Here is an 88,887-nt window from a genome sequence, read left to right on the forward strand (position 1 = left end):
GGTTAGAACCGGCATCGCCACTCACGACGTCCTAGCGCGTCGGGTCCTTGCCGTTCGGCTGCGAAGGCCCGGGCCCAGGCGACCACCAGCCCCACACCGTCTTCTCCCCGTGCCGCACCGTCGGCGCCACCCCGGTCGTATACGGCTCGATCTGCAGCAGCTGGCCCCACGACTGGTACGGCTGCCCGTTCAGATAGCTCGGCACCTCGGGCTCGTCCGCGATCTCCTCGAGCCAGCCGTTCGGGCCGCCGTTGGTGCTGGACGCCCATTTCGCCTCGTCGGCGAGCTGGCCGGGGGTGATGCGGTAGTCCGGCATCGCGGAGATGCCGTCGTGCGAGGTGACCGGGTTCGCGCACGGGTACACGAACGACGCGGGCCAGTCGATGTACACCGATTTGCCCGCCAGCTTGTCGGTGAGCGTGGTGAACGTCGGCACGCGCGGCGCGGACGCGGCGATCCAGCCGTCCTCGGTGAGGTCGTTGTCCACCATCACGATCCGCACCGACGTGGTCTCCGGCGGCAGGTCGCGCAGGTTGATCCGGGTGTCGTTCCAGCCGCCGGTGCCCGCGCCGGGCGGGAGCGCGAACTGGCTGCGCAGCACGCGCACGCCTTCGGGAGTGTTGACGCCGTACTCGAGGCTCACCGACGCCGGCCGCCTCGGCTGGCTCGCGGTGGCGACCACGATCTGGCCGTTCTCGGTGCGGTCGGTGAGCGCGTACCAGTCGCTGCGCAGCCGTCCGGCGCGGGTCTGGGTGTCGAGGTAGCTGCTCCACATCGGGACCTGGTCCTGCTTGAACCCGTGCGGCGGCTCGGCCAGCGGGTCCTTGTCGTCGACCGGGCTGGTGTGGAAGCCGGTCTGGACGCGGCCGTTGTCCTGGTCCGGATTCGGCAGCGGGTTCGGCGGGTTCTGCGTGACCGGTTTTTCCGGCACGGTCCGCTGGTCGGGCTGCGGGTGCAGGATGCTCTTCGCCGCGTCGCGCTCCACCATCACGTGGTCGGACAGGTTGCAGCTCTTGCCGAACAGGTGCCCGATGTTGGCCGCGCCGAGGCTGTAGCTGTCGCGCTGGAAGTAGATCGCCGCGCCCATCGTGTAGATCTCGCCCGCGGCGACCAGGCCGCAGACCACGACCAGCGACAGCGAACCGAGCCGCAGCGACCGGCTCCGGCCTTCCTGCGGCGCCGGTCCTGGCCGGTGCGCGCGGATGTTCTCCACGAACGCGTAGATCCCGGCGACGGCGGCGGCCCCGAGCAGGATCGTCGACAGCGGGATGCCGCCGATCGAGGGTGCGCCGGTCGTCCACGGCACCCCGATCTTCGAGACGAACCAGTACGCGTTCGGCCCGGTCGCGGCGAGTGCGCCGACCACCAGCAACACCGCTAGGAACGCCGCGCGGTTGCGGTTGGAGCGCAGCACCGTCGAACTGGTCGCCAACGCGGTGAGCGCCGCCATCGACGCGCCGACCGCGGCGAACGCGCCGAAGTGGTGCGTCCATTTCGTCGGGGTCAGTGCGAGCAGCAGGAAGAACAACGCGGTGGTGCCGATCAGCCGACGGCTCGGCCCGAGCGCCGCACCGGGGATCCGGCCCCGGCGCAGCAGCACCACGAGGCAGGTGACCGTGCAGAGCAGCACGAGCAGCACCGGGAAGCGGCGTGGAGCGGAGCCGTCCGGCAGGTTCTCGAACAGCAACTGGTACCGCGCGAGTTCCTGGAACCACGACAGGTTCGGGCCGACCGCGGTGCGGATGCGGGTGGCCTCCTGGACCGTCGCGAACGTCTGGTCGGCGAACATCACCACGAGCACCAGGAAGCCGGACGCGAGGATCGGCGCGAGCATCGGCAGCCAGCCGCTCGACGACCGTTGCCGGACCAGCTTGAACAGCGGTTTCCCGGCGACCAGGAAGGGGGCGACCGCGATCAGCCCGGTCGGCGTCGCGGCCAGGGTGAACGCGGCCGCGGTCAGGCCGAGGCACAGCGGCAGCAGCCGGCGGGTGACCAGCGCGCGTTCGACCGCGCAGATCGCCAGCAGCGACCCGAGCGCGGCGACCGGTTCCGGCCGGACGCCGTTGTTGTAGGGCATCCACCAGACCAGGAACACGGCCGCGGCGGCCCAGCCGGCCGCGCGGCTGCGGCGGACCTGGGTGCCCAGGCGCGGCATCACCTCGCGGCTGATCAGCAGCCAGCTGATCACGCCGAGCAGGTACGAGGGCAGCCGGATCCACGGCGGCACCGTGCTGACGTGCGTCATCAGCTCGTACAGGTGATAGAACCAGCCGAACGGGGCCTCCGCGACGCCGAACCAGCGGTGGTAGTTCGTGAGGTATCCGGTGGCCTCGGTGACCCTGGCCATCGTGAGGATGTAGCCGTCGTCGGAGGTCACCGGCCCGATGAAGACCCACGCGCCGAGCACGCCGAACACCGTCGCGTCGCGGCCGGTGAGCCGCCACCAGCCGACCGGGGCCCAGCGCGGCGCGCGGCGTGCGAAGCCGGAGTCCATCCGCCACACCGCGATCAGGCAGCCGAGGAACGACAGCGCGGCGAGGATGCCGACGACGATCTTCAGCGTGGTCGGCGAGGTCTGGTAGCGGGTGTCCGGGACGACCGACACGTGCAGCCCGGCGATCGGGTCGCGCGCGGAGGTGATCGAGGAGTAGATGCCGAGCACGCGCGGCCGGACGTCGCCGGTGGTGTGGAAGATCGGGGTCTTGCCGACCGAGAGCGTCATCTGGGTCGCGTCCGAGTCGAGCGTGACCGAGCAGCCGGTCTGCGGGAGCGGCTGCTGCGAGATCTGCTGGCCCTGGCTGGACGCGAGCAGCACGCCGTTGTCGACGCGCAGTTGCAGGCCGACGCCGTTGGCCGCGTGCTTGCCGGTGCGCCCGTCCGGGACGGTCGAGAACAGCAGCGCGGGGCCGTTCGTGCGCGCGTCGAGCGAGCGGATCGTCTCGCAGGGCAGTTCGGCCTTCAGGTCCTGTGCCCAGTACCCGGTCAAGGGCGCGTTGACGGAACGCGTGTCGGAGGCGGTGGGCCAGACGACTTCCGCGGTGTCCTGCACGACCGGCAGGAAGGGATAGGCCAGGGCGCACAGCGCCGAAAGCAACCCCAGCACTACGGCAATCGGACGCATTAGAGGGAATCTATTGGGTCACTGGTGACGCCGTTGCGCTGACCCCTCGTCGCGCGGGGTGAAGCGCTCGTGGTGTACCGCGCTGGCCAGCGGCGCGCGGCTGCGCCAGCCGTGCCGTTCCAGGTCGGGGACCTCGGCCAGATTCGTTACCGGTCCTACACAAAGCCAGGCCACCGGGCGGATCCCATCGGGGATGCCGAGCAGCTTCGCGAGCGCGGGTTCGCGGTAAAAACTCACCCACCCGACGCCGAGTCCCTCCGCCGTCGCGGCCAGCCACAGGTTCTGGATCGCCAGGCACACCGAGTACAGCCCGGCGTCGGCGATCGCGTGCCGGCCGAGCACAGCCGGGGCGCCGCGCTGCTCGTCGTAGGTGACGACGATGCCGAGGCTCGATTCGCGGATGCCCTCGACCTTGATCTTGGCGAAGGTGTCCGCGCGCTCGCCGTCCAGGGACGCGGCGAACACGTCGCGCTCCTCGTGCACGTGGCGGGCGAATTCCTCGCGTGTGCTGGGGTCGCGGACCAGCACGAAGTCCCATGGCTGGCTCATCCCGACGCTCGGCGCGGCGTGCGCGGCCTCGAGCACCCGGGTGAGGACGGCGTCGTCGACCGGTTCGCCGGTGAACTCGGCGCGGACGTCGCGGCGGCGGTGCAGGACGTCGTAAAACAGTTCATTCATTGGTTGAGCACCCATTCGACAGCGGCGGCTACGTCCGCGGTTTCCGTTGTGGACGGTCGGGGCGGACGGCGCACGACGACCACCGGCAGGCCGAGTTCCCGCGCGGCGGCCAGCTTCGCGCCGGTCATCGCACCGCCGCTGTCTTTGGTGACCAGGACGTCGATGTCGTGCTCGGTCATCAGCGCGCGCTCGTCGTCGAGGCGGTACGGGCCGCGGTCGAGCACCACCTCGTGCTGGCGCGGCAGCGGCTGGGCGGGCGGGTCGACGCAGCGGATCAGGAACCACAGCGGGTCGAGGTCGGCGAATGCGGCCAAGCCCTGACGGCCGCTGGTGAGGAACACGCGGGTGCCGAGGCCGGGCAGGAGCGTGGCGGCTTCTTCGAGGTCGGCGGCCCAATGCCAGCGGTCGTCTTCCGTCGGCTGCCAGCCGGGGCGCGCGAGTCTTAGGAGCGGAATGCCCGCGGCTCGGGAGGCGTGGAAAGCGTTGGCGCCGATGCGTTCCGCGAAGGGATGCGTGGCGTCGACCACTGCCCGCACACCGTTTTCGCGCAGCCAGGTGGTGAGGCCGTCGACGCCGCCGAACCCGCCGATCCGCACTTCGCCAACGGGCAGGCGGGGTCGCGTGACACGTCCGGCCAGCGACGAGACCGCCTTGACGGCGCGTTCGTGCAGTTGGGCGGCGAGGTCGCGGGCTTCCGCGGTGCCGCCCAGGATCAGGACGGTCATCGCCCGTATCCGACAGCCGTGCGCCACCGGTCGAGGGTGCGCATGTTGGCGAGCGTCTCCGCCCAGGTCAGCTCCGGGCCTTGCCGGTCCGCGACGTGCGCGGCGACGTAATCCGCTTCCCGCGCGTAAACCCCTTGGGTGGCTTCGATTTCGATGACCTCCGGCTCGCCGTCCGACGGAGTCAGCACGATCGTCGACACGCCCGGCGCGCGCAATTCGTGGATCCACGCGGGCTTCGGTACATAGAGCTGGCCGGTGGTGCCGTAGATGCGGATGTGGTCGTCCTGCGTGAGCAGGTAACCGCAGGACAGCTGGGCGATGATGTCGCCGGGCAGCCGCAGCAGGCCCATCGCGAACTCATCGACGCCGCTTTCGGTGAGCCGCGCCATGCCGGTGACGCGCGTCGGCTCCACTGCTGGAATTCCCGTCGCGGCCTGGGAAACCAGCCGGGCCAGGGAGGTGCAGTAGCAGCCGACATCGAGGATTCCGCCGCCGCCGAGCGCGGGGTCGCCGAGGCGGGCCGCGTCGTTCTCGTCGGAGTCGAAGCTGAACGTGACGTCCACCGCCCGGACTTCGCCGATCGCGCCGCATTCGATCAGCTCGACCAGCCGCCGGGTCTGCGGGTGGAGCCGGTACATGAACGCTTCCATGAGGAAAACGTCGTTGCGGCGCGCGGCATCGATGACTTTCTCCGCTTCAGGCGCGGCGATCGTGAGCGGCTTCTCGCACAACACGTGTTTGCCCGCTTCGATGGCGCGGATCGCCCATTCCTCGTGCTGCGCGTGCGGAGTCGCGACGTAGACCGCGTCGACGTCCGGGTCAGCGAGGAGCTCCTCGTAGCTGCCGTACGCCTTCGGAATTTCGTACCTGGTCGCGAAATCGCGCGCCCGCTCGGCAGTGCGCGAGGCCACTGCGGCGAGCACGCCGTGGCGGCTTTGCTCGACGCCAGCGGCGAATTCGGCGGCGATAGTCCCGGTGGCCAGCAGGCCCCAGCGCAGTTCGGTCACAACGACTCCGGTTGGCTCGCCCGATCGCGGGTGCTCGAATACAGGAAACTGTCCGGGAATCCGCCCGCGGCGAGGACCCGTCCGACGAAAATCGTGGCCGCGCGGGTCATTCCGGCGGATCGCGCTTGACCGGCGATATCGGAGAGCGTGCCGCGGACCACCGTTTCCCCCGGCTGGCTGGCCAACGCGACGACGGCGGCGGGACAGTCCTCGCCGTAGTGCCCGGCGAGTTCTTCGGTGACGCGCTCGATGTGGTTGATCGCCAGGTGCAGCGCGAGAGTCGTGCCGGAGCGGGCGAAATTCGCCAGCGTTTCGGTGTCCGGCATCGCGGTGGACCTCGCCTGCGCGCGCGTGATCACGAGGCTCTGCCCGATACCCGGGACGGTCAGTTCGCGGCCGAGCACAGCGGCGGACGCGGCGAAAGCCGGAACGCCGGGCACCATCTCGTACGGCACACCTGCCGGTTCCAGCCGCCGCACCTGCTCGGCGACCGCGCTGTACAGCGACGGATCTCCCGAACACAGCCGGGCGACGTCGTGCCCGGCTCGATGCGCGTCGATCAGCTTCGCGGTGATTTGGTCGAGGCTGAGATTCGCGGTGTCGACGCGCTCGGCGTTCGGCGCGCAGTAGGCGAGCAGGTCGGTCGGCGTCATGCTGCCCGGGTACAGGCACACCTGGCAGCGCGCGAGCAGGTCGCGGCCGCGCACGGTGATCAGGTCGGCCGCGCCCGGTCCGGCGCCGATGAAGTAAACGGTCATTTCCAGCTCCACTGCGTGACTGCCCGGGACGGCGTCCATCCGGTGAACCCGCCGAGCGGTTTCGCGTGCTCCACGGAGATCCGTTGCAGCTCCCCGCCGTGCCGGGCGTAGGCGGCGGCGAGGATCTGTTCGGCTTCGAGGGTGACACCGTGCGCGACGATCCGGGCGTCGGTTTCGACACACTGGCCGAGGACGCCGGGCACGGTCAGGCCGCCGCCGATGAAGATCGCGTCCGGACGGGGGAGTTCGGTCAGCGCTTCGGGCGCCGGGCCGGTGACCACCTGTAATTCCGGTACGCCAAGGGTATTGGCGTTGCGCTGGATGCGTTCGGCGCGCGCCGGATCGCGTTCGATCGCGACGGCGCGGTTCAGCGGATGCGCGCGGGACCATTCGATGCCGATGCTGCCCGCGCCCGCTCCGACGTCCCAGAGGAGTTCGCCTGGGTTGGGCGCGAGGCGGGCGAGAGCGGACGCGCGGAGGTCGCGTTTGGTGAGCTGGCCGTCGTGCTCGAAGGCGTCGTCGGGGAGACCGATGAGCGGGAAGCCGGGGCCGTTGCAGAGCACGGCGAAGACGGTGAGCGGGCCGGGGTCGTGGGTCCAGCCGTCGGAGATCCGTTCGTCGTCCGCGCCGAGGTTTTCCAAGGCGGTAAGGGCGGAATCGCCGTAGCCGCGGGCTTTGAGCAGCTCGCGCAGTTCTGGTGCGGAACCGCCCAGGACCAGCAGTTTCCGGTTAGGTGCCAGCGCTCGCGCGACGCGGTGGACGGCGCGGCCGACGACCGTCACGACCTCGGTTTCCTCGAACGCCCAGCCGAGCCGCGCGCGGGCCAGTGTCACTGAGGAAACGGAAGGGTGGACTTCGAGCGCGTAGCCGCGGTCGCGGAGGGTAGCGGCGATGCCGGACAGGAACGGATCACCGCTGGCCAGCACACACACTTGCCCGATCTGCTCGCTCAGGATCTCGTCGAGCGCGGGCAACAGCGGGCTGGGCCAAGGTTGCGTGCGGAGGTCTTCGGGCAAGGATTTCAGTTGCCGTTCCGCGCCGAGCACGACGTCCGCCCGCCGCACGGCGTCGCGGGCCGCGGGGGTGAGCCCGGCCCACCCGTCGGCCCCGATCCCGACCACAGTCAGGGGTGATTCTTCGCGCACGATTTCCCACCCTAAGCGAGAGCTTGCCTGTGCGATGATCGGCCGGACGCCGACCCACGAGGGAGTGCTCTTGAAGCCCTATCCGTTCACCGCTGTCGTCGGGATGCCGGACCTGCGTCTGGCGCTCGTCCTGTCCTCGATCTCGCCCGCGGTCGGCGGGGTGCTGGTGCGGGGCGAGAAGGGCACCGCGAAGTCGACCATGGTGCGCGCGCTCGCCGGGCTGCTGCCGGGCGTCGACGTGGTGGACAGGTGCCGGTTCTCGTGCGACCCGGTGAGCCCGGACCCGGCGTGCCCGGACGGCCCGCACGCGGCGGGCGTTCCCGCGCACCGGCGGCCGGCTCGGCTGGTGGAACTGCCGGTCGGCGCGGCCGAGGACCGGGTCGTCGGCTCGCTGAACCTGGAGAAGGCGCTGGCCGAGGGCGTCACCGATTACCAGCCCGGCCTGCTGGCCGCCGCGCATCGCGGGCTGCTGTACGTCGACGAGGTCAACCTGCTCCACGACCACCTGGTGGACACGCTGCTCGACGCGGCGGCGATGGGCCGCGCGACAGTCGAGCGCGAGGGCGTTTCCGTCTCGCACGCGGCGCGGTTCGTGCTGATCGGGACGATGAACCCGGAGGAAGGCGAGCTGCGGCCGCAGCTGCTCGACCGCTTCGGGCTGACCGTGGAGGTCGCGTCGAGCCGGGATCCGGAGCAGCGCGTCGAGGTCGTCCGGCGACGCCTTGCCTACGAAGCGGATCCGGACGGTTTCGCGGACGGTTACGCCGCGTCGGACGCGGCGTTGGCGGCGGAGATCGAGGCGGCGCAACGGCTTTTGCCCTCGGTGAAGCTGCCGGACGAGGCGCTGCGGCAGATCGCCGAGGTGTGCGCGTCGTTCGAGGTCGACGGCATGCGCGCGGACATCGTGACGGCGCGGACGGCGGTCGCGCACGCGGCGTGGGCCGGACGTGGCGAGGTGACTACGGAGGACATCCGGGTCGCGGCGCGGCTCGCGCTGCCGCATCGGCGGCGGCGGAATCCGTTTGACGCACCGGGGATTTCCGAGGAGCAGCTGGAACAGGCGTTGGAGGATTCTCAGCCGCCCCCCGAGGGACCTCCTGAGGGGCCGGACGACGACGGTCCTTCCGGCGGCGGGCCTGGCCCGGACGACGGCGGGCCGATTCCGGACGACGGCGGCCCTTCCGAGGGCGCTCCGCCTTCCGGGCCTTCCGAGCCGTCGGGCAATGGGTCTTCGCCGCAGAAGACGGTCGGTGCCGGGGATACGTTTCGCGCACGGGTATTCCGGGTGAAGGGCACTGGCGAGGGCGAGCGCGGCCGCCGGTCGCGCGCCATCACCGACACCGGCCGGACGATCGGCGTGCAGCCGCCCAGCGTGCGGGACGGACGTCCGCACCTGGTCGCGACGATCCGTGCCGCCGCGCCGCATCAGCAGACGCGGGGCCGGTCCGGACCAGGCTTGGAGGTGCGCTCGCCGGACCTGCGGTTCGCGCTGCGCGAGGGCCGCGAAGGCAATCTGGTGCTGTTCTGTGTGGACGCGTCGGGCTCGATGGGCGCGCGAGCACGGATGCGGGAAGTGAAGACCGCGGTGCTTTCCCTGCTGTTGGACGCTTACCAACGGCGGGACAAGGTCGGTCTCGTCACGTTCCGTGGCGCGGACGCCGAACTGGCGCTCCCGCCGACGATCAGCGTTGAAGCCGCCGCCGCCCGGCTGGACGGTTTGCCGACCGGCGGACGCACGCCGCTCGCCGAGGGATTGCTGGAAGCCGCGCGAGTGCTGCGGGTCGAAGCGATCCGCGATCCGCGGCGTCGGCCGTTGCTGGTGCTCGTCACCGACGGCCGCGCCACGAGCGGCTCCGACGCGGTCGCGCGCGCCAAGGCCGCGGCGGGCTTGCTCACCGACGTGACGACGATCGTGATGGACTGCGAGACCGGCCGGATGCGGCTTGGCCTGGCCGCGGAATTGGCGGGACACTTGGGAGCCGAGCACGTGCCACTGTCCGATGTGGCCGCTGAATCGCTGGCCTCGGCAGTGCGCGAACGGACGGGGAGGGCTGCCTGATGCCACAGGGAAAACCGGCTGTCGTGCCGAAGGACGGGCTCACCACGCGGCAGCGCCGCAACCGTCCGCTGCTCGCCGTGCACACCGGCGAGATGAAAGGGAAATCCACCGCTGCGTTCGGAATGGCGTTGCGCGCGTGGAACCAGGGCTGGTCGATCGGCGTGTTCCAGTTCGTGAAGTCGGCGAAATGGCGCGTCGGCGAGGAAGCCGCGTTCAAGGCGCTCGGGAAGCTGCACGACGACACCGGGCAGGGCGGTCCGGTCGAATGGCACAAAATGGGCGAGGGCTGGAGCTGGTCGCGCAAGCAGGGGTCCGAAGAGGACCATGCCGCCAACGCCCGGGAAGGCTGGGCGGAAATCAAGCGCCGGCTCGCCGCCGAAACGCACGATTTCTATGTCCTGGACGAATTCAGCTACCTGCTCAAATGGGGCTGGCTCGAGGTCGACGACGTAGTGTCCGCTTTGGCCTCGCGGCCCGGGCACCAGCACGTCGTGATCACCGGCCGCTATGCGCCGCCGGAGCTGATCGAAGCCGCCGATCTGGTCACTGAAATGACGAAGGTGAAGCACCCGATGGACGCCGGGCAGAAGGGCCAGCGGGGGATCGAGTGGTAGCACGGGTCGTCATTGCCGCGCCCGGGTCCGGGCACGGCAAAACCACCATCGCGGCCGGGCTCATGGCCGCGTTGCGCAGCGCCGGGCACACCGTGTCCGGGCACAAGGTCGGCCCGGACTTCATTGACCCCAGCTACCACTCGCTGGCCACCGGCCGTCCCGCGCGGAACCTCGACCCGTTCCTGCAGGGCGAGGACACCCTGGTTCCGTTGCTGCGCCACGGTTCCGCGGGCGCGGACATCGCCGTGATCGAAGGCGTGATGGGCCTGTTTGACGGCGCTTTGGGCACCGAAGGCTACGCGTCGACCGCCCACGTCGCGCGGCTGCTCGACGCCCCGGTCGTGCTCGTCGTCGATGCTTCCGCGGCCTCGCGCAGCGTCGCGGCGACCGTGCTGGGGTTCGCGCAGTACGACACTCGCGTCCGGCTCGCCGGGGTGATCCTGAACAAACTGGGCTCGCAGCGGCACGAGGACGAGATCGTCACCGCACTGGAGGCCACGGGCGTGCCGTTGCTGGGTGCGTTGCGGCGCAACGAAAACGTGCACGCGCCGAGCCGTCATCTCGGCCTGGTCCCGGCCGCCGAGCGGGCCGCGGAGTCGCAGCGGATGCTGCCGGAACTGGCGGCCTGGGTCGCTGCCGGGGTCGACCTCGAAGCCGTCGTGCGGGTAGCGCGGAGTGCTCCCGCGCTGACTGGTCCTTTGTGGAATCCAGGCCCCGTTTTCGACGGTCCACGTGCGACCATCGCCGCCGCTGGCGGTCCGGCGTTCACCTTCCGCTACGCCGAGAATCTTGAACTGCTGGCCGCTCGCGGCATCGACGTAGTGGACATAAACCCGTTGCGGGACAAGGTTTTACCGCCGGGCTGTGCTGGCCTGTACTTCGGTGGCGGTTTCCCGGAAGTGCATGCCGCCGAGCTTTCGTCCAATGTGGAACTGCTCGCGGCCGTCGGTGCGGCTATCGACGCGGGCATGCCGGTCAGCGCGGAGTGCGCAGGCTTGCTGTACCTGTGCCGTTCACTGGACGGCCTGCCGATGGTCGGTGCCGTCGCCGCGGACGCGACCATGACTTCGCGCGGGAAACTAGGTTACCGCCGGGCTGTCTCGGTGGCGGACAATGTGCTGGCAGCAGCCGGACAGCGGGTCACCGGACACGAATTCCATCGCACCGAAATCACTCCCGCACACGGGGAAACCGCCGCGTGGGGCTGGGATCGCACCCTGGACGGATTCGCTTCGGAATCGCTGCACGCTTCCTACTTGCACGTCCATTGGGCCGGGCATCCCGAGCTGGCGGACCGTTTCGCGTCCCGGGTGCGTGCGCATTCCCTGGCAGTGGTCCATGGCTGATTACGACCTCCACCACCACGGCGACCGCGAAGTCGGCGACGGCCTCGTCGACCTCGCCGTGAACGTCCGGCTCCCGGCCCCACCCGCCTGGCTTCGCGCGGAACTCGCTGCCGCCCTGGACGACCTGGCCGCCTACCCAGACCCCACCCGCGCCGCAGAGGCCGTCGCCGCCCGACACGGCCGGGATTTCGCCGACGTGCTGGTAACCGCCGGTGCCGCGGAAGCATTCACGCTGCTGGCCTCGCTTCCGGCCAAGCATCCAGTGGTGGTCCACCCGCAATTCACTGAACCGGAAGCCGCTTTGCGCGCCGCCGGACACTCGGTCGACCGGGTCATCCTGTCTGAAGTGGACGGCTACCGGCTAGATCCGTCGCTGGTGCCCGCTTCCGCCGATCTGGTCTTCCTCGGCAATCCGACCAACCCGACCTCGGTCCTGCACCCAGCCGCTTCCGTGCGTGCCCTGGCGCGCCCCGGCCGGACGCTCGTGGTCGACGAAGCCTTCCTCGACGCCGTCCCCGGAGAGGTCGAAAGCCTTGCCGGAGAACGGATCCCAGGCGTCGTAGTCTTGCGAAGCCTCACCAAGACGTGGGGCTTGGCAGGCTTGCGTGCCGGATACGTCCTCGGCGAACCATCGCTGATCGCGCGCTTGCGCACGGTGCAACCACCCTGGTCAGTGTCCACTTTGGCCGCTGTCGCGACGGTCGCCTGCTGCCGCCCCGCCGCTCTGGAAGAAGCCGAAAAGCTAGCCGCCGCCGCGGAAGCCGACCGCGACTACCTGGAATCCGGCCTGTCCGTACGGGGAATCCCCGTACTCGGTATCCCGCGCGGCCCCTTCGTGCTGATCCGCGTCCCTGGCGGCGCGGACGTCCGATTGCGACTGCGCGAAGCAGGCTACGCCGTCCGCCGAGGCGACACCTTTCCAGGGTTGGGCCCAGACCACCTGCGCATCGCAGTCCGCGACCGAGCAACGACGGATGCTTTCCTTGCCGCGCTGACTAATGGTTCTGGAGCGCAGTGAATTCCTCAAGCCAAGCGTAATTCGGCGCTGCGGTGCCGTCGGGATTCTTCTGGACGGTCGCCCGCGCGAACACGCTGTTCAGCAACCACGGCGGCGTATCCGGACCGAAGTCCGCGCCCTTGAGCGCGGCAATGCCCTGATCGATCCCGTAGGCAGCGACAGCGAGCTTGCCGGTCGCACGGAACTTCGCCATCTGGTCGGTCAGGAAGTTCTTGTTGTGCTCGAACCACGGACTGGTGCGGAGAAAATCGTCCCACCGCGCCTTGGGGAACGGCTGATGCAGCGCGTTGCGGATGACCTGCCAGACCTTGGTGTCTTTGGGCACGTGATACTTGTCCGCGTATTCGGCCGAGATTCGATCGGTGAGGTGCTTCTTCCACAGCTGAACCAGCGAAAATTCGGTGACGAGGAACTTCTTGCCGCCCAGCTTGGGCAGGGTGTAATCGAGAAACGCCTGAACCTGGTCCGGTGCACCGACGTGCGGATGGAGGTCGGTGCCTTCGATTTCCGGCGTCTCGCGGACGTACTTCAGCCAGCGCTCGGTGCCCGCGCCGGTCCACTGAGGATCCTCGAGGTTGTTGAGCGCTCCCATGTACAGGAGCGTCTTTCCCTCGCGCTGCTTGATCACCTGGGCGGCGATAGTCTCGTAGAATTCGTTGAGCGCGCCGTTGTTCCAGTCGGACTTCGGGCATTCGATGAACGGCTCATTGCCGATCACGAGGATGTCGACCTTGTCCATGACCGCGGGCAGCACCTTGTCGACCCGCGCGAGATCGGCCCGCATCGCCGGAGTTCCCGGGCGCGGAATCGGTTTATGGGAATCAGGAAAGTACGGGAACTTGAGCGACAGCACGGTGCCGTACTGGCGATCGGCCGCCTGCAGCAACGTCTTGATCGTCGGGTTTTCGGCGGCGTCGTGCTTGTCCAGATCGGGCATCGCGGTGAACCCGCGCACCCACTTCGCGGCGGACCGCTTGAGCTCGTCCCAGCCCATGGTGTCCGGATCGGCGTTGAAATTCGCCCCGAGCGCCCCGTCCGCCTTGGGCGCGGCAGTGTTCGGAGCTGGACTGTCCGGTGCCGAACCGCAGGCAGCAGTGGCGAGAACCGAAAAACCGGCGGACAACTGGAACAGCCGGCGCCGAGTAAGGCGCGCGGATACGGGTGAGCTGGGTGCCACGAGGTCCCCTCGGTCATACGTCGCGGACACTCCCTTGGTAACACGAGTCGTGCTCGCGTCGCAGCCTGGGACTGCCCGGCCTTTGCCGGTAGGATGGCGTTCTGGGGGATTTGGGTGTCTTTGGTGCAGGGGGCGACGGTGGAGTTCACGTACTCCCGTTTCGACACTTCGGATCTGAATTACCGGAGTTCGGGCGACGTCTTCGTCAACGTCGAAGCCGACCTGGAGGTCGTGGACGACGGGACCGTCCTTTGTGCCTGGCAGTCGTTCCCGGTGGCGGAACTCGCCGTGGCGCTGCGGACGTGGAAGGCAAGCTCGGAGGCGGACCGGCGCGACTTCGAGTTCCTGTCGCTTTCGCTGGAAGCACGGTGGTCGCTGCGGATCTGCCGCGTCTCCGACGGCTGGCAGGCAATCGACGACTTCGCGCGGCGGGTGCGTGCGGATTCGGTGCGTACGGAGGGGGCGTGGATCGAGGAGTTCCTGGTATGACGCTGAACTCGGCTGAACGTGCGGTGCTGCGCCGGGTCCTGGCCGGTCATCCGGTGCTGCTCGCGCGGAAGTCGTCGAGACCTGGGCTCCGGGTTGGCTGAGCGTTGATCTCGCGGTGCCCGATGCCGTCCCGTACGCGATGTGAGCGGTGTGTTTCCCCGGCGCGCCTTGGTGCCGGATGTCGGCGAGATCCTCGTGTGGGTCACCCGGGGAAGTGCTTTCCTGATTCAGGCGCTCGCCAGTAACGTCGCGGCCACCGCCACCTCGACGCACCCGCCGAGGACGTCGCCGGTTACCCCGCCGATGCGCTGGACGCACCGGGCCAGCAACACCGCTGCCGCCGCGTAACCAAGCACCACCGCGAGAACCCCACGCCACCACGGCAATCCCGGCGTCACCGCGGCACACCCCGCCGCGAGCACGAACACCACGGCGGCCATGACTACCGGAACCGATCCGGCGACCGTCGCGCCCAATCCCTCCGGCCGGGCCGAGGGGACCCCTCGTGCGCAGCACAGCGAGAGCACACACCGTCCACAGAGGACGGACAGGACTGCGGCGGCGATCCCGTGTCCGTGCGCGATCGCGCCGGTCAGCGCGCCGGCTTGGACGAGCAGGACGAAGAGCAGCGTCGCGACCCCCGTCGGCCCGGAGTCGCCGCGACGCATGACGTCGAGGGCTTTCGCGCGGTCGTAGGAGGCGCCGAGTCCGTCCGCGGTGTCGGCTAGGCCGTCGAGGTGCAGTCCGCGGCTGCCCAGTGCTACCGCACCCAGCGCCAACGCGGCGATGGCCAGCGCGGGGAGTCCGATCGCGACCCCGCCCGCCACGATGAGCCCCGCCACCGCGGCGAGCGGGAGCGCGGCGAGCGGGCCGAGTGCCATCGCCACGCCCGCGACCCGCCGATCGATCACGCGCGGGGCGGGGACCGGGACGGTGGTCAGGGTGCCTACGGCCAAGCGGATGCCGTCGCTCAGCGGCGGCGTCACGGCTCGCGCCTCAATGCCGCGTTGGGTGCGTGGGATGCGCCGAATGCCGCGTTGGATGCGCGGAACGCAACCAACGCCGCATTGGGTGCGTGGGATGCGCCGAATGCCGCGTTGGGTGCGCGGAACGCAACCAACGCCGCATTGGGTGCGTGGGATGCACCGAATGCCACATTGGGTGCGTGGGATGCACCGAATGCCGCATTGGGTGCGCGGAACGCAACCAACGCCGCATTGGGTGCGTGAGATGCACCCAATGCCACATTGGGGCGGCCCCCGGCGAAGCGAACTCCGAGCCGGTCCGCCCCCCGAGCCCGGTGCCGAATACCGGCTCGAATCTCAAGCCGGGCCGCCGACCGAATCCCGGCCCAACGGCCGCTCCGAACCGCAGTACGAAGACCGGACCCCGACCCCGGCAAACCCCGTGCCCCGAACAAACCCGTCACCCGAGGTCCGCCAGCAAACCCATCTCCGCGATCACCGCGCGCGCCGCCCGCAGCGTCGGCACGGCCTGCACCGCCCCGCTGCCTTCCCCGAGCCGCAGGCCCAGGTCCAGGATCGGCGTCAACCCCAAAGCCTTCAAAGCAAACGCTTGCGCGGGCTCCGTCGAACGGTGCCCGGCCAGCCACCACTGCTCCGCACCCGGCGCGATGTCCCGGGCCACCAACGCGGCCGTCGCGGAGAAAATCCCGTCCAGCACCACCGGGATCCCGCGGACCGCAGCTTCCACGAGGAACCCGGCCGTCGCGGCGAGGCAGGCGCTGCCCAGGGCGGTCAGGCGGTCGAAAGCATCCGTCACGGAGCGGCGTGCGAGAGCAGCGGCAACGACCGAAGTCTTGCGCTCCAAAGCCTCCCCCGACACGCCAGTCCCGGTCCCGACCACCTCGGCAGCGGGCAGGCCCAAAACCGAAGCCACCACCACCGCACAGACAGTCGTGTTGCCGATGCCCATGTCGCCAGGAATGAGAACGTCCGCAGTGGACTCCGAAGCAGCGATAGCGCGACCCGCCTCAAAAGCCGCAAGCGCCTCGCCGGGGGCCAAAGCGTCTTCGACGTCGATGGCTCCCGAACCGCGGCGGATCTTGTGGGCGGTGACTTCGTCGGGAACGTCCGCGGCGTCCCAGTCGACCGCGATGTCGGCGACCCGCACGGAAGCCCCGACCTGCGCCGCGAGCACCGTCACCCCGCTCCGCCCGGCCAAAAACACCCGCACCATCGCCGCCGTCACCTCGCGCGGGTACGCCGACTGCGCCGACACCCCGTGGTCGCCGGCGAAGACGACCACGCGGACGTCGTCCAGCGGGCGCGGCGGGACAACGCCGTGCGCGGCGCTCAGCCACGCCGCGAGTTCTTCCAGCCGGCCGAGCGAGCCGACCGGTTTGACCAGGCCGTCCAGCCGCTCCAGGGCGGTGGCGCGGGCGGCGGCGTCCGGGACGGGGATGGCGAAACGCGGCACGGCTAGCTCCTCACGGAAGGTCGAGCGCCCGCCCGGCGACGATGAGCGAAACGCGGTCGCTGTCGGCGGACACCCGGTTGTTGAGTGCGCCCAGCACATCACGGAACAGCCGCCCGGACACCGTTGCGGGCACCACACCGCTGCCGACTTCGTTGCTGACCGCGACGATCGGCACCCGTGCTTGGCTCCAGGCGGCGAGGAAATCCTCGAGCCGGTCGTCCAGTCTGCGCTCCCAGCCCGTTTTGCCCGTCCACGCGCCGACCTCGTCGAGCACGCGCGACAGCCAGGTGCCGAGACAGTCGATCAGCAACGGGCTGGTCGCGTTGCGCAGCACGGTCGCCAGGTCGGTGGTCTCGACCGTCGTCCAATGGCGCGGGCGGCGGGCCCGGTGCGCCTCGACGCGGGCGGCCCATTCCGGGTCGTCGGCCGACGGGGGCAGCCCGGGAGCGACGTACACGAGGTGGGGGTGGTGCGCGACGAGCCGTTCCGCGTGCCTCGACTTGCCCGAGCGAACCCCGCCGAGAACGAGCACCTTGCCGTCGTCGCGTCCGTACCGGCGGAGGGCCTGCGCCAGGGTTTCGAGAGACCCGGCGAGCCGGTGCGTCAGCTTGGTCATACCCGGCATTCTCTCCCTAGCGCTACGGTTCGCCACGTGCCACTCCGACAATCCGCCGCGGCGGCCGGGATCGTTGCCGGATACGCCGCCGACGCGTGGTTCGGCGACCCGCGCCGGGGCCATCCGGTCGCCCTCTTCGGCACCGCCGCTGGCCAGCTGGAACGCTGGTGGTGGGCCGATTCCAAGCCGCGCGGAGCGGCCTACGCGGCGGTCTGCGCGGGGTCGGTCGCCGGGCTGGGATTTCTTGTCGAACGAGCCGTGCAGGACCGGCCAGGTGTCCGATTTGTCCTGACCGCCGCCGCGACGTGGGTCGTCCTCGGCGGCCGCGGGCTCGCCGCGGAAGGGCACGAAATGGCGCGATTACTCGAATCGGGTGAATTGCCCGCCGCCCGGCAGCGGCTCAGCCACCTCTGCGCGCGCGACGCCACCGGCCTCGACGCGGCCGAGCTGACCCGCGCGGCCACCGAATCGATCGCCGAGAACACGTCCGACGCGGTGGTCGCGCCGCTGCTGTGGGGCGCGGTCGCGGGCGTGCCGGGCCTGCTCGGGTACCGCGCGGTGAACACGCTCGACGCGATGGTCGGCTACCGCTCGCCGCGGCACCGCAATTTCGGCTGGTTCGCCGCGCGCGCCGACGACTGGGTCAACCTGGTGCCGGCACGGGTCGGCGCGGTGCTGACGGTGCTGTCCGCGCCGTTGGCCGGCGGGCACGCGCGGTCGGCCTGGCGTGCCTGGCGACGGGACGGGAGCGCGCATCCGAGCCCGAACGCGGGCCAGGTCGAGGCCGCGTTCGCCGGGGCGCTGGACATCCGGCTCGGCGGCACGAATACGTACCACGGCGAGGTCGAGCGCCGGGGCACGCTGGGTGACGGACGTCCGCCGGGGGCGCGCGATCTGCGCCGAGCCGTGCGGTTGTCGCGGCTGGTGGGAGCGGCGGCGTTGGCGGTCTCGGCCGGGATCGCGATGAGCGGGTCGCGGAGCGCAAGGATTACGGTGGCGAAATGAGCGGGCTGCTGATCGCCGGGACCACCTCCGACGCCGGGAAAAGCCTGGTCACCGCCGGACTCTGCCGGTGGTTCGCGCGGCGCGGGGTGCGGGTCGCCCCGTTCAAGGCGCAGAACATGTCGAACAACTCCATGGTCTGCGCGGACGGCGCGGAGATCGGCCGCGCGCAGTGGGTGCAGGCGCGGGCCGCGCGGGCGGAGCCGGAAGCGGCGATGAATCCCGTGCTGCTCAAGCCGGGCAGCGACCGGCGCAGTCACGTCATCGCGCTCGGCAAGCCGTACGGCACCCTCGAAGCCGGGGAGTACGCGACCGGCCGCGCCGGGCTCGCGGAGATCGCCTTCGACGCGTTCGCCCAGTTGCGGCAACGGTTTGACCTCGTCGTCTGCGAGGGCGCGGGCAGTCCGGCGGAGATCAACCTGCGCTCCGGCGACTACGTCAACATGGGCCTCGCGCGGCGGTTTTCCCTGCCGGTGCTGGTGGTCGGCGACATCGACCGCGGCGGGGTGCTCGCCGCGATGTTCGGGACGCTCGCGTTGCTGTCGGCCGAGGACCAAGCCTTGGTGGCGGGCTGGCTGGTCAACAAATTCCGCGGCGACGTCGGGTTGCTGCAGCCGGGGTTGAACAGCCTGGAGAAGGTCACCGGACGGCCGGTGCTGGGCGTCCTGCCGTGGCTGGACCGCGTGTGGATCGACTCCGAGGACGCCCTCGCCGCAGCCGGATGGCGGCACGAAGCCGCGCAACGCGGGTTGCGGGTGGCAGTGGTCCGGTTCCCGCGGGCTTCCAATGCCACTGACGTGGACGCGCTCGCGGCCGAGCCGGGCGTGACGGTGAGCCTGACTGCTGATCCGGACACCGTTGCCGCCGCGGATCTGGTTGTGTTGCCGGGCTCTCGGGCCACTGTGGACGATCTGAACTGGTTGCGTGCGCGAGGTTTGGCGGATGCGGTGACCGCGCGGGCCAAGGCGGGGCGTCCGGTGCTGGGGATCTGCGGCGGGTACCAGATGCTCGCGGAGTCCATTGAGGACGATGTCGAATCGGGTGCCGGTCTCGTCGAAGGGCTGGGGCTGCTGCCGACGCGCGTGACGTTCGCGGGGGAGAAGGTGCTCGGCCGCCCGAGTGGCGAATGGCGCGGGCATCGGGTGGACGCGTACGAGATCCACCACGGCAGCGCCGCCCCGGCCGACGCGGAGTCGTTTTTGGACGGTTACCGCGTCGGTTCGGTGTGGGGCACGACGTGGCACGGTGCGTTGGAGAACGACGGGTTCCGTCGTGCGTGGCTTACCGAAGCGGCGGCACAGGCGGGTGTCGAGTGGCAGGCCGCCGAAGGTGCGCCGGGGTTCGCGGACTTGCGCGAGGACATGCTGGACCGGCTGGCGGACGCGATTCAGTCCGAAGTGGACACCGGGATGCTGATGGCGCTGGCGGAGGCGGGCGCACCCGGCGGACTGCCGTTCGTGCCGCCGGGAGCGCCTTAACCGGTCAGTGCACGACCCGGCCGGTGGTGGGGAAGTCAGTCTCCAAAGTGCACACCGTGTGCTGATCTGGTGAGTCCGATGTGGACGGCTGCCGTGCGTTCACGTGAACGTAGTCCGGCGGGACGCTGCTGGCGAAGTACTCCTTGGCTTGGGCCGCGCAGGCGTTGACGAGCGAATCGCCGCTGGGTGCCAGACGGAACACCTCGATGTCGTGCGCCTCCTCGCACGAGACGGGGCTGGCCTTGGTGCCTGAGCGGAAACAGTCGCCGGGGCTGGCCTGGAACAGCGGGTCCGCTGAAGGACTGGCCACCGCGAGCCCGACCAGGAGCACCGCCAGCCACGCGCCGCTGATCGACAGCCCGGCGATCGCGAGACCGCGGCCCGGGTTGCCGAACACGCGGATCTGGCGGAGCGCGATGATCCCGAACGCGATGCTCAGCGGCAGGCTGAACGCCGGGAGGGCAAGGACCAGCGACGCGATCGCGAAGCCGTTGGTGCCGCGCGGCTCCATCGGCGGCGGTGGCGGCGCGTCTTCGTAGCTGGGTCCGGTCGGCGGCAGCATGGGGGTCCCCTCGAAATGGCCCCCCGACCCGGCGTCGAGCATAGAACCTGGCAACCCGTTGCGGGGTAACGATTCAGGCGAGCCCGGCGTCGTGCACGAGAATCGCGACCTGGGTGCGGTTCGCCGCCTCGGTCTTGGCCATGATCCGTCCCAAGTGGACCTTCACAGTCGCCTCGCTGAGCCCGAGCCCGCGGGCGATCTCGGCGTTGCTCGAACCCTGCGCGACGGCCACGGCGACCTCGCGTTCGCGCGGCGTCAGCGGTTCGAGCCGGGCGCGGGCGGGCGTCGGCGTGGCGGCGGTGGCGAAGTGCGTCAGCAGCCGACGGGTGATCGAGGGCGACAGCATCGCCTCGCCGCTGCCCACCACGTGCATCGCTTTGACCAGCTCGCGCGGCGGCGTGTCCTTGAGGAGGAATCCCGTGGCACCGTGGCGAAGCGCCTCGTGCACGTACTCGTCGAGGTCGAACGTCGTCAGCACGACCACCGCGGGCGCGTCCGGTTCGGCGGTGACCAGGCGCGTCACCTCCAGACCGTCGACCTCGGGCATCTGGACGTCGGTGAGCACGAGGTCCGGCCGGTGCTCGCGGACCAGCGCGAGCACTCCGCGACCGTCGCCGGCCTCCGCGACCACCTCGATCCCCGGATCGGACTCCAGGATCATCCGGATGCCGCTGCGCACGAGCACCTCGTCGTCGATCAGCAGGATTTTCAGCACGTTTCCTCCGCTCGCAGCGGGAACGCGGCCCGCACCCGGTAGCTGCCCGCGCCGTCCGGACCGGCGCGGAGCGTCCCGCCGGTCAGCGTCGCGCGTTCGCGCATGCCGATCACCCCGTATCCCGCGCCCGGCAGCCCGGCCGAATCGGCGAGCGGGTTGGCCACTTCGACCACCAGTTCATCGTCGGAAGTGGACAGTCGCACGTCGATTGTCGTTCCAGGCGCGTGTTTCGCGGCGTTCGTGAGCGCCTCCTGCACGATCCGGTACGCCGCGCGCCCGGTCGGATCGGGCACGTCCGGCATCGGATCCGGCAGGTCGGCGCGGACCTGCGCGCCGGCGGCGGCGAGGTCGTCGGCGAGCTGGCGGACGCCGCCCAACGTCGGGTCCGGCAGCGAGCGCGGTTCCGGACCGTCGTCGCGGAGCACCTGCAGGATGTCGCGCAACTCGTTGAGCGCGGCGGAACTCGATTCGCGGATGATCTCGGCGAGCTGCACGGTCTCGTCGTCCTTGGCCCGCACGGAAAGCGCGCCCGCCTGCAGCGCGACAATGCTGACCCGGTGCGCGACGACATCGTGCATCTCGCGCGCGATCCGCCGCCGCTCCGCCGTCACGGCCCGCTCGCCGAGCAGGTCACGCTCGCGTTCGGCCTGTTCCGCGCGGTCGCGCAGGGCAGCGAGCAAGGCCGCGCGCTGGTGCATCCAGAGTCCGGCCAGCGTCGGGACCACGACCATCATCACGAGCGCGAGCCCGAAAGACTTCCAGTCCGGCAGGCTCGACGGCCGCGAAAACGACACCATCAGCCCGATTTCCGCCAGCACCGCGACCGCGGTCGGCCAGCGGAGCCCGCGCAGCGAAGCGACCGTGTAGAGGGTGACTGACGTGCCCCAGAACGGCGGCGTGACGAGCGCGACGCCGACCGACACCAGCATCGCGCTCAACGGGAACCGGCGGCGCAGCAGCACCGCCGCGAACATCACCGCGACCGCGACCGGCCAGAACCACGGCCGGTCCGCGTCCGGCAGTTCGCCGGCCAGCGTCAGGCCGAGCACGGCGAGCGCCACGGCCAGGTCGATCAGGTGGTTGCGCACCAAGCCACCGTAGGCCTTGCCCGAAATTCCCCCACCCCGTGGTCTCGTGAGCGTTCGCCCTGGTGGGAACCGGCCTGGCCACTCACGAGGGGGTCGCGCGGTCGCGAACGGCCGCGAACGCGAGGTACTCTCCGGTCGTTGCGATCAGACCCAGCCCGGGGAGTGCGGATCATGTCCTACGCCGTCGATTTCACCACCGTGTCGACAGTCGGCCTGGAGTCTTCCCCGGTCGCGGACGCGCTCGCCGGGCTGCGGGCCAACGAGGCTCGCTACTTCAAGAACAAGTACGACCACGTGTTCACCGTTGAGCCTGCGGCCGAGGTTCCGGAGCTGATCGACTACGTGCACCGGATTCTCAAGGAAGAACGCGATCTCGTCATTTCCTCGCGGCCGCTCGAGGCGACCGAATTCGAGGTCGACGGCATCCGGATGACGTACGTCTTCTACGAGAGCGGCCTGTCGATCAACGTCATGTACACCCTTGCAGACGGCGGCAAGCGGGCCGTCGGGTTCAAGCTCTCCGACGGGATGGACGTCCCCGAGGAGCTCGCCGACAAGTTCAAGTTCGCGCGCCAGAAGTCGAAGCTCGCCGGGACGATCCGCGGGTCCTACTTCGTCATCAAGAACGAGCACTGACCCGCAACGCGGCGCTGCGCAGGCACAACAGCAGCGGGAGAGAACTGTCGTCGCGCAGCCGGGGCGGCAATGCGTTCGCTTCGGCCAGCGGCACGCCGTCGGCCAGTTCTTGGCCCAGCGCGGCCAGGTCGATCTCCAGGACGGTGACTCCGGCGCTGTAGAGCCGTTCCGCGCCCTTCGCCCGGCGGCTGGTGAGTTCGGTGCTGTCGACGGACAGCCGCGTGACGCCGAAGAATTCCGGTTTCGCGCCGCGTTCGAGCCAGCGGGCGAAGCCGGTCAGCCGCGTCTCGGAGACTTCATCGGGCCGGACGGCCGCCTCTTCGCACAGTTCGCGTTCCATTCCGGCGCACACCGCGGTGTGCAGGGTCCGGCGGGTTCCTCCTTGCGCGGTAAGGAGGTCTCGCGGTTCGAGGCTGCCGCTTCCGGACGGGGCGAGCAGCAGTCCGCTGGCCGAGTTCCGGGCCGACTGGCGGACGACGACGAGCAGACCGTCCGAAGTGAACGCGATCGTGGACACGCCGACGAGGTCGGCGAGTGTGCTCGCGGCGAGGGTGCGCAGGGCACCGGAGGAGTCGGTCAGCTCCTCGTTGCGCAGGTCGTATTCGCGGCCGTCGGCGGAGTTCGTGATGCGCAGGGACGCCAGTTCGTTGCTGCAGACCGCGTCGAAGAACCGGGCGCGATGCAGGACGATCGGTGCTGGCCGCGCTCCGGTGACCGGCAGTGGTTCGCCGCGCATGCCGACGATCGGGCCGTTGAACAGCAACCGGCCGCGGGCCCGCAACGGCAGCACGTGCGGTGCGGTGGCCTTCAGCTTCGCGGGCAGCCGGTACGGATCCTCGGCGACGGTGATGCCGAAGGTGGTTTCGGTGAGCGCCGCGTCGATGGCGTCGCTGACCAAAGCCGTGCCCCGGGAGGGAATCGCCAGGTACTGCGCGTCGGGATAGGCGCTCGGCGGCGGCGTGTCCGCGATCGGGAACGGCGCGACGATCGCGGTGAACTCGTAACCGGCCCAGCGTTTCCGCAGCAAGCGGATGTCTCGCACGAGGGTCAGCAGACCGAGCAGGAGCGCGACGATCGAGATCGCCACGCCGAACGCGCTCGGCAGGATCGTGACCGCACCGAGCACGACCCCGAGCGCGGACACGGCGACCGGCCATTCCCCGGCACCGACGAAGAAGAGATAGTCGGCCGTGGCCCGGGCCCGGCGGGTCAGTTTTCCCATCGCCGCACTGTTTAGCACGGATCGGGCCGCCGGGTCACCGGATCGAGTGAGTTGGTTAGAGGGAGATCGTGCAGTAGAGGTGGTGGCCTTGCGCGGCGGCGCCTGCGGCCAGCGTGGCGAGTTCCTTCAGGAACGCGATGACGTCCTCGACCTCGGCGTCTTCCTCGTTCTGCTCGACGAAGGCGGCGGCAGCGGTTCGGAGAGCAGCGTCGTCGGCGGCAGCCAGTGCGTCGCGGAAGGAGTTGGCCAGCGACAGCACCGCAGCAGCTTCCCCGTCTTCGAGGAGCGCGATGTCCCGGCCGCGGTCAGGCGGCCGTGGTGTCGTCCACCGCGACGAAGTAGTCGTATAGCACCAGCCGAGAATAGCGAAGCAAACCCGTTGTGCTACAACGAAAACTTCTCACCGAGTGCAGCTCATTCGCCCAACGTGCCACGAAACTCCCGTAACCCATCGATCAGCGCCAGAATCGACGGCGGGGCGTAGCGGTCCGGTCGTCAGCCCGCGTACAGCGGCACGGTAAGCGGCACGAGCCCAGCGCGAGTCAACGGACCTTCACCGGACGCAATAAGAAGGGCGGGTGCGACGCCGTTGTCACACCCGCCCGGCAGCCGGGACCAGCGCGGCGGCAGTGACGCACCCGTCCCGAAACTGAACGGAGCGAAGCGCGGCGGCAGTGACGCGCTTGGCTCCGAGACTGAACGGAGCGAAGCGCGGCGACGCTGCCGCACTTGGCCCCGAGACTGAACGGAGCAGGCGCGGCGACGTTGACCCGCCTGCTCCGAGCCATCAGGAGATCGGCCGGTCCGTCGGCGCGATCGGGGCCGGGAGCACGCCCCGGCCGGTGAGGAAGGCGTCCACGCCGGCCGCGCACGAGCGGCCTTCCGCGATCGCCCACACGATCAGCGACTGCCCGCGGCCCATGTCGCCCGCCACGAACACATTGTCCACAGTGGTCTGGAAGTTCTTGTCCCGCACGACGTTGCCGCGCTGGTCCAGGTCCACGCCCAGGTCGGTCAACAGGCCTTCGCGCTGCGGGCCGAGGAAGCCCATCGCCAGCAGCACCAGCTGCGCGGGCAGCTCGGTCTCGGTGCCCTCGACCGGCACGAACTTGCCGCCCTCGTTGCGCACCTCCACCAGCTTCAGCGCGCGCACGCGCCCGTCCTCATCGGACAAGAACTCCTGCGTGTTGACCGAGTACAGCCGCTCGCCGCCCTCCTCGTGCGCGGAGGTGACGCGGTAGATCATCGGGTACGTCGGCCACGGGTGCGCGTCCGAACGCGACTCCGGCGGCTTCGGCATGATCTCCAGCTGGGTCACGGACTTCGCGCCCTGCCGGTGCGACGTGCCCACGCAGTCCGCGCCGGTGTCGCCGCCGCCGATGACCACGACGTCGAGGCCCTTGGCCGAATACGGCGACTCCTCGAGTTCGCCCGCCGCGACCCGGTTGGCCGGCGGCAGGAACTCCATCGCCTGGTAGATGCCCTCGGCCGAACGGCCCTCGATCGGCAGATCGCGCCACGCCGTCGCGCCGCCGGCCAGCACCACGGCGTCATGGTCCGACTTGAGCTGCTCGACGGTGACGTCCACGCCGACGTTCACCGACGTCCGGAATTCCGTGCCCTCGGCCCGCATCTGGTCGAGGCGGCGGTCAAGCCGGAACTTCTCCATCTTGAACTCGGGAATCCCGTACCGCAGCAGCCCGCCGATCTTGTCCGCCCGCTCGTAGACCACGACGGTGTGGCCCGCGCGGGTCAGCTGCTGCGCCGCGGCCAGCCCGGACGGACCGGACCCGACCACGGCGACCTTCTTGCCCGTCTTGGCGACCGGAACCTGCGGCGTCACCCAGCCTTCCTCGAAGGCCCGGTCGATGATGGAGATCTCGACCCGCTTGATCGACACCGGGTCGTCGTTGATGCCGAGCACGCACGCGGTTTCGCACGGCGCCGGGCACAGCGTGCCGGTGAACTCCGGGAAGTTGTTCGTGGCGTGCAGCCGTTCCGCGGCCTGCTGCCAGTCCTCCCGCCACACCAGCGTGTTCCACTCCGGGATCAGGTTCCCGAGCGGACAGCCCTGGTGACAGAACGGGATGCCGCAGTCCATGCAGCGCCCGGCCTGCTTTTCCAGCTTGGTCGTCGCGAAGTCCTCGTAGACCTCGCGCCAGTCCATCAGCCGCAGGTCCACCGGACGCCGCTTCGGTTCCTCGCGCGTGGTGGTCAGAAAGCCCTTGGGGTCAGCCATGTGCGGCCTCCATGATCGCCTCGTTCACGTCCCGGCCGTCGCGTTCCGCAGCAACCTGGGCGGCGAGAACGCGCTTGTAGTCCTTGGGCATGACCTTGCCGAACCGGTCGACCGCACTGTCCCAGTCCGCCAGCAATGCCCGCGCGACGGCGGATTCGGTTTCGTTGTAATGCTTTTCGATGGTTTCGCGCAGGAAGTCGACGTCCGCGGTGTCGAGCGGGTCGATGTCGACCATCTCCGGGTTGACCCGGTGCGCCGGCAGGTCCAGCACGTACGCGACGCCGCCGGACATGCCCGCCGCGAAGTTGCGGCCGACGTTGCCCAGCACGACCATCCGGCCGCCGGTCATGTACTCGCCGCCGTGGTCGCCCACGCCCTCGACGACCGCCAGCGCGCCGGAGTTGCGCACGCAGAACCGTTCGCCCACCTGGCCGCGGATGAAGATCTCGCCGCTCGTGGCCCCGTACGCGATCACGTTGCCCGCGATGATGTGGTTCTCCGCGACGATCGGCGATTCCTTCGGCGGCCGTACGACGATCCGCCCGCCGGACAGGCCCTTGCCGACGTAGTCGTTGCCGTCGCCGTAGAGCCGCAGCGTGATGCCCTTCGGCACGAACGCGCCGAACGACTGGCCCGCGGTGCCGGTGAAGGTGACGTCGATGGTGTCGTCGGGAAGCCCTTCGCCGCCCCACTTCTTCGTCAGCTCCGAACCGAGCATGGTGCCGACGGTGCGGTTCACGTTGCGCACCGGCAGTTCCAGCCGCACCTTGTCGCCCGCCGCCAGCGCGCCCTCGGCGAGCTGGATCAGCGTGTTGTCGAGCGCCTTGTCCAGCCCGTGGTCCTGCTTCACGGTCTGGTGCCGCACCGCGCGCGGCGGCAGCTCGGGCACGTGGAAGATCGGCGACAGGTCGAGCCCGGCGGCCTTCCAGTGGTCCACCGCCTTGCGCTTGTCGAGCAGCTCGGCGTGGCCCACGGCCTCCTCGACCGACCGGAATCCCAGCTCCGCCAGGTACTCCCGGACCTCCTGGGCGATGAACTCGAAGAAGTTCACCACGTACTCCGCCTTGCCGCTGAACTTCTCGCGCAGCTTCGGGTTCTGCGTCGCGACGCCGACCGGACAGGTGTCGAGGTGGCACACGCGCATCATGATGCAGCCCGACACCACCAGCGGCGCGGTCGCGAAACCGAACTCCTCGGCGCCCAGCAGCATCGCGATCATGACGTCGCGGCCGGTCTTGAGCTGGCCGTCGGTCTGCACCACGATCCGGTCGCGCAGCCGGTTGGCCAGCAGCGTCTGCTGCGTTTCGGCCAGGCCCAGCTCCCACGGTCCGCCCGCGTGCTTGATCGAGGACAGCGGCGACGCGCCGGTCCCGCCGTCGTGGCCGGAGACCAGCACGACGTCCGCGTGCGCCTTGGACACGCCCGCCGCGACCGTGCCGACGCCGACCTCGGACACGAGCTTCACGTGGATGCGCGCGTCCGGGTTGGCGTTCTTGAGGTCGTGGATCAGCTGTGCCAGGTCCTCGATGGAGTAGATGTCGTGGTGCGGCGGCGGGGAAATCAGCCCGACGCCCGGCGTGGAGTGCCGCGTCTTCGCGATCCACGGGTACACCTTGCCGCCGGGCAGCTGCCCGCCCTCGCCAGGCTTCGCGCCTTGGGCCATCTTGATCTGGATGTCGTCGGAGTTCACCAGGTACTCGCTGGTGACGCCGAACCGGCCGCTCGCGACCTGCTTGACCGCGCTGCGCCGCTCCGGGTCGTACAGCCGCTCCGGGTCCTCGCCGCCCTCGCCGGTGTTCGACTTGCCGCCGAGGCGGTTCATCGCGATCGCCAGCGTCTGGTGCATTTCCATCGAGATCGAGCCGTACGAGATAGCCCCGGTGGCGAACCGCTTCACGATCTCCGAAACCGGCTCGACCTCCTCGATCGGCACCGGCTTGCGGTCGCCGAACTTGAAGTCGAACAGCCCGCGCAGCGTCAGCAGCTTCTCGGCCTGGTCGTTGACCGCCTTCGTGTACTCCTTGAAGACCTCGTACTTCCCGGACCGCGTGGAGTGCTGCAGCTTGAACACCGTCTGCGGGTTGAACAGGTGCGGCTCGCCTTCGCGCCGCCACTGGTAGTCCGCGCCGGTTTCCAGCTCGCGGTGGCTCGCCCGCACGCCGTCGGCCGGGAACGCCCGCACGTGCCGCTGCGAAACCTCCTCGGCGAGGGTGTCGAAGCCGACGCCGCCGAGGCGTGAAGTGGTTCCGGTGAAACAGGTGTCGATCACTTCGGCGCCGAGGCCGACCGCCTCGAAGATCTGCGCGCCGGTGTAGGAGGCCACCGTCGAAACGCCCATCTTCGACATGGTCTTGCGGACGCCCTTGCCGAGCGCCTTGATCAGGTTCGTGGTGGCCTGCTTGGGAGTCACGCCCGGGATGAGGCCCCGGTGCGCCATCTCCTCGACCGTCGCCATCGCCAGGTACGGGTTCACCGCGGCCACGCCGTACCCGACCAGCAGCGCGATGTGGTGCACCTCGCGCGCGTCGCCCGCCTCGACGATGAGGCCGACCTGCGTGCGCGTCTTCTCCCGCACCAGGTGGTGGTGCACCGCGCCGGTGAGCAGCAGCGAGGGAATCGGCGCGTGGTCGGCGTCGACCCCTCGGTCGGACAGCACGATCAGCCGCGCGCCGTCCTCGATCGCCTCGGACACCTCGGCGCGGATCTCGTCGAGCCGCTGCAGCAGCGCGTCCCCGCCGCCGTTGACCTTGTACCGGCCCATGACGGTGACCGCCTGGAACTCGGGCAGGTCGCCGTCGTCGTTGACGTGCACCAGTTTCGCGAGCTGGTCGTTGTCCAGCACCGGGAACGGCAGCACGATCCGGCGGCACGAGGACGAGTCCGCGGCCAGCAGGTTCGGCTCCGCGCCGATCTGCGTGCCCAGCGCGGTCACCAGCTCCTCGCGGATCGCGTCCAGCGGCGGGTTGGTCACCTGGGCGAACAGCTGGATGAAGTAGTCGAACAACGGGCGCGAACCGGATGAAAGGGACGCGAGCGGCGAATCGTTGCCCATCGACCCGATCGGCTCCGCTCCGGTGCGGGCCATCGGCTCGAGGATGGTTTCCAGCTCTTCCTCGGTGTAGCCGAACGCCTGCTGCCGCCGGACGAGCGCGGCGTGCAGCGGGACCTCGCGGTCGCGCTCGGGCAGCTCCTCCAGTCGGAGCAGCCCGGCGTCGACCCATTCGTCGTACGGGTGCTCGGAAGCGAGCTGGCCCTTGATCTCCTCGTCCTCGACGATGCGCCCGGCGACGGTGTCGACCAGGAACATCCGGCCCGGCTCCAACCGTCCTTTCCGGACGATCTTCGCCTGGTCGAGTTCGAGCACGCCGACCTCGCTGGCGAGCACCACGAGACCGTCGTCGGTGACCCAGTAGCGGCCGGGGCGCAGGCCGTTGCGGTCCAGCACCGCGCCGATCTGCGCGCCGTCGGTGAACGCCACCAGCGCCGGCCCGTCCCACGGCTCCATGAGCGTGGAGTGGAACTCGTAGAAGGCGCGGCGCGCGGGGTCCATTTCCTGATGGTTCTCCCATGCCTCCGGGATCATCATCAGCACCGAATGCGGCAGCGACCGCCCGCCGAGGTGCAGCAGCTCCAGCACCTCGTCGAAGGACGCCGAGTCGCTCGCGCCGCGCGTGATGACCGGGTAGATCCGCTTGAGGTCGCCCGGGATCAGGTCGGTCTCCAGCAGCGCCTCGCGGGCGTCCATCCAGTTGCGGTTGCCCTTGAGCGTGTTGATCTCGCCGTTGTGCGCCACGTAGCGGTACGGGTGCGCGAGCGGCCACGACGGGAAAGTGTTGGTGGAGAAGCGGGAGTGCACCAGCCCGATGGCGCTCGTCACGCGCTCGTCGGCGAGGTCGAGGAAGAACTTCTCGACCTGCGGCTCGGTCAGCATTCCCTTGTAGACGATCGTGCGCGAGGAGAGCGACGGGAAGTACACGTCGTCCTCGACCAGTTCGTGCTCCACGCGCTTGCGCACGCAGAAGGCGGCGCGCTCGAGCGCGAGGCCGTCGAGATTGTTCTTGCGCCCGGCCAGGAACAGCTGGGTGAAGTGCGGCATGGTCTGCGCGGCGGTCGGGCCGCAGTGCGCGGTGTCGACCGGCAGCTCGCGCCAGCCCACCACGCGCATGTCCTCCTCGGCGGCGATCCGCTCGATGGTGGTCATGGCGCGGCCGCGGCGCTTTTCGTCCCGCGGAAGGAACGCCGTGCCCACGGCGTAGCTGCCTTCCGGAGGCAGCTCGAACCCGGCGACCTCGCGGTAGAACGCGTCGGGAACCTGGATCAGCAGTCCCGCGCCGTCCCCGGTGTCCGGTTCGGCCCCGCGGGCGCCGCGATGTTCCAGATTCTCCAACGCGACAAGGGCTTTCGCCACGATCTGATGGTCTCGGCGACCGGTCAGGTCCGCGACGAACGCCACCCCGCAGGCATCGTGCTCGTAAGCGGGGTCGTAGAGGCCGTCAGTGGCCGGGGTGCTCGAACGGTGGGTCACGGCTGGCCGCCTCCCAAGGCGTTGGCGCGGTTCTTTCACTCCGAAGGAGGGTTCATCACTGAACCGGTTAACGAAGTGGTCCGAAACCGCGATGGTCAGTCGAGAAGGGAAACCGTCCGGTGCCTCCGCACTCGCGAGGCGCGGCACTGCGTCGCGATGCGTGGCTGACCGCGGCCGGTCGACGACCGGGCCGGGTGCCGGATGGTTTGTCACCGCACGGCGATGGGCGGCGGAAAAAAGTTCTGCACGTCGCTGTACAGGCGCACGCGCCGGGGTCGGTCAGCCTGTGTGGTGGGGGCCAGCCGGGGCGCGTGGTGGTGACTCCCGGGTTCGCCGGGTCTTATGACGATAGTGTGAATTCGCTGTGATCGACATACGTCATCGCGCTCTCGTGGGATAAGCCACGCATACGTTGACGCCCTCCGGGGTACTCCCATATGTCGGGCCGTCTCTCCCGACACGCGGTCAGCCAGGGCGCTGACCTGCGCAAACCTGTCTGCCCGCCCGGTGTCAACCCCGCGTCTGATGCTGGTTGACTGGTGGTCATGAGGGGGAGCGCCGATGACTGATCGTTATCTGTCCGTGGCGGCGGCGGGGCTGCACGAGATTGAAATACGGCGTTCACGGTTCCTGTGCGCGCTCGCTCCGGCCGGCGACGAGGCGGCCGCGCGGGAGGTCATTTCGGCCCGCCGGCGCGCCGAACCCGCGGCCCGGCATCACTGTCACGCGTTCGTCCTCGGTCCGGACGGCCGCACCCAGCGTTCGAGCGACGACGGCGAGCCCGCCGGGACCGCTGGCGTCCCGATGCTGGAGGTGTTGCGCCGCCGCGAAGTCACCGACACGGTCGCGGTGGTGTCGCGGCATTTCGGCGGAGTTCTGCTCGGCGCGGGCGGGTTGATCCGCGCGTACGGACAGGCGGTGTCGGACGCGCTCGACGCGGTAGGCCTGGTGGAGTACCGGCGATTGCGGCTGTTCGACGTAACGATGGACTACACCCGCGCGGGCCGCTTCGAGAACGATCTCCGCGCTTCGCCGTACGTGCTGCACGAGACGCGTTTCGAGGCGGCGGCGCACTTCGCGGTCGGGTTGTCGCCCGGCGAGGAAGAACGATTCAGCAGCTGGCTGGCCGACCTCACCGGCGGCGAGGCGGTCGCGGCCGAACTGGGGGAGGAGTGGGTTCGCGGGTAGCCGCGCACCGGGCTCCGGAAGATCAAGCTGCGACGGGCTTTCCGTCCAACGCGCGCGCCCCGGCCTCGGTGAGCACCGCGCGTACCCGCGCGCCGCACGCTCCGTCCTCGGCGGGCGCGATCAGCCCTTTGCGGACGAGGTCGCGGACCGTGCCCTGGTCGCAGCAGCTCAGTCCGTCCACGAACAGGTCCGGTTCGCAGCTGCAGCTGATTTCCGCGTGCCCTCCGGCGACGGCACGCAGGGTTGCCCGCTCCCGATGGTTCAACTCGGCAGTCACGGCGGTTCCTCCTTCTGTCCCGGCCCCTGTGTACCCCGGGAACGGTTCCAGTGTCCGTCGCGAATGCCGGGTTGTCGCGTATTTCACTCCTTTTTACGGGGGTATGTCGCGGGGTACCCCTCATACGCCCCACCATGCGTCGGCAAGGGATACGAAAGTAGGTTTTTCCGGAGCCGGGAGCACGTCGAGGTACCAGCGGAAGTCGCTGTAGACGTGCAGAAGCGCGTACACGAGGCAGCGGCGGGAAAACTCCGCGCCGAGGTCGGCCGGACGGTAACCGTAAGCGAGCAGAAGACTCCGCAAAACTGCCCGATCGCCGCCGGAAACGAACAAGCCGACCGCGCCGAACTCGTATTCCGGCGCGCCGCGCATCGCCGGTTCGAAATCGAACAGGCCGGACAGCCGCCAGTTATCCCCTTCGCGGGTGACCATCAGATGGTCGCGCATGACTTCGGTGTGCACCGGAACGGTTTCCGGCGTTCCCAGGTCCACCGAGTCGACGAACTCCGGCAGCTGGGCGAGCCAGTGTTCGGCCAACGCGGTCTCGCGGTGGTGGTCGACCAGCTTTTCGCGTTGCCCGGCAAGGAACGCGGTCCAGTCCTGGGGAGCGAGCACGGACAACGCCGGGTCGCGCACTGAGTGCAAAGTGGACAGCGCCTCGCCGATCTTCGGGGCGAGCGCGAGTTTGTCCGCTGTGGACAGTTCCGGCCAGACCTGCTTGAGCGTGCGCCCGGGAAGCCGTTCCATCGCGACGTAACCCCAGCCGTCGCGCGTCCCGGCGTGCACGACGCCCGGTGTGGGGACGGGGAGCTTGCCGTGCAGGACCTCCAGCATGGTGCGCTCGGTGGTCAGCTCGTCGAGATAGACCGGCGGATAGAGCTTCAGGACGAGCTGGTCGCCGACCGCGTACACCGGCAGCGAACCGTCGTCGAAGGACACGGGCTCGCCGGGTTCGCCCAGCGAGCGGAGAAGGTCTCGCACCGCGGGCAGCAGGCTTTCGCGGGTCAGTTGGTCGGGCTCGGCGGCGGATGGGAACATGCGCCGACGCTATCGGCGTGTCTTCCGCCGCCGCAGCGAATTACTTGCCGCGGGCGGGTTTGCCGTACGTGAGGGGTGCCAGCCAGTGAGTTACTTGCTGCGTTCGAGCAGGGTGCGCACGGCGGGTCCGATGAGCCGTTCGATCTCGTCGGCGGGCGCGGTGGCGAGCGGCTCCTTGCGGGTGATCGAGCGGACCAGCCCGATGCCGAGCAGCCAGGCCATCGCGAGGTCGGCGCGGAGCTCGGCGTCCGGCTCGTCGGTGAGCCCGGAGAGCGCGCGGGTGTACTCGGCGTCGAGCTGCGCGCGGAGAGCCTCGTCGGCGCGATCGGTGCCGGACGACCGCAGGTAGGTCTCGATGGAGCGCGACGCCGTGTCGTCGCGTTCGAGGAGGCTCCGCAGCGCCGCGGAGAACAGCCGCTCCGGCGGGGTCGTCTCGACCTGGGCCAGGCCGCCGCGCGCCATCACGTGCTCGAACAACGCGTCCTTGCTGCCGAAGTACCGGAACAGCAGCGCCTGGTTGACGCCCGCGCGGTTCGCGATGTCGCGCACCGTGGTGCGGTCGAAGCCGCGGTCGGCGAACAGCTCGGCCGCGGCGTCGAGCAGCGCGGCTTTCGTCGCCGTCGCGTCGCGTTTGCGCGAAGGCTGGTCCGCGGCCATTCGGTTTCCCCCTGGGGTGCGCTGGTGTGCGCGACGAGGTTAACCCGGACGGCCGCGGATCGGCCGGACGAACTACGCGGGCCAGGCGACCGGCAGCTCCTCGGGGCCGTAGACGAGCGCGTTGTGCTTGTACGCCAAAGATTCCTTCGGCACCGCCAGCCGCAGGTCCGGCACGCGGCGGAACAACGCGGTCAGCGCCTCCTGCATCTCGACCCGGGCGAGCTGCTGGCCGACGCACTGGTGCGCGCCGAACCCGAAGGCGACGTGCGTGCGCGGCGATTCGCGGGTGAAGTCCAGCTGGTCGGCGTGCGGATAGCGTTCCTCGTCGCGATTGGCGGAGTTCAGTGCGGCGATCAGCCAATCACCCTCGGCCACCGTCTGGCCGCCGACCTTGACCTCTTCGGTGGCGTACCGCAGCACGCCGAACTGCACGACCGACAGGTACCGCAGCAGTTCTTCGACCGCCCGCTGCGGATCGGCGAGGGCCTGCGCGCGCTGGTCCGGGTGTTCCAGCAGCACGAGGGCACTGAGCGCGATCATGTTGGCGGTGGTTTCGTGTCCGGCGACCAGGAGGCTGAGCCCGAGCATGATGAGCTCGTCCAGGTCGAGCGGCTCCCCGGAGGCCTCGGCCCGGACGATGAGCTTGCTGAACAGGTCGTCCTGGGGGTCCTGCTGCTTGCCGGCGAACAGTTTCCCCAGGTAGCCGGCCAGTTCGTGGTACGCCTGCTCGGTGGTTTCGGCGTCTTGATCGGTGCTGACCAGCACGCTGCTCTGACGCTGGAACAGCTCGCGGTCGGCGTACGGGACGCCGAGCAGTTCGCAGATCGCCAGCGAGGGGATCGGCAGCGCGAAGTCCCGCACCAGGTCGGCGCGGCCCGGCTTGGCGAGCATGGCGTCGAGGTGCTGCTCGACCTGCTCGCGGACGTACTCGCGCAGCTTCTCCACCCGCCGGACGGTGAACTCGGCGACGACCGTCTTGCGCAGCCGGGAATGCTCCGCGCCGTCGAGCTGGATGATCGAACCGGGGTCGACCTCGGCGTACGGGTCCTGTTCGGCTTTGACGTGCACCGACGAGGCTCCGCGCGAGCTGAGCGCCGGGTCGGCGAGGACGGCGCGGACGTCGTCGTAGCGGGTGACGAGCCAGGTGTCGAACCCGGCCGGGCAGCGGATCCGCGACACCGGCGCGGTCTCCCGCAACGAGGCGTATTCGGCGGGCGGGTCGAACGGACATCCGGTGGTTCGGGTGGTCGGGAGTGCCGGGGTCTCGGGCGGGGTGGGCATGCGGATGGCGCCTTTCCTCCGACGGTGCGGGCATCTTCCACTCTGGAGACGCCCGCACCGTCGCGGGGCGATCGACCGGGATAGGCGACGGAAGGACCACAGCTCTGCCCGATTCACCCCATCGCGATTAGACCGGTTCGGTGATCGGCTCGTCGGCGAAACGGCGGGCTACCCGCTCGGCCCCGGCGCGTGCCCAGGCGGTGGTGGCGAGGACGGCGAGCGCGATGATGAGCGTGGTGCCGCCCGCGACGGCCCACCAGGCGGTGGCGTAACCGGCCAGCGGGGTGGCCGCGGCGGCGAGAATCGTGCCCGCGACGGCGACGCCGAGGGTCTGCCCGACCTGCCGCGAAGTGGACGCGACCGCGGCGGCGACCCCGGCTTGAGACCGCGGCATGCCGCTCACCGCCGCGTTGGTGATCGGCGGGTTCAGCAGGCCGAAGCCCATCCCGAACACGCCGTACGCGATCGCGAGCACCCACAGCGGCGTGGTGTCCGAGGCGGTGGTGAGCACGACGGCAACGACGGTCATTGAGATCCCAGCGGTCAGCAGCGGAATCCTCGCGCCGCGAGTGGCGACGAGACGCCCGGCCAGCGGCGCGGCGATCGTGACGGCCACGGCGGTCGGCAAGAGCATCAGGCCGGATTGCAGCGCCGACAGCCCGCGCACGTCCTGCAGGTACAGCGGCGACAGGAACAGGAACGTGCCGAATGCCGCGAGGCCGCACACCGCGCTGATCGTGGCCGACGAGAACGGCGCGCTCCGGAAGAACCGCAGTTCGACCAGCGGTTCCCGGCGGCGGATTTCCCAGCGGATCAGTGCGAGCAACGCGAGCACGCCGAGCCCGGCGAGACTGAGGATCAGCGGCGAACCCCAGCCGAGCCGTTGGCCTTCGATCGCGGCGGTCACCACCGAACCGAGCAGCACCACGACCAGAACCTGACCGACCGGATCCGGCCGCCGCGGCCGTGGAGCCCGTGATTCCGGCACGTAGCGCATGGTCAACGCGATCGCGGCGACGACCACGGGGACGTTGACCCAGAAGATCGCCCGCCAGCCGATGCTCTCGGTCAGCACGCCGCCGAGCACCGGGCCGACGCCCAGCGAGATCCCGACGATCGACCCCCACACCCCGATCGCCCGCGCGCGCTCGCCCGGGTCGGCGAAGACGTTCGTGATGATCGACATCGCGACCGGGTTCAGCATCGCGCCGCCGAGCGCCTGCACGATCCGCGCGGCGACCAGCCAGCCGATCGACGGCGCGACGCTGCACAGCAGCGAGCCGAGTCCGAAAAGGACCAATCCGGCCAGGAAGATTCGCTTGCGCCCCAACCGGTCTCCGGTGGCGCCGCCGAGCATCAGGAAGCAGGCGATCACGAGCGTGTAGGAGTCGATGGTCCATTGCAGACCGTTGATCGACGCGTCCAGATCGGTGCGGATGACCGGGAGCGCGACGTTGACGATGGTGTTGTCCATCGCGACGACAAGAATGCTGGAGCACAGGATCGCGAGAATGCCGAAGCGTCCGCGCGCGGTGTCCACGCCCATTCAGCGCTCCATCCAGTCAGTGGTGATCTTTTCGTCCGCTGTCCACACTTCGGCGGCGTAACCGTCCGGGCGCACGAGCACGGCGGCCAAGTCGTGCCAGTCCCGGGTTGAGCGCACGGCGTTCTCGCCCTCCGCGACCGTGCTGCCGAACGCCACGAGAGTCAACCGGTCCGGCCGCAGTGCGCGGTGGAGGGTGCGGCCGTCGGCGAGCGGGAGATTCGGTACGCGCCGGCCGACGAGACTGCCTTCCTCGGCATAGGAAACCTCCAGCCCGGACAGCCAGCCGCGCAGTTCGTCCGCGGTGTCGCCGTCGCGGCCGATGAGGTCGGACATCAAGTCGCGCAACGCTTTTCCGCCGGGCGTGAAGTTGACCATGAGCGCGGCCTGGGCGAGGGTGTTCGCCGCGAGCCGGGCCGCGATGGGGCGGCGTTCGGCGTCGTAGGACTGCGGGCCGTCGATGATGCGCTGCGGCGCGCGGCCCTTCACCTCCGCGGCGAGTTTCCACGCGAGGTTCGCCGCGTCCTGCACGCCGACGTTGAGGCCTTGACCGCCCGCCGGAAGGTGGACGTGGGCGGCGTCGCCCGCGAGGAACACCCGGCCGACCCGATACTGCTCGACGTGGCGCGTGGTGTCGCCGGTCCGCGAGGCCCAGAGCACCTCGGTGATGCCGAAATCGTCGTCGGCGAGCCGTTTGAGCGTCGCGCGCAGTTCGATCTCGTCGGGAATCAGAGCTTGGCGGCGCGCGGCTTCCTGAGGCGTGAGGCCGGTGTCGCCGGGTTCGTGGCCGAAGATGCGGTGAATGCCGCCGGGCAGCGGAAGCACGCTGTACGAGCCGCGCTCGTAGTCCCAGTTGTGCGGGTGGGCCGGCGGGCGTTCCAGGCGCACGTCGGCGAGGAAACCCATGGTGGACGCGGGATTTCCGGGAAAGCCGACGCCGAGCGCGTGCCGGGTCGCGCTGTGCGCGCCGTCCGCGCCCACGACGTAACCGGCGCGCTGGGTGTCGCCGGTTCCCGAGACGATGGTGACGCCTTCCTCGTCCTGCGTCAGGCCGGCGAGTTTCCACCCTGGCTCGATCACGACGCCCCGCTCGGCCAGATGTTCGGCCAGCAGTCGCTCGGTTTCCGGCTGCGGGAGCATCAGCACGAACGGGAACGAAGTGTCGAGACCGGTGTAGCTCAGCAGGTTCGGCAGGGTCGCGAAATGCGCGGCGGGCACCGGATTTCCCTCGGCGACCATGCGCGCGGCGAGCGAGCCCGCCTCGTCTGGCAGCGCGTCGAGGACTTCGAGCGTGCGCGGATGGACGGTCGTCGCCCTCGATTGCCCTGCGGGTTCCGGAGTCGCCTCGAAGACCCGCACCGCGACTCCCGCGTGGTGCAGGAACGCGGCCGCCGCCATCCCGACGGGTCCGGCTCCGATCACCGCGACTTCGATGTCCATGGTTCCCCCTTGGTTCGACTGGCGAACTGTCTTGACGTCAAGGTATTCTCTCACTGTCTTGATGTCGAGAGAAAGGTCCGTGCCGGTGAACACAACGCCGCGCGACGCGGTCGACGACCTGGTGGACGCCGTCCGGCGCGGCGGCGGCGACGAGAGCGTGCTGGGCGCGAAGTCGCTGTCCTACCGGCTGCGGCGGGTCGCGCACCAGCTGGAAGTGGCGATGCGCCGCGAACTGTCCGCGCACGGGATCGAGTTGTGGGAGCTGGAAATGCTCGCCGCGCTCAAGCGCGCGCCCGGGCACCGGCTGACGCCAGGGCAGGTCATGGCCGCGGTCGAGCTGACCTCGGGTTCGGTCACGCACCGGATCACCCGGCTCGAAGCCCGCGGCTGGGTCCGCCGCGACAAGGACCCCGGCGACCGGCGCTCGGTGCTCGTGACCCTCACCGAGGAGGGCAAACGGCAGGCGCTCGCGTCGTTCGAGCTCAAGACCGAGATCGAACGCGAAATCGCGCGCGCTCTCGACCCGGAAACCATCGACGTGGTGAACGACGCGCTGCGGCGGGTTTCGCATCACCTCAAGGGAAAGGACGAGCAATGAAGCGGGAAACCCTAGGCGCGGCAGCTATTGTCGCGGGCCTGGCCGCCGCCGCGCCGTCGGTGTGGCAGACGGTCACGCACATCACCGATCCGAGCTACCGCGCACCGGAGGTTCAGCACGGCGAAGGTCACGTGCAGTACCACATGGCGCGCGAAGCACTGATCACCGCGGGCGCTTTCGGTGCGGTGGGCACCGGGTTGGCCGCCGGACGGGATCGCTCGCCGGCGCTGTGGCGGGCAATGGCTTGCGCCGCAGGCGGTTTCGTGGCAGCGATGTGGTCCGGCGGTCCGACGACCGGGGTGTGGGCACCGAACCGCAAGGCGCTGGCGATCCACGTGGCGTCGACTAGCGCGTTGACCTTGGGTGTTGCGTTGTTGCGGCCTAGACGTCGTTAGCGGGAAACGCGGGTGTTCTCGAGCCGCGCTTTCGCGTCGTCGACGAGCGCGTTGACGGTGGGTGTCGCGTTGCTGCGGCCCAGGCGTCGTTAGAGGAAGACCCGGGCGTTCTCCAGCCACGCCTTCGCATCGTCGCCGATCGCGGCCAGACCGGTTTCGTCCAGGGCGCGCCGCTGAGTGATGCGAAGGCAGAAATCCCGTGCGCTGCCTCGGATCCGTTGCGCGGCATCGTCCGGACCCCAACCCCAGACGGTGCCGTCGGGACCGGTCAGCTCGACCCGGATCGGCTCGGTCGGCAGCGGCAGCTGGGCGGCGTAGAACGAAAGCCCGCGCCCGGCGAAACCCAACGCGGCGATGTGCTTGAGCCGGTCCGTCGGACGGTGTTCCAGGCCCACGGTGTCGAAGATGTCCTGCCCGTGCGCCCACGTTTCCATCAGCCGAAGCGCCGCTCCGAGCGTCGCGGTGGACTCCGAGCCGTACCACGGAAACGCCTGGTCCAGCGGGATCTCGCCGAGCGCGGCCGCCGCTTCGGCCCGTCCGGCGCGCCAGCGGTCCAGCAGCTCCGAACGCGGCCGCGCGGCACCCTCGGCCGCGACGGTGTCGGCGTCTTCCGCCAGCACGTCGGCGAACTTCTCCGGCGTCCGGATGGCGAGGACGACGTTCGCGTCGGCCGCCGCGAGGTGCGCGATCTGGTGGCCGATCGTCCACCCCGCGGCTGGGGTCGGTCTCGACCAGTCCGGTTCCGCGGACACCACCGCGTCGAGGTCGTCGCCTTCCGCGAGCAAGTCCGGCAATGCGACTTCGCGGGCTATCTCGGACAAATCCAGGCCGTAGTCCAGCATGCGACCACGCTATCCAAATCGCAGCCGTCGCCGGGACGTTCGGGAACCGGTTATTGGCCTTACGGGCAGCCGGTTTCCGCCGCGACGATCAGGAAGTTCGGCATGTGCACGTAAGCCTCGATCCCGTGCGCCGGGTCGAGCCCCGGCTCGACGACCTCGCGCACCCGGCAGCCGAGCGCGGCCACCTCGTTGAGATACGCGGAAAGCGGCCGGTGGAAGTCGGACGCGTCGCGCCCGGCGATCTCGTACTCCGCCAGATACTCCTTCCGGCGGTATTCGCCGTGCTCCCGCCAGGTGCCGAACAACTCCTCGAACGCCGGATGGACGATCGCGAACACGAACAGCCCGCCCGGTCGCAGCGCCTCGACGCAGGCGCGCATCGCGGGCTTCCAGTCGGGAATCGCCATCAGCACCATGCTGCAGACGACAGCGTCGAACGGCTCCAGCTCGGGCAGGTGCGCGAGATCCGCCTGCAGATAAGAAATATCCGCCGCGGACTTCTCCCGGGCGAACGAAATCAGGCTCTCGGCCGGTTCGACCCCGGTCACGCTGGCGCCGCGCTCGGCGAGCATCCGGCTGAAGTACCCATTGCCGCAGCCCGCGTCCAGCACCCGCCGGCCGCGCACGTCGCCGAGAAGCCGGAGAAGGACGGGGTTGACCAGATGCTCTTTGGAGAAGTCGCCGTTGGCGGCGGTCGCTTCCATCGATTCCCGGCTGCTGCCGGCGTCCCACTGCTGGATGGCGGCTTCGTTCGTCCATGCGGAGGTCATTGGATCGAGCCTAGGGCGGCGGGACGGCGCTGTCGCATGGTTTGCCGGGCGGTAGCGATGCGGGTCAGGGCGGTCAGCGAGTCGGTTCCGGGGCTGAGGTAGTGGTCGTGGTCCGGGACGTCCGAGGCGGCGAAAACGCGGGCGCCGAACGCGGGGTCGGCGGGCTTGGTTCCGTGGCCGAGGCCGAACAGCCGGACCCCGGGAACCCAGCGGATCCAGTCCCTCGCGGACTGCCCGGCCCAGACCCGCGCGGTGGTGCGCAGCCGGGTGACGTCGCGGACGCCCATGCCCGGGCTGCCGAAGCTGGCGAGGTCGGTCACTTGCGGGGGCAGGTGCGGGGCGGCGAGGCCCAGAACGGTCGACCCGTAGCTGTGTCCGAGAAGCGCGATCGTCGCTTGTGGACGGACGGCGAGGAGGCCGCGGACGAACCGGTTCAGCGCGGCGGCTCCCGTCCGGGCGAGGCGTTCGCGTGCGGCGGGGAGGCCCACGCCGCCAGGAGGTTCGTAGCCGAGCCAGGCGATGACCGCGAAATCGTCCGGCCCGGCCCGGTGCAGATCGGCCGCCTGCACTGCTGGCGCTCGGTATCGCAGGCCGCCCACGCCGGTCCAGAACGTATCTGCGCGATTGGCCACGCCCGGTACCAGAACGGCGATCCGGTCCGCAGTGGACAGATCTCCGAACACCTGCGCGACCCGGCCGGTGCCGCGTGGATCGAACAGCAGAATCTGCTTTTCCCTTTCGCTCGCGGGAAGTCCGGTGGCGCGCCGGTTCGCCGCGTAGCGCAACTCCGGTGGTGCGCCGTCGAGTGTGCCGACGAAACCGGGGTAGTGCGCGACGAGGTTCTGCTGGGCATTTCGGTTCAGGGAGAGCAGGAAACGGTGCACCGCAACGGGGTCGGTCCGGTCTGGAATTCGGATCACGTCAGTCGGCTGGCCGGAAGAGATAGTTGTTGGCGTGCAAGCAAACCTGGTCGACGGCTTGCCATCCGCGCCGCCAGGTGTACATCCGGTATCCGCGCCCGGTCAGCCACTGCACGACATCGTCCGGCGAGTAGGAATAGCGCACGGTGTGCCGCGCCTCGATTTCGACCAGCACTGCGGGCCGGAAGGCGGCGATCGTGTGCTCGCCGCCTTCCAGGACACGCAGTTCGCCGCCTTCGACATCGATCTTGAGAAAGTCGAGCCGGGTCAAGCCCGCCTCCGCGCACAGCTTGTCGAGCGTGCTCACTTCGACCCGCATGTCGACGTGATAGGCGAAATCGGCGGTAGAACCCAGATTCCGGGCATCCAGGCCGAGAAAAGCGCGGCTGGTAGCCGCTCCGTACGACGTGAACGGAACCCGCATCGTCGCTTCCCCGGCGTGCGTGCCCAGCGCGACGGCGTGCCGGACGACGTTCGGCCGTTCCCAGGCGCCCAGCACCCGGGACCACACCGGATGGGAGAAGACCAGCGGTTCGACGCTGTGCACTGTCCCGGCGGGCCCGGCCAGGCGGGAAAGGGCCTGGCTGTACAGGCCTGCCGCGGCGCCCACGTCCACGCAGACGTCGCCGGGGCGGACCAGTTCCCGCAGCGTGTGCACTTCGGTTTCGAGATAGGGAGTCCGCCGCGCGAGCAGATTGACCGTCGCGGCGGTCAGGGCGGAGCGGTCGAATCGGGGCATCGGTTCCTCGGCTGTCGGTCGGCGATGGTGCGCCTCCGACGATGCCGACCTTGGCCCGCCGCTTCATCGGCCGCCAGGCGGCATTGCCCGCGGCCGGACCCGCCCGCGGGGGTAAGCCGGAGGGTCACCCGGGCGGGCGGACGAGCCCCATTTCGTACGCGAGGATCACGAGGTGGACGCGGTCGCGCGCGTCGAGTTTGGTGAACAGCCGGGCGACGTGCGCCTTGGCGGTGGCGGCGCTGATGAACAGCTCGGCGGCGATTTCGTGGTTCGTCTTGCCTGAGCCGACCAGCGTCAGCACTTCGCGTTCGCGTTCGGTGATGCCCTCGGCGGATCGGTGCGGCCGGGCCGGTCCGGGGCCCAGCGCGAAATGCGAGATGAGCCGGCGGGTGACGCTGGGCGCGATGAGGGCGTCGCCCGCCGCGACCACCCGGATCGCGGCGAGAATGTCGTCCAGCGCCATGTCTTTGACGAGGAATCCGCTGGCTCCGGCGCGGAGTGCGCCGTAGACGTGCTCGTCCTCGTCGAAGGTGGTCAGCACCAGGACCCGCGGCGGTTCGGGGGAGGCCGTGAGGCGCCGGGTGGCCTCGATGCCGTCCATGCCGGGCATCCGGATGTCCATCACCACCACGTCCGGCTGGGTGTCGCGGGCGAGCTCGACCGCTTCCGCGCCGGTTCCGGCCTCGCCGATCACGAGGAGGTCGTCGTGGTCGGCGATGAGGACGCGCAGGTCGCTGCGGATCAGCGGCTGGTCGTCGGCGAGCAGGACGCGGACCGTCACCGGACGCCTTCGGGCAGCGGGAGCCGGGCAGTCACCCGGAAGCCTCCTTCGGGGCGCGGCCCGGCGGAGAACTCGCCGCGCAGCAGGGCGACGCGCTCGCGCATTCCGGCGATGCCGTAGCCCGCGCCTTGACCGCGGCCCCGCCCGTTGTCGGTCACCTCGATGCACAACTCCTCGGCACGCTGGTCGAGCACCACTTCGCACTCGCTGGTGCCAGCATGGCGGACCACATTGGCGACGGACTCCTGAATGATCCGGAACGCGGACAAATCGATGTCCGGCGGAAGCGGTCGCTGCTCGCCGAGCCACCGTAGCCGCACGCTCAGCCCGGCGTCCGCCGAACGCGTGACCAGGCGGTCGAGGTCCGCCAAACCCAGCGGCGCGGGCTCGGCGTCCGATTCGCGCAGGGCACCGAGCATCCGCCGCAGCCCGGCCAAAGTCTCGCGGCTGGCGTCTTCGATGGCGTGCAGGGCGGCCTCTGCCTCGGCGGGCTGAGTGTCGATGACGCGGCGGCCCATGCCGGCCTGGAAGGCGATCACCCCGATGCTGTGCGCGACCATGTCGTGCAGCTCCCGCGCGATCCGCAACCGCTCGGCCTGTACTGCTTCGGCGGCGGCATGTGCTTGTCGTGCCAGGGAGTTCTGCCGTCGCAAGCGCAGCGCGCTCCCGCCCAGCCAGGCGATGACCAGCCCCGCTACAGCTTCGAGCGAACCACGCTGGCTGTAACTGGGCCACAGCGGGAAAACGTTCGCTACCGCGGCCTGCACGACCAGCATCGCGGCGGCAGCAGCGAGCGACACCTGCGACCGACGGGTGGCGGCGACGTAGCCGATTGCGAGGTCGACACCGACGATCTGCAGATATCGGATGAAGGAGTCATGCCCGGGCATCGGCAGCAGCGGGCTGACCGCCAGCTCTGCCGCCAGCAGCCCGAGCACGGCCCACGGATGCCGCCGCAGGACCCCGACCGGCAGCACCATCGCGAGCACCGGCAACACCGAAGCCGGGCCGCCGACTGTCGCCCAGAAGACCAGCACCAGCGGCGACAGTGCGAAAGCCGTCCAGGCCACCGCCGTCTTCGCTGGCAACTGCGCCACGGCCATGCCGTTGATCGTATCCACGGTGCCGTTGTCCGCATCGGCTCACGGGACTACGCCCGCGGGATTACCTCTTCGCGCGGTTGACCCGGTACCGGTGCCAGGTGTAGGCATGTAAGCACCTGCTTACAAAGGGATCCGGGGAGTCGTTGGCATGACCACCACGCACACCGAACCGCTCGCCTATCCGTTCAACGAGGAGGCGGGCCTCGCGCTCAACGAGGCCTACACCGCCGCCCGCGAGAACGCCGGGATGATTCGCGTCCAGATGCCGCACGGCGAGGCCGCCTGGCTCGCCACCCGCTACGCCGACGCCCGACTGGTGCTCGGCGACCGGCGGTTCTCCCGGGCGCTGGCGCAGGACAGCGACGAGCCGCGGATGTCGGAGTACCGGCGTCCGGGCGGGATCCTGTCGATGGATCCGCCGGATCACACGCGGCTGCGCACTCTCGTCGCGAAGGCGTTCACGGCGCGGCGCGTCGAGGAACTGCGCCCGAGGGTCGCGCGGCTGGCTGACGAGTTGATCGCGGAGCTGCGGGAGCACGGGCAACCGGCTGATCTCGTTGATCTGTATGCGTTGCCGATTCCGGTCGCGGTGATTTGCGAGTTGCTCGGGGTTCCTGTGGGGGATCGGCCGCAGTTCCGGGAGTGGAGCGATGCGGCGTTGTCGACCACGCGGCTTACGCCTGAGGAGTCGGAGCGCAGCCGCGAGGAACTGCGGGCGTACATGGCTGGTCTGATCGCCGAGCATCGCGCGCGGCCGCAGGACGATCTGATGACCGCGCTCATCGAGGCGCGGGATGTCCGGGATCGGCTTACCGAGCTGGAATTGGTCGATCTGTGCGTCGGGATTCTGGTCGCTGGGCACGAAACGACCGCCAGCCAGATTCCTAACTTCGTGTATGCGCTGCTGGATCAGCATGAGCACTGGGAGCGGTTGTGCGCCGACCCGTCGCTCATCCCGACGGCGGTGGAGGAGTTGCTTCGCTTCGTGCCGCTCGGTGCTGGAGCCGGATTCGCCCGGTATGCGACGGAGGACGTCGAGGTCGGCGATGTCCTGGTGCGCCAAGGGGAACCGGTGCTGGTGGCGATCGGTGCGGCCAACCGCGACCGGCTGCAGTTCGGCACCGCGGACCAGCTCGTCCTGGATCGCGGGGACAACCACCATCTCGGGTTCGGGCACGGGGTGCACCATTGCCTCGGCGCCCCGCTCGCGCGGCTGGAACTGCAGGAGGCGCTGCGGGCGCTGACCCGGGAGTTGCCGGGGCTGCGGCTGGCCGGGGATATTGAGTGGAAGACGCAGATGCTGGTCCGCGGGCCGCGGTCGATGCCGGTGGGATGGTGACGATGAGCTGGACGGTCGAGGTCGACGGGGGCGTGTGCATCGGGAGCGGGATGTGCGCGTCGCTGATGCCGGAGGTGTTCGAGCTGGACGGGGCCACCGCGCGTGCCGTCTCCGGGACTGTCGGACCGGACGAAACGGTGCTGGACGCTGCGGACTCCTGCCCGGCTATGGCGATCACCGTGCGGGACGGCGCCGAGGTCGTCGGCCCGCGCCCCTAGCTTCGGACTGCGGTCGGTACGTGAGGGGAATCCTGAGGGAATCAGATTCCCTCCGGGTTCCCCTCACGACCCTCCGCCGCACCAGGCTCACGAGCCGAAAACGCCGTCCTCGGCGACCACCGCGGTGATGAGCGCCGCGGGAGTGACATCGAAGGCCGGGTTGAACACCACTGATCCCTCCGGGGCGATCGTGGCTCCGCCGAACTTCGTCAGTTCCGCGGCCGCGCGTTCCTCGATGGCGATGTCGGCACCGGCAGCGATGGTTTTGTCCACTGTGGACGTAGGTGCGACGACTACGAACGGAACTCCGTGGTGCGCGGCGACGATGGCCAGGCTGTAGGTGCCGATTTTGTTGGCCACGTCGCCGTTCGCCGCGATCCGGTCCGCGCCGACGAGCACACAGTCCACGAGACCGCGCGCCATCGCCGCGGCTGCCGCGCCGTCCGGCTGCACGCGATACGGCACTCCGGCCTGTTCGAGTTCCCAAGCGGTGAGCCGGGATCCCTGCAGCAACGGACGGGTCTCGTCGACCAGCACCGATTCCACCAGGCCCCGCGCATGCAGGTGCCAGACGACGCCGAGCGCCGTGCCCCACGAGACGGTCGCCAGGTGGCCGGTGTTGCAGTGGCTGAGAAACCGCAATGGCCTGCGTGGGCACGCATCCAGCACCACTTCCGCCGCGTGCGCCGACGCGGTGCGGTTGCGCTGCTCGTCTTCATCGAGCATCGCCCGCGCCTCGGTCAGCACCGCGTCGGCCCCATTCGGCAGCTGTGCCAGCGCGCGGGAAACGCCCCAGGCCAGGTTGACCGCTGTCGGCCGGGCATGCGCGATCCGGTCCGCTTCCGCCCGTACATCCCCGCCTTGGTAAGCCGCCAGTGCGACTCCCAATGCGCCAGCCGCTCCCAGCGCCGGTGCTCCGCGGACAGCCAGCCGCTGGATCGCGTCGACCAGTTCGGTCACCGTGCGCAGAGTAAGCGTGCGGTATTCGCCGGGAAGTGCGACCTGGTCCACGATCACGATCGCCCCGTCGGCCCAGTCGATGGTCCTGCGCATGCGTCCTCCCGCTCCGGAAATCCCGTGGCGGCCAGCCGCGTGCGTGAGCGACGATCCGCCTCGTGACCATTGAACGGCAGAACCCGCCCTCCCTGCATCCGACTCCCGGCTATCACCACGTGACCACCGTCGACGCGCGCCGCACCCTGCACCTCGCCGGTCAGTGCCCGCTGACGCCCGACGGCCAGGTCGTTCCCGGCGACGTCCTCGCGCAGGTGGACCAGGTCGTCGCGAACACCGAGGCCGCGCTGGCGCACGCCGGAGCGACTCCCGAGGACGTGGTGCGGACGGTGATCTACGTGGCGACCTCCGACCAGCCGACCCTCGCCGCCGTCTGGGAGCGGTTCGTGAAATCTCCGATCGCGGCGGCGTTCACCACCGCGAGCACGCTGGTCGGGGTGGCGTGCCTGGGCTACCGGGGCCAGCTCGTCGAGTTGGACGTGACCGCGGCGCTCGCGTGAGTCACCGGCCAACCGCGGCCAGGCTGCAGCGAGACACCGTGTCGGTCAGCTCCGCGCGGTCGAGGTTCCGCCCGATCAGGACGAGCTTGCTGACCGGCGGCTCCGCACCCCATTCGCCCGCATCGGTCAGTTCGTAGATCCGATGCACGCCTTGCAGCACCGTGCGGCGGTCGAACGCCAGGATTCCCTTGAACCGGTACAGGTCGTCGCCGCGTTCGGACAACAGCGCGGTGAGCCACTGTTCGAACGCGGCGCGGTCCAAGGGGTAGTCGAGTTCGATCGAGACGGATTCCAGCGTCGGGTCGTGGTGGTGGGACTCGTCGTCCAGCCAGCCGGGGTCGGCGGCGACGGTGCGGTTCAGGTCGAAGGCGTTGATGCCCAGGATGTCGTCCAGATCGACGCTGCCGTAGCTGGACGTGAGGATGTCCGCGGTCGCGTTCACCGAGCGCAGCTGCGTGCGCAGTTCCTCAATTTCCGGCTCGGTGACCAGGTCGATCTTGTTGAGCACGATCCGGTCGGCGAACGCGATCTGGTTGCTCACCTGGCCGCCGACGCCGTCGTGTTCGCCCTCCTCGAGATGGCTGCCGACGTGCCGCGCGTCGACCAGCGTCACGATCGCGTCCAGTGCGAAGGCCGACGACACTTCGTCGTCCACGAAGAACGTCTGCGCGACCGGGTTCGGGTCGGCCATGCCGCTGGTCTCGATGAGAATCCGGTCGAACCGTTCGCGCCGGCGCAGCAGCGACTGCAGGATTTCGATCAGGTCGGTGCGCGCGGTGCAGCACAGGCAGCAGCCGTTGCTCATTTCGATGATTTTCTCGTCGCCGCCGAGCACGAGCGCGTTGTCGATCGGGATTTCGCCGAACTCGTTCTCGATCACCGCGATCCGGTGGCCGTGGTTCGCGGTGAGGATGTGGTTGACGAGCGTGGTTTTGCCGGAGCCGAGAAAGCCGGTCAGAACGGTCACCGGGATTTTGGCCATGATGATTCCCTCCTTAAACGTTCCCGCCGAGAATCCGGCGAGCGTGCTGACGTGCTTCTTCGGAGACGACGATGCGGTTGCCGTCGAACTGCGGGCCGCGAGTGGCGTCCAGGCCCATCCGGGACGTCGTGCCGTCGGAACCCGAGGACGGGTCGAGTGGCGAGCCGGGCAGACCATCCACAGTGAACAAGTCTTGGTGTGGCTGGAAATGCGTGGCCAGCGCCCACAAGACTTCACTGTCGTTGGTGATGTCGACGTCCTCGTCCACGGCGATCACCGTCTTCACGTACGGGTCCCAGCCGAGCAGGCCGAGCATTACCTGACGGGCTTGCCCAGGTCGTCGCTGGCGTAGTGCGACATAGCAGTGGAAATGCGTGCCGGATGTCGGGTAATGGACCGCCGTGACGTCCGGGAAGCGCGCCTTGAGTTTCTCCGCCATTTCTGATTCGCGTGGCACGCGGGCGAGATTCAGGTGTTCGTCGGTGTTGCCGCCGACGACGTCGATGAGCATGGCGTCCGAGCGGCGCATGATCGTTTGCACGCGGAGCACGTTGTTGGTCGAGCGATTCGAGGAATAGCCGGAGAATTCGCCGAACGGGCCTTCGTCCGCGTGCTCGGAGGCGTCGATCGTGCCTTCCAGCACGAAGTCCGACCAGGCCGGGACGCCGATGCCGTGCTGCGGGGTACGCACGACCTCCAGAGGTTCCCCGAGCAATCCGCCCGCCACCGCGCGTTCGTCCACGTCGTAGCCGACCCGCGCGGACGCGGCGAGCATGAACAGCGGATGCCCGCCGAGCACCATCGCGACCGGCATCGGCTCCCCGCGTTCGGCGTACTTCTGCAGCATCCGCCACAGGTCGCCCCGGGAATGGAGGCTGGTCGCCAATTCGGTGCGGGAATGCGGCATCGCGCGGTGGTAGCTGAGGTTGCCGACGCCGGTGTCCGGATCCTCCGCGACGATGATTCCGCTGGTGACGTAAGGGGAGCGGTCGCTGGCGAAATGCCGCAGCATCGGGATGGTCGCCAAGTCGACCTCGGTCGTCACGTCGTCCAGCACAGGCCCGTTGTCGACCACCTTCGGCGGCACTGCGCGAAGGGCCTGCTGCTGGTAGGCACTGTGCAAACCGGACGGTCCGGTTTCGAGCATGCGGGCGATGCGCTCCCGTGAGGCGAACAGGTTGCTGACCACCGGCACGTCGAGCCCGGTCACCTTCCGGAACAGCACCATCTCGTGCCGCCCGGCCGCGGCGAGTTCGTAAATCACCCCGGTGACGCCCTCGTCGGCCGGGACGGGATCGTCGAGGACGAGCACGTCGTCGGGAAACTCGTGCCGGTACTGGTCAACGAAAGCATGGGGATCTTGCCGGTGGTTCACCGCGAAACTCCTTGCGAGGCGGGCGGACCCTGCCAGCGCGCGAACAGTTCGTTCTCGATGCCGAACTGGTCGAGCACCTTGCCGGTCAGGTGGGCGAGGATGTCCTCAATGGACTCGGGCTGGTGGTAGAAGGCGGGAACCGGCGGCAGCACGGTCGCGCCAGCCTCGGTCACCGCCACGAGATTGCGCAGGTGCACGAGGCTCAACGGGGTTTCCCTGGCGACGAGCACGAGCGGACGGCGTTCTTTCAGTGTCACGTCGGCGGCGCGGACGAGCAGGTCGTCGCTGTAGCCGTGCGCGATTCCGGCGACGGTCTTCATCGAGCACGGCACAACGACCATGCCCATGGTGCGAAAGGAACCGGACGCGATCGACGCGGCGATGTCCCCGCGTGCGTGGCGGACGTCGGCCAGGTCGGCGACCTCGGCGGGCGGCATTCCGGTTTCCAGTTCGATGGTGCGGTGCGCGGCCCGGGACATGACCAGATGCGTTTCCACCGTGCCGAGCTTGCGCAGCGCGCTCAGCAGGTGGACAGCCAGGTGCGGGCCGCTGGCCCCGGTGATGCCGACGATCAGCCGGGGCCGCTGCGGTTCGGTGCCCATGACGTCCTTTCAGGACTGGGAAAGCTTTGCGGCGGGTTCTCGGTGCACAGTCGGTTCTTCCGGCTGCCATGTGCGCCGGGCGAAGAAAAGCAGGTTCAGCAGCACTGCCAGGACCGTACCGGTGGCGACGCCGCTCTTGAGGAAAACCTGTGCTGCGAACGGGAACTGCTTGTAGAAGTCCGGCGCACCGGCCGGGATCAATCCGACACCGAGCGACAGCATGACGATCACGAGGTTGCCGGTCTTGTTGAAGTCCACTCGGGACAGCAGCTGAATGCCGGACACGGTCAGCGCCGCGAAGGTAGCGACGGCGGCCGCGCCGATCACCGGTTGCGGGATCGCCGCGATCACCCGGCCGATCGGTTGCACCACCCCGAAAACCACCAGGATCATCCCGCCGACCGCGACCGGATAACGGCTGCGCACCTTCGTCAGCGCGACGAGCCCGATGTTCTGGCCGAAGGTGGTGTAGGCGAAGCCGTTGAACACGCCGCTGAGCGCGGTGAGCAGCCCGTCCACCCGGAGCAGATTGGCGATGTCGCGCGGTCCGACCTTCTTGCCGACCACCTGGCCGACCGCGAGCCCCTGCCCGGACGCCTCGACCATCAGCACGAAAACGATCACCAGGAACAGCAGAATCGACGGAATGTCGAAATGCAACGCTCCGTAATGCATCGGTCGCAGAAGCCCGAAAACGGGACCGTCGGCGACTCCGGCGAGGCTGCCCAGCCCGGTCAGCCAGCCGACGATCGCGCCGACAGTGAGCGCGATCAGCATCGCGAGCTGGCCGAGCAGACCGCGGAACACCCGGTAGAACACCGCGATCAAGGCGAGCGTGAACCCGGCGAGCGCGAGATTCGCTGGCGCACCGTAGTTGTGCGCGGACGGATTGGAACCGGCGATGAGTTTCAGCCCGACCGGAATCAGCGTCAATCCGATCAATGTGATGACGGTGCCGGTGACGACTTCCGGGAACAGCTTGAGCAGTTTGCTGAACAGCGGCGCGATCAGCACCCAGAGCACGCCGACCACGAGCAGCGAGCCGTACACTGTGGACAGCCCCTGCGTGCTGCCGATCAGCACCATCGGGACGATTCCGTTGGACGCCGCGCCGACCACGAGCGGCATCCGGATGCCGAACTTCCAGACGCCGAACGCCTGCAGCATGGTGCCGATCCCGGCGAGCACCAGGTCGACGCTGACCAGGTCGGCGATCTGCGACTGGGGAAGCCCCAGCCCGGCGCCGACCACGATCGGCACCACGACGACTCCGGCGTACATCACGAGCACGTGCTGCAAACCCAGCAGCACCAGCGGGCCGAATCGGGGACGTTCGTCCACAGGGGACACGGGACTGGCCATGATTCCCTCACCTCGTTGGGCCGGCGGGGCCGGGAAAGCGGCCGGGCCGGGCGGATCGTGGGTCGTCGCCGGAGCCGGACGGGCAGCCGGCGTCGATGACCCCCGGCCGCGCGCGAATCCTGCCGCCGCACCTACGGGGTTATGGGATGATCGAAGATTTTTCCTTCCCTGCAAGGAGTTTCGACTATGGTGCATCGGAAGCCGCCGAGGGTCAATACCCGGGCGCGGCTTCCGGCCCGGTGCGCGGAGCCCGCTCGCGGCGGTTGAGCACGAGGTTCAGCAGGAACGCCGCGATGCCGCCGGCCGCGATGCCGCTCGTGAGCACGGTCTGCACCACCACGGGCAGATGTTGGTAAAACTCTGGCGCGCCGACCGGCAACAGGCCGAAGCCGAACGAGATGGCGACGATCAAGATATTGCGCCCGTTGCTGAGATCCGCCTGGCTCATGATGCGCAGCCCGACCGCCCCGACGGTGCCGAACATGACCACTCCGACGCCGCCGAGCACCGGTCCGGGCAGCGACGCGACGGCCGCGCCGAGTTTCGGCACCAGGCTCATGAGCACCAGCACCGCGCCCGCGGTGGCGACCACGAACCGGCTCATCACGCGGGTGATGCTGACCAGGCCGACGTTCTCGCCGAAGGTGACGACGGTGAACGAGCCGAACACGCCCGCGAAGGCGGAGCCGATCCCGTCCGCGCGCAGTGCCCGGGAAATCTCCGGCGGTCCGACGTCGCGGCCGACGATCTGCCCGATAGCGAGCGTGTCGCCGGTCGATTCGACCATGTTCACCAGCTGCACGATGATCATCGGCAGCAAGGCGGACAAGGCGAACGTCGGCATGCCGAATTCGAACGGCTTCACCACGCCGACCCAATCCGCGTGCCCGACCGAGCTGAAGTCCGCCATGCCGAGCGGAATCGCGACGAGCGTGCCGACGGCCAGTGCGATCAGGATCGCGAAGCGGCGCACCGCGGGCGGAGCGAACCGTTCCAAACAGACAGTCAGCACAATGGTGCCCAGCCCGAGAATCAGCCGTCCGGCCGAACCGTGGTCGGCGGCACCCGGATTGGACCCGGCGATCAGCGTCGCCGTGGAGGGCAGCAGCGAGAACCCGATGATCGCGATGATCGTCCCGGTCACGATCGGCGGGAAGAACCGGATCAGCTTGCTGAACCACGGGGCGACCAGCCAGGTCAGCAGCCCGGCAACGATCGTCGCGCCGAAGACCGCGGGCAGCCCGGCCTCCTTGCCGACGATGATCGCCGGGGTGATGCCGGTGAAGGTCGAGCCCATCACGATCGGCAGCCGGACGCCGACGTTGCCGATCCCGAGCGTCTGCAACAGCGTCGCGATGCCGCTGACCAGCACGTTCGCCGTGACGAGCGTGGCGATCTGCGCGGTGGACAGGCCGACGCCGAGCCCGATCAGCAGCGGGACGGTGACCATTCCGGAGTAGGCGACCAGCAGGTGCTGGACACCGAGCGGGAGCATTTGCCGCAGCCGGGGGACGGTGTCGACCGCGTCGCGGGTCGCGGCTTCGGCTCGGGTGGTGCGCGGACGGAATCGCATGGTTTCCTCCACAGCGGGGAAAGGGGAGCGCGGATCACCGCGCCCAGGGAGTGAGCAGGCCGCCCATGCCGCTGCGTTCCAGCAGCCGGGCCGCGTGCCGTTCCGCCTCGCCGGCGGCGGCCTCTTCGTCGACGCGGACGCACTGTCCGTCGCGGTAGACGATCTCGCCGCCCACGATCGTCAGCTCCACATCGGACCCGCGGGCGGAGTAGACGAGGGCGGCGACAGCCCGGTGCACCGGGCGCACGTGCGGACGGTCGAGCGCGGTCACGATGACGTCGGCGAGCTTGCCCTCGCTCAACACTCCCGCGTCGATTCCGGCGTAACGGGCCCCCTCGCGGGTGGCCATTTCCAGCGCGTCCTCGGCTCGCAGGGCCGTCGGGTCCAAAGTGGCCGTTCGCTGGCCGAAGACGCTCAGTTTCATTGCCTCGAAAAGATCTTGCCGATGGCCGCAGCTGGGACCGTCGGTGCCCAGCGCGACCGGAACATTCCGCTTTCGCAGGTTCGCGATCTGCGCGGTGCCCGAGGCGAGGTAACCGTTGGACGCCGGGTTGTGCGAGACCCCGGCACCGGCAGCGGCGACCTGCTCGATTTCGGCTTCGTCGAGCCAGATCGCGTGCGCGAGGGTGGCCCGTTCGTCAAGCAGGCCTTCTTTCGCGAGCCATTCGACCGGCCGGACCCCGTGGGTTTCGATGTAGCTGACCGGATCGGTTTTGCTCTCGCAGCAATGGGTGTGCCAGCGAGTGCCGAATTCCCGGGCGAGTTCGACCGTCCGGCGGACGAGTTTTTGCTCCACGTAACAGAGGTTGAGCGCGGCGGGCCACACCGCGACCCTGGAGTCAGGCGGCCGATGTTCCATTGCCTCGCGGGTGATCGCGAATTCGTCCTCGCTTGAGTAACGGAACAGTTCGATCGGCTGGCCGCGACGGTCGGCGATTTCGGTGCGCTCGCCCAGCATGCCGCGGGCGACCGCGCCGCGAAGCCCGGACTCCTCGATGACGTCGGCGACGGCGAGCGTCGTTTCAAGATCGCTTGGCGCGTAATGGTTGTCGATCACCGTCGTGATGCCGGCGCGCAACGCTTCGACCGCGCCGAGCCGGGCTCCGGCCACCGCTTCGGGCCCGGTGATCGCGATCGAATACGGCCACATGAAATCGCACAGCCAGGGCACGATCGACATGCCTTCGCCGAGCCCGCGAGCGAGCGCTTGGTAGAGGTGGTTGTGCCCGTCGACCAGGCCGGGCAGCACCGCCTTGCCGCGACAGTCGACGATCTCTTCGGCGTGCCAGCGCTCAGTGCCGGATCCCGGTCCGACGCCGACGATCCGGTCGCCGGTGATCGCGACGTGGCCGCTGGAGTGGACTGTGCGCTGGTCGTCGACGGTCACCACGGTGCCGCCGGTCAGGAGGAGTTCGCAGGGTTCCGCAGCCGACATCGGGCCGCCCTTCCCCGGGCGGGGTCGGACCCGGCCCGGCGGTCGTCTCCAGCACGCGGCTGGAGGCAGCTGGCCGAACGGTTGGCCCGAAACGGGAGGTCACCGGCGCCCGGCAGCGCCGCCGGGTCGTTCAATGCAAAGCCCTCGCGGGACCGGTGTCAAGAGCCCTCTCCGGAAAGTCTTGCCGCGCAAGGCATTCGGCGATCATGTGTTGACAGCGGGCGGCGAAGGTGTTGCACTCGGTTGCGCCGGAGCGCGGATCGCGCTTCCGGGTCCCGTAGGTGCGGTGAAGCGCGGCCGGGGAGTCCTTTACTCAAGTCTTGCGTAAGGAGACATCCGGTGATTATCGATACCCATGTCCATCCGACGAATCTCGTCGACGAAGCCTGGCGGCACACCGGAACCCCGTTCACCGGCGAGCGCACGCTGGAAATGATGGACGGTCCATTCTGGATCAACGGCAAGCCGCGGCGCGTGGACGTCAGCTGCATCATGCCGCCGCCGGGCAACACGACCTGGCGCGAGGGCAACAAAACCGGGCGCGAAGGCATCCGCGAATACCAGGCGTACGTGACCTCGCTCGTGCAGCAGTACCCGGACCGATTCGTCGGGAACTTCATGTACAACCCGCGGTTCGGCCCGGAAAACGGCGCGGCGGAGCTGGCCTTCCATGTGAAGGAATACGGCTACAAGATGCTGAAACTGCACGCCAACATGCATTCCTACCGCCCGGACCGGGCGCTGGACTGGCTGCGGCCGGTGATGCGGGTGTGCGACGAGCTCGGCGTGATCGTGCTGATCCACACCGGGGACGGGCCGTATTCGATCCCGACCCAGTTCTACCCGATCATCCGCGAGTTCCCGAACGTCACGTTCATTCTCGGCCATTTCGGCATCCAGACCGGCGGCGTCTACTGTTTCGAGGCGTTCTGGATGATCCAGGACTCGCCGAACGTGATCGGCGAATCGGGCTGGCTGCTGCAGTCGCGGATCGTCGAATTCGCCAAGGAGATGAAGAAGAGCGACCTGGTCTTCGGCACCGACTCGCCGCCGAACGAGCCCGGCATGTGGGCACGGGAGCTGGAAGTGCTGTGCCACCAGCCGCCGCAGGGCCTGAACCTGTCCGAGGACGACCTGGAGGGCTACCTCGGCAACAACATGGCCAAGCTGCTCGGCCTGGCGCCGACGCCGCCGCCGAAGGACAAGGCGGAAGCCGAGGCGTATTTGCGCGGGGACATTCCGCAGGCCTCGGCGGCGAATACGCACGCGTCGCATTATCTCGGCTACACGCCGTCGGCGTGGGCAGAGGCCGCTAACTCCTGATTCTGGTGCTGCGCCAGCTGCGGGTTTACGCGCACCCGCAGCTGGCGCGCGCGGTCAGGTGTACGTCGAGGACGCGATCTTCCGGTTGGGTGTTCTCTCGGAGTTTGTCCAGAGTGGACACTGCGGCGTCGGCGAAATCGTCGAAGGAATGCCCGGCGGTGGACAGCGCGGGCCAGCTGTGTGCGGCGGCATCGGTTCCGCCGAAGCCGATCACCGCAAGGTCTTTCGGCACGCTCAGGCCGAGCTCCGCGGCGACAGTGAGCGTGTCGAGCGCCAGCCCGTCCGCGGTCGCCATGATCGCGCGCGGTCGCTCCGGCGACTGCAGCCACCGCCGGATGTCGGCCCGTGCGGCGTGCCGATCCAGACCGGTGCGGACGACGTTGCCTGTTTTTCTTTCGGCCGCCCGCATTGCCTCGGTCCAGCCGCGGGCTCGATCGGCTACCGGCCCGGACCGCGCGGTACCCGTGAGACACCCGATCTCGCGATAACCGTGCCCGAGCAGATGTTCGGTGGTCAGCCGCCCGCCCGCCTTGTTGTCTAGCACCACGGACGGTGCGGCGGCACCGGACGGGGCGTGGTGATGCAGGTAGACGACCGGAACGTCCAAAGTGGAGTGAGTCGCGGCCGCGCCGGCGATCTCCGCGCGGACGAGCAGCAGGCCGTCCACGCGCATGTTCGCCAGCGATTCGGCGTACCGCAGCTCCTGCTCCCGGGAGAATGCCGAATTCCCCAGCAGCACAAGGGATCCGCGCGCGAACGCGGCGCGCTCGACCGCGTGGGTGAGCTGGGTGAAGTAGCCCTCGCTGCTGTCCGGCACGACCAGCCCGAGCACGTTGCTGCGCGTGGACCGCAACGCGCGCGCGACGAGATTCGGCCGGTACCCGAGGTCGGCGATCGCCTGTTCCACCCGTGTCCGGGTGGCGGGAGCGACCGGACGCGGCCCGTTGTTGAGCACGTAACTGACCACGGCCGGCGAGGTGCCCGCCAGCCGTGCGACATCGTCCCGGGTGACCCGCTGCATGCGCCAGACGATACCCGAAGAGCCGTTGACAGTCCCGATCTACACGTGTTGAATCCCGTGGAGTCGGCAAAGCAGGAAAGCTGGTGGTCACTGTGGACTCGCTGGTACGCGCCGCGGAAACCGGGAAAGCCGCCGGGGTGGGCGAAAGCGCCCTCCGGCCGGACGGCGCCGCCAAGGTGTCCGGCAGGTTCGCCTATTCGTCGGATTTGTGGATCGAGGGCATGGTCTGGGCGACCACGCTGCGCAGCCCGTACGCGGCCGCGCGGATCCGGTCCATCGACACGAGCAAGGCTCTCGCTCAACCGGGCGTGCACGCCGTGCTCACCCACGAGGACGTACCCGGCGCGAAGACGTACGGAATGAAGTCCGCCGACCAGCCGGTCCTCGCTGTCGACGAGGTCCGCTACCACGGCGAACCCGTCGCGCTGGTCGCCGCCGACGACCCGGAAACCGCCCGCCAGGCCGCAAAACTGATCATCGTCGACTACGAACCGCTGACCCCGGTCACCGACCCGATGACAGTCTTGGACAAGGACGTCCGCCCCATCCACCCCGACGGAAACCTCGTACGCCACGTGAAAATCCGCCACGGCGACCTTTCGCAGGCCCGAGCCGAAGCGGACGTCGTCGTCACCGGCGAGTACGAGGTCGGGATGCAGGACCAAGCTTTCCTGGGTCCGGAATCCGGCCTGGCTATTCCCTCCGAGGATGGCGGCGTCGAGCTTTATGTTTCCTCGCAATGGCTGCACAAAGACCTAGAACAGTTAGCTCCGTGCCTAGGTCTGCCGCCAGAAAAAGTCCGCCTCACTTTGGCAGGCGTCGGCGGTGCCTTCGGCGGCCGAGAAGACCTCTCCGTCCACGTGCACGCCTGCATGCTCGCCCTGCGTCTCGGACGCCCGGTGAAGATGTCCTACAACCGCTACGAATCCTTCTTCGGCCACGTACACCGCCATCCGGCCAAGATGCGCTACGAACATGGAGCCACAAAGGACGGTCGCCTGGTCTATGTCAAAGCGCGCCTAGTTCTGGACGGTGGTGCCTACACGTCGACTTCCCCCGTAGTCATCGCCAACGCCTGCTATTTCGTGACCGGTGCCTACGACGTTCCTCATGCTGAAATCGACGGCCTGGCAGTGTTCACGAACAACCCACCCTGCGGCGCGATGCGCGGTTTCGGCGCCGTCCAGTCGGCCTACGGCTGCGAGTCCAATATGGACAAACTGGCGCACGAACTGGGCATGGACCCCATGGAGTTGCGCCTTCGCAATGCCATGACCACCGGCACCGTCCTGCCCACTGGCCAAGCCGTCGACGGCCCGGCCCCCGTCGCGGAACTGCTGCAAGCCTTGCGAGACCGTCCTCTGCCACCCGCTGCCGCGATGGATCTTCTTTCTATGCCAGGCGGAGCCGCCAACACGACGCACGGCGAGGGGGTGCGTCGCGGAGTCGGTTACGCGGTCGGGGTGAAAGCGATCGGCTACTCAGGAGGCGTCGACGACATCTCGACCGCCCGAGTCACTCTGGCCGTCGTGAACGGCGCCCCGGTGGTCTCGGTGCACACCGCCGCCGCGGAATGCGGACAAGGCGTCACGACGGTCCAATCGCAAGTGGCGAGCACGGAACTAGGCGTCTCCCGGGTAGTCGTCCTCCCCGCCGACACCCAAATCGGCGACGCCGGTTCCGCCTCCGCGTCCCGAATGACCTGGATGTCGACCGGTGCCGTGCAGGGGGCTTGCCGCTACATCGCCCGGGAACTCCTGCGCCGCGCGTCAGCCGCTTCAGGCTTCTCTTTGGGCAACGACCAAGTCCTGGACACCGCCGGACGCCCCGTGTGCTCCATCGCCGACCTGGTCGGTTCGGCCACTCTTTCGCACACCTTCGAGTACCACCACCGCCCCACCCAGGGCATCGACCCGGAAACCGGCCAGGGCGACGCACACATCGCCTTCGCCTTCGCCGCCCACCGAGCCGTGGTGGACGTGGATGTCGAACTGGGTTTGGTGAAGGTCGTCGAGCTGGCGACCGCCCAGGATGTCGGCAAGGCGATGAACCCGCTGGCGGTAGAAGGCCAAATCGAAGGCGGGAGCGTGCAGGGCCTTGGTTTGGCTTTGATGGAAGAAATCCTGGTGGATGCCGAGGGCCGGGTGCGAAACCCGTCCTTCACGGACTACCTGATCCCGACCGTGCTGGATGTGCCGCCGATGCCGATCAGCCTGTTCGAATTCCCGCACCCGGACTCGCCTTACGGCTTGAACGGCGTCGGCGAGCCGCCGACCCTGTCGTCGACCCCCGCGATCCTGAACGCCCTCCGCTCAGCGACCGGCTTGGCTTTGCCGAACGCCCCCGTCCGCCCGGACGACATCGCTTTGGCGGGAGGCCGCGGCGCGGGGTTGGGTGCGGCTTCGTGAGCGGCCTCCCTTTGCTGACCCTGATCCGTCCGGACGGCATCGCTTTGATCGGAGGCTGCGGTGCAGGCGTGAGTGCCACTTTCGTGACCGGCTTGCCTTTGCCGAACTCCCCGAACCGCCCAGACGACATCGCCCAGGACCACGCGGCGAGCTTGCATACCGCTTCGTGACCGGCTCGCCCGACGCGGCCGTTCGACCCTTCCCGTTCCTTCCCGAGGCCGGAGGTGCCCCGTGGATTTCCTGACCCCTGTGACCTGGGCGGAAGCCCTGGCGGTCAAGTCGGACCGCCCCGACGCCGTCCCGTTGGCGGGCGGCACCGACGTCCTGATCGAACTCAACTTCGACCACCGTCGCCCCACCGCATTGCTCGACCTGACCCGGATCAGCGACCTGACCGAATGGACTGAAAAAGACGGCCGCATCCGTCTGGGCGCAGGCGTGTCGTACACCCGGATCATCACTGAGCTGGGCACCCGCTTCCCCGGATTGGCGATGGCGAGCCGCACCGTCGGGTCCCCGCAAATCCGCAACCGCGGCACCGTCGGCGGAAACCTGGGCGCTGCCTCCCCAGCCGGCGACGCCCACCCCATGCTCCTGGCTTGCGACGCGACAATCGAGGTCGCGTCCGTGCGCGGCACCAGGATGATTCCGGCTACGGAGTTCTACCAAGGCGTCAAACGCAACGCTCTGGCCCAGGACGAGCTGATCGCCGCCATCCACCTTCCGGTCGCGACCGGCCCGCAACAGTTCGCGAAAGTCGGCACCCGCAACGCGATGGTCATCGCAGTCTGCTCGTTCGCACTGGACCTGGCCCCAGAAACCGGCTGGGTAGGCGCGGCAGTCGGATCGGCCGCCCCGACGCCACGCCGAGCCACCGCCGCCGAAGACTTCCTCCGCGACGCCCTCTCCGAATCGTGGGAATCCCGCTCCCCGCTGCCGGACCCGGTAGTCCGCCGTTTCGGCGAACTGGCCGCGAGCGCCGCGTCCCCGATCGACGACGTCCGGGGCAGCGCGGACTACCGCATCCACGCGATCGCAGTACTGGCCCGCCGGACGTTGAGCTGGGCCTGGGACGACTATCGGAAAGGCGGGCAGCCGAAATGCGCCTGAACCTCACGGTCAATGACGAGCCGCGGACTGTCGACGAGGTCTGGGAAGGGCAAAGCCTGCTCTTCGTCCTGCGCGACCAACTGGGCTTGCCAGGCTCGAAAAACGCCTGCGAACAGGGTGAATGCGGTTCGTGCACAGTGTATTTGGACGGTACCCCAGTGTGTTCGTGCCTGGTCGCCGCGGGCCAAGCCGAAGGCAGGAACGTCCACACGGTCGAGGGCCTGGCCGACGGCGACGAGCTGGACGCAGTACAACAAGCCTTCATCGACACCGGCGCCGTGCAATGCGGCTTCTGCACGCCGGGGTTGGTCGTCGCCGCACATGAACTCGTGCACCGCGTGACCGCCCCGACGGACCCAGAAATCCGCGAAGCCCTGGCGGGCAATCTGTGCCGCTGCACCGGGTACGAGAAAATCTTGGACGCAGTCCGCCTGGCTGCGGCTCGAGTCGGAGACTCGGAGCCCGCGAACCCCGCGTGACAGCTGCCCGCGTGCGGGAACCACCACGTCGACTGGGCTGCGTCGACTGAGCTGCCTTGTCAGGCGCATGCGCCGAGACCCCGCACGACCCGCATGGCCTCCGCATCGTCCACGTCGGGCGGCGGCTGCGCGATGTCGTACCCCCGCGCGCAGGCAACTGCCTGTAGTCCCGCATGAGAACGCGGACCGGCTAACCATTTCCCTCGGCTCGGGCATCACCCACACCGGTTCGGGCTGTCCGCCCGGTGTCACGCGATCAATTCCGTCTGCTCCGGGGCATGGCCAGTCTGCTCTCGACTGCGGGCTGTCGCGGCCCCGCCGTTCCTCGCAGTTCGGCGCACGTGCGACCGCCAGTGCCCATCCGCGACCGGGCTCGGTCTGCGATCAGCATCGGAAATCGTGCCTGCGCGGGCGACTCCCTCGGCGCTGACCTGCTGACCGATCTCGGTTCTGCGCTGACCTGGCGACCCGTCTCGGTCCTGCGCTGACCTGATGACCCGTTTCGGTCCTGCGGTCAGCGCCGGTAGCTCCGTGCCCCGGCTTGTCCCAGGCCGGTCAGAGTCCCTTCATCAGATCCGTCTCCGTCACCCCCGGCCCCTGCCCTTCGCGGATGAACCACTCCGTCCCGAACGCCTGGCCGAATTTGTCGTCCGGCAGAGCCAGGAAGAACGAATCCTCACTGATCTGGCTCTGGTGCGCGCGCATCGCAGCCCGCTTCACCTTCGCGTATGCCGTGACGTCCACTTCCGCGGTCAGCTCGGCTGCTGGCTTGCCGATGATCATGTCCTCCTCCGGGCCGCCTTCCTCGCCCGCCGCGCGTGCGGCTTCGGCGGCGCGGCGGATCTCGTCGCGGTTCGCCGAGCCCTGGTAGATCCGCGGTGTGCCCGCGAGTTCGCCCGCGCGCATGCCGACGCGGTGGACCTGGATGTGGTCCGGGTGGCCGTAGACGCCGAAGTCGTCGTACACCGTCAGCACGTCCGCCGACTCCTCGCGCAGGATCGTCGCCAGCCGCTCCGCCGCCTCTTCGACCGGCGCGCTCCAGAACGTGCCCGGGCCGTCGTTCGACGGGTCGCCCATCATTCCGGAGTCCTGGTATCCCAGGAACTCCACCCGCGAGACGCCCAGCACCTCAGCAGCCGCCTGCGTCTCCTTCACGCGCCGGTCCGCGAGCTGCTCGCCGTCTTCGAGCAGGCCCTCGGGGATCTCGCCCTTTTCCCCGCGCGTGGCCACCACGAGCACCACCCGGTGTCCCTCGTCGGCCGCCTTGCGCATCACGCCGCCGGTCATGATCGCCTCGTCGTCCGGATGAGCGTGGAACGTCACCAATGTCGCCATGCCAACGAACCTACCGGCACCCACCGACAAAAACCGGCGCCCGCCGGAAACGGCTTCCGGCGAATCGTCCACACCCTCCATTGTGGACAGGTCGCCCACACGGGTGGACCTGCGGCTTTATCGGCGCGAGGGGTCCCCTCGCGCGCTCTCGCGCTTGGCTTCTCCCGCCGCCCGGCTTACGTTGGGGTCCGCCGACCGAGGAGGCGTCATGGCAGAACGGACGAAATACATCCTGGACGAGGCCGATCTCCCGGCGCAGTGGTACAACGTGGTGCCGGACCTGCCCGAGCCGCCGCCTCCGCCGCTGCACCCGGGCACGCGCGAGCCCGTCGGGCCCGCGGACCTGGCCCCGCTGTTCCCGCAGGCGCTCATCGAGCAGGAAGTGACCACCGAGCGCTACATCGACATTCCCGAGGAAGTCCGCGACGTCTATCGGCTCTGGCGTCCGTCGCCGCTCTACCGCGCCCGCCGGCTGGAGAAGGCGCTCGGGACCCCGGCGCGGATCTACTACAAGTACGAGGGCGTCAGCCCGGTCGGCTCGCACAAGCCGAACACCGCTGTGCCACAGGCGTTCTACAACGCGGCCGAGGGCGTCACGCGGCTCACCACCGAGACCGGCGCCGGGCAGTGGGGGAGCGCGCTGGCATTCGCGTGCGCGACGTTCGGGCTGTCGTGTGAGGTCTGGCAGGTGCGGGCGTCGTACGACCAGAAGCCGTACCGCAAGCTGATGATGGAGACGTTCGGCGCGCAGGTGTACCCGAGTCCATCGGACCGCACTGCTGCTGGCCGCGCGATCCTGGCCGAGAATCCGCAGTCGACGGGCAGCCTCGGGATCGCGATCAGCGAAGCCGTCGAGCAGGCCGCGGCGGATCCGGGGGCCCGGTACGCGCTGGGCAGCGTGCTCAACCACGTGCTGCTGCACCAGACAGTCATCGGAGAGGAAGCCCTCCGCCAGTTCGAAATGGCCGGCGACACCCCGGACGTGCTCGTCGGCTGCACCGGCGGCGGCTCCAACTTCGGCGGGCTCGCTTTCCCGTTCCTGCGGGAAAAACTGGCCGGCCGGATGAACCCGGTGATCCGCGCGGTCGAACCGGCGGCCTGCCCGACCCTCACCCGCGGCCGCTACGCCTACGACTTCGGCGACACCGCCGGACTCACGCCCCTGCTGAAAATGCACACGCTCGGCCACGGCTTCATCCCGGACCCGATCCACGCCGGAGGCCTGCGCTACCACGGGATGTCGCCGCTGATCTCGCACATCTACGAGCTGGGTCTCATCGAGGCGCTCGCGATCGGCCAGCAGGAGTGTTTCGCCGCCGGGGTGCAGTTCGCCCGCACGGAAGGCATCATCCCCGCGCCTGAACCGACGCATGCATTGGCGGCGTGCATCCAGGAAGCGTTGCGCTGCAAGGAGACCGGCGAGGAGAAGGTGATCCTGACGGCTCTCTGCGGACACGCACACCTCGACCTTCCCGCGTACGGCGCGTATTTGGCGGGGGACATGGTGGACAACGAACTGCCGGACGCGGCACTGGAGGAATCGTTGGCGGCACTTCCCTGACGAACTGACGATCCAGGCGGGTTGCGGTCGGTTGGGGTCGGTTGGCGGGCAGCGGTGGGCCGGATCGATCGACTGGTTGCCCAGGCGGGTTGCGGTTGGACGGTGAGGTGTCGTTGGCATGAGTGGCCTGACGATGACGGGAAGGTGGCCCGGCCCGGCCCGGCCAAGGAGGCTTGCTTGGGCTGCGGTCGGTCGGCGAGGCTCCGCCGAATCATGCCGTGGCATGTGCTCGCGGGCTGGCCTGGGCAGATGCCTGGGCGTGCGGGCGGATGCAGCTGAAGGCCTGCCGAACTGAACTGTGGGCTGTGCTCGCGGGTCGGCCTGCGCTGGTGAGTGGGCGAGGTGGGCAAGACTGGCTTGCGGAAGCCGAAGCCTCCGTCGAGCCAAGCCACGGCTGTGCTCACGGGCCGGGCCGGGCCGGGCTGGCGCGCAGGCGTGATTGGCCAGGGCAGGCGAGCAGAAGCCGAAAGCTTCGCTGAGCCGAGCCGAACTGTCGCGTGCGCGAAGAACCGGCGACGGAACGGGAAGCGAGACCGAGCTCAGGCATCTCCGGCGAGCTGCGATCGGCGGGTCTCCAGGAAAGCTCGCTCAGTGTCGTTCGTGGCCAGCGCGATCGCCTCGGTGTAGGCGGCTTCGGCTTCGGCGGTGCGGCCTAGGCGGGTCAGCAGGTCCGCCCGGGTGGCGGGCAGCAGGTGGTAGCCGGGCAGGTCCAGCTCGTCCACTAGGGCCAGGGCCAGTTCTGGGCCGTGGACTTCGGCGACCGCCACCGCGCGGTTCAGGGCTACTACGGCGGTGGGGGTGTGGGCCAGGAGTTGGTCGTAGAGCGCCAGTACTTGCGGCCAATCCGTCGTCGGGCCATCGGTGTGGACGGCGTTGATCGCGGCTTGCAACTGGTACGGCCCGGGCTGGCCGCGGCGTAGGCATTGGCGTACCAAGGCGTGGCCTTCGGCGATCAGGGTTCGGTTCCACAGGGAACGGTCTTGGGCGGTCAAGACGACAAGCTCGCCGGCGGGGTTGACTCGGGCCGGGCGGCGCGCCTCGGTCAGGAGCAGCAGGGCTAGCAGGCCTTGGACTTCGGGTTCGTCGGGCATCAGGTCGGCTAGGGCGCGCGTGAGGCGGACAGCCTCCAAGCACAGGTCTGTCCGGACAAGCGGGCCGGAGGTCGAAGTGTAGCCCTCGTTGAAAACCAGGTACAGGACGGTCAGGACAGAGGCCAGGCGGTCCGGCAGTGCGGCCTCGTCGGGGACTCGGTACGGGATGCCTGCGTCGCGGATTTTCTTTTTGGCTCGGACGATCCGCTGGGCGATCGTCGGTTCCGGGACCAGGTACGCGCGGGCGATCTCCGCGGTTTCCAAACCGCCCAGCAGGCGCAGGGTCAGGGCGGTTTGCGCGAGCGGCGACAGGGCCGGGTGGCAGCAGGTGAAGATCATCCGCAACTGGTCGTCGCGCACGGGGCCCTCCTCTGCTGGTTCGGCGGGCTGGTGGAGGAGCAGGGCCTGGGCGTGCCGGGCCTCGCGGGTGGATTCTCGGCGGAGGCGGTCGATCGCGCGGTTTCGGGCGGTGGTCACGATCCAGGCGCCTGGGTTGGCCGGCAGAGACTCGGCCCAGGCGGTGACTGCGATGGCGAACGCGTCCTGCACCGCCTCCTCGGCTAATCCGATGTCGCCGAGGAGGCGGGTCAGGGTGGCGACGCAGCGGCCGTACTCGGCTCGGTAGACCGCGGCCAGTGTCACGCGACGTCCTCCGGGCCGTCGGCGAACGGGCGTACTTCGATGGGGCGGCCGCAGGCTTGCGCGCACTTGTCAGCCCACAGCAGGGCTTCGTCCAGGTCCGCGCATTGGATCACCCAGAAGCCGCCCAGTTGCTCCTTTGTTTCGGCGAACGGGCCGTCGGTCACGGTGGTGGTGCCGTTCGCGGGGCGGACCACCGTGGTGGCGTGCGAAGGACGCAAACCGCCGACGAAGACCCAGGCGCCGGCGGCCTTCATGTCGTCGGTGACCTTGGTGGTGCGGGCCATCTGGGCGGCCAGCTCCTCGCCGGTCTCCAGCGTGGTTTCGTCTGCCTGGACGGCCAGCAGGTACTGCTTCATGGCGAACTCCTCAAGCCGGGTCTCTTACCTTGGCTACGAACGCACGTGACGCCAGTCGACAACCCGGCGGAAAAATCCGGCAAGAAAAATCTGTCACCGTTCCTTGGAGACGGTCGCCAGCAGCTCCGGGCCCCGCTCCACCAGCCGTTTCTGGGCGAGCGAACCCCACCACCACGCCAAGGCGACGCCGGTCGCGATGCCGACCGGAATGCCCAGCCACTGCAGCACCGGCAGGTCCGCCAGCTTTCCGGCCACGCACAGCGCCACCACCGGCAACGCGCCGAGCACGATGAGCAGGGTTGTCGCCAGCATCATGGCGCCGCGGGCACAGCCGGGGCGGCCGCCGGACGACCACGGGCTGCCGCTGCGGCGTTGATCCGGCAGCGGGAACGCCAGGAAGACCGATTGCAGCATCAGGATTCCGGCTCCGGCGCCCAGGGTCGCCGGGACTAGGCCGAGGACCCACGGGTACGCCCCCGGCACGCCGGTGACGCCGGGCAGGACCAGCGCCAGCACCACGGCGATGGGAGCGACGATCAGGGCCCACGCCAGCTGTCGGCCGCGCACGTCGGCGCGTTCGGCGCCGGGGACGACGAGCGTGTGCCACAGCGCGCTGCCGTCCATTCCGTACAGGTTGCCGGACTGCATGGACGCGAAAATCACCACTGCGACACCGAAATACGGCAGCATCACCGACTGTCCGCCGCCACCGCCGGACAGGGCTGGCACGACGGTGATGACGAAACCGATGAGCAGCGTCGACAGCAGAGCGACGCGTCGGCGGGCGTCTCGCCACCAGGTGTAGAGCTCCTTGCGCGCCACCGCACCGATCGGGGTGGCAGGGAGCAGGCTGCGCTTCGTGCGGGTGCCCTTCGCTCGGGTGCGGGAGGCGCCGCGGAAGGAAGGGGTGGTGACCTGGCGGGCCAGCAGCGCGCCCCAGACCAGGACCAAGACCGCTACTGACCCGAGCAGTGCGGCGAAGAGGCCGCCGACGGTGCCCCATTCGCCGACTCCGGCGGCGTGCACCGCGAGGGTGCCCCATCCGGACGGCAGGGCGTGCATGACGCTGACGAAGCCGGGCATCTGGCCGGTGACGATCGCGGGGCCGACGCTGCGCATCACGTAGTTCACCGCGACGCCGGACAACCCGGTGAGCGCCACCAGGATGATGCCCAGTTCCTTGCCCTTGCGCGACGTCAGCAGCGTGCCGAGCGCGGCCATCACCACGCGGTACAGCAACACCACGAACGCCAGCTGCAGCACGGTGAACACGAGCCCGACGACCGCCGCCCCGGCGCCGAACCGCAGCCCGTAGAACACCAAGCCGAGGAACGCCAGCAGGCTCACCAGCGCTGTCACGCCCACGAAACTCGCCGCGAGCAGGCCGACCGCCAGCTTCCGGCGGCCGATCGGCAGCAGCGCGAAGTGCTCCGGCCGCAGGGTGTCGTCCCCGCCGCCGGTCGCGATCGGCGCGAGCACCCAGCCCGCCATCCACACCGCGTAGACCGAGGTGAGCAGGTCGACCGTGATCCGCGCTTCCGGAGCCGGGAACACCGCGATGCCGATGGTGAACAGGGCCGCCAGCAGACCGAAAATGCCGCCGACGATCATTCCGGCGATCTGCCGCCCGCGCAGCGAATTGCGCAGGACCCGCAGCTTCAGTCGGACGAGGACGCCAACCACGCCAGCCCCTCCGCTCCACCGGTCCGCCCGCCGACAATGTGCACGAACGCGTCTTCCAGCGTGCCTTCGCCGCGCACGTCCGCCACCGCGCCCGCGGCGACGACGCGCCCGCGCGTGATCACCGCGACGTGGCTGCACAGCTGTTCCACCAACGCCATCACGTGGCTCGACAGCACGACCGCGCCGCCGGAAGCGACGAACCGCTGCAGGATCGTGCGAATCGTCGACGCGGAAACCGGGTCCACCGCTTCGAACGGCTCGTCCAGCACCAACAGCCGCGGCCCGTGCAGCAACGCCGTCGCGAGGCCGATCTTCTTGCGCATGCCCGCGGAATAGTCGATGACGAGGGTGCGCTCGGCGTCCGTCAGCTCCAGCACGCCGAGCAGTTCCTGGGCGCGTTCGGCGACCGTGTCCGGCGCGAGCCCGCGCAGCAAGCCCATGTACGTCAGCAGTTCCCGCCCGGTGAGCCGCTCCGGAATGGACAAGCCGTCCGGAAGAACGCCGATCAGGCTTTTCGCCCGTTCCGGTTCCCGCCAGACGTCCACCCCGAACACGCGCGCCTCGCCGGCGTCGGGCCTCAGCAGCCCGACCGCCATCGACAGCGACGTCGTTTTGCCAGCTCCGTTGGGGCCGACGAGGCCGAAGAACGACCCCCGTGGCACTTCCAGCCCCACATTGTCTACTGCCAGCGTGGTCCCGAACCGTTTGGTGAGTCCGTAAAGCCCCATGGCCGCGTCGTCGGACACCGGTTCCCCCTTCCCGTGGTGTGCGCACGACTGTACGCGGGGTCACCGACAAAAAGCGGGCGGAGTGGTGTCGGAGAGCCGAGGATCCGGGGTTCCGGACATCGCCAGCAGCCCGCGCACCGCGCGAACCAGCTTGGGCCACGAGGCGGGTTTCCGGATGTCGTACGCGCTCAGCAGCTGGCGGAGCATGGTGAGCGTGTCGAAGTAGATACGTTCGCACACCAGCCGTTCGTCGGCGTCGAACAGGAAGTACGCGGTCATCCGGACCCGGAACCGCTGCCCGGTCGGCGGAATCTTCCCGAGCGCCCCGCGATGTGTGCCGAGAAGCCAGAATTCAACGATTACCGCATCCACGCTGTGCCGCAAGGCAATGATTTCGTGGTCTTGATCGGGAAAAGCGCGACGCGTTTCGTCGTAGTAGCCGCGCACCGCGGCATCGCCGTCGTGCACGGTCATCGTCGGGACGATCTCGTAGCGCGGGTGCGGGAACGTCGCCAGCACGTCGTCCCAGTCCTGGCGCACCTCGTCGCGGAAGTGGTCGAGGACGAGCTTTTGCCGGGCTCGCAGCACTTCGGGCGCGGGGATGGCCAACGGGTCCACGGGTTCCTCCAAGCCGGGAGAGGGGAACCGCAATTTAATCCACAGTGTGGGTTAACCGCAAGTGCGCCATGATGGAGCCGTGAACACCACGACGCGCCGGGGACGCCCGCGCAAGGGAGACGCCCGGCTGTCGCGGGAGGCGATCCTGACGGCCGCGCTGGAAGTAGTCGACGCCGACGGCGCGGCAGCGGTGAGCATGCGGACCGTCGGGCAGCGCCTCGGCGTGGACGCGAAGAGCCTCTACCACCACATCGACGGCAAAGAAGCCTTGCTCGACGCTGTCGCCGGGCACGTGCTCGGCGGGATCGACCTCCCGGACTTGACCGGGCAGCCCGAAGAAGACCTGCGCGCGATCGCCCAGTCCTTCCGGAAAGCAACGCGCGCGCATCCGCAGGCCGCCGCGCTCGTCCTAACCAGACAGTTGCCGTCGATCGCCGCACTCGCCCCGGTCGAGGCGGTGCTTTCGGTGCTGCGCAAGGCAGGCGCGTCCCCCGAAGAAGCCGTGCACCTGCTGCGTTCGCTCCTCGCCGTCGTGGTCGGCTCGCTCCTGCGCGAGGCGGGCGCGGGACCGGCGTTCGGCGTCACCGACGAGGCCGGAATCGCCCACCGCCGCGCCGAACTGGAGCAGACCGAACTTCCCGCCGTCGTCGAATCCGCGCCGCATCTGGCGCGGTGCGATCACGAAGCGGAGTTTTCCTTCGCCGTCGATCTGGCGGTGGCCGCCACGATGCAGCGACTCGCTACTCCCCGCAGGTGATCTTCGGCTGCGGGTTGTAGCGGACCGACCGCGTGTGCCGCGAAACCTCCCGGCCCGACGACGCGTCGCGCAGGATCCGGGTGTCGCTCGCGGTGAAACCGGGCGCGCCGTTGGACGCGTGGCAGTTCTCCGCCGGACCCGGTTTCGTCGGCGGAGGCGTCGGGTTCGACCGCTCGCCGGGCACCGATTCGACGGTGTACCGCTTGGTGCCCCACAGTTTCACGGTGATCGACGACGGCGTCCAGACGGTCTGGATCGCGACGCCGGTGTCCGAGTCGTTCGTGAACTTCAGGTCGATCACGCTGGCGCCATTGGGGTTCTGGAACACCGTCGCCTCGCGCGCGGCCGGATAACGGCTGATGTAGTAGCTGTGTTCCTTGTGCCCGGCGTCCTTCATCCCGGAGAAGTACGCCGCGTTGTACAGCGTGGTGGCGAACTGCGAAATGCCGCCGCCGACCTCGCGAGCAGGCGCGCCGTTCTCGATCACGCCCGCCTCGACGTAGCCCTGCGGACGCCCGCGCGGGCCGGTGAACCCGTTGAGGCTGAACGTTTCTCCCGGCTTCACGATCGCGCCGTTCACCTTCTCGGCGACCACGCGGATGTTCGTGCCGGAGTCGGGCGCGAACCCGCCGGTGCTGAATTCGCCGATGACTTCCTTGACGCCCAGCTTGTCCGCCTGCTCGGTGGTGACCTTCGCCGGCGTCTTCTTGTAGATCGCCTTCAGCTCGCGGCTGTCGGTCTGCTTGAGCGTGTTCGGCAGCGGCTTGAGGCTCTGCTCCCAGTCGACCGTGTTGCCGTCCGCGGACGGTTCGACGACCGGTTTGCCGCCGGAGAACGCGATGGCCGCGTCCTTGCCCTCCTGCTCGGTGGACTTCAGCTGCGGCGCGAGCGCGTCGGTGACCTTTTTCGGGTCGACCTGCGGGGCGAGGCCGCCGCCGTCGCCGGGCACGAACGTGAGCGCCCCGGCGATCTGCTCCGGCGTCAGCGTCGCGTCCGCGCCTTCGCCCTTGACCACGATCGGCGCGGACACCGCGGGCTTGGCGAACTCGGTCAACGCCCGCTGGACGCCCTCGGCGGTGGTGCGCACCGGCGTCGGCGCGACCGGGAGCGTCAGCTCGTTGCTGGAAGCCCAGCCGCTCAGCACCTTCGCGCGCGCCGCCGCGACGTCCAGCTTCTGCCCGGCCTGCGGCGGGACCGCGACCGGGGTGGTGCCGTCGAACCGGATCGTGCCCTCGACCGGCTCCCGGTCGACGCGTCCGCGCAGGTCCTCGAGCGCCGGGTCGAGTTTGTCGGCCTCGGTGTGCGAAACGACGCCCAGTTCCCGGGTGCTGAAGAACGACGCGAGCCGGGTGAAGGGGTTGATCGGCTGGTCGCCTGCCTGGTCGAGAGTGCCGCTCCAGTCCAGGCCCAGCCCGGCCTCGGTCGGCGACAGCTTGGTGTGCGCGTTGCCCGCGGTGACGGTGAGCGGCTGGGTGAGCCGCGGCTCGATCTTCCCGCGCAGCTCGCGTTCGGCGACCGGCCGCTCCAGCCCGCCGACGTCCACGCCGGCCACGACGACGCCGCGCGGCACCCGGCCCTGGCTGGTCAGCAGGTCGATGAGGTAGGCGACGACCAGGACGCCGAGCACGCCGCCGCTGATCCAGCCCGCTTTGCGCAGGCCCCGCCTTCGCGGCGGGGACGGAGGTTCCTCGGGCGGCACGACCGGCAGGACCTCGGTCTGGTCGCTGTCGGTTTCCGGCCAGCGCGGTTCGTACTGCACCTCACGACCCCTTCGATTCGCTGCGGTCAAGGGCACAGCGTACGGGCCGAGCCGGACATGCCGGACTACTGCCCCCAGCGGAACAAACCGGTCACCCGGCGTCCGGTTCCGGATTGGCGCCGGCGCGGGCGAGGAAGTCGAAGTCGCAGCCCTCGTCGGCCTGCGTGATGTGCTCCGCGTACAGCGCACCGTAACCTCGTTCGAACCGCGGCGCAGGGGCGGCCCACGAAGCGAGACGACGCTGCAGTTCGGCGTCGTCCACTTGCAGCTGCAACGTCCGCGAAGGCACGTCCAGGGTGATCAGGTCGCCGTCGCGGACGAGCGCGAGCGGCCCGCCGACGTGCGATTCCGGTGCCACGTGCAGCACGCACGCGCCGTAGCTGGTGCCGCTCATCCTGGCGTCGGAGATCCGCACCATGTCTCGGACGCCTTGTTCCAGCAGGTGCGCCGGGATCGGCAGCATGCCGTACTCGGGCATCCCGGGACCGCCGAGCGGACCGGATCCGCGCAGCACCAATACGGAATCGGCGGTAATGCCCAATGCCGGGTCGTCGATGCGCTTCTTCAGGTCCTGGTAATTGTCGAAAACCACTGCCGGACCGGTGTGCGTAAGCAGCGCGGGGGCGGCGGCGATGTGCTTGATCACCGCGCCGCCGGGCGCGAGGTTTCCGTGCAGCACGGCCACGCCGCCTTCGCTGGAGACCGGGTTGTCGCGTGGGCGGATCACGTCGTCGTTGTGCACGCGGGCGTCGGCGAGGGAATCGGCGAGCGGACGCCCGGTGACAGTGATGCGGTCGAGGTGCAGCAAGTCGGTCAAGCGGGACAACAACCCGGGCAGGCCGCCCGCGTAATAGAAGTCCTCCATCAGCCAATCGCCGCCCGGCCGGATGTTCGCCAGCACCGGCACCCGCCGGGCGATCTCGTCGAAATCCTTCAGGGACAACGAAATCCCGCTGCGTCCGGCCATCGCGATCAGGTGGATCACCGCGTTGGTCGACCCGCCGAGCGCCAGTACAGTGGTGATCGCGTCGGCGTACGCGCGCTCGTCGAGGATCTTCGCGATCGTGAGGTCCTCCCACACCATGCCCACGATTCGCGCGCCGGTCGCCGCCGCCATCCGGTGGTGCGCGGAATCGACCGCCGGGATCGACGCCGCGCCGGGCAGCGTCAGCCCGAGCACCTCGGCGGCGGACGTCATGGTGGACGCGGTGCCCATCGTCATGCAGTGGCCGGGGGAGCGGGCGAGACCGCGTTCCAGCTCGGCCATCTCGCGGTCGCCGATCGTGCCCGCGCGCCGTTCGTCCCAGTACTTCCACATGTCGGTGCCGCTGCCGAGCACTTCGCCGCGCCAGTTTCCGCGCAGCATCGGCCCGGCGGGCACGAAAATCGACGGCAGCCCGGCGCTCGCCGCACCCATCAGCAGCGCCGGGGTGGTCTTGTCGCAGCCGCCCATCAGCACCGCGCCGTCGACCGGATACGACCGCAGCAGTTCCTCGGTCTCCATTGCCAAGAGATTCCGGTACAGCATCGGCGTCGGCTTCTGATACGTCTCCGACAGCGTCGCCACCGGGAACTCCAGCGGGAACCCGCCCGCCTGCCACACGCCGCGCTTGACCTGCTCCGCGCGTTCGCGCAGGTGCTGGTGGCACGGGTTGATGTCGCTCCAGGTGTTGAGGATGCCGATCACCGGCTTGCCGAGGTGCTCCTCCGGCTCGTAGCCGAGCTGCCGGGCGCGGGTGCGGTGGCTGAAATTCCGCAGGTCGTCGCCGCCGAACCAGCGGTGGCTGCGCAAGTCCTCGGGTGCCTTCATCGGGCTGCGTCTCCTCGGTCGGCGGATGGCATCTGATATATGATCGTACGTGTCGACGCTCGGAGACGCCCGCCTGGTTGAATGTGCGGGGACGAGCGCGAAAGCCAGGAGGGTCGGCATGCCGTCCACGTTCAGCCTCCCCGCCTCCCGCACCGAGGTGGTGCTGGAGGAGATCCGGCGCGGCATTCTCGCCCGCGAGCTGGTGCCCGGTCAGCAGCTCGTGGAGGCGGAGCTGGCCGCGCGGCTCGGGGTGTCGAAGACGCCCGTGCGCGAGGCGCTCAAGGTGCTGTCCAACACCGGGCTGGTCACGTTCAGCCCGTACAAGGGCGCGTCGGTGTGCGTGGTCGACGCGGAGCTGGCGCGGTCGGTCTACGACGTGCGGATGGTGCTGGAGCCCGAAGCGCTGCGCCGCGCCATCCGGTCTTCGGACCGCACAGCGTTCGACGAGGCCGCGCAGGTCCTCAAGGAAGCGTCGAGCGCGGACGCTGACCAGACCACGTTGAGCCTGCTGAACCGGCGGTTCCACCGCGCGCTGTACGCGGGCTGCGGAAACCCGTTGATGGTGTCGATGCTGGACGATCTGCGCGACCGCGCGGCGCTGATCACCGTGGTCGGCTGGGACGCGAATCCCAGCTGGCGCAAGGAATGGAACGAGCACAAGGCGGTGCTCGCCGCCGCGAAGAAGGGCGACGAGGACGGCGCGGCCGAGCTGCTGCGCGCGCACATCGCGGCGTTCCTCGACCACGTGCTCGAGGCGATCGGGGAGGAGTGACGGCGTGCGGTTGCTGCTTCTCGCGGACACTCATCTGCCGAAGCGGGCGAAGGAACTGCCCGCACAGGTCTGGGACGAAGTCGCGAAGGCGGACGTCGTGGTGCACGCGGGCGACTGGGTCGACGTCGACACTCTCGACGCTCTTGAGGCCCGCAGCGCCCGGCTGATCGGCGTTTATGGCAACAACGACGGCCCTGAACTGCGGAAACGGCTGCCGGAGGTCGCTCGCGAGACGCTGGAAGGCGTCCGGCTGGCGGTGGTACACGAAACTGGCGACGCGAAGGGCCGCGCGAAGCGGTGCGACGCCTTGTATCCGGACGTCGACGTGCTGATCTTCGGCCACAGCCACATCCCGTGGGATTCGGTGACGCCCGGCGGGCTGCGGCTGCTCAACCCGGGTTCGCCCACCGACCGGAGGCGGCAGCCGTACTGCACCTACCAGACCGCGGAGCTCAAAAACGGCCGTCTCGGCGACGTCGAGCTGCATGAGCTGCCTCGGCGCGGCTGAACGGGTAAAACAGGAGGCATGGACCCGGCCCGCGCCCTGCGCGACATCGCCTTCCAGCTCGAACGCGCCGGTGAACCGACTTACCGGGTGCGCGCGTTCCGTCAGGCCGCCGCGGTGGTCGACAAGCTCTCCGAAGACGAACTAGCGTCGCGCGTCGGTGCGAAGACGCTTCAGGCGTTGAAGGGGATCGGCAAAGCCACTGCCGGGGTTATCGAAGACGCGTGGCACGACCGCACGCCTGCGTACGCGGCGAAGCTGCCCGAGAAGAAGCTGCCGGACGGCGGTGCGCTGCGTACGGCGCTTCGCGGCGACTGTCACACGCACTCCGACTGGTCCGACGGCGGCAGCCCGATCCTCGAGATGGCCGAGACTGCGCGCGAGCTGGGGCACGAGTGGATCGTGCTCACCGACCATTCGCCGCGGCTGACCGTCGCGCGCGGCCTGTCCCCGGAGCGGCTGCGCGCGCAGATGGATGAGGTCGCGCGGGTGAACGAGCAGCTGGCCCCGTTTCGCCTGCTACACGGCATCGAAGTCGACATCCTCGACGACGGTGCGCTCGACCAGACCGAGAAGCTGCTGGACCGGCTCGACTTCGTGGTGGCGAGCGTGCATTCGAAGCTCCGCATGCCGGCGAGGGAGATGACGCCGCGGATGCTGGCCGCCGTCGAGAATCCGCATGTCCGCGTGCTGGGGCACTGCACCGGACGGCTGGTCGGCGGACGCAGCAGGCCGGAGTCGCAGTTCAACTCGGAGAAGGTCTTCACCGCCTGCCGGGAGAACGGGGTGGCGGTGGAGATCAATTCGCGGCCTGACCGGCTCGACCCGCCGATGAGGTTGCTGCGCCAGGCCGTCGAGCTGGGGTGCGAGTTCGCGATCGACAGCGACGCGCACGCGCCCGGGCAGCTCGATTGGCAGGTCTACGGCTGCGAGCGGGCGGAAGAGGCGGGCATCGAGCCGGACCGGATCGTCAATACGCGGACGGTTGCTCAGCTATTGCGATGACGGGGTTTCGCGCGGGGTCGAGCCAACGCAGCACCGCGATGAGGTCTTCGACGGCGAGCGCGACGCAGCCAGCGGTCGGTCCGCCGGTGGCCACGTGCAGGAAGAACGCCGAACCGGCACCGGGCACGACCGGCGAGCGGTTGTAGTCGATCACCACCGCGTGCGCGTACGCCGGGCCCGCCGCACCGAGATTCTCGCCCGCCGCTTCATCGAACGGGCCTGACGTGCCTCGGTAATGCGTGTTGTACAGCGGAGAGTGCACATCGGACACCCACCAGTCCGAAGTGGTCACCTGCCGGTAGGGGAGCCGGGTGCCGGGGTTCGGCTCGATGCCGAAAGCCTCGGTGAGCGGCCAGATTCCGGCTGGCGTAAGGGAAAGTCCTTCGCGTGCGACGCCGATTCCTTGCGCGCCGACTTCCGCTGGGTACGGACCGAGTGCCCGTACCCAGCGGTCGCCGTCGTGGTCCCACGCGGACGCGCCGTGCGCGGTGACCGTGAGAACCTGCTGGGGGTTCAGTTGATCTCGTACGGGTCGCCGTAGACCTGCCACTTCAGCGGCGTGTGCAGATCAAGGTTGCCGTCGTTGAGGAACACCAGCTGTTCCGTGTCGACGCGAGACGTGTCCGCGTGCGCCTCTTCCTTCTTCATGACCACCTTGCGCGCGTCGAGGAATGCCTTGAGGTACGCGGTTTCATCGCCGCCCTGGGACGGTGGCTTCGCCTTCGAAAGCGCGGCGTCGCGGATCCCGCCGAAGCTGTCAGTGCTCGTGCCGGGGCCGTGCATCACGATCGCGTCGTAGTAGATGAACTGGCCGAGCGCGCCGAGACCGTCCGACTTGCCCTGGTTCACCGCCGGGTCGAAGTACACGCGATCGCGCTCGCTGTTCTGCGCGTCCTGGAATTCCTGGGTGCCCGCGGCTTCCTTCCACGCGCTCTCGAACGGCGCGCCGAGCCCTTCGTGCGAATCGGAACCGTTGACCTTTTCCAGCGCTGGCAAGAACTTCGCGAGCGGGTTGTCCGGCACGGACTTGGTGTAGGCCTGCACCAGCTCGAGCATGTCGCCGGTGCCGGAACAGAACCCGATGATGCCCGCGGTGTAGCCGCGACCGTCCTTGATGTCCTCGATGTAGGAGTACTGCTTCTTCCAGTCGAGCGACGAGTTTTCCGCGCTCGACACCAGCTGCATCGCGATCTCCTTCTTCTCCGGAGACGCGAGGTCGCCGCCGGAGCCCAGCACGGGCGCCGAGGCGGCGAGCGGGGCCGGCACGGCGGCGGCCGAGAGAGCGGGGGTGCTGAACACGAGGGCGAGGGCCGAGGCGGCCGTGAGACCGGCGACCAGCGTGGGCCGCATCGTCTTGCGCATGAGGGGAATCCCTTTCCGCGGTACGTGGGCAAGGCGGCCGGACCGGCGAATGACCGGTTCCGGATACTGCTGCGGCGTAGCGCCACGATAACCGAGCGTGAAGCCGCGAGGCAAGGGATGCGAAAATTTTTCACGGATGTGAACGCGAGCTGTCCACTGTGGACGATGAAGATTGCCTGAAAGCGGCCGAAAATCCGCTGGAACGGCAGGAGTCTCCGTTGGACTGTCCACTATGGACGCCAGCGAGAGCCGCCAGCGCACGTTAAAGACATGGTAAACTCGGCTCGAGATGACGACTGCTGCCGCCGCTTCCGCGCCGCGGCACCGGTCCATCCTCGTCCTGGTGCTCGCCGCGCTGCTCCTGCTCGGCGTCGCGGTCCCCGGCCCGGGACCGTCCGGCCCGCGTCCGCACGACCCCGAACCGGCCCTGGTCCAGGAACAGGGCCCGCATCTCGTCGCCGCGCACCCGCTGCCGCTCGCCGACGCCCCGGGCGAGATCCGTCTTGCCCGGCCGGGCTGGTGCACCGTCCCGGTTTCCGCCGCATCGCCGGTGGAACTGGACCGCGCCCCCGCACCCGCCGCGGCGCGGGCCCCTCCTGATTGCTGAGTACCCGTTTCCCGCCTGTACCCGGCTCTCAAGAGGATTTCATGAGCAACGGTCATGCTTTGCTGGCCGTCGGCGGCGCGTTTCTCGCCGCCGGCGCCCTCGCCCGCGTCGGCGCCCGGATCGGGCTGCCCACGATTCCCCTGTTCATGCTGGCCGGTTTCGTCTTCGGCCCGCACACCCCCGGACTGTCCCTTGTGGACGATCCGGCCGAGTTCGGCGTGCTGGCCGGGCTCGGCCTCGTGTTCCTGCTCTTCTATCTCGGACTGGAGTTCTCGCTCGACGACCTCGCCCGCGGCGGCGCCAGACTCGCCTGGGCGGGGCTGGCCTACCTCGTGCTGAACATCGGCGGCGGGCTCGCGTTCGGCTTCGCGCTCGGCTGGGGCACGCGCGAGGCGCTGGTGATCGCCGGCGCGATCGGCATTTCGTCCTCGGCCATCGTCACCAAGCTGCTCCTGGAAACCCGGCGGATGAACAACCGGGAATCCCGCCTCATCATGGGCATCGTCGTGCTGGAAGACCTGTTCCTCGCGCTCTACCTGGCGCTGCTGCAGCCGGTGCTCAGCGGTGCCGACGGCTTCGGCGCGGCGCTCGCCGACTTCGGCAAGGCGTTCGGCTTCCTGCTCGTGCTCGCCGCGCTGGCTCGCTGGGGCGGACGGCTGGTGTCGCGCCTCTTCGGCTCAGCGGATGACGAGCTGCTCACCGTCTGCTTCGTCGGCGTGGCTGTGCTCGGCGCCGCGGTAGCCGAGGAAGTGGGCGTTTCCGACGCGATCGGCGCGTTCATGGTCGGCATGATGCTCGGCAATTCCCAGGTCGCGCCGCGGGTGCACAAGCTGGTGCTGCCGCTGCGGGACGCGTTCGGCGCGTTGTTCTTCTTCATCTTCGGGCTGTCGATCGATCCGGGCGCGGTCGGCACAGTCGTCCTCCCGGTCATCGCCGCGGTCGTGCTGACGCTGGTGCTGAACCTCGCCGCTGGTGCGTTCGCGGCCCGGCTGCACGGCTTCGACCGGCAGGAAGGCGTGAACATCGGCCTGACCGTGCTGACCCGGGGCGAGTTCTCGCTGGTCCTGGCGACGATGGCGACCGCGGCCGGGCTCGACTCGCGGGTGGCCCCGTTCGTCGCCGGATACGTGCTGCTCCTGGCCGTGATCGGACCGCTCGCCGTGCTCCGCTCGGACCGGCTGACCTGGCTGCTTCCGGCCAAGCTCGTGCGGCCGCGCCCGGCCCCGGTGTCGTGAACGGGGGAGCGGCGGCTGTCACTCGCGGCATATTCGGAAGCCACGGCGGTCACGCACGGCTATCCTTGGCCCAAGTATGTCCACTCCATCCCCCTTCGCAGAGCTGCGCGCCCAGCTGCCCGAACTGATGCTGCGCGACGAGTACCGGCTCCGTCGTCGTCTCGACGGCGCGCGCCGGTCTCGTGCCAAGCAGGAGACGGCCGAGCGCATCGCCGCCGACGTCGAAACGGCGCTGCTGCGCGTGCAGCAGCGCCGCGAAAGCGTGCCGAAGATCGAGTACCCCGCCGAGCTGCCGGTCAGCAGGCTCAAGGACGAGATCGGCGACGCGATCCGCGACCACCAGGTGGTGATCGTCGCGGGGGAGACCGGTTCGGGCAAGACCACGCAGCTGCCGAAGATCTGCCTGGAGCTGGGCCGCGGCGTGCGCGGGCAGATCGGGCACACCCAGCCGCGCCGGCTCGCCGCGCGCACGGTCGCCGACCGGATCGCCAGCGAGCTGAAGACCGAACTGGGCGACACCGTCGGCTACAAGGTCCGGTTCACCGATCAGTCCGGCCAGGACACCCTGGTCAAGCTGATGACCGACGGCATCCTGCTGGCCGAGATCCAGACCGACCGGATGCTGCGCCAGTACGACACGCTGATCATCGACGAGGCGCACGAGCGCAGCCTCAACATCGACTTCATCCTCGGCTACCTCAAGCAGCTGCTGCCGCGCCGTCCCGACCTGAAGGTGATCATCACCTCGGCGACCATCGACCCGGAGCGGTTCTCGCGGCATTTCGACGACGCGCCGATCGTCGAGGTCTCCGGCCGGACTTACCCGGTCGAGGTGCGCTACCGCCCGCTCGTGGACCCGGACGAGCCCGAGGGCGACCCGGACCGCGACCAGACGCAGGCGATCGCCGAGGCGGTGCAGGAGCTGTCCGGCGAGGCGCCGGGCGACATCCTCGTGTTCCTTTCCGGCGAGCGCGAAATCCGCGACACCGCGGACGTGCTGAACCGGCTGGACCTGCGGAACACCGAGGTGCTGCCGCTGTACGCGCGGCTCTCCGCGGCCGATCAGCACCGCGTGTTCCAGCGGCACACCGGACGCAGGATCGTGCTGGCCACGAACGTCGCCGAGACGTCGCTGACCGTGCCCGGGATCAAGTACGTGATCGACCCGGGCACCGCGCGCATCTCGCGCTACAGCCACCGCACGAAGGTGCAGCGGCTGCCGATCGAGGCGGTCTCGCAGGCGTCGGCCAACCAGCGCAAGGGGCGTTGCGGGCGTACCTCCGACGGCATCTGCATCCGGCTGTACTCCGAGGAAGACTTCGAATCGCGGCCGGAGTTCACCGATCCGGAGATCCTGCGGACGAACCTGGCGTCGGTCATCCTGCAGATGACGTCGCTCGGGCTCGGCGACATGAACGCGTTCCCGTTCGTGGAGCCGCCGGACCGCCGCCAGGTCACCGACGGGGTGCAGCTGCTGCAGGAACTCGGCGCGTTCGAGACCGGCGATTCCTCGAAGCTCACCGAGGTCGGCCGCAAGCTCGCGCTGCTGCCGGTGGACCCGCGGATGGGCCGGATGGTGCTGGAGGCCGCGCGGAACGGCTGCGTGCGCGAGGTGATGATCATCGCCGCCGCACTGTCCATTCAGGACCCGCGCGAGCGGCCGGCGGAGAAGCAGCAGGCCGCCGACGCGCAGCACTCCCGGTTCGCGGACCCGACGTCGGACTTCCTCTCCTACCTCAAGCTGTGGGAGTACGTCAGCGAACAGCAGAAGACGTTGACCGGCAACCAGTTCCGCCGGATGTGCCGCACCGAATACCTGAACTACCTGCGGATCCGCGAGTGGCAGGACATCTTCGGCCAGCTGCGCCAGCTCGCCAAACCGCTCGGCATCACGCTCAGCACCACGCCCGCCGAACCGCAGCACGTGCACACGGCGCTGATTTCCGGGCTGCTGTCGCACATCGGGCTCAAGGACCCGGCGAAGGGCGACTACCTCGGCGCACGCGGGGCCCGGTTCTCGGTGTTCCCCGGTTCGGCGCTGTTCAAGAAGCAGCCGCGCTGGGTGATGTCGGCCGAACTGGTCGAGACGTCGCGGCTGTGGGGCCGGGTCAACGCGCGGATCGAGCCGGACTGGGTCGAACCGCTCGCGCAGCACGTGGTGAAGCGTTCGTATTCGGAGCCGCACTGGGAACGCAAGCAGGGCGCGGTGATGGCGACGGAGAAGGTGACGCTGTACGGCGTGCCGCTCATAGCGGACCGGCGGGTGAACTACGGCCGGATCGACCCGGAGATCTCGCGCGCGATGTTCATCCGGCACGCGCTGGTCGAGGGCGATTGGCACACGAACCACCGGTTCTTCGCCGAGAACCGCGCGCTGCTCGACGAGGTCGAGGACCTGGAGAATCGTGCCCGGCGGCGCGACATCCTGGTGGACGACCAGACGCTGTACGAGTTCTACGACGCGCGAGTGCCTGAGGACGTCGTGTCCGTGCGGCACTTCGACAGCTGGTGGAAGAAGGCGCGGCGGAACGAGCCGGACCTGCTGTCGTTCGAGAAGTCCATGCTCATCAACGAGGTCGCGGGCGCGGTCCGCGAATCGGACTACCCGGACTCGTGGACGCAGGGCACGCACGTCTTCAAGCTGACCTACCAGTTCGAACCCGGAGCGGACGCCGACGGCGTGACCGTGCACATCCCGCTGCCGGTGCTGAACCAGGTCACGCCGGACGGCTTCGACTGGCAGGTGCCCGGCCTGCGCGGCGAACTGGCGACGCAGCTGATCAAATCGCTGCCGAAAACGTTGCGGCGCAACTTCGTTCCCGCTCCCGACACCGCCGCTGATGCGTTGACGCGAATGTCCCCTTCGGACGGTCCGCTGCTCGACATCCTCGGCGACGAGCTGCACGCGATGCGCGGCATCGACGTCCCGCATTCGGCGTGGGACCTCTCGACGGTGCCGGACCACCTCCGGATCACCTTCCGCGTGGTGGACGAGCGCGGCAAGCGGGTGGCCGAGGGCAAGGACCTGGACGAGCTGAAGCGCCGTCTCGCGCCGCGGGTGCGGGAGACTATTTCCAAGGCTGCCAACAGCATTGAGAAGGCCGGTCTGGTGCAGCCGTCGTTCGGCGAGCTGCCGAAGGTCTTCGCTTCGACCCGGCGCGGCCACGACGTGAAGGCGTATCCGGCGCTGGTGGACGAGGGCGCGTCGGTGGCCGTGCGGCTGCTGGACACGCCCGCCGAACAGCAACACGCGATGTGGTCCGGCACGCGGCGAATGCTGCGGCTGAACCTGAACTCGCCGATGAAGTTCATTACGCGGTCGCTGTCGAACTCCTCGAAGCTCGTGCTGAACCGCAATCCGCACGGCAGTGTCGCGGGCCTGCTGGAGGATTGCGTCGACTGCGCCGTCGACGCGCTGATGGCCTCGGCGGGCGGCCCGGTCTGGGACGAGGCGGGTTTCGCCGCGCTGCTGGAAAAGGTGCGGGCGGGCTTGAACCCGAAGGTGCTGGAGGTGTTGACGGAGGTCGAGCGGATCCTGCGCGCGGCCATCGACGTCGAAACGCGCCTGGCGGACACCCGCGGCCCGGCCGAGTCGCTGGCGGACATCCGTCGTCAGCTGGATGGCTTGGTGCACAAGGGCTTCGTGACGGAAACGGGTGCCGGACGGCTGTCGAACGTGGTCCGGTACCTGCGCGGCATCGAGCGGCGACTGGAGAAACTGCCGCTGGAGCAGACGCGGGACTTGCAGCGGATGGCCGACGTCGCGTGGATCACGAAGGAATACCAGGACGCGTTGGCTGCTTTGCCGCCCGGGACGTCTTCGCCCGCGCTGGCGGAGGTGCGGTGGATGATCGAGGAGCTTCGGGTGAGCTTCTTCGCACAGACGTTGGGGACGGCGCATCCGGTTTCGCTGAAGCGAATCACCAAGGCGTTGGACGACGCTCTGGCCTGAGGATCACTTCACCAGGAGCGTGACGGTGGCGGCGCTGGCTGAAACCGTGCCTGCGGCGGCGGAAAGCGAAGCTGCCACTCCGTTCAGGTTGCTGAGCATTCTTCGGAGCGCTTTCGCCGGAGCTTGCTCCTTGAACGCCATCTTGAGCTTCTGCCATTTGTGCTGCCGGAGGTGGCAGCCGAGCAGGATGCCGTTGGCGTTGTTGCGGCAGAACTCGTTCTTCCGGGTAGGCGCGCAACACCAGGTCGGTGCTTGAAAGAGGCCGTAGAGCACCACGAAGGCCGACAGGGCCGCGATGACGCCGGGCCCGATCGCCGGGATCGCCCACAGGGCGATGACCGCGATAAACGCCAGAAAGCTCCAAAGACTGCTGTTTTTGCTTTTCCTTTTTCTCCCCGCCATGGAGCACGAAGGTACTGATCATCGGCGCCTGGCGGATAGCGCCTTTGCGGTGGAATATCCCGTGACGAGTGCGACCGACGGCAACACCGCGTTCCCCCGAACGGATTTCCCGGATGCCGCCATGTGGTTGATGGGAAACCTGGGTCAGCTGATCACTTCGCCTCCGCATAATTGTCCACCGATTTCGCGTCCATGGGAAATCGCACCGGGCACGCCTCTCCGAAGACCAGCCTCGCGGCTTCCTGGATCGACGTCTCCACGATGTCCGCGACCTCGTCCGCCAGCTCGGCAGGCGCGTGCACGATCACCTCGTCGTGCAGGAAGAACACCAAATGCGCCGGATCCGGCAGCCGTCCTCGCAAAGTGGCCAGCAAGACCGCGGTCAGATCAGCCGCGCTGGCCTGCACCACGAAGTTCCGCGTGAACCGCCCCCAGCTGCGGGACGCCCGGCGCGCGCGAGTTTCCGTCGCTTCGTCCTCGGTGAGCCCGCCGGTCAAGGCGCGCCAAGCTGCCGACGGAGCCGGAGACGTACGGCCCAGCCTCGACCGGACCCGCTCGCCCCGCTCGCCCGCGGCGGCGGCATGCTCCACATAGGACACCGCGTCCGGGAAACGCTGGCGCAGCAACGCGAGCAGCGGCCCAGCCTCGCCAGACGTGCCGCCGTACATCGCGGACAGCATGGCGATCTTCGCGCGCGAACGGTCGTCTCGCGTGTCCCCGGGGCGGAGCGGGACATAGCGCGTGCCGGAGAACAGCGCTTCGGCCAAGCGGGCGTACAAATCGGTCGCCGCGGCGACTTCGGCCAGGCGGCGGTCGCCGGACAAAGCGGTGAGGACGCGCGGCTCGAGTTGTGCGCCGTCGGCGACGACGAGTTTCCAGCCGGGATCCGCGGACGCGCAGGAACGCAGCGCGCGCGGGATCTGCAGGGCTCCGCCGCCCCGGGTGGCCCAGCGGCCGGACACGACGCCGCCGACGACGAAGTGCGGCCGGAATCGTCCGTCGGCGACCCATTCGTCCAGCCACGCCCAGCCGTTGGCCGAATGCAGCCGCGACAGTTCCTTGTACTCCAGCAGGGGCGCGACGGCGGGGTGGTCGATGTCCTGCAGCAGGTACTTCCGCGCCGCCGGGATTTCGATCCCCTCTCTGGCCAGCGCGCGGACGACGCTGGCCGACGAGTCGGGGTTGACGGGCCGTCCGCCCAGCGCCGCGGAGATTTTCGCGGCGAGGTCGACGAGGGCTTTCGGGCGCTGACCAGCGGGGACGCGCGGTCCCAGGCGTTCTTCCAGCAACTGCAGATGCCGGTCGGCGCGCCAGGGGAGCCCGGCGGCGGAGATCTCGGCGGCGGCCAGCGCGCTCGCCGATTCGGCCGCGAGCAGCAGCCGCATCCGGGCGGGGGCCTCGGTGGCGGCGACGCGTTTCTCCTGCTCAGCCAGGACCCGTCGGGCCGCGGCAACGACCGTGACGCCCGCTGGCAGGCCGGGGCCGCGCGGGGAGAACAGCGTGGGCTGGGCGTCCTCGCCGAAGGCCGGTCCGTCGTCGGGCGGTTCCTCCCCGTTCGCCCGGGCCCACGCTGCCCGCAGGCTGCGCGATTCGCCCTCCCGGCCCTCGTAGGCGAGCAGCAGTCCTTCGGCGAGCGACAGGTCGTAGCACCGGCCCAGCCGCACCCCGGCCTTGACCAGCGCGGGGTAGATCTCCTCGACCGAGGGCAGCACCCAGCGCGGGCTCTCGGCCGCTTCCAGCCGACGTACCTCGTCGGCCCAGTCGGCGCGCGACAGCCCGCGGAGGGTCCCCGCGGGGCCCTCGATCGTGTAGCCGGACTCTTCCTCCCGGCCGGTGATCACCTGCACCGTCACATTGTGCGGACCAGCACCGACAATTTCCGCACAGCGGTTCGCGACGGGCTCATCGAGGGACTCAGATTCCCTCGTGGAGCCCTTCGCGGACAGCCAGTGACCGGTACCGGAGATTTCCTCCCCGGCCGGGCACTGGTGCGCGGCCGGGCCTTGCTTTACTGTCGAGTAACTCCCATACCGGCGGTACGGAGACCGTCGGCGTGGGCGCTCCCGCAGCAGCAATGGAGGTGCCCGGATGAGTGTGGCCGAGCTGGCCGGCCAGGTGGCAGGCAAGCTGACCGAGACCGTGCGCAGCGTCGAGGTGATGCGCCGTGCCGGGCTGGTGCCGTTCCCCCGCCTCGACGAGGGCTTGCGTTCCCTCGTCGCGATCCGCAAGTACGGCCCGTTCGCCGGCGCGAACCACATCGCGGCCCGGCGCGATTCGACGGCCGTCGGGATCGTCGACGACCTCGGCCCGCTCACCTTCAAACAGCTCGACGACCAGTCCAACGCGCTCGCCCGCGCCTGGTCGCAGCGCGGCCTCGGCCCCGGTTCGGTGATCGCCGCGCTGTGCCGCGACCACCGCGGGCTCGTGCTCACGATGGCCGCCTCGGGCAAGCTCGGCGCGCGGCTGCTGCTGATGAACACCGGGTTCGCCAAGCCGCAGTTCGCCGACGTCGCCAAGCGCGAGGGCGTCACCGCGCTCGTCTACGACCAGGAGTTCACCGGCCTGCTCGACGCGATCGACGGCGACCTCGACCGCTACCTGGCCTGGGTGGACCAGCCGGGCGGCCACGAGATCCCGGTGCTCGCCGAGATCATCGCCAGCACCGACGACCGCCCGGTGCCCGCGCCCGCCAAAGCCGGCGGATTCGTGCTGCTCACCAGCGGCACCACCGGCACCCCCAAGGGTGCGCCGCGACCGCACACGTCCGCGCTGGCGTCGGCGCAGTTCCTGGACCGCATCCCGCTGCGCTCCGGCGAAGCGACCTTCATGGGCGCGCCGCTGTTCCACGGCACCGGACTGTCGCAGTTCATCCTCAGCTTCGCGCTCGGCTGCACGGTGGTGATGCGCCGGAAGTTCGACCCGGAAGCGACGCTGAAGGGCGTCGCGACGCATCGGTGCACCGCGCTCGTTCTGGTGCCGACGATGCTGCAGCGGATCGTCGACCTGCCAAAGGAAGTCCGCGATCGCTACGACACGTCGTGCCTGCGGATCATCTTCGTCGCCGGGTCCGCGCTGTCGCCGGATCTCGGCAACCGGGCGAACGAGGAATTCGGCGACGTCGTGCACAACCTGTACGGCTCCACGGAAGTCGCGGTGGCGACGGTCGCGACGCCGGAGGACTGGAAGCGCGCGCCAGGCACGGTCGGCCGCGCGCCGGTCGGCTGCCGCGTCGCGCTGTACGACGAGCGCGGCGCCAAGATCACCGAGCCGCACGTGACCGGACGGGTGTTCGTCGGCAGCGGGCTGAGCTTCGGCGGCTACACCGACGGCCGCAACAAGGAAATCATCGACGGTCTCCTCTCCAGCGGCGACGTCGGCCACTTCGACGAGGACGGCCTGCTGTTCATCGACGGCCGCGACGACGAAATGATCGTCTCCGGCGGCGAGAACGTGTTCCCGATCGAGGTGGAAAACCTGTTGGTGGAACGGGAAGACGTCCTCGAGGCGGCGGTGATCGGCGTCGAGGACCCGGACTTCGGCGAGCGGCTCAAGGCTTTTGTGGTGCGCACGGAGGGTTCGACGCTCGATGAGGACGGCGTGCGCGAGTACGTGAAGGCGAATTTGGCGCGCTACAAGGTGCCGCGGGATGTGGAGTTCTTGGACGAGCTTCCGCGCAACGCGACGGGGAAGGTGTTGCGGACCAAGCTCAGCTGAGCGGGATCACTGAAAGAAGCCTCGCAGGTAAGGATCTGCGAGGGCGCGGATCTCGGCGAGCGTCCCAGCGGCGACGGTGCGGCCGTCGCGCATGAACGCCATCGCGTCGGCGTACCCGGTCTCGGCAAGCAGCGCGCCGTCGTGGGTAATGGCCAGCACGGCGGCACCAGCATCGGCATAGGCGCGCAGGGTGGCCCACACCTCGTAGGCGGTGCCGCGGTCGAGGGAGGCGCTGGGTTCGTCCGCCACGAGCAGATCCGGTTCGGACAGCAAGGCCGCCGCGAGCGCGGCCCGCTGGATTTGCCCGCTGGAATGCTGGTGCGGATAAAGATCCAGGGTCTCCTCGGGACAGACCGCTGCCTTGCAGGCGTCCTCGACGCTCCGGCCACGATAGAGCTGCTGCCGCTCGTCCGACTGCGCGCCGACGGTTCGCTCCGCGGCGAACGCCGCGACCCCGGACTGAGGCACCAGTCCGACGCTGCCACGAACGCACATCTCCCCAGTTTTGTGTGCGACCGAAGGAAGCGAACCCGTCAGCGCCGCCGCGACCATCGATTTGCCGCACCCGGATTCGCCGAGCAAGGCGGTAATCCGCCCCGGCGGCACCACAAGACACACCGAGTCCAGAACCGTCTCGCGCCACCGTCCCGTGTCGACCAGAACGGTCAGCTCCCGCAGTTCGGCCGCCGGATTCACGAACCCCAGCCGATGCCGAAAATCCCCGGCCCGAAGTCCAGCGCGATCGCGTGCACCCCATTGCCGCTGTCGAGCCGCAGCCGACGCCGAGCGGGCGCTTCGTCGGTGGCGTTCGCGTACTGCCAGCAGCGGGCGGGCACGGCTGTCGGATCGAAGCGGACCTCCAGCAGGTACTCGCGGACCGGGCGGCGGAATTCCCGGTAGTGGGTCGCCCGGCACTGCGGATACGGCGGCCCGGAGTTGCGCAGGGTGTACTCGATGAGGTGCGTCTCGCCGCGTTCCAGCGCGCGGTCGAAGAGCAATTCGGCCACCAGGATGCCGTGGTCGTCGTCCACTTCGGCGCGTCCGACGCGGCAGTTGCGCACCGGCTGCAAGTCGGGCACCGCGGTCGCGTCACCCTGTGCGTACACCAGCAGCCAGCGGTCCTGACCGTCCGCACCGGACTGGAACACCGCGCGCGAGGTGACCGCGAGCTGGCCTCCGTCGGCCGCGATGTCGCAGCGGTCGTGCAAACCGACGAGCTTCAGCTGGTGCTGCTGGTCCAGCGCGTCGGGGGCACCGACGCGGTCCAGCAGCGGCTGGAGGATCTCGCGGGTGAAGGTGACCGGTTCCTCGCCCGCCCGGTCGCGCCTGCTCGCGCCGCGCGGACGGGGCGGCGGCAGAAGACCGAGCAGCGCGCCGTCGGGGACGTCGAGGATTTCCTCCAGCACCCGCACCGCCGACAGCGATCCGGCCCGTTCCGGCTGGCGTTTGCCCGACTGCCAATAGCTGAGCGCGGTGACGCTCACCGTCGCGCCGCGGGCGCGCAGCCGGGCTTGGATCCGGTCCAGGGAAAGCCCGCTGGCTCCGATCGCGGCGCGCAGCGCGCTCGCGAAGGCGGTCCGGGCGCCTCCTTCGGCGTCCGGACTCGCGTGGCCCGCATGTCGCTGCGCCATTTCTCGTCGACCGCCCCCAGTGGTAACCGACCGTGCCGAGTCCGACACAGGCACGGTAGCAGCCGCCGGACCAGGTTGTACCGCCGTACCACTCCGGCGAACGGGCTAGTACTGGCAACTGTGAACCATTGCCCTGACCTGCACGGTCGCGCTTCCATGGCCAGGACGGAACGCGCCGCCCCCGGCGCGTCCGGAGCCTCGGCCCCGGCAGCGCGGACCGCGCCCCGCGCCCGGCCGGCGGCCGCGCCCGGAACCGGTGGCCCGGCATGCCCCCAGAAGCCGGGCCACCGGTCATCCGCCACTGCCGTACGCCTGGTCCGAAGTGGAGCTTTTCGCGACGGGCGCGTCCTCGCTGCGTGTCCACGTGCGACCGACCGGTGAGCAGGCCGT

Annotated in this window: 78 protein-coding genes; 27 read left to right on the top strand and 51 right to left on the bottom strand. The window is 69.3% G+C overall.

Translation table 11 applies throughout. The features are described 5' to 3' along the window. Positions 1-31: 31 nt before the first annotated feature. Genes ACWDNU_RS19475 through cbiE form a run of 6 tightly spaced genes read right to left on the bottom strand, consistent with a single transcriptional unit; the run spans position 32 to position 7,434 of the window. Entirely contained in the window at positions 32-3,121 is a 3,090-nt protein-coding gene (locus tag ACWDNU_RS19475; RefSeq protein WP_449669898.1) for an arabinosyltransferase domain-containing protein, read from the bottom strand. Between the two features lie 18 nt (positions 3,122-3,139). Further along, positions 3,140-3,799 carry a 5,6-dimethylbenzimidazole synthase gene (bluB, locus tag ACWDNU_RS19480; protein WP_370935202.1) on the bottom strand — a complete coding sequence of 220 codons (660 nt, stop codon included), beginning with the start codon at positions 3,797-3,799 and terminating at the stop codon, positions 3,140-3,142. After that, positions 3,796-4,524, bottom strand: coding sequence for a cobalt-precorrin-6A reductase (locus ACWDNU_RS19485; RefSeq protein ID WP_370935203.1), 729 nt, complete (start codon positions 4,522-4,524; stop codon positions 3,796-3,798). Before ACWDNU_RS19485 ends, bluB begins: the two co-directional genes overlap by 4 nt. Continuing rightward, positions 4,521-5,531 carry a Gfo/Idh/MocA family protein gene (locus ACWDNU_RS19490; RefSeq protein ID WP_370935204.1) on the bottom strand — a complete coding sequence of 337 codons (1,011 nt, stop codon included), beginning with the start codon at positions 5,529-5,531 and terminating at the stop codon, positions 4,521-4,523. The genes ACWDNU_RS19485 and ACWDNU_RS19490 overlap by 4 nt, the downstream gene beginning before the upstream one ends. Further along, positions 5,528-6,289, bottom strand: coding sequence for a precorrin-4 C(11)-methyltransferase (cobM, locus tag ACWDNU_RS19495; RefSeq protein ID WP_449669899.1), 762 nt, complete (start codon positions 6,287-6,289; stop codon positions 5,528-5,530). The genes ACWDNU_RS19490 and cobM overlap by 4 nt, the downstream gene beginning before the upstream one ends. Next, entirely contained in the window at positions 6,286-7,434 is a 1,149-nt protein-coding gene (gene cbiE, locus ACWDNU_RS19500; RefSeq protein WP_449669900.1) for a precorrin-6y C5,15-methyltransferase (decarboxylating) subunit CbiE, read from the bottom strand. The genes cobM and cbiE overlap by 4 nt, the downstream gene beginning before the upstream one ends. Before the next feature lie 70 nt (positions 7,435-7,504). Here cbiE and ACWDNU_RS19505 point away from each other — a divergent pair, with 70 nt between their 5' ends. The 4 genes from ACWDNU_RS19505 to cobC are packed head-to-tail and all read left to right on the top strand — an operon-like array spanning position 7,505 to position 12,471. Continuing rightward, positions 7,505-9,493, top strand: a complete 1,989-nt coding sequence (locus tag ACWDNU_RS19505) for a putative cobaltochelatase (RefSeq protein ID WP_449669901.1) — start codon at positions 7,505-7,507, stop codon at positions 9,491-9,493. Next, entirely contained in the window at positions 9,493-10,107 is a 615-nt protein-coding gene (cobO, locus tag ACWDNU_RS19510) for a cob(I)yrinic acid a,c-diamide adenosyltransferase (RefSeq protein ID WP_183125040.1), read from the top strand. Before ACWDNU_RS19505 ends, cobO begins: the two co-directional genes overlap by 1 nt. Next, the gene (locus tag ACWDNU_RS19515) at positions 10,101-11,453 is read left to right on the top strand and encodes a cobyrinate a,c-diamide synthase (RefSeq protein WP_449669902.1); all 1,353 of its coding nucleotides are present in this window, start codon (positions 10,101-10,103) and stop codon (positions 11,451-11,453) included. Before cobO ends, ACWDNU_RS19515 begins: the two co-directional genes overlap by 7 nt. Then, entirely contained in the window at positions 11,446-12,471 is a 1,026-nt protein-coding gene (cobC, locus tag ACWDNU_RS19520; RefSeq protein ID WP_449669903.1) for an Rv2231c family pyridoxal phosphate-dependent protein CobC, read from the top strand. Before ACWDNU_RS19515 ends, cobC begins: the two co-directional genes overlap by 8 nt. Here cobC and ACWDNU_RS19525 read toward each other — a convergent pair. Further along, positions 12,449-13,594: a hypothetical protein gene (locus ACWDNU_RS19525; RefSeq protein ID WP_449669904.1), complete on the bottom strand. Its 1,146-nt coding sequence runs from the start codon at positions 13,592-13,594 to the stop codon at positions 12,449-12,451. The two genes, cobC and ACWDNU_RS19525, sit on opposite strands and share 23 nt — an antisense overlap. Before the next feature lie 168 nt (positions 13,595-13,762). On the opposite strand from ACWDNU_RS19525, the gene ACWDNU_RS19530 reads away from it, so the two are divergent. After that, positions 13,763-14,137, top strand: coding sequence for a DUF7878 domain-containing protein (locus ACWDNU_RS19530; protein ID WP_449669905.1), 375 nt, complete (start codon positions 13,763-13,765; stop codon positions 14,135-14,137). A 227-nt stretch (positions 14,138-14,364) separates the two neighbouring features. Here the strand turns inward: ACWDNU_RS19530 and ACWDNU_RS19535 are convergent, their stop codons facing one another. The 3 genes from ACWDNU_RS19535 to ACWDNU_RS19545 form a co-directional block, all read right to left on the bottom strand. Then, positions 14,365-15,123: an adenosylcobinamide-GDP ribazoletransferase gene (locus tag ACWDNU_RS19535; RefSeq protein WP_449669906.1), complete on the bottom strand. Its 759-nt coding sequence runs from the start codon at positions 15,121-15,123 to the stop codon at positions 14,365-14,367. 439 nt (positions 15,124-15,562) lie between these two features. Continuing rightward, the gene (gene cobT, locus ACWDNU_RS19540) at positions 15,563-16,576 is read right to left on the bottom strand and encodes a nicotinate-nucleotide--dimethylbenzimidazole phosphoribosyltransferase (protein WP_449669907.1); all 1,014 of its coding nucleotides are present in this window, start codon (positions 16,574-16,576) and stop codon (positions 15,563-15,565) included. A 10-nt stretch (positions 16,577-16,586) separates the two neighbouring features. Continuing rightward, entirely contained in the window at positions 16,587-17,192 is a 606-nt protein-coding gene (locus ACWDNU_RS19545) for a bifunctional adenosylcobinamide kinase/adenosylcobinamide-phosphate guanylyltransferase (protein ID WP_370935215.1), read from the bottom strand. A gap of 36 nt (positions 17,193-17,228) precedes the next feature. Here ACWDNU_RS19545 and ACWDNU_RS19550 point away from each other — a divergent pair, with 36 nt between their 5' ends. Together ACWDNU_RS19550 and ACWDNU_RS19555 are read left to right on the top strand one after the other, a co-directional pair. Beyond that, complete coding sequence (locus ACWDNU_RS19550) at positions 17,229-18,197, top strand: cobalamin biosynthesis protein (RefSeq protein ID WP_449669908.1); 969 nt, start codon at positions 17,229-17,231, stop codon at positions 18,195-18,197. Further along, entirely contained in the window at positions 18,194-19,672 is a 1,479-nt protein-coding gene (locus tag ACWDNU_RS19555) for a cobyric acid synthase (protein ID WP_449669909.1), read from the top strand. The genes ACWDNU_RS19550 and ACWDNU_RS19555 overlap by 4 nt, the downstream gene beginning before the upstream one ends. Before the next feature lie 4 nt (positions 19,673-19,676). On the opposite strand, the gene ACWDNU_RS19560 is transcribed toward ACWDNU_RS19555, so the two are convergent. The 3 genes from ACWDNU_RS19560 to ACWDNU_RS19570 all read right to left on the bottom strand — a co-directional run bounded on the left by ACWDNU_RS19560 (position 19,677) and on the right by ACWDNU_RS19570 (position 22,037). Further along, complete coding sequence (locus ACWDNU_RS19560) at positions 19,677-20,234, bottom strand: DUF4190 domain-containing protein (protein ID WP_449669910.1); 558 nt, start codon at positions 20,232-20,234, stop codon at positions 19,677-19,679. Between the two features lie 73 nt (positions 20,235-20,307). Further along, complete coding sequence (locus ACWDNU_RS19565; protein WP_449669953.1) at positions 20,308-20,940, bottom strand: response regulator; 633 nt, start codon at positions 20,938-20,940, stop codon at positions 20,308-20,310. A gap of 2 nt (positions 20,941-20,942) precedes the next feature. Further along, positions 20,943-22,037 (bottom strand): sensor histidine kinase, encoded by a 1,095-nt coding sequence (locus ACWDNU_RS19570; protein WP_370935220.1) that lies wholly within the window; start codon positions 22,035-22,037, stop codon positions 20,943-20,945. Positions 22,038-22,208: 171 nt separating this feature from the next. Here ACWDNU_RS19570 and ACWDNU_RS19575 point away from each other — a divergent pair, with 171 nt between their 5' ends. Continuing rightward, complete coding sequence (locus ACWDNU_RS19575) at positions 22,209-22,673, top strand: phage tail protein (protein ID WP_449669911.1); 465 nt, start codon at positions 22,209-22,211, stop codon at positions 22,671-22,673. Here the strand turns inward: ACWDNU_RS19575 and ACWDNU_RS19580 are convergent. The 4 genes from ACWDNU_RS19580 to gltB form a co-directional block, all read right to left on the bottom strand. Next, positions 22,657-23,895: a hypothetical protein gene (locus ACWDNU_RS19580; RefSeq protein WP_449669912.1), complete on the bottom strand. Its 1,239-nt coding sequence runs from the start codon at positions 23,893-23,895 to the stop codon at positions 22,657-22,659. The genes ACWDNU_RS19575 and ACWDNU_RS19580 overlap by 17 nt on opposite strands. A 55-nt stretch (positions 23,896-23,950) precedes the next feature. Continuing rightward, positions 23,951-24,154 (bottom strand): hypothetical protein, encoded by a 204-nt coding sequence (locus tag ACWDNU_RS19585; protein WP_449669913.1) that lies wholly within the window; start codon positions 24,152-24,154, stop codon positions 23,951-23,953. Between the two features lie 528 nt (positions 24,155-24,682). Beyond that, a complete protein-coding gene (locus tag ACWDNU_RS19590) occupies positions 24,683-26,134 on the bottom strand; it encodes a glutamate synthase subunit beta (RefSeq protein WP_449669914.1) in 1,452 nt (483 codons plus the stop codon). Continuing rightward, on the bottom strand, positions 26,127-30,659 hold the full coding sequence (gltB, locus tag ACWDNU_RS19595) for a glutamate synthase large subunit (RefSeq protein ID WP_449669915.1): 4,533 nt from the start codon (positions 30,657-30,659) through the stop codon (positions 26,127-26,129). The genes ACWDNU_RS19590 and gltB overlap by 8 nt, the downstream gene beginning before the upstream one ends. 561 nt (positions 30,660-31,220) lie before the next feature. Between gltB and ACWDNU_RS19600 the strand changes: the two genes are divergently transcribed. Then, positions 31,221-31,847 (top strand): YigZ family protein, encoded by a 627-nt coding sequence (locus ACWDNU_RS19600; protein WP_449669916.1) that lies wholly within the window; start codon positions 31,221-31,223, stop codon positions 31,845-31,847. Between the two features lie 22 nt (positions 31,848-31,869). Here the strand turns inward: ACWDNU_RS19600 and ACWDNU_RS19605 are convergent, their stop codons facing one another. The 6 genes from ACWDNU_RS19605 to ACWDNU_RS19630 all read right to left on the bottom strand — a co-directional run bounded on the left by ACWDNU_RS19605 (position 31,870) and on the right by ACWDNU_RS19630 (position 38,083). Continuing rightward, entirely contained in the window at positions 31,870-32,124 is a 255-nt protein-coding gene (locus tag ACWDNU_RS19605) for a hypothetical protein (protein WP_354747791.1), read from the bottom strand. Positions 32,125-32,244: 120 nt separating this feature from the next. Beyond that, a complete protein-coding gene (locus ACWDNU_RS19610) occupies positions 32,245-33,162 on the bottom strand; it encodes an aminoglycoside phosphotransferase family protein (protein WP_449669917.1) in 918 nt (305 codons plus the stop codon). Between the two features lie 90 nt (positions 33,163-33,252). After that, positions 33,253-33,819, bottom strand: a complete 567-nt coding sequence (locus ACWDNU_RS19615; RefSeq protein ID WP_354747787.1) for a TetR family transcriptional regulator — start codon at positions 33,817-33,819, stop codon at positions 33,253-33,255. A 72-nt stretch (positions 33,820-33,891) separates the two neighbouring features. After that, positions 33,892-35,100 carry a cytochrome P450 gene (locus tag ACWDNU_RS19620; protein ID WP_449669918.1) on the bottom strand — a complete coding sequence of 403 codons (1,209 nt, stop codon included), beginning with the start codon at positions 35,098-35,100 and terminating at the stop codon, positions 33,892-33,894. A 127-nt stretch (positions 35,101-35,227) separates the two neighbouring features. Then, positions 35,228-36,646, bottom strand: a complete 1,419-nt coding sequence (locus ACWDNU_RS19625) for an MFS transporter (protein WP_449669919.1) — start codon at positions 36,644-36,646, stop codon at positions 35,228-35,230. Beyond that, a complete protein-coding gene (locus ACWDNU_RS19630; protein ID WP_449669920.1) occupies positions 36,647-38,083 on the bottom strand; it encodes an FAD-dependent monooxygenase in 1,437 nt (478 codons plus the stop codon). A gap of 85 nt (positions 38,084-38,168) precedes the next feature. Here ACWDNU_RS19630 and ACWDNU_RS19635 point away from each other — a divergent pair, with 85 nt between their 5' ends. Both ACWDNU_RS19635 and ACWDNU_RS19640 read left to right on the top strand, forming a co-directional pair. Further along, the gene (locus tag ACWDNU_RS19635) at positions 38,169-38,681 is read left to right on the top strand and encodes a MarR family winged helix-turn-helix transcriptional regulator (protein ID WP_370935234.1); all 513 of its coding nucleotides are present in this window, start codon (positions 38,169-38,171) and stop codon (positions 38,679-38,681) included. Continuing rightward, on the top strand, positions 38,678-39,076 hold the full coding sequence (locus ACWDNU_RS19640) for a hypothetical protein (RefSeq protein WP_370935235.1): 399 nt from the start codon (positions 38,678-38,680) through the stop codon (positions 39,074-39,076). Before ACWDNU_RS19635 ends, ACWDNU_RS19640 begins: the two co-directional genes overlap by 4 nt. A gap of 89 nt (positions 39,077-39,165) precedes the next feature. Here the strand turns inward: ACWDNU_RS19640 and ACWDNU_RS19645 are convergent, their stop codons facing one another. From ACWDNU_RS19645 to ACWDNU_RS19670, 6 genes are all read right to left on the bottom strand, one after another. After that, the gene (locus tag ACWDNU_RS19645; RefSeq protein ID WP_449669921.1) at positions 39,166-39,918 is read right to left on the bottom strand and encodes a maleylpyruvate isomerase family mycothiol-dependent enzyme; all 753 of its coding nucleotides are present in this window, start codon (positions 39,916-39,918) and stop codon (positions 39,166-39,168) included. Positions 39,919-39,977: 59 nt separating this feature from the next. Continuing rightward, on the bottom strand, positions 39,978-40,688 hold the full coding sequence (locus ACWDNU_RS19650; protein WP_449669922.1) for a class I SAM-dependent methyltransferase: 711 nt from the start codon (positions 40,686-40,688) through the stop codon (positions 39,978-39,980). Next, positions 40,685-41,608: an alpha/beta hydrolase gene (locus tag ACWDNU_RS19655; protein ID WP_449669923.1), complete on the bottom strand. Its 924-nt coding sequence runs from the start codon at positions 41,606-41,608 to the stop codon at positions 40,685-40,687. The genes ACWDNU_RS19650 and ACWDNU_RS19655 overlap by 4 nt, the downstream gene beginning before the upstream one ends. Position 41,609: 1 nt before the next feature. Then, entirely contained in the window at positions 41,610-42,347 is a 738-nt protein-coding gene (locus ACWDNU_RS19660; RefSeq protein ID WP_449669924.1) for an FkbM family methyltransferase, read from the bottom strand. A gap of 124 nt (positions 42,348-42,471) precedes the next feature. Continuing rightward, positions 42,472-43,128 (bottom strand): response regulator, encoded by a 657-nt coding sequence (locus ACWDNU_RS19665; protein WP_449669925.1) that lies wholly within the window; start codon positions 43,126-43,128, stop codon positions 42,472-42,474. Then, positions 43,125-44,231: a sensor histidine kinase gene (locus ACWDNU_RS19670; protein ID WP_449669926.1), complete on the bottom strand. Its 1,107-nt coding sequence runs from the start codon at positions 44,229-44,231 to the stop codon at positions 43,125-43,127. Before ACWDNU_RS19670 ends, ACWDNU_RS19665 begins: the two co-directional genes overlap by 4 nt. 148 nt (positions 44,232-44,379) lie before the next feature. Here ACWDNU_RS19670 and ACWDNU_RS19675 point away from each other — a divergent pair, with 148 nt between their 5' ends. Both ACWDNU_RS19675 and ACWDNU_RS19680 read left to right on the top strand, forming a co-directional pair. After that, positions 44,380-45,570 carry a cytochrome P450 gene (locus ACWDNU_RS19675; RefSeq protein ID WP_370935238.1) on the top strand — a complete coding sequence of 397 codons (1,191 nt, stop codon included), beginning with the start codon at positions 44,380-44,382 and terminating at the stop codon, positions 45,568-45,570. A gap of 2 nt (positions 45,571-45,572) precedes the next feature. Beyond that, the gene (locus tag ACWDNU_RS19680) at positions 45,573-45,788 is read left to right on the top strand and encodes a ferredoxin (protein WP_370935239.1); all 216 of its coding nucleotides are present in this window, start codon (positions 45,573-45,575) and stop codon (positions 45,786-45,788) included. An 87-nt stretch (positions 45,789-45,875) separates the two neighbouring features. Here ACWDNU_RS19680 and mtnA read toward each other — a convergent pair whose 3' ends face one another. Beyond that, positions 45,876-46,841, bottom strand: a complete 966-nt coding sequence (gene mtnA, locus ACWDNU_RS19685; protein WP_449669927.1) for an S-methyl-5-thioribose-1-phosphate isomerase — start codon at positions 46,839-46,841, stop codon at positions 45,876-45,878. Between the two features lie 62 nt (positions 46,842-46,903). Here mtnA and ACWDNU_RS19690 point away from each other — a divergent pair, with 62 nt between their 5' ends. Then, positions 46,904-47,302, top strand: a complete 399-nt coding sequence (locus ACWDNU_RS19690) for a RidA family protein (protein ID WP_449669928.1) — start codon at positions 46,904-46,906, stop codon at positions 47,300-47,302. Position 47,303: 1 nt separating this feature from the next. On the opposite strand, the gene ACWDNU_RS19695 is transcribed toward ACWDNU_RS19690, so the two are convergent. From ACWDNU_RS19695 to ACWDNU_RS19720, 6 genes are all read right to left on the bottom strand, one after another. Next, positions 47,304-48,284, bottom strand: a complete 981-nt coding sequence (locus ACWDNU_RS19695) for a CobW family GTP-binding protein (protein ID WP_449669929.1) — start codon at positions 48,282-48,284, stop codon at positions 47,304-47,306. A 13-nt stretch (positions 48,285-48,297) separates the two neighbouring features. Then, positions 48,298-49,659, bottom strand: coding sequence for a UbiD family decarboxylase (locus ACWDNU_RS19700; RefSeq protein WP_449669930.1), 1,362 nt, complete (start codon positions 49,657-49,659; stop codon positions 48,298-48,300). Next, positions 49,656-50,261 (bottom strand): UbiX family flavin prenyltransferase, encoded by a 606-nt coding sequence (locus ACWDNU_RS19705; RefSeq protein ID WP_449669931.1) that lies wholly within the window; start codon positions 50,259-50,261, stop codon positions 49,656-49,658. The genes ACWDNU_RS19700 and ACWDNU_RS19705 overlap by 4 nt, the downstream gene beginning before the upstream one ends. Before the next feature lie 9 nt (positions 50,262-50,270). Next, complete coding sequence (locus ACWDNU_RS19710) at positions 50,271-51,623, bottom strand: nucleobase:cation symporter-2 family protein (protein WP_449669932.1); 1,353 nt, start codon at positions 51,621-51,623, stop codon at positions 50,271-50,273. 211 nt (positions 51,624-51,834) lie between these two features. Next, positions 51,835-53,196, bottom strand: a complete 1,362-nt coding sequence (locus ACWDNU_RS19715; RefSeq protein WP_449669933.1) for a nucleobase:cation symporter-2 family protein — start codon at positions 53,194-53,196, stop codon at positions 51,835-51,837. Between the two features lie 34 nt (positions 53,197-53,230). Next, positions 53,231-54,631, bottom strand: a complete 1,401-nt coding sequence (locus ACWDNU_RS19720; RefSeq protein WP_449669934.1) for an amidohydrolase — start codon at positions 54,629-54,631, stop codon at positions 53,231-53,233. Positions 54,632-54,970: 339 nt separating this feature from the next. On the opposite strand from ACWDNU_RS19720, the gene ACWDNU_RS19725 reads away from it, so the two are divergent. Next, positions 54,971-55,954, top strand: coding sequence for an amidohydrolase family protein (locus tag ACWDNU_RS19725; protein ID WP_009081542.1), 984 nt, complete (start codon positions 54,971-54,973; stop codon positions 55,952-55,954). 25 nt (positions 55,955-55,979) lie between these two features. Here the strand turns inward: ACWDNU_RS19725 and ACWDNU_RS19730 are convergent, their stop codons facing one another. Beyond that, the gene (locus ACWDNU_RS19730) at positions 55,980-56,975 is read right to left on the bottom strand and encodes a LacI family DNA-binding transcriptional regulator (protein WP_449669935.1); all 996 of its coding nucleotides are present in this window, start codon (positions 56,973-56,975) and stop codon (positions 55,980-55,982) included. Positions 56,976-57,067: 92 nt separating this feature from the next. Between ACWDNU_RS19730 and pucD the strand changes: the two genes are divergently transcribed. The 3 genes from pucD to ACWDNU_RS19745 all read left to right on the top strand — a co-directional run bounded on the left by pucD (position 57,068) and on the right by ACWDNU_RS19745 (position 60,972). Continuing rightward, positions 57,068-59,383: a xanthine dehydrogenase subunit D gene (pucD, locus tag ACWDNU_RS19735; protein ID WP_449669954.1), complete on the top strand. Its 2,316-nt coding sequence runs from the start codon at positions 57,068-57,070 to the stop codon at positions 59,381-59,383. 231 nt (positions 59,384-59,614) lie between these two features. Continuing rightward, the gene (locus ACWDNU_RS19740; protein ID WP_449669936.1) at positions 59,615-60,493 is read left to right on the top strand and encodes an FAD binding domain-containing protein; all 879 of its coding nucleotides are present in this window, start codon (positions 59,615-59,617) and stop codon (positions 60,491-60,493) included. Further along, on the top strand, positions 60,484-60,972 hold the full coding sequence (locus ACWDNU_RS19745) for a (2Fe-2S)-binding protein (protein ID WP_449669937.1): 489 nt from the start codon (positions 60,484-60,486) through the stop codon (positions 60,970-60,972). Before ACWDNU_RS19740 ends, ACWDNU_RS19745 begins: the two co-directional genes overlap by 10 nt. Before the next feature lie 555 nt (positions 60,973-61,527). Here ACWDNU_RS19745 and ACWDNU_RS19750 read toward each other — a convergent pair. Continuing rightward, positions 61,528-62,307, bottom strand: a complete 780-nt coding sequence (locus tag ACWDNU_RS19750) for a PIG-L family deacetylase (RefSeq protein WP_449669938.1) — start codon at positions 62,305-62,307, stop codon at positions 61,528-61,530. A 208-nt stretch (positions 62,308-62,515) separates the two neighbouring features. Between ACWDNU_RS19750 and ACWDNU_RS19755 the strand changes: the two genes are divergently transcribed. After that, positions 62,516-63,868 (top strand): TrpB-like pyridoxal phosphate-dependent enzyme, encoded by a 1,353-nt coding sequence (locus tag ACWDNU_RS19755; RefSeq protein ID WP_370935253.1) that lies wholly within the window; start codon positions 62,516-62,518, stop codon positions 63,866-63,868. A gap of 539 nt (positions 63,869-64,407) precedes the next feature. Here the strand turns inward: ACWDNU_RS19755 and ACWDNU_RS19760 are convergent. The 5 genes from ACWDNU_RS19760 to ACWDNU_RS19780 all read right to left on the bottom strand — a co-directional run bounded on the left by ACWDNU_RS19760 (position 64,408) and on the right by ACWDNU_RS19780 (position 68,986). Further along, on the bottom strand, positions 64,408-65,601 hold the full coding sequence (locus tag ACWDNU_RS19760; protein WP_449669939.1) for an RNA polymerase sigma factor: 1,194 nt from the start codon (positions 65,599-65,601) through the stop codon (positions 64,408-64,410). After that, entirely contained in the window at positions 65,598-65,957 is a 360-nt protein-coding gene (locus ACWDNU_RS19765) for a YciI family protein (RefSeq protein ID WP_370935255.1), read from the bottom strand. The genes ACWDNU_RS19760 and ACWDNU_RS19765 overlap by 4 nt, the downstream gene beginning before the upstream one ends. A gap of 93 nt (positions 65,958-66,050) precedes the next feature. Then, positions 66,051-67,640, bottom strand: coding sequence for a hypothetical protein (locus ACWDNU_RS19770; protein WP_449669940.1), 1,590 nt, complete (start codon positions 67,638-67,640; stop codon positions 66,051-66,053). Continuing rightward, a complete protein-coding gene (locus ACWDNU_RS19775; RefSeq protein WP_370935257.1) occupies positions 67,616-68,386 on the bottom strand; it encodes an ABC transporter ATP-binding protein in 771 nt (256 codons plus the stop codon). Before ACWDNU_RS19775 ends, ACWDNU_RS19770 begins: the two co-directional genes overlap by 25 nt. 42 nt (positions 68,387-68,428) lie before the next feature. After that, positions 68,429-68,986, bottom strand: coding sequence for an ester cyclase (locus ACWDNU_RS19780; protein WP_449669941.1), 558 nt, complete (start codon positions 68,984-68,986; stop codon positions 68,429-68,431). A gap of 79 nt (positions 68,987-69,065) precedes the next feature. Between ACWDNU_RS19780 and ACWDNU_RS19785 the strand changes: the two genes are divergently transcribed. Then, positions 69,066-69,743: a TetR/AcrR family transcriptional regulator C-terminal domain-containing protein gene (locus ACWDNU_RS19785; protein WP_370935259.1), complete on the top strand. Its 678-nt coding sequence runs from the start codon at positions 69,066-69,068 to the stop codon at positions 69,741-69,743. Here the strand turns inward: ACWDNU_RS19785 and ACWDNU_RS19790 are convergent. Together ACWDNU_RS19790 and araD are read right to left on the bottom strand one after the other, a co-directional pair. Continuing rightward, positions 69,727-71,502, bottom strand: a complete 1,776-nt coding sequence (locus tag ACWDNU_RS19790) for a VanW family protein (RefSeq protein WP_370935260.1) — start codon at positions 71,500-71,502, stop codon at positions 69,727-69,729. The genes ACWDNU_RS19785 and ACWDNU_RS19790 overlap by 17 nt on opposite strands. A 91-nt stretch (positions 71,503-71,593) precedes the next feature. Next, entirely contained in the window at positions 71,594-73,312 is a 1,719-nt protein-coding gene (gene araD / locus ACWDNU_RS19795) for an L-arabinonate dehydratase (RefSeq protein ID WP_449669942.1), read from the bottom strand. A 118-nt stretch (positions 73,313-73,430) separates the two neighbouring features. Here araD and ACWDNU_RS19800 point away from each other — a divergent pair, with 118 nt between their 5' ends. Genes ACWDNU_RS19800 through ACWDNU_RS19810 form a run of 3 tightly spaced genes read left to right on the top strand, consistent with a single transcriptional unit; the run spans position 73,431 to position 75,594 of the window. After that, entirely contained in the window at positions 73,431-74,084 is a 654-nt protein-coding gene (locus ACWDNU_RS19800; protein WP_370935262.1) for a GntR family transcriptional regulator, read from the top strand. Positions 74,085-74,088: 4 nt separating this feature from the next. Further along, a complete protein-coding gene (locus ACWDNU_RS19805; RefSeq protein WP_449669943.1) occupies positions 74,089-74,592 on the top strand; it encodes a metallophosphoesterase family protein in 504 nt (167 codons plus the stop codon). Positions 74,593-74,610: 18 nt separating this feature from the next. Beyond that, a complete protein-coding gene (locus ACWDNU_RS19810; RefSeq protein WP_449669944.1) occupies positions 74,611-75,594 on the top strand; it encodes a PHP domain-containing protein in 984 nt (327 codons plus the stop codon). Here the strand turns inward: ACWDNU_RS19810 and ACWDNU_RS19815 are convergent. After that, positions 75,560-76,144, bottom strand: a complete 585-nt coding sequence (locus ACWDNU_RS19815; protein ID WP_449669945.1) for a L,D-transpeptidase family protein — start codon at positions 76,142-76,144, stop codon at positions 75,560-75,562. The genes ACWDNU_RS19810 and ACWDNU_RS19815 overlap by 35 nt on opposite strands. Beyond that, the gene (locus ACWDNU_RS19820) at positions 76,108-76,956 is read right to left on the bottom strand and encodes a chitosanase (RefSeq protein WP_449669946.1); all 849 of its coding nucleotides are present in this window, start codon (positions 76,954-76,956) and stop codon (positions 76,108-76,110) included. Before ACWDNU_RS19820 ends, ACWDNU_RS19815 begins: the two co-directional genes overlap by 37 nt. A 289-nt stretch (positions 76,957-77,245) precedes the next feature. On the opposite strand from ACWDNU_RS19820, the gene ACWDNU_RS19825 reads away from it, so the two are divergent. The 3 genes from ACWDNU_RS19825 to hrpA all read left to right on the top strand — a co-directional run bounded on the left by ACWDNU_RS19825 (position 77,246) and on the right by hrpA (position 82,750). Next, positions 77,246-77,563, top strand: coding sequence for a hypothetical protein (locus ACWDNU_RS19825; RefSeq protein WP_370935267.1), 318 nt, complete (start codon positions 77,246-77,248; stop codon positions 77,561-77,563). A gap of 41 nt (positions 77,564-77,604) precedes the next feature. Further along, entirely contained in the window at positions 77,605-78,798 is a 1,194-nt protein-coding gene (locus ACWDNU_RS19830; RefSeq protein WP_449669947.1) for a cation:proton antiporter, read from the top strand. Positions 78,799-78,874: 76 nt separating this feature from the next. After that, positions 78,875-82,750 (top strand): ATP-dependent RNA helicase HrpA, encoded by a 3,876-nt coding sequence (gene hrpA / locus ACWDNU_RS19835; RefSeq protein ID WP_449669948.1) that lies wholly within the window; start codon positions 78,875-78,877, stop codon positions 82,748-82,750. A gap of 3 nt (positions 82,751-82,753) precedes the next feature. Here hrpA and ACWDNU_RS19840 read toward each other — a convergent pair whose 3' ends face one another. Both ACWDNU_RS19840 and ACWDNU_RS19845 read right to left on the bottom strand, forming a co-directional pair. Beyond that, positions 82,754-83,152 carry a hypothetical protein gene (locus ACWDNU_RS19840; protein ID WP_449669949.1) on the bottom strand — a complete coding sequence of 133 codons (399 nt, stop codon included), beginning with the start codon at positions 83,150-83,152 and terminating at the stop codon, positions 82,754-82,756. A 152-nt stretch (positions 83,153-83,304) separates the two neighbouring features. Continuing rightward, on the bottom strand, positions 83,305-84,999 hold the full coding sequence (locus ACWDNU_RS19845; protein ID WP_370935271.1) for a bifunctional 3'-5' exonuclease/DNA polymerase: 1,695 nt from the start codon (positions 84,997-84,999) through the stop codon (positions 83,305-83,307). A gap of 241 nt (positions 85,000-85,240) precedes the next feature. On the opposite strand from ACWDNU_RS19845, the gene ACWDNU_RS19850 reads away from it, so the two are divergent. Beyond that, a complete protein-coding gene (locus ACWDNU_RS19850) occupies positions 85,241-86,866 on the top strand; it encodes an acyl-CoA synthetase (RefSeq protein ID WP_449669950.1) in 1,626 nt (541 codons plus the stop codon). A 6-nt stretch (positions 86,867-86,872) separates the two neighbouring features. Here ACWDNU_RS19850 and ACWDNU_RS19855 read toward each other — a convergent pair whose 3' ends face one another. Further along, positions 86,873-87,562 (bottom strand): ATP-binding cassette domain-containing protein, encoded by a 690-nt coding sequence (locus ACWDNU_RS19855; RefSeq protein ID WP_449669951.1) that lies wholly within the window; start codon positions 87,560-87,562, stop codon positions 86,873-86,875. Then, a complete protein-coding gene (locus ACWDNU_RS19860) occupies positions 87,559-88,497 on the bottom strand; it encodes a hypothetical protein (protein WP_449669952.1) in 939 nt (312 codons plus the stop codon). The genes ACWDNU_RS19855 and ACWDNU_RS19860 overlap by 4 nt, the downstream gene beginning before the upstream one ends. Positions 88,498-88,887: the final 390 nt, after the last annotated feature.

The organism is Amycolatopsis sp. NPDC003676 (genome assembly GCF_053587275.1).

Coding starts and splice junctions, on each gene's coding strand:
- ACWDNU_RS19475 (WP_449669898.1), bottom strand. CDS start 3,121: ATGCGTCCGATTGCCGTAGTGCTGGGGTTGCTTTCGGCGCTGTGCGCC.
- bluB (WP_370935202.1), bottom strand. CDS start 3,799: ATGAATGAACTGTTTTACGACGTCCTGCACCGCCGCCGCGACGTCCGC.
- ACWDNU_RS19485 (WP_370935203.1), bottom strand. CDS start 4,524: ATGACCGTCCTGATCCTGGGCGGCACCGCGGAAGCCCGCGACCTCGCC.
- cobM (WP_449669899.1), bottom strand. CDS start 6,289: ATGACCGTTTACTTCATCGGCGCCGGACCGGGCGCGGCCGACCTGATC.
- cobO (WP_183125040.1), top strand. CDS start 9,493: ATGCCACAGGGAAAACCGGCTGTCGTGCCGAAGGACGGGCTCACCACG.
- cobC (WP_449669903.1), top strand. CDS start 11,446: ATGGCTGATTACGACCTCCACCACCACGGCGACCGCGAAGTCGGCGAC.
- ACWDNU_RS19545 (WP_370935215.1), bottom strand. CDS start 17,192: ATGACCAAGCTGACGCACCGGCTCGCCGGGTCTCTCGAAACCCTGGCG.
- ACWDNU_RS19555 (WP_449669909.1), top strand. CDS start 18,194: ATGAGCGGGCTGCTGATCGCCGGGACCACCTCCGACGCCGGGAAAAGC.
- ACWDNU_RS19560 (WP_449669910.1), bottom strand. CDS start 20,234: ATGCTGCCGCCGACCGGACCCAGCTACGAAGACGCGCCGCCACCGCCG.
- ACWDNU_RS19575 (WP_449669911.1), top strand. CDS start 22,209: ATGTCCTACGCCGTCGATTTCACCACCGTGTCGACAGTCGGCCTGGAG.
- ACWDNU_RS19580 (WP_449669912.1), bottom strand. CDS start 23,895: ATGGGAAAACTGACCCGCCGGGCCCGGGCCACGGCCGACTATCTCTTC.
- ACWDNU_RS19590 (WP_449669914.1), bottom strand. CDS start 26,134: ATGGCTGACCCCAAGGGCTTTCTGACCACCACGCGCGAGGAACCGAAG.
- ACWDNU_RS19600 (WP_449669916.1), top strand. CDS start 31,221: ATGACTGATCGTTATCTGTCCGTGGCGGCGGCGGGGCTGCACGAGATT.
- ACWDNU_RS19610 (WP_449669917.1), bottom strand. CDS start 33,162: ATGTTCCCATCCGCCGCCGAGCCCGACCAACTGACCCGCGAAAGCCTG.
- ACWDNU_RS19615 (WP_354747787.1), bottom strand. CDS start 33,819: ATGGCCGCGGACCAGCCTTCGCGCAAACGCGACGCGACGGCGACGAAA.
- ACWDNU_RS19620 (WP_449669918.1), bottom strand. CDS start 35,100: ATGCCCACCCCGCCCGAGACCCCGGCACTCCCGACCACCCGAACCACC.
- ACWDNU_RS19625 (WP_449669919.1), bottom strand. CDS start 36,646: ATGGGCGTGGACACCGCGCGCGGACGCTTCGGCATTCTCGCGATCCTG.
- ACWDNU_RS19630 (WP_449669920.1), bottom strand. CDS start 38,083: ATGGACATCGAAGTCGCGGTGATCGGAGCCGGACCCGTCGGGATGGCG.
- ACWDNU_RS19640 (WP_370935235.1), top strand. CDS start 38,678: ATGAAGCGGGAAACCCTAGGCGCGGCAGCTATTGTCGCGGGCCTGGCC.
- ACWDNU_RS19645 (WP_449669921.1), bottom strand. CDS start 39,918: ATGCTGGACTACGGCCTGGATTTGTCCGAGATAGCCCGCGAAGTCGCA.
- ACWDNU_RS19650 (WP_449669922.1), bottom strand. CDS start 40,688: ATGACCTCCGCATGGACGAACGAAGCCGCCATCCAGCAGTGGGACGCC.
- ACWDNU_RS19660 (WP_449669924.1), bottom strand. CDS start 42,347: ATGCCCCGATTCGACCGCTCCGCCCTGACCGCCGCGACGGTCAATCTG.
- ACWDNU_RS19670 (WP_449669926.1), bottom strand. CDS start 44,231: ATGGCCGTGGCGCAGTTGCCAGCGAAGACGGCGGTGGCCTGGACGGCT.
- ACWDNU_RS19675 (WP_370935238.1), top strand. CDS start 44,380: ATGACCACCACGCACACCGAACCGCTCGCCTATCCGTTCAACGAGGAG.
- ACWDNU_RS19680 (WP_370935239.1), top strand. CDS start 45,573: ATGAGCTGGACGGTCGAGGTCGACGGGGGCGTGTGCATCGGGAGCGGG.
- mtnA (WP_449669927.1), bottom strand. CDS start 46,841: ATGCGCAGGACCATCGACTGGGCCGACGGGGCGATCGTGATCGTGGAC.
- ACWDNU_RS19695 (WP_449669929.1), bottom strand. CDS start 48,284: ATGGCCAAAATCCCGGTGACCGTTCTGACCGGCTTTCTCGGCTCCGGC.
- ACWDNU_RS19705 (WP_449669931.1), bottom strand. CDS start 50,261: ATGGGCACCGAACCGCAGCGGCCCCGGCTGATCGTCGGCATCACCGGG.
- ACWDNU_RS19710 (WP_449669932.1), bottom strand. CDS start 51,623: ATGGCCAGTCCCGTGTCCCCTGTGGACGAACGTCCCCGATTCGGCCCG.
- ACWDNU_RS19715 (WP_449669933.1), bottom strand. CDS start 53,196: ATGCGATTCCGTCCGCGCACCACCCGAGCCGAAGCCGCGACCCGCGAC.
- ACWDNU_RS19720 (WP_449669934.1), bottom strand. CDS start 54,631: ATGTCGGCTGCGGAACCCTGCGAACTCCTCCTGACCGGCGGCACCGTG.
- ACWDNU_RS19730 (WP_449669935.1), bottom strand. CDS start 56,975: ATGCAGCGGGTCACCCGGGACGATGTCGCACGGCTGGCGGGCACCTCG.
- ACWDNU_RS19745 (WP_449669937.1), top strand. CDS start 60,484: ATGCGCCTGAACCTCACGGTCAATGACGAGCCGCGGACTGTCGACGAG.
- ACWDNU_RS19750 (WP_449669938.1), bottom strand. CDS start 62,307: ATGGCGACATTGGTGACGTTCCACGCTCATCCGGACGACGAGGCGATC.
- ACWDNU_RS19755 (WP_370935253.1), top strand. CDS start 62,516: ATGGCAGAACGGACGAAATACATCCTGGACGAGGCCGATCTCCCGGCG.
- ACWDNU_RS19765 (WP_370935255.1), bottom strand. CDS start 65,957: ATGAAGCAGTACCTGCTGGCCGTCCAGGCAGACGAAACCACGCTGGAG.
- araD (WP_449669942.1), bottom strand. CDS start 73,312: ATGAAGGCACCCGAGGACTTGCGCAGCCACCGCTGGTTCGGCGGCGAC.
- ACWDNU_RS19800 (WP_370935262.1), top strand. CDS start 73,431: ATGCCGTCCACGTTCAGCCTCCCCGCCTCCCGCACCGAGGTGGTGCTG.
- ACWDNU_RS19810 (WP_449669944.1), top strand. CDS start 74,611: ATGGACCCGGCCCGCGCCCTGCGCGACATCGCCTTCCAGCTCGAACGC.
- ACWDNU_RS19820 (WP_449669946.1), bottom strand. CDS start 76,956: ATGCGCAAGACGATGCGGCCCACGCTGGTCGCCGGTCTCACGGCCGCC.
- ACWDNU_RS19825 (WP_370935267.1), top strand. CDS start 77,246: ATGACGACTGCTGCCGCCGCTTCCGCGCCGCGGCACCGGTCCATCCTC.
- ACWDNU_RS19830 (WP_449669947.1), top strand. CDS start 77,605: ATGAGCAACGGTCATGCTTTGCTGGCCGTCGGCGGCGCGTTTCTCGCC.
- hrpA (WP_449669948.1), top strand. CDS start 78,875: ATGTCCACTCCATCCCCCTTCGCAGAGCTGCGCGCCCAGCTGCCCGAA.
- ACWDNU_RS19840 (WP_449669949.1), bottom strand. CDS start 83,152: ATGGCGGGGAGAAAAAGGAAAAGCAAAAACAGCAGTCTTTGGAGCTTT.
- ACWDNU_RS19850 (WP_449669950.1), top strand. CDS start 85,241: ATGAGTGTGGCCGAGCTGGCCGGCCAGGTGGCAGGCAAGCTGACCGAG.
- ACWDNU_RS19860 (WP_449669952.1), bottom strand. CDS start 88,497: ATGGCGCAGCGACATGCGGGCCACGCGAGTCCGGACGCCGAAGGAGGC.